The following is a 102687-nucleotide window of genomic DNA, read 5'->3' on the forward strand; positions in this document are numbered from 1 at the left end:
CGCCGGACCGATATCGGGACCGGGATGCCGGCCGGAGGCCACGACGGCCAAGCGGCCGAGATAGTGCGCCCATCCCTTGGCGTGGCTCTCGCACTGCGCCGCGTTCGGAAGACCGCTATGGGTCATCCGCAACAGCGTGCCGTTGTCCTTGTCGACCAGATCGATCTCGATCAGGCTCGATCCGGGCGGCACCTCTTCGCCATCCTCCCACCCAAAACTGTAAGCAAGCCGATGGACCGGCACGACCTCGTGGAATTTACCGCGCGCCACTCTGGCGCGACTGCCGCCGATGCCCTTGAGGAGATAGAGCCCGCCTGGATGCGTCTCGGTGGTCGCCTCGAGACCCATCCAGCTCACGATCTTTTCCGGATCAGTCAGGAACGCGAAGACCGTCGCAGGCGGGGCGGCGATCTGCAATTCACGTCGGACCACGAGCGGTTCTGTCATCGACACCTCCATGAAGCGACCGGTGATAACTAAAGCATGATCCGGAAAAGTGTGCAGCGGTTTTCCCTCGCGACAAACGCGTCGCGTTTGCGCGGAGATCATGCTCAAACAAAGAACTAGCGCGCGACAATGTTGCGTCCTCATCTCTTCGCGCGCCTGGAATTCGAGATAGCGCGTGACAAGGGCGGCGCGTCACCCTCATGATGGAGCGATGCAGCTTTCTGCGACTCTTTCCTGGCTCGTTGACGCAGCTGCCGAGTCCCCCGGCGCCGACAAGTGGCTTTCGGAACTCGGCACACATCTCGTCGCGGATGGCTTGCCACTCGCGGGGGGAACCCTCACGCTCGATGTTCCGCATCCGCTGATTGCAAGGCGCACCTGGCTGTGGCGCGCCGACAGCGGCGAGGTCATCGAGGCGCTCGGATTCGCAACCGAGGGTCTCGCGGCAACCAGTGAAGCAAGACCATCTGCCGGACGACGATGGCTCGCCGAACTCACGTCGGGTTCTCCGCATGAGGACACGATCGGACCAACCCAGGATGGCCCCATGCTCGGTTGGATCGGGCCGCGCCCGTTCACGGCCGACGAGATCGAGCGGCTGCGCGAGGTCGCGCGCTTCGCGGCGGCGCCGCTTGCCGTGCTCGCGGCCCGCGCCACGTTGTCGGCGGCGCTGGAAGCCTATCTCGGCCGACGCAGCGCGGCGCGCGTACTGGCGTCTCCCTTGCGGCGCAATACCGGCGAGACGATCAAGGCCGCCCTGCTCTACGCCGACTTGCGCGGCTTCACCGCGCTCTCCGAAAGCCATCCGCCCGCCGAGGTCATCGCGGCGCTCGACGCCTGGTTCGATCGCATCGCGGGCGCGATCCATGCCTTCGGCGGCGAGGTTTTGAAGTTCATCGGCGACGGCGTGCTTGCGATCTTTCCGGTGACCGCGAGCCCGCGCAACGCCTGCGAGGCGGCGCTGCGCGCCGTCTCCGCCGCGCGGGTCGGGATGGTCCATCTCGATCAGGAGCGGCGCCGGCAGGGACTGACGCCTCTGCCTTTCGGCGTAGCGCTGCATCTCGGCGAGATGCTGTGGGGCAACATCGGTGCCGCCGACCGTCTCGACTTCACGGCGATCGGCCCGGCCGTCAATCTGGTCAGCCGACTGGAAGGACTGTGCCGGCCGCTCGAGAAGACGGTACTCGTATCCGATACGCTCGCCGCCGAGACCGACATGCCCCTGGTCGCGCTCGGAACACATCAGTTGCGCGGGATCGCAAGGCCGTGCACGGTGTTCACCCTGCCTGACGATTGAGCTGACCATCGGCGATCCCGCTCCGGATGCCGGCTTCATGCCGGCGCCGGCGCGGTTCGCGGCATCGCGAACGGGCGGAAGGTCAGCGCGATCAGGAATGCGCCGAGGCCGACGGCCCAGGAGCCGACATAGAGCCATGTGTAGCTCGCGAAGGTGTCGTAGATCAGACCGCCGGCGAGCGGTCCGGTCGCCATGCCGAGACTGCCTGCCATCGCCGTTCCGCCGATCACCGTGCCCATCATCCGCAGCGGAAAGTTCTCGCGCGCAAGCACCGAATAGAGCGGCATGGTGCCGGCATAGATGAAGCCGAACAGCGCCGCCACCGCGTAGAATGCGGCGAGCTCGCGCACGAAGACGTAGCCGAGCGCGCCGAACGCCTGCGCAAGCAGGCCAAGCACGAGCACGCGCTTGGCTCCGAAGCGGTCGCCAAGCAGGCCGAACGCGATGCGGCCGCCCATCCCCGCAAGTCCCTCGACGCTGTAGATCGTTACCGCCGCGATCATCGGGATGCCGCAGGTGATCGCATAGCTAACGGTGTGGATGATCGGCCCCGAATGAGTGGCGCAGCAGAAGAAATTCGTCGCGAGCAGGATGATGAATTGAGGCGAGCGCAGCGCCTGCGGAAGCGACATCTCCGGTTCGCCGCTCCCGACTGCCGCGGAGGATTGCCCGCCTTCCAAAGCCGGCGGACGCCGCACCAGGAGTGAGGCCGGGATCATGATCGCCGCGACCACGGCCGCAACGATCAGCATCGAGCTCCGCCAGTCGTGGTACGAGACGAGCCAGGCCGCGAGCGGCGACATCGTGAGAGGCGCCATGCCCATGCCTGCCGACACGAGCGAGACCGCAAGGCTGCGATGGGTGTCGAACCAGCCGGTGACGCAGGCCATCATCGGAGCAAAGATCGCGGCGGTGGCGGCGCCGACCATCACGCCGAACACGAACTGAAACACCAGCAGCGACGGCGCCTGGCTCGCCAGCGCAAGGCTCGCCGCCAGCACCACTGATCCCGTCAGCACCACGGGCAGCGGCCCCAGTCGATCCGACAGCGTCCCCCAGGCCATGCTCGTGAAGGCCATCGCAAGGAAACCGACCGTCATGGCGCTGGATATGCCCGTGACCGACCAGCCGGTGTCACGTGCCATCGGCTGCAGGAACACCGGCAGCGAGAACATGCCACCGATCGCGACGCAGCCGAGCAGACCGCCGGCCGCGACGATCACCCAGCGATAGGCAGAATTGGTCATTCCCGATCTCCCGTGCAATTCGCTCCGGCTTGAAGACGAACGGGAGGGGCGGGAACCGACAGTCGACTATACCGCCTGCTCACTTTTTTGCGAGCAAGGCACCGCGCCGACGCTGATCGTCGCGGCGGCCGGGCTCACGATCGCGCGCAACGTGAAGAACCTCATTCGGCGGCTTCGCGGTGGGGGACGCCCTCTTCAATGTCGAGCTGCAGGATATCGTTGAAGCGGTTGAACGCGCCGCACAGCGCGGTGCGCCATGTCAGCTCGACGATCTGCGGTTCGGAGAAATGCCCGCGGAGCCGATCGAAGATCTCGTCGCGCGTCTTGTTCCAGTTGTTGGTGACAGCGATCGCGTATTCGACGACCAGCCTGTCGACAGCGTCGAGTTCCGGGTGATCCTTGTAGTCGAGCAGCCGTTCCGCCCCCGCTTCCGAGACGCCCTGGATCGCGAGCTTCGGCGCGTGATGCGAGACGCAATAGTCGCACTTGTTCAACAGCGACACCGTCACGACCGCGAGTTCGAGATAGCGCTTCGACAGTACCGCCTCGTCGGCGAGATCGACCAGCAGCGACCACATGTGCTTGAAGATCGGCAACCGCTGCGCCATCACGCCGGCCTGGTGCTCGAACGCGCCATAGGTCGTCATTTTGTCCCAGAGCGGCTTCAGCTCGGGTGGCAGGTCGTTCCTGGTCTTGATGGACACGCGCGACATCGATTTCACCTCGCATCAAGAAATTTGATGGGTGCACCCTGCCTCCGTTCGGAGGCGGCCGCAAGCTGGACACGCTCCCCGGCGCACGCAATGCTGATCAAGGCCAGGCACCCGTCGTGGCAGCCCGCACACTCCAGTGCGGCGAAGAGGCGTCAAGGAGAGAGACATGAGCAACGTCGCAGAGAAAGCTTGGGCAACGGAGAAGAAAGCAGCCGTGGACCTGAAGCTCGAGGTCGTCGTTATTCCCGTTTCCGATGTCGATCGTGCAAAAGCCTTCTACGCAGGTCTCGGCTGGCGGCTCGACGCCGACTTCGCCGCCGGAGACGACTGGCGCGTGATCCAGTTCACACCGCCGGGCTCGCCAGCCTCGGTAATCTTCGGCAAGAACGTCACGGCGGCAAAGCCCGGCTCGGCCCAGGGCCTCTATTTGATCGTCTCCGACATCGAAGCTGCTCACAGGGAACTGGTCGCGCGTGGCGCCGGGGTCAGCGAGGTGTTCCACTCCGGCGACAGCCATGCCGGCAACGACGAGCCCTATTTGTCCGGCCGACTGCGCGTCAAGGGTCCGCATCCTACCCGTGCCAGCTACAGCTCTTACGCCTCGTTCAGCGATCCCGACGGCAATGGCTGGCTGCTGCAAGAGCTGACCGCGCGCCTGCCCGGACGCGTGGACAGCAAGGAAACGACGTTCGCCTCGTCGAATGCGCTTGCCGCCGCGCTGCGGCGCGCCGCGGCCGCGCATGGCGAGCACGAGAAGCGCAACGGCGGCAAGTATGACGACAACTGGCCGGACTGGTATGCGGACTACATCGTCAAGGAGCACGCCGGCGAGAAGCTGCCGGAGTGAGCGGGGTCCGCAGCGTGATGACCGAACCGCAAATCGATGAAAGCCACGGCAAAAGACCCAACTCGAAGGAGTTCGACATGAGCAGCCGACCGGCGGTGACGTTGCGAACCCTGGCAGCCGTGACCGCGATAGGCGGCACCATACTGACGCTGCCGGCGGCCGAGGCCCAGCAGGCGGGCGTCACTCGCACCGACCTGCAGCGGCACGACCTCAGCGCGCCCGGACGCGAGGCGATCCAGGTACGTGTCGATCTCGCACCGGGCGTCGCCTTCCCCAGGCACACGCATCCGGGCGAGGAGATCATCTACGTGCTCGCGGGAGCGATCGAGTATGAGGTCGAAGGCAAGCCGCCGGTGACGCTCAATTCCGGCGATGTGCTGTTCATCCCGGCCGGAACAGTTCATGCCGCGAAGAACATCGGCCCTGGCACCGCAAGCGAGCTTGCGACCTATGTCGTCGAAAAGGGCAAGCCGCTTCTGACGCTTGCGAAGTGATTCAGAAGCGGTACGGTCCACATTCGCTTGCGGTCAGCGATCCACATGACGCCAGTTGCGGACCAGTCTCACCCATGGTGGCAAATGGAATGCGCTCATCAGCAGGTACATCGCAAGCATCCCGGTCAGTGGCGATGCATCGTGCGCGGACGAGCAGAGCATGGACGGCGCGCCGCCATCATGAATCCCCGTCAGCACCGCCATGAGCACGAAGGTCGGTGCGGCCGCCAGCGACAGCAGGCGATCTGCACCTGCGTTGGAGCGCTCCTGATGCCGCGCAACATCACGGTCGACCGCGCTTGTCGTGCTGGAGATCATGCTGGAGCGCTCCGTTTGTTCAGCCTGAGCCGTGCCCCGCGGGACTAGCCGGTGCGTTTGCGGAAGGCAGCCTCGCCGGCATCCGATACCGCGACCCATTTCGGGTCGGGCGCGGCGTCCGGGACATAGCTCTCGTGCCAGTTCCACCACTTGTACGGTCGAGTCTGCGGGTAGCCCTGCGGCGAGTCCTCCCACTCCTCCTGCCGCCCGAGCGCCGTCATGTCGAGGTAACTCCAAACGGTGCCCATCGCCTCGTCGCCGCGACCGTTGATGAGATAAGTGCGGAAGACGCGCTCGCCGTCGCGAATAAAGGCGTTGTGACCGTGCCATTGATCGACGCCGAAGTCTGCATCGAAGCTGTCGGTGATCGTGTACCAGGGTATCTCCCATCCCATCCGCGTCTTCAGCCGCGCGATGTCGTCTTGCGGCGCGCGCGAGGCAAAGGCGAGCGTCGTGCCCCGCGCATTGACGTGAGCGAGGTGCCCCACCTGATCGGCGACCATGGAACAACCGATGCAGGCGTGCTCCGGCCAGCCATGCACGCCGGGCTCGAAGAAGGCGCGATAGACGATCAGTTGGCGGCGGCCCTCGAACAAATCGAGCAGGCTCGCTTTGCCCTTCGGCCCGTCGAACGTATAAGTCTTATCGACCGCAACCCACGGCATCCGCCGCCGCTCGGCGGCCAGTTCGTCGCGGGCGCGGGTCAGGGCCTTCTCCTTGACGAGAAGCTGCTCGCGCGCGGCTTTCCACTCCTGCGGCGATACAATTGGTGGCGTGTTCATGGCGTGCTGTCCTTCTCTTTGCCCCTGCTGTCGGTCGTAAGAAAGACCTAGCGCGAGACATCGAAAGGGTGGGAGTGACAAGTGTGACGGGATTTCGATGGACTCGCTGATCACGGCTGCAGCGCGGGCCCTCGCCGCCGGCGATCTCCTTGGCGTTTTGAAGCGGGTTGGCCTGCGGGACGACCCCCCTGCTCTGGCGCTTCGCGGCATCGCGATGGCGCAACTCGGCGATTTCGCCCGCGCAAAAACTCTGCTGCAAAATGCGGCACGCGCCTTTGGTTCCAGAGAGGCCGTGGCCCGCGCAAGGTGTGTCGTGGCCGAGGCCGAGATCGCGCTGGTGTCGCGCGATCTGGGCTGGCCCCCGAAGACACTCGGCGCCGCACGGGCAACACTGGAAAGGCATGGCGACTGGCTGAACGCCGCGCATGCGCGGCATCTCGAAGTCCGGCGTCTGCTCCTGATCGGCCGGCTCGACGACGCCGAACGGACACTCGGCGGGATCGATCCGGCACCGCTCCCGCCCGCATCGCGGGCGGCGCACGAATTGGTCGTTGCCGGGATCGCGATGCGGCGCATCCGCGCCAAGACAGCGCGCACCGCGCTTGCGCGCGCCCGCCGTGCCGCGGAAGAGGCGCGTATCCCCGCATTGATGGCGGAAGTGGATGCGGCATCAGAGGCACTAAACACGCCGGCGGCGCGCCTGATTGCGGATAGCGGCGAGAAATTGCTCCCGCTCGAGGAGGTCGAAGCTGTGCTGGAGTCTGACGCCCTCGTCGTGGACGCATGCCGCCATGTCGTGCGGTGCAAGGACATCGTGGTCTCGCTTGCAAGGCGTCCCGTGCTGTTCGCGCTGGCGCGTGCGCTCGGCGAAGCGTGGCCTGCGGACCTGACGCGAGATGCGCTGGTCAGACGCGTCTTTCGCGCCAAGCTTGCCGACGAATCGCACCGTGCCCGACTGCGCGTCGAGATCGGGCGGCTTCGCGCCAAGCTGCGTCCGCTCGCGAGCGTGAGCGCGACGGCGCAGGGTTTCGCGCTGACGCCGCACCGCGCAACCAGACTCGTCGTGCTGGCGCCGCCAGTCGAGGATCAGCATGCGGCCGTGATCGCATTTCTTGCCGACGGTGAATCATGGTCGAGTTCGGCGCTCGCACTGGCGCTGGGCGCCAGTCCGCGCACGGTGCAGCGCGCGCTCGATTCCCTTGCGGTCGCGGGCAAGGTGCAGTCCTATGGCCGCGGGCGCGCTCGCCGCTGGATGACAGCGCCGGCGGCGGGATTCACGACAACCTTGTTACTCCCCGGCCCGCTGCCGGGCGGTTAGGTCATGAAGCCAGAGAAGCGGAACCATTCTCCGAGCCGACCGGATCAAAGGAGTGCAGGCATGAAAACATCAGCGGCCGAAATCCTCCGCGAGTACGGGCCCTTTCCAGACGCCGACCATGTGCATGGCGTGACGTTCGACGGCCATCATGTCTGGTTTGCATCAGGAGACCGGCTGAACGCCTTCGATCCCGAAAGCGGAAACACGCTGCGCTCCATCGATGTCGCCGCGCATGCGGGCACGGCGTTCGACGGCAAGCACCTGTACCAGATCGCGGAAGATCGCATCCACAAGCTCGATCCGGCGACCGGCCGCGTGCTCGCGACGATCCCGGCGCCCGGCGGCGGCGGCGACTCGGGTTTGGCCTGGGCCGAGGGAACACTGTGGGTCGGGCAGCATCGCGGCCGGAAGATCCACCAGATCGATCCCGAGAGCGGCGCGATCCTGCGCACCATCGAAAGCAACCGCGTCGTTACCGGCGTCACCTGGACGGACGGCGAGCTTTGGCACGGCACCTGGGAAGGCGACGAGAGTGACGTGCGCCGCGTCGATCCCCAGACCGGAAAGGTGCTGGAGCGCATCGAGATGCCGCCCGGGACCGGCGTATCGGGACTCGAATCCGACGGCGGCGAAAAATTCTTCTGCGGCGGCGGAAGCAGCGGCAAGGTGCGCGCCATCCGGCGCCCAAGGCGGGGGGCGAAGGCTACGTGAGGCTGGTTGGCGTCGCGGGCCGGGCAAGGACGTGAAAAGCCTGCCCGGTTCGTCAGCGGCCGATTGACCCTACAATGATATCTGACTAAAGTCAGATATATGCTTGATCCCGTCTCCCGCGTCCGCCGCTTCAACCGTGCCGTGACATCAGCGGTCGGCGCGCTCGACACATCGTTTCTCGGGCGCGGCCGGCCGCTTGGGGCAGCGCGCGTGTTGAACGCGATCGGGCATGGGCGGTCGGACGTGGGCGAAATTCGCGACTACCTCGGCCTCGATTCCGGCCTGATGAGCCGCCTCCTGCGAGGTCTCGAAAACGAAGGACTGATCGAGACGGCAGCGCATGGCGACGACGCGCGCCGCCGCGTCGTCAGGCTGACGCGGACCGGGCGCCGCGAGTTCAGCACCTATGAAGCGATCTCCAACCGGCAGGCCGAAGGCTTCCTCGCCGGCCATGCGCAACGCGAGGCACTATTGGCGGCGATGGACATGATCGCCTCTGCGCTCGGGCGTGACAGCATCGGGTTGAGTGAAATGGACCCGCGCAGCAAAGAGGCGCGCTATTGCCTCGGCGCGTATTACGACGAACTGGCGCGCCGCTTCAAACAGGGGTTTGACGTCACACTGTCGCGCGACCCGGATGCGAGAGACATGGTGCGGCCGCGCGGCGCGTTCATCGTGGCGATGTCGGACGGCCTGCCGATCGGCTGCGTCGGACTGAAGGGCAGCGGCGGCGATTTGGCCGAGATCAAGCGACTCTGGGTCGCGCCTGACGCTCGCGGACTGCGCCTCGGCCGGCGCCTGATGGAGGCGGCCGAGTCGGCCGCGCGCGAGCTTGGCGTCAAGGTATTGCGGCTCGACACCAACAGCGCGCTGCCGGAAGCCGGCCAGCTCTACCGCAGGAGCGGCTGGACCGAAATCCCGCGCTTCAACGACGACCCGTATCCGGATCTGTTCTTCGAAAAACGTCTGTGAGCGGCGCGCGCTCACCGGCATAAGACAACCTGATGACCGTTCGCCCGATCGTCCGCTATCCCGATCCGCGCCTCACCCTTCCGGCGCAGCCCGTCACGACATTCGACGACGAACTGCGCGACCTCGCGCGAGACCTGCTCGACACCATGCATGCCGCGCCGGGCATCGGGATCACCGCGCCGCACATCGGCGTCTCGCTCCGCGTGGTGGTACTCGACCTCGACGCTAACGACGGTGCGCGGACCTATGTCAACCCGGAGATCATCTGGGCCTCACCCGAGATGATCATGCATCGCGAAGGCAGCGTCTCGCTGCCCGGTGTCACCGACGAGGTCAAGCGTCATGCGCGTGTCCGGATCAACTATCACGATGTCGACGGTACTCCGCAGAGCGAAGAGTCCGAAGGCTTGCGTGCCGTTTGCCATCAGCACGAGATCGACCAGCTGAACGGCGTGTTCTGGATTCAGCGACTGTCCCGCCTCAAGCGCGAGCGGTTGATCAAGCGGTTTGAGAAGATGTCGCGGGGATGAGATAGTTTGGCGGCACACGCTTCCCTACTCCGCGACCGGACTCGTGCGTGAATGCGATGGCGTGCGAGGAAGGCTTCGATGGCCGCGTTCACCGGAGCCGGATTGGTCATGTTGACGGAGTGACCACCTCCGGCTGCCACCTTTGCCGTCACGCGGCCGCGCGCGCCGCCGACACGTCGCGGAACGGCGAAATGCCGTAGAGGCGGCTGTACTCGCGACTGAATTGCGAGGGGCTCTGATAGCCAACGCTATATCCCGCGGAACCCACGTCGAGACGCTCCATCAGCATCAGCCGGCGGGCCTCGTGCAAACGAAGCTGCTTCTGGTATTGCATGGGCGTCATCGCCGTCATTGCCTTGAAATGATGGTGAAGCGATGACACGCTCATCCCGACATGCTCCGCCAAGTCCTCGATCCGAAGCGGCCTGGCATAGTTTTTTTTGAGCCAGGCGACCGCCTGGGCGATCCGGTTGCCGGGTGTCTCCATCATTGCGACCTGAATCAAGCGCGGCCCCGCGGGTCCGCTCAACAGTCGATACAAAATCTCCTGCTCGATCAGCGGCGCCAGGACCGCTATGTCCGCCGGTCGGTCCAGGAGCCGAAGCAACCTCACCGACGCATCCACCAGGTCCGAGTCCGCGTGATTCACGGTCACCCCGCGCATCTCACCCGCCGCGCCCTTCGGCACGGAAGAGCCGATGCGTTCCATGACCTCCCTTAGCCGCTCGGGGTTGATCTCCATCCCGAGGCCAAGGTGCGGCAGGTCCGGGCTCGCCTGCGTAACGCGGGACGCCACGGGCAAGTCCAACGCGACGACCAGATAGTCGCCAACCCCGTACTCGTAAGCCTCGTTGGCGAGTTGCAGGCTCTTGGCCCCCTGGGCAACCATCGCAAAACATGGCCACTGAGCGGTGTGGATAGGCTGGCTGGGCGAGGATCGCCTGTTGAAATACAGTCCCGGAATTGCGGTCGCGCATGTCTCGTCGCGCACCGCGAAGCGGGCAATGATCGCCGCCATCTCTCGATGTGCGTTGAGGTTTTCAGGCATTGGCGCGGTACTGGAGTTGCAAGGGTGCGGGGCCCGAATAGTACCCGATCCTGCTCCGATATCCACGTCTTCAACGTTAGTTTTGCAGGATCGTGCATGAATCTCGGAGGATGCAGATAACGCTCAGCATGCACCCCCTCCCATGATGGCTTCCGAAGTGCCGCTCGCGGCGAACCCAGTTCGGAGCCTTGAATGCCAACTTCCAAAGTCGCCCTCGTTACCGGAGCCAGTAGCGGCATCGGCGAAGCTACCGCTCGCCACCTTGCCAAGCTTGGACATCAAGTCGTCCTTGGCGCACGGAGGCTCGATCGGATCGATAGCATTGCTCGCGAAATCGAAAGTTCAGGTGGCAGCGCCCTCGCCCACCACCTCGATGTGACCGACCTTCCGAGCGTCAACGAATTCGTCGCCGCGGCGCTCAACCGGTTCAGCAGGGTCGATGTGCTCGTCAACAATGCGGGTGTGATGCCACTTTCATTCATGGCCGAAGTCCGCCTGGATGAGTGGAATCGAATGATCGACGTAAATCTTCGCGGCGTGCTCCATACGATCGCCGTGACACTGCCGGTCATGCTGGCGCAGAAGTCCGGCCACATTATCAATGTCGCATCCGTCTCGGCCTATCGAGCTGATCCGACGGCCGCCGTTTACAGCGCCACGAAATTCGCCGTGCGCGCGCTCTCCGATGGATTGCGCCAGGAGAGCAAGGACGTCCGCGTCACGCTTGTCAGCCCCGGCCTCACTCGGACCGAGCTCTTCGACGGGATTGCCTCACCTGACGCACGCGCTTTCGCAAAGGAAATGGTGGCGCGCGCCTCTATAGCGCCGAGCGCGGTCGCTGAGGCCATCGCGTTCGCGATCGCGCAGCCAGACCACGTTGACGTCAACGAACTCGTCGTCCGGCCCACCGCGCAGAGCTAGACCGATGGAGGCTTCATTGGCTGGAGCAATCGAAATCACGACGTTTGGACTGAAAGGCTTCTCCTGCGCCGACTTTGTCGAGGCCAACGCCGACATCGATCGGTGGCTGAAGCGCCAGGCCGGCTTTCTATCGCGCCGCATAGCCGAACGTGGCGACGGCACGATCGTCGACATGCTGCTCTGGCGTTCGGCTGATGAGGCAGAGCACGCGGCCTCGCGCATCATGAGCGAAACCGCGTCCTCGAAGGTTCACGCGATGATCGATCATGGAACGGTCAATTGGACGGTCGCGCCGATCCACCACACAATCGAAACGGTATAGGAGCTCCAAACTGCGGTTTTGCGCCGTATCGTAGTGTGGTCGGATACGTTCGGAGAGTGAATGCAATCAGCGACCAGGGAGCGCGCACGTTTCGATCCGGCGCAACTCCTCAAGGCTTTCGGCGAGATCTCGTCGCGAGAGCGACAGTAGCAAGGCTTCTTCCGCCTCACGGGTTAGTCGCCCGAAGAAGCTGCTGATGTTGTTGCTGACCAGACAGCGGTGAGGAACGTTTTCTCTTGCCGTCCACAGCGGCTCGTCGCCGACAATTGCACGGTAAATCGTATCAAGCGTGACCTCTCGCGCCGGCCGGGCCAGCCTGACGCCACCTTCGCGGCCCTTGGTGACCGAGATGAGGCCGGCCTTCGACAGAAGCGGCAACAGCCGGCGAACCAGGGTCGGGTTCGTACCGGCGCCTTCCGCAAGCTGCGTCGAGCTGAGCAGGATGTCACCTTCCGACTGCGCCAAAGCAAGGCTGAGCATCATCTGCAGGGTCGTCGGGAACCTGACGTCAATCATCGGCTGTCTCCATCACATAAATGTATCAATGATGATTGCATATTGCCACCGCTTCGATTATTATGTATCCAATATAGATACATTTAGGAGATGATTCAATGTCAGATGTTCTCGCCCCGAGCCAGGTCCTCGCCCGCTATGTCCGTGCCACCGACCGGCGCGACGGAGAAGCGATGGCACGCCTGTTCATAGAGAACGGTACGGTCGAGATTTACTGGTTCAACAGCGGCGACCCGCAACTGCTCGGACGACTGGAGGGCCGCCAGCAGATTGGGTGGGCTGTCGCCAACATGATGCGTCCGCATCCCGAACGCGGCTTCAGCCACCACACAACGATGGACCACATCGTAACGATCGATGGCGACACGGCCGAAATCGATGCGCAGTTCATTGTCTACAACACGCTCGGCGCGGCTCGCCCTGCGGCGGGCTGGCCGGACGGCGCGACAGGTGCGCAGGGCACTGTGACGCCGATCGAGGCCGGCTACTATCGATCGAAACTGATCCGGGTCGATGGCGAATGGCGCATCGCCGCGCACCGGATCGATCTCGACCTTCCGATGGCATGAGGACGCCACGATGAGAGCGATGACGTATCGCCAATATGGCGGGCCCGAGGTGCTCGAACTTCAGACCCTGCCGATGCCCAAGGTCGGTCAGAACAGCGTGCTCGTGCGGATCTGCGCCGCCGCGCTCAACCCGGCCGACCTCGCGCTGCAAGCGGGCCACGGCGAACCGATCATGGACGCATGGTTTCCAGTCATACCCGGCTGGGACATGGCGGGAGTCGTCGAGGCTGTCGGCGACGGCGTGGGCGAGTTCAGCCCTGGTGACAAGGTGCTGGCCTATGTGCGCCAGGAAGTCCTGCACTACGGCAGCTATGCCGAGTTCATTGCGGTCCCCGTGGACGTGCTGGTCAGAAAGCCACCCTTCCTCTCATGGGCGCAGGCCGCCGCCTTGCCGCTTGCCGGCCTCACCGCGCACCGCGCCGTGGCAACTGCGCTCGACATCGGCCCCGGCGATACCGCACTCGTCCACGGCGCATCCGGCGGCGTTGGCGTACTCGCGGCACAGCTTGCAAGGCTGCGTGGGGCCACTGTCTTCGGCACGGCTTCACCGGGCAAGCATGCGTTCCTCGCCTCGCTCGGGATCACGCCGGTCGCCTATGGTCCAGACCTCGCCGACGAGCTTCTCAGGCTGATGCCGGATGGGTTCGACGTCGCGCTCGATTGCGCCGGCAAGGGAGCCCTTTCCACAGCCGCCGGAGCGATGAAGCCGGATGCAAGAGTGGCCTCGATCGCAGCCTTCGGCGAGGATGTTCCGATGGTCTATGCTCGCCAGGATATCCGCGTCCTCGAAGAGCTGGCGGGATTGTGCGGGAAGCATGCGCTTCACGTTCCAATCGCGGCGGCTTTCCCTCTCGAGGAGGCTGCGGAAGCGCAACGGTTACTGGCAAACGGAGCGCACGGCTCCGGAAAGATCGTGCTGGAAATGTAACCGGAGGTGGACATCATTCCCACTCAATCGTCGATCTGCATCTAGTCATGAAGAACATCCGCAGGTCTTACGCGAGAAATTCAACCCTCTGGCCGAACAGCTTTGCATTTCGCGGCATTACGCTCGGTGAGTTGCACTATGGCGCTGATAAGTCGGTGCGCCGTGGCCAACAAAGGTTACCGCTCGGCCAACTCTCTTGATCGCGATTGGCACTGGATATACATTGAATACAATGCATGTCCGATGAGGAGATGGTCGTGCAGGTCGCCAAATGGGGAAACAGTCTGGCGGTTCGCCTTCCCGCCGTGGTGGTCGAAGCGCTCGGAAGGAGGGTGACGAGATCGAAATCCACGTCGCCGACAGCAGGAATTTTGGCGTGGCGCGCAAGCTCGGACGGGACGCGTTGTTGAAGCGCCTGCGCGCCTTCCGCGGCCGCCTCCCCGCCGATTTCAAGCTCGACCGGGACGAGGCGAATGCCCGTTAGTTTCTTCGACACCAACATCCTCGTCTATCTCGCATCCGGCGATGCCGCGAAAGCCGCTCGAGCGGAGGCGGCGATTGCCGAGGGCGGTTCGATCAGCGTGCAGGTTCTCAACGAGCTCGCCAACGTCGCGCGCCGGAAGATGCAGATGTCTTGGGGACGAGACGCACGCATTCCTGGACACGCTGCACGGCCTGCTGACAATTCACCCCCCTCACCTTCGAGACCCCTGAAACGGGACTTCGGCTGGTCGAGAGGTACGGCATGTCGCTCTACAACGCGATGATCGCCGCATCAGCACTTCAGGCCGGCCGCGACACGCTGTGGTCGGAGGACATGCAGCATGGCATGAGGTTGGAACAACGGTTGCGGGTCGCGAACCTGTTTCGGGTGTGCGTAGAGCGTACGGGCCTCGCAGATTTAATGCACTGTCATCGCAACTCGCCAGATGCATTCCGCCGCCATCAAGGGAGCCATTCCACTCAATTTCTCTTTCGAAGTTCCTTCGACGTCACATCGTCACAGGTTCGCTGCGCCTTATTGAGAAGCCGCTCAAACTCAAGTTTCCCATTGTCTCGCTTCGGCGCAATAACGATCCGACCTTTTCTCGCAGCCTCCATCTTTCGATTGGAAGCGCCACTTTGCTTCAAGAGTTCATCATAGTCTTTTCTACTACTCTGGGGCATCAGCATTCTCCATGCTTCGTCGATGGTCGGCCTGTTGCCTCAAAAAGAAACGCGAATTGAGCTTCGGATCAAAGTACAACTTTCTCTTAGCCCAAACAAACCCCTCATGCTTGGTAATTATCGCTACATCTATTGGTCCGCCGACCGATTCGCTAGGGCTGGTTACCTTTTCCTTCAGCGACTCTAACATCACCAAAGTCTCAGCCAGTTCGGCCAACTCATCGGTCGGAAGAGACCCTATGACGCGCCTCAGCGGTCTCCCGTGTTTCTCGAATACGTCAGCGGTCCACCTGTCGCTGTGAACCTTCACAGCATCGGTCACCAGATCTTCGAGGTTTGGTGGACGCGATCCGATCGTGGTAGCAAAGTCGCTCAACACATCCCGGAGATGCGAGCGAACCAAGTTGTAAACGTCAGGGCCGAATCCCATCGTAAAAGTATCCGCCATTGCGGTAGTCGCAAAGGCTTTGAAGAATCCGGAATCACGGCGGGTAATTGAGTGATCATCTTTGTCTGTTGAACACAGCCGATCTCCAATGAAACCCAGGCAAGAGAATTCGACGTAAGACGGAAAATAATCCTCAGTCCCATAACCTGCAATGACAATGCCAGTTTGCGACAAGAAGATCTCCGGCCTGCGGAAGAGCGCATTGAGCCCGAGATCAACGAGGGCAGTCTTGTCTAGAGGTGCCGCTTCGGAAAACAAGCTCAGATCTGCTTCGGCCTCTTGCTCCAACTTTGCGAGATGCTTCGCACGAATCGCCGCAACGTTTTCTTCAGTCAAAGGTGGAGTGAGCGGATAGGCGCTAGTAATTGACAAGAAATCGTTGAGCGTCGTTCGCTTGGCTTCGGTTATCGCGGTCGGATCATCCCCAGCGGCCTTAACGCGAATGTCTTCATTAATCATCGTCAAGAAGCGGATCATTATCTGATCGACATTTTCGATCAGGAGTTCGTCTAGATAGGTGGCGGGATATAAGCCGCGATGCGCTTCGATAAAGCTCAGAAAGTGGCGCCCATATTCTCGAAGCGATGAAAATGATGTCGAGCCCAACTCCAACCTAAACGTCTTGACGATGATCTCCCACGGAATTCGTTGGAGGTCCGCAGAATCATAGACCATGATACCTACAGGCTCAGTGTTCGAAAGCTGGAAGATTTTGTTGGAACCCTTAAAGTAGCGCTCCTCCTTTTTTCCGTTTTCCCATCGCGAAACAGTTGCCGCACTGTCCGACGCCAACACTAACGAGTGTCGGTTCATAACGCAGATTTCTGAAGTCACCCCTTACCCTCCGGCAGAACTAGCCGCCCAAAATCCCTTCTCTTTGGAGGATTACATAAATATCCTAGAGTTGCAAAATCGTTTCACAATTCTCCGCGATTGCTTCTCAGGTCGGACCCGTACCGATCAAAATCGCACGGCCTCGACCAAAGATGTCTTGGACCCACGAGAGCTCGCCCCCTACTCCCACTCAATCGTCCCCGGCGGCTTTGACGTCACATCGTACACCACCCGGTTCACACCCTTCACCTCGTTGATGATGCGCGTTGCGGTCTCGCCCAGAAACTTCATGTCGAACTGGTAGAAGTCCGCGGTCATGCCGTCGGTCGAGGTGACGGCGCGGAGGCCCACGACATATTCGTAAGTGCGGCCATCGCCCATCACGCCGACAGTCTTCACCGGCAGCAGCACGGCGAAAGCCTGCCAGATCTGGTCGTAGAGACCGTGTTTGCGGATCTGGTCGATGTAGACGGCATCGGCATTGCGGAGGATGTCGAGCTTCTCTTTCGTGATGTCGCCGGGGCAGCGGATCGCGAGGCCGGGGCCCGGGAACGGGTGGCGGCCGACGAAGATGTCGGGCAGGCCGAGCTCGCGGCCGAGCACGCGCACCTCGTCCTTGAACAGTTCGCGCAAGGGCTCGACCAGCTTCATGTTCATGCGATCGGGCAGCCCGCCGACATTGTGGTGCGACTTGATGGTGACGGAAGGTCCGCCGGTGAAGGAGACGCTCTCGATCACGTCGGGATAGAGCGTGCCCTGCGCCAGGAATTCCGCGCCGCCGATCTTCCTGGCTTCAGCCTCGAACACGTCGATGAACAGGCGGCCGATGGTCTTGCGCTTCTGCTCGGGGTCGCTGACGCCTGCGAGCTCGCCGAGGAATTGCTTCGACGCGTCCACATGCACGAGCGGGATGTTATAGTGGTGACGGAACAGATCGACGACGGTTTTCGCCTCGTCGAGCCGCAGCAGGCCGTGATCGACGAACACGCAGGTGAGCTGGTCGCCGATCGCCTCATGGATCAGCACCGCGGCGACGGCGGAATCGACGCCGCCGGACAGGCCGCAGATCACCTTGCCCCGGCCGACCCGCGCGCGGATCTTCTCGATCGCTTCCTCGCGGAAGGCGCGCATGGTCCAGTCGCCGGTCAGGCCTGCGACCTTGCGCACGAAGTTGCGCAGGAGTTTCGCGCCATCGGGCGTGTGCACCACTTCGGGGTGGAACATCAAGCCGTAGTATTTGCGCCTCTCGTCCTGGATCACGGCAAACGGCGCATTCGCCGACACCCCGGCCACCGCGAAGCCCGGCGGCATTTTCGTGATGCGGTCGCCATGGCTCATCCAGACCTGGTGGCGCTCGCCCGTCGACCAGATTCCATCAAACAATTCGCTCGGCGTCTTCACCTCGACATCAGCGCGGCCGAACTCTCTGGCATGGCCGCCCTCGACCTCGCCGCCGAGCTGAGCCGCCATGGTCATCTGGCCGTAGCAGATGCCGAGCACGGGAACGCCGGACTCGAAGATCGACTGCGGCGCACGCGGCGAGCCGGCCTCGTGCACGGATTCGGGCCCCCCGGAAAGGATCACCGCCTTCGGCTTCATTTCCCGAAAGGCGGCCTCGGCCTTCTGGAACGGGACGATCTCGGAATAGACGCCCTCCTCGCGCACGCGACGGGCGATCAGTTGCGTCACCTGACTGCCGAAATCGACAATCAGAATCTTGTCATGCGCCGAGGCCACTGAAGGCGTCGACGACTGCTGAGTTTTCGGTGCGGCTGTCATGGCAAGCAGATACGCGACGACGCCCGGCCCCGCAACCCTCCGGGAGCCGTCAAGGCCGGCTTGCCCCGGTCAATCCACGTGTTTTGACGGGCAGCGGCCGTGGCCGTCCCAGGCCGTCACATGTTTGCGCCGTCACCCTGAGGTGGCCGCTTCTTGAGCGGCCCTCGAAGGGTGCACGGCCCGGCTCCATCTCCATCCTTCGAGGCCCGCCGAGCGCTGCTGACGCACCGCCCGGCGCGCACCTCAGGATGACGCCTGGCGTTTGAGAAGGCTGACGAAAAACCCGTCGGTCCCGGTCCGCCGCGGCGTCATCAGCCAGCCTTCGGCCGATTGCAGCGCGGCCCTGGCAAAATCCTCGGCCTTGTCCCGGAGCACGCTTGCGGTCTGCTCGGGCGGCTGGACCGAGAACTCCGGATGGCGCGCGATGAAGGCCCGCACCTGCTCGCCGTTTTCGTCCGCCAGCACCGAGCAGGTGATGTAGGCGATCCGGCCGCCCGGCTTCACCATGGGCGCCGCGCGGTCGAGCACCTCGACCTGGTCCTTCAGCCGCACCTCGAGCGCGCCGGGGCGCATGCGCCATTTGGCGTCGGGATTGCGGCGCCAGGTGCCGGTGCCGCTGCAGGGTGCATCGATCAGCACGAGATCGGCCGAGGCCTTGATGTCCGAGAGCACATCGGCCTCGCCGCGCGGCGTGCGCACCTCGCAATTATGGACACCGGCGCGGGACAGGCGCTCGTGGATCGGCGCGAGCTGGCGCTTGTCGCTGTCGGTCGCGATCAGCCTGCCCTTGCCGCCCATCATTGCCGCGAGCGCCAGCGTCTTGCCGCCGGCGCCGGCGCAGAGGTCGATCACCTGCTCGCCGGGCTTGGCGGCCGAGAACAGCGCGGCGAGTTGGGAGCCCTCGTCCTGCACCTCGATCGCGCCCTTGATGAAATCCTCTTCGGCATGAATGCCGGGATTGCGCGCGTCGGCGGAAAGCTCGATGCGCAATCCGAGCGGCGACCACGGCGTTTCGCTGGCGCCGAGATGCGCCAGCCGCGGCAGCACCTTCTCGCGCTTGCCCTTGAGCGTGTTGACGCGCAGGTCGAGCGGCGCACGGCTCGCCATTGCGGCGGCCTCAGCGGCGCGCGCCTCGCCGAACACCTTTGCAAGATATGGATCGAGCCATTCCGGATAGTCGCCGGCGACATGGGCCGGCGCGTCCGCAAGCGAGCGCGAGGTCAGCGCAGCGGCCTCGGCTTCCGTCAGCGGCTCCGGCGCGAAACGGCTGCCGTCGCACATCGCTGCGATCGTCGCGATATCCATGCCGCGCTCGAGCTTGAGCATCCCGAGCAGGCGCGCCCGCGCGCGGTCGTCGTCCATCAGATAGGCGCTGGAAGATTGCCGGCGCAGCACGTCCCAGATCAGGCCAGAGATCGCGGCGCGGTCGCCGGAGCCCGCATAACGGTGCGCGGTGCCCCATTCCTTCAGCGCTTTCGCGGCGGGGACGCGTTGCGCGTCGATCGTGTCGATTACTTCGATAGCGGCGGACAGCCGGGCAGCGGGAGTCATTGGGAACTTTCGGTTGGACGCGGGTCAGATCAGGAGCAGGAGCTTGAGCGCGAAGTAAAGCCACATGGCAAACAGCACCAGCACGCCGGCGAACCAGGCGAGCGAGCGCGGCCGCACGTCGTTGGAGGTGACGAAGATGCCGGCGTGCGCAAAGCGCGTCACCACGAACACCCAGGACATCAGCACGATGAACAGATCGGCGCGGCGCAGCGGCAGCGCAAGCGCGATCAGGACGTAGAACAGGATCGGGACCTCGAACTGGTTGGCGAAGCAATTGCCGATCTGGGTGGCGTGGAGCGGCCAGTTCGGCTCGCGCAGCGCGATGTCCTTCAACGCGGTCTCCCCCCTCGACAGCGCGCGGGTGCGCGCAACCGCCATCCCCATCAGGAGGCAGAAGGTGAGCCCGATCTGGATGAAGACCGGCAGCAAAACCATTTGAACGGACATCGGAATCTCCCACTGCCGCGGCGCCGCGAACGTCCCTCTTAGCCGCCGCGCCCGCCGCTGACAATGAAGGCGAAGTCGCCGCTGCAACCGCTTGAACCACAATCGAAGCTACCGGGACCAACGCCCCGCGGTTGTTGCGGTTTCAGTCTCCGGGGCGCGCGTTGCCGTCGTTGGCGAAGGCAGAGGGCTGTCCCTCTGGCGATACCGTCCCAACCTATCGTCATTGTTCCGACTCCCGGCCACCCTATGATCGCCCCGAAAGGAACGACGTATGGCCGCCCAATTTCGTCTGACGCAGATTTCCGACACCCACCTCGCGCGCCGCTACCAGCCCCTGATCGACAATTTCCACCGTGTGAGCGAGCACATCGACGCGACGCGCCCCGATCTCGTGCTCAATTCCGGCGACGTTTCGTTCGACGGCCCGACCAGCCGCGACGATCTCGTCTTCGCCAAGGAGCTGCACAACGCGCTGCCGGTCGATTGCGTCTACCTGCCCGGCAACCACGACATCGGCGACAACCCGACCGCGGTCGGGCCGGAGCCGACGCAATTGCCGACCGAGCAAAGCTGCGAGGCGTTCACGACCGTGCTCGGCGAGGACCGCTGGCGCTTCGAGGCCGCCGGCTGGTGCTTCATCGGGCTGAACTCGCTGATCATGAACACCGGCCTCCACGGCGAGGCCGAGCAGTTCGACTGGCTCGCCGCGCAGCTCGACACCGTGCTGGGCAAACCGGTGGCGCTGTTCCTGCACAAGCCGCTCTATCTCGACGCGCCCTACGATCCCGAGCGCGAGGCCACCGCGATCCGCTTCGTGCCACAGCCGGCGCGCCGGCGCGTGATCGAGATGTTCGGCAAGGTCGACCTGCGCCTGGTCGGCAGCGGCCACGTGCATCAGCGTCGCGACTACACCTTCGAGCTTGTCAGACACATCTGGGCGCCCTCGGCCGGCTTCATCATCTCTGACGAAAAGCAGGAACTGATCGGCATCAAGGAAACCGGCCTCGTCGAATACCGCTTCCAGCCCGACAGCTTCGAAGTGCGCCATGTCAGGGCCAAGGGCCAGGTCAATGTCGACCTGGACATGCTGCTCGGCAAGGCGCCTGCGAACTGACCGGATCTCTTCCCTAAGGACGATCCTGCCCGACCCTCACTAGCTGCTTGCCGAAATTGGCGCCCTTGAGCAGGCCCATGAAGGCGTCAGGCGCGCTGTCGAGCCCCTCGGTCACGAACTCCTTGTATTTGACCTTGCCCTCGCGCACCCACTGCGACATGTCGCGGATGAAGTCGCCATGGCGGGCGGCAAAGTCGCTGACGATGAAACCGCGGAAGGTCAGCCGCTTGGTCAGGATGTTGCGCATCAGCGCGCCGGCCCATTTCGGCGCGGCGGCCTCCGTGTCGTTGTAATGCGCGATAAGGCCGCAGACCGGCACGCGCGCGAATGCATTCAGGAGCGGAAAGACCGCGTCGAACACCGCGCCCCCGACATTCTCGAAATAGACGTCGATGCCCTTCGGGCAGGCTTCCTTCAGCTTGGCGGCGAGATCGGGATCGCGATGGTCGAGGCACGCGTCGAAGCCGAATTCGTTCGTGACATAGGCGCATTTGTCCTTGCCGCCGGCAATCCCGACCGCCCGCGCGCCCTTGATCCTCGCGATCTGTCCGACCGCCGAGCCGACGGCGCCGGAGGCGGCCGCGACCACCACGGTCTCGCCCGCCTGCGGCTTGCCGATGTCGAGCAGCCCTGTATAGGCGGTCATGCCGGGCATGCCGAGCACGCCGACGGCGGTCGAGATCGGCGCGATTGTCGGATCGATCTTGGTCAGGCCCTTGCCATCAGACAGCGCATGCGTCTGCCAGCCCGCGCGCGACAACACGATGTCGCCTGTCGCAAAGGCGCGATTGTTGGAGGCGATCACCTCGCTGACAGTGCCGCCCTCCATCACGCCGTCGACCGGCACCGGCTGCGCGTAGGACGGGCCGTCGCTCATCCGCCCGCGCATATAGGGGTCGAGCGAGAGCCAGATGGTGCGGAGCAGGACCTGCCCGTCGCCGGGCACCGGCACCGCATATTCCTCGAGACGGAAGTCGGACGGTTTCGGCTCGCCGTGCGGACGCGAGGCGAGAACAACGCGCTTGCCCTGGGACATGAGGAACTCCTCCAGATTTGTTATTCGTCGTTGCGAGCGTAGCGAAGCAATCCATGCCTCTGCAAGCAGAGGAATGGATTGCTTCGTCGCCATTGTTCCTTGCAATGACGGCCCGGAGAATTGGCGCAGCGGAGAAAGTTTACATCCCGCCGGGATAATTCGGCGCTTCGCGCGTGATCGTCACGTCATGGACGTGGCTTTCGCGCAGGCCCGCCCCGGTGATGCGGACGAACTCGGCCTTGTCGTGGAATTCGCCGATATTCCGCGCACCGACATAGCCCATCGCGGCGCGCAGACCGCCGGCAAGCTGGTGCATGACGTTGCCGACTGGACCCTTGTAGGGCACTTGGCCCTCGATGCCTTCGGGCACGAGCTTCAGCGTGTCCTTGATGTCCTGCTGGAAGTAGCGGTCGGCCGAGCCACGCGCCATCGCGCCGACCGAGCCCATGCCGCGATAGGCCTTGTAGGAGCGGCCCTGCCACAGGAAGACCTCGCCGGGCGTCTCGTCGGTGCCGGCGAGCAACGAACCGACCATCGCGATGTCGGCGCCGGCGGCGAGCGCCTTGGCGAGATCGCCGGAATATTTGATGCCGCCGTCCGCGATCACGGGCACGTCGGCCTTCTTTGCTGCCGCCACCGCGTCCATGATCGCGGTGAGCTGCGGCACGCCGACACCGGCGACGATGCGGGTGGTGCAGATCGAGCCGGGCCCGATGCCGACCTTGATGCAGTCAGCGCCGGCATCGATCAGCGCCTGCGCGCCGTCCCGAGTTGCGATATTGCCGGCGACGACCTGCACGGCGTTGGAGAGACGCTTGATCCGATTGACGGCGTTGAGCACGTGCCTGGAATGGCCGTGCGCGGTGTCGACCACGACGACGTCGACACCGGCATCGATCAGCCGTTCGGTACGCTCGTATCCGGTCTCGCCCACCGTCGTGGCGGCGGCAACCCGCAGGCGGCCGTGCGCGTCCTTGCAGGCGAGCGGATGCGCGACCGCCTTTTCAATGTCCTTGACGGTGATCAGGCCGACGCAGCGGTATTGATCGTCGACGACAAGGAGCTTTTCGATGCGGTGCTTGTGCAGCATCCGCTTCGCCTCATCCTGGCCGACGCCTTCGCGCACCGTGACGAGGTTTTCGTGCGTCATGAGCTCGGAGACCTTCTGCCGCGGATCGCTCGCGAAGCGCACGTCGCGGTTGGTCAGGATGCCGACCAGCTTCCCGGGGGTGGTCTTGCCGCCGCCGGTGACGACCGGAATGCCGGAGATGCCGTGATCCTTCATCAGCGTCAGCGCATCCGAAAGCGTGGCCTCGGGGCCGATCGTCAGCGGATTGACCACCATTCCGGATTCGAACTTCTTCACCTGCCGCACCTGCGCAGCCTGGCCCTCGGGATCGAAATTGCGGTGGATGACGCCGAGGCCGCCAGCCTGGGCCATCGCGATTGCCATGCGCGCCTCGGTGACGGTATCCATCGCGGAGGCGATGATCGGAATGTTGAGCGGGATCGCGCGGGTGACGCGGGAGCGGATATCGACCTCCGAGGGAAGAACGTCCGACAGACCGGGCTTTAGAAGCACATCGTCGAACGTGAAAGCCTCGCGGATAGCCTGAGGTCCCGTGGGCATTGCCAACTCCTTTCGGCGGCGTCCGCCGCAATCGTCTTGCGGATGAACGCCGCCTGCGGCGACGCTGCCTGCGTCACCGTAGAATCGGTGCCCATCGGTGGGGTTGACGCTGGTCGATAGCATGGCGGGATGACGAATCAAAGCGTCTGCCAGCCATGCTTGGCGCTTTTTACGGAGCCCGGTACCCCGGCGGCGGCCCATGGCGGCGGATCGCCTCGACCACCTCCCGGTGGCGCCGGTCCTCCCGCTTCATGTGGACCGCGATCACGGCATGAGCCGACGGCACCAGCAGCAGCACGTGGAAAAACAGCCCGAAAATCGCGCAAAACACGATCAGGACCAGATTGAAGATCGCCGAAAACGGCTGTCCGTTCAGGAGCAGCCCGATCGGCGGCAACAGAGCGGCAAGGACGTAGATCACGGCACACCTCAATGCGCTGGCGGATGCATACCAGCGTCACGCTGGATTTAGGTGGTTTGGCCGGTTCCGCAATAGCGTGTGTGACGGCGGGATGATACAGCCGCCTGGCACCTTTATCAGCCCCGTCCGATTTCTTTAGTAATGAACAAAGAACGCCTGATTCCACTCATCGTGGCCACTGCCCTGTTCATGGAGAACATGGACTCCACGGTGATAGCGACCTCGTTGCCGGCGATTGCCGCCGACATCGGCACGAGCCCGCTGACGCTGAAACTTGCGATCACCTCCTACCTCCTGTCGCTCGCGGTGTTCATCCCGGCGAGCGGTTGGACCGCGGACCGCTTCGGCCCGCGCATCGTATTCGCAGGCGCCGTCGGCGTGTTCATGCTGGGCTCGATCGGCTGCGCGCTGTCCTCGTCCGTGACCGATTTCGTGTTCGCCCGCATCGTGCAGGGGCTGGGCGGCGCGATGATGACGCCGGTCGGGCGGTTGGTGCTGCTGCGGTCCGTCGACAAGAGCGCGCTGGTCAACGCAATGGCGTGGGTGACGATTCCCGCGCTGATCGGCCCTGTGATCGGGCCGCCGCTCGGCGGCTTCATCACCACCTATTTCTCCTGGCACTGGATCTTCCTGATCAACATCCCGATCGGGCTGCTCGGCATCTTCATGGCGCTGAAATACATCGATCCGATCAAGAGCGTCGATCCCGAACGCTTCGATCTCTACGGCCTCGTGCTCGCGGGCGTCGGCCTTGCCGGCATCGCTTTCGGCCTGTCGGTCGCAGGCCTCAATCTGCTGCCGTGGACCGTAATCGCGGCGCTGGTCGGGATCGGCTCCGTCTCGATGGCGCTCTACGTCATTCACGCGCGGCGAACCGGATCGCCGGTATTGGATTTCGCGCTGCTGCGCCTGCCGACCCTGCGGGCCGCGATCATCGGCGGCTTCATGTTCCGCCTCGGCATCGGCGCAATGCCGTTCCTGCTGCCGCTCCTGATGCAGGTCGGCTTCGGCCTGACGCCGTTTCAGTCCGGCCTCGTGACATTTGCCTCCGCGGTCGGCGCCATGGGCATGAAGACGCTGGCCGCGCGCATCATCCGCACCTTCGGCTTCCGCAACATGATGACCGTCAACGCGGTGGTCTCCGCGTTCTTCCTCGCCGCCTGTGCGCTGTTCACGGTAACGACGCCGCTGCTCCTCATCATGATCATCCTGGTGGTCGGCGGCTTCTTCCGCTCGCTCCAGTTCACAGCGATCAACACCGTCGCCTATGCCGATGTCGAGGCGGCGCAAATGAGCCGCGCCACCACGCTCGTCAGCGTCAACCAGCAGCTTGCGGTATCCGCCGGCGTCGCGGTCGGCGCGTTCTCGGTCGAAACGACCCTGGCGCTGCATCACCAGACCGAGCTGTCGGCCGACGTGTTCGCGCCGGCCTTCGTCGTGGTCTCGCTTATCTCGGCGGCCTCGGCATGGTTCTTTTGGCAAATGCCGCAGGACGCCGGCCATGAGATCTCGGGCCGCAAGGCGATCGAGATTTCGAGCCGCAAGGAAGCCGCAAAAAGCGCCGCAAGCGCCGCCCTCAAGGTCGCAACCGAGGACACCCAGGACGCGCGGGATCAGAGATTGGGCTGAGGTTCCCGCTCCGAAATCTCCCTCAAGCGAAAATCAAGGCAATATCGAGCCCGCCTGAGCCCCTGCTCAAAGCGGAGTGCTGCCGTCCGGGCCATATTGGCCGTCATGAGACGGCGAGATTTTATCAGCCTTGTCGGCGGTGCGATGGTGTGGCCGGTCGCCGCGCAATCGCAGGAAGCGACCAGGCCGTACCGTATTTTTTGGTTTTCCACCCAGACGCAGCCGGACCCGTTTCTCGATGGGTTTCGCGACGGGATGCGCGCGCGCGGCTACGTCGAAGGAAAGAATCTGACCTTCGAGCTCCAATACGCTCCTGGAGACCCGGAGGCGTTGCGCCAGGCAATATCCGAAATCAAGCGGGGCAAGATCGACCTTGTGGTGTCGAGCGGCCCGGCGACGCGCGCAATGACAGCGGTCAGGGAGGTTCCCGTCCTGTTTGCGCTGAGCGGCGATCCGGTCGAGCTCGGCATCGTCAAGAGCCTCGCGCAACCCGGCGGCAACTTCACCGGCTCGACGTTCCTGTCGCTTGAGCTCGCCGGGAAAAGGGTTGAGCTGCTGAGGGACATCTTCCCAAGGCTGAGCACGCTGATCGCGCTGTCGAACACGAATCATCCGGGCGAACAATCGGAGTGGCGCGCCACCCGAGAGGCCTGCCAGAAGCTCGGTATCGCGCCGGTCTACGTGCCGTTCTCGGGGCCGCGGGAATTGGAGGCCGCGCTTGCCAGAGCGGCCAATATTCACGCCGACGCCTTGCTGGTGTTTCCGGACGCCGCCACGATGGTGCATCGGGCCAGCATCGCGGAGTTCGCGATCAATCGGCGCCTGCCCTCGATGTTCGGATGGAGCGAATATTGCGAAGCCGGAGGGCTCGCGAGCTACGGAGCGAATCAAAAGGCCACCTATTTCTCACTCGCAACTTACGCTGACCGGATCCTGCGCGGTGAAAGCCCGGCCGACCTCCCGGTCGTGCAGCCGACGAATTTCGAGTTCGCCATCAATCTCGGGACGGCAAAACTGCTTGGCATCGATCTCGACGAATCCGCGATCCTCTTTCGCGCCAACAAAGTGATCGAATGAGGCGGGCACCTGAGATGCCCGCGTAGCCAGCCATTACCGGAAACATCTCGCAGTGACCCGCCCGCGCCGCTCGCTCTTCGTCAAATATTTCATGACGCTGTTCGTGGCTGCGGCCGTGCCGCTCACGCTCGGCGCCGCGAGCGATGCGTGGTTCGTCTATCGCGACCAGTGCCGTCATCTCAATGAGGTTCTGCAGGTCGAAGCGCGCTCGGCCGCCGACAGGATACAGACCTTCATCGATGGAATCGGCGATCAGCTCGGCTGGGTCGTACAGTTTCCATGGACCCAAAGCGAGGATGACCGCCGCCGGATCGATGCTCTGCGGCTCCTGCAGCAGGTGCCGGCAATTGCCTCGGTCATGCTGATCGACCAGGCCGGAACCGAACGCGTCTTTGTATCCAGATTACGGCTGAACCGCACAGGCCGCGGCGCCGACATGTCGGCTGACCCGGCGGTCGTCGGCGCGCGCGCAGGCGGCGTCTGGTACGGACCGGTCCAGTACCAGCACGATTCGGAACCCTACATGCGGATCGCGGTCGCTGGAAAACGTCCCGCGGCCGGCATCGTGATCGCCGAGATCAATCTGAAGCTGATCCGCGACGTCATCGCCGCGATCAAGATCGGCGACACCGGCCACGCCTTCGTCATCGACGGTTCCGGCCGCCTGATCGCTCACCCCGACATCAGCCTGGTCCTGCGTGGCGGCGCGGCGTCGGATGAGTTCGAACGGCTCAAATCCGCCGTCAGGGCCGCCAAGGGATCCGCAGCCATCACGATCGGCAATGACGGCGGTCCGGTTGTCGCGCTTGCGGTCCGCGCCGCCAATGTCGGCTGGACCGTGATTGCCCAACAGCCAATCCACGAGGCATTCGAATCGACCCGCATCGCGCTGTGGCGTTCGCTTGCGCTCATCGCCATCGGAGCGATCGTCGCCTCAGCCCTCGCCTATTGGCTCGCACACCGCATGTCCGGACCGATCCGGCACCTCGAGGACGGTGTCGCACGGATCGGCATGGGGAAATTTGACCATCGCATCGCGATTCACAGCGGCGACGAGCTGGAGCAACTGGCGATCCGCTTCAACGAGATGGCCAAAGAACTGGCCATCTCCCAGCACAAATCGGTGCGCATCAACCGGTTGAAGCAGTTCCTTCCGCCGCAGGTGGCTGAGTTGGTCGAAACCTCCAACCAGCGCCTGCTGGACGAGCAGCGGCGCGACGTGGTTGCGATCTTCGGCGATTTGCGCGGCTTTACAGCCTGCTCGACGCGCGCCGAGCCCGAAACCCTGATGACGGTGTTGCGGGAATATTACGAAGCGGTTGGCGCCGTCACGACCCGGCATCAGGCGACCCTGATCCGCTTCGCCGGCGATGGGGTGATGGTCCTGGTCAATGCGCCCGTGGCTTGCGAGAATCCGGCGCACCGGGCTGTTCGGCTCGCGATCGATATGCAGGCGGCGGTTCAGTCGCTCGTGACAAGCTGGCGCGCCAGGGGCTATGCGATCGGTTTCGGCATGGGCCTCGCGATGGGACCGGCGACCGTCGGGGCCGTCGGCTACGAGGGCCGGGTCGACTACACCGCGATCGGAAATGTCGTCAATCTGGCGTCACGGCTGTGCGACACCGCAAACGACGGACAGATTCTGCTCGATCCGGTCGCGGCCGGCAAGGTGAAGGACAGCTTCGCGCTCGTCTCGCTCGGAAAGCGGTTGATGAAGGGCTATGACGACGCAGTGCAGATCTTCGCCGTGGCGCGTCACGGCACGGCGATGCAAGATCACGCCTGCCCGCTGCAGCCTGCGGACGCCTGTCATGAAGCCTTCGCGTGCCCGCGGAATCCCGTCGCGAGCACGTAACGCTCGGAGGAATCCTGCCGGCTCGCCGCCGGCTTGACGTGGCGCACCGTGGTGAAATCGCGCTTGAGCTGCGCCAGCAAATCCGCATCCGCCCCGCTCTGAAAGACCTTTGCCAGGAATGTCCCGCCGGGATTGAGCACCTCACAGGCGAATTGGGCGGCGGTCTCGACGAGGCCGATGATGCGTAGCTGATCGGTCTTGCGATGGCCCGTGGTATTGGCGGCCATATCGGACATCACGAAGTCGGCGCGGCCGCCCATCATCGCGATCAACCTCTCCGGCGCGTTGTGATCGAGGAAATCGAGCTGTGCGAAGGTGACGCCCGGAATCTCGCCCATCTCGAGCAGATCGATCGCGATCACCTTGCCCTTGCCGTCGGCGGCGCCGGTGCGCTTTGCCGCAACCTGGCTCCAGCCGCCAGGCGCCGCGCCGAGATCGACCACCGTCATGGCGGGCTTGAGCAGGCGGTATTTGTCGTCGATCTCGGTGAGCTTGAAGGCCGCGCGCGAGCGGTAGCCCATCGCCTTGGCCTTGGCGACATAGGGATCGTTGAGCTGCCGCTCCAGCCAGAGCTTCGACGACAGCTTGCGCTTGCCGCCGCTCTTGACGGTAACGTGCAGCCGCCCGGTGGTGTCTTTCGGCATGGTCCTTCTCTTCTCCCTCGCCCCGCTCTTGGCGGGGAGAGCGTCGGGGTGAGGGGGTGCCTCCACAAAGGAGGTGAGAGATGCGCTCGCGGAGAGTCCCCCTCACCCGGATTGCTGCGCAATCCGACCTCTCCCCGCAAGAGCGGGGCGAGGTGAATCGGCGTCTAGCACGGCCGCAGAGCGCCGTCCTCGCGCATCATCTCGACCAGCATGCCCTCGCGCAGGCCGCGGTCGGCGACGCGCAGCCGCGGCAGCGGAAACGCGTTGCGGATCGCGTCGAGGATGGCGCAGCCCGCGAGCACAAGATCGGCGCGTTCGACGCTGATGCAATTATTGTTGACGCGCGCCTCGTAGCTCATGCCGAGCAATTTCTGGATCGTCGCGGTGATGTCGGCATTCTTCATCCAGATGCCGTCGACGCGGCGGCGGTCGTAGCGCGGCAAGTTGAGGAACAGGCCCGCAAGCGTGGTCACGGTACCCGAGGTGCCGAGCAGATGCATGTCGCGCAGGTCGGTGCCGTGCTCGGCGGCGAACGGCGCGACATATCCGGCGACCGTGGCGATCATCTGCCGGTAGCAGTCGCGCGAGACGTTTTTGCCGCCGAAATGCTCCGCCAACGTGACGACGCCGAGCGGGATCGACATCCAGGCCTTGATGCACGGCGCCGCGTTCGGCGCGTCCGGATCGCGCTCGATCCGCACGAGTTCGGTCGAGCCGCCGCCGATGTCGAACAGGATCGCGCCCCGCCCCCTCGGATCGAGCAGCGGCGAGCAGCCGATCACGGCGAGCGACGCCTCGGTCGCGCGGTCGATCACTTCGAGCTTGATGCCGGTCTCGGCCGCGACGCGATCACGAAAGCGCTCGGCATTGGCCGCCGAGCGACAGGCCTCGGTGGCGATCAGGCGCAGCCGTCGGGCCTTGCGATGGCGGATCTTGTCGCCGCAAATGCTGAGTGCGGCGATCGCACGCTCGATGGCGGCCTCGCTGATGGAACCGGTCGCGGCAATGCCCTCGCCGAGCCGGATGATCCGCGAGAAGCTGTCGAGCACGCGGAACCCATCGCCGGAGGGACAGGCGATCAGGAGGCGGCAATTATTGGTGCCAAGGTCGAGTGCGGCGTAGACACCGGTCTCCACGCCCGCCGCACCCAACCCTGACGGGGCTCCGCTGGCCGCAGGGCCGTCGCAAAGCCGCACATCGTCGTTCATCAAACCTGTCTTTCCGCAGGCGCGGGGTCCGGCCTGCCGAAGAAAATTGTCTGCTCACGGAAAGTTTAGCAGCGCCTCTGACCCATGCAATAACGGATCACATTGAGACCATGCCCATTCGGGCGTTGTCGTCAGGCAGGGCGTGCGTTATCTGGTGAATCGCCCCCAAACCAGTGAAAATCTGGGCATTTCAGGTCTATTCCCATGCAGAATCATATTTCACCCGCCTCCCTGGAAAACGCTATTGCGCTGCGAAAATACGGGGTCGGGCAGCCGGTCCGCCGCAAGGAGGACGACACCCTGGTGCGCGGCAAGGGCAAATATACCGACGATTTCTCGCTGCCCGGCCAGGCCCATTGCTGGATGGTTCGCTCCTCCCATGCCCATGGCGTCATTAGGCGCATCGACACAGCGGCGGCCAAGGCGATGCCCGGCGTGCTCGGCGTGTGGACCGGCGCCGATCTTGCGGCCGGCAACTACAACCCCTTCACCTGCGGTCTGCCGCTGAAGAACCGCGACGGCTCACCCCTCTTGCAGACCAACCGACACGCGCTGCCGACCGACAAGGTGCGCTTCGTCGGGGACCCCATCGCCTTCGTCGTTGCGGAAACCGCGGCGCAGGCGCGCGATGCGGCGGAGGCCGTCGAGGCTGACATCGAGCCGCTGCCGGCGGTGACCGACGCCGCAGAGGCCGCGAAGCCGGGCGCGCCGCAGCTCTACGACCACATCCCCCTCAACGTCGCGCTCGACTATCATTATGGCGACACCGACAAGATCAACGCGGCCTTCGCGGCGGCCGCGCATGTCACCAAGCTCGACATCGTCAACACCCGGGTTGCCGTCGTCTCGATGGAGCCGCGCGTGGCGCTTGCGAGCTACGACAAAAAGACCGAGCGCTACACGCTCCAGGTGCCGACCCAGGGCGTCTCCGGGAACAAGGCAATCCTCGCCAGAATCCTCAACGTGCCGCCGGAGAAGGTGCGCATTCTGACCGCCAATGTCGGCGGCTCCTTCGGCATGAAGAACCTCAACTACCCCGAATACACCTGCATCGCGCATGCGGCGAAGGCGCTGGGACGCCCGGTGAAATGGCTCGACGAGCGCTCGACGAGCTTCCTCTCCGACAGCCACGGCCGTGCGCAACTGATCCACGCCGAGCTTGCGCTCGATGCCGACGGCAAGTTCCTCGCCGTGCGCCTTTCCGGCCATGGCAATCTCGGCGCCTACATCACTGGCGTCGCGCCGGGGCCGCTGTCGCTCAACACCGGCAAGAACCTCGCTAGCGTCTATCGCACGCCGCTGCTCGGCGTCGATATCAAGACGGTGTTGACCAACACCACGCTGATGGGCGCCTATCGCGGCGCCGGGCGACCCGAGGCCAACTACTACATGGAACGGCTGATCGACGCCGCTGCTGACGAGATGGGCATCAGCCGCCTCACGCTGCGCAAGCGCAACTTCATCAAGCCATCGCAACTGCCCTTTCCCGCCGCCTCCGGCGTCACCTATGACAGCGGCGATTTCGCCGGCGTGTTCCAGAAAGCGCTGGAAGTCTCCGACTACGAGAATTTTGCCAAGCGCAAGAAGGCGAGCCGGAAGAACGGCAAGCTGCGCGGCATCGCGGTGGGCTCCTATCTCGAAGTCACCGCCCCGCCGAGCGGCGAGCTCGGCAAGATCACATTCGAGCCGGACGGATCGGTGAAGCTCACCACCGGCACGCTCGACTACGGCCAGGGTCATGCCACGCCGTTCGCGCAGGTGCTGTCCGACCAGCTCGGCGTGCCCTTCGACAAGATCACGCTCGAACAAGGCGACAGCGACCTCGTGCGATTCGGCAATGGCACCGGCGGTTCGCGCTCGATCACCGCAACCGGACAGGCGATCGTCGAGGCGTCGGCGCTGGTCGTCGAGAAGGGCAAGAAGGCGGCGGCTCACGTGCTGGAAGCGTCCGCCGATGACATCGAATTCGGCGATGGCCGCTTCACAATCGCCGGCACCGACCGCTCGATCGGAATCATGGAGCTCGCCGAGCGCATGCGCGAGGGTGGGATGCCCGAGGGCACGCCCGAGACGCTCGATGTCGACCACGCCACCAAGGAGACGGTATCGACCTTCCCCAACGGCTGCCACGTCGCGGAGGTCGAGATCGATCCGGAGACCGGCGTGACGCAGATTATGCGCTACGCCGCGGTCAACGACTTCGGCATCGTCGTCAATCCGATGATCGTCGCCGGTCAATTGCATGGCGGCGTTGCGCAGGGCATCGGACAGGCCCTGATGGAGCAGGTCAGCTACGACGACTCAGGCCAACCGATCACCGGCTCCTTCATGGACTACGCGCTGCCGCGCGCGGGCGACGTGCCGGCGATGCAGGTCGGCGATCATCCCTCGCCGGCGAAGTCCAATCCGCTGGGCACCAAGGGCTGCGGTGAAGCCGGCTGTGCCGGCAGCCTCGTCTGCATCGTCAACGCGGTGGTGGACGCGCTGTCGGAGTATGGCATCAAGCACATCAACATGCCGCTGACGCCCGAACGTGTGTGGCGCGCGATTCAGAACGCTAAGGCCAAGGCGGCGTAAGCGGCTACGCCACTGCCTGCTCGCGCGGCTGGTAGATCGCGATGTGCCAGCAATGCGCGAGCGGGGTCTTGCCATTGGCGAGCACGAGCGCGTCGAGCTCGACGAAGCGGTGGCCCTTCTTGTCGTAGTTGCCCGTGACCTTGGCGCGAGCCGTCAGTTCGTCGCCGATCCTGGCGGCGGAGAGAAGCTGCATCCGGCTGCCGACATGAATCCACGGGCCGAGGATCGCGTTGTCGACCAGCACCTTGTTCATCATCCGCTGCAAGAGACCGGGATGGCCGAGGCCTTCACGAGCGAAGATCGGGTCGATTTCCCTGATGTCGGCGAGATAATCCTGCGCGGCGTCGCCCGACCAGTCGCGCGGTATGGTGCCGAGCCACTTGTCCACTTCGTAAGAGGACGGGTTCACCGGCTTGCGCTCGACTACGGGTGCGACCTGCTTGTAGTCGTCAATCGACACCGGGGGAACCGAGTCCGGGAGCGAGGCGCTGCCGGTGGCGCAGAGTTCGCCGCGGCTGCGGACTTCGATTGCGAGGGCGCCGTCACTGTCGCTGCCGGTCAGTTCCGCGGTCTCGCCATCATAGACCGGTTTCACGAACCGCGCCTCGATCAGCCCGCGTTCGAGGAAATCGCGCCCCCATTTCTCGACCGGCAAGTGCATCATGTAGGCCATGACATCGACGCCGGGCACGAGGCCGCCGGAAAAGCCGAACCGCCGCGCCACCGTGTCGTCGTGGATCTTGTTCTCTGAAAACTTCGACGTGTTGTAGGCTGAGACGCGGTAGGTTTGCAGCGCCGCCATGGCGTTTCCCCAATTTGCGTTGTTTTTCTGCCGGCAATGGTAGTCGAACGAAGGGAGGTGGCAAGCCTCGCGTTTTCCTCGCAATTTCCCGCACGATGGAGTACACGCAGGGCGCCCTCGCGGAACTCCTCAACTTGATGACTGAAGCACTTCCGACCACCCGCATCTATGTCGACGCCGACGCCTGTCCGGTGAAGGACGAGATCTATCGCGTCGCGATCCGCTTCGGCGTGCCAGTGAGTGTGGTCGCCGGCAATTTCATTCGCGTGCCGCAGGATCCGCTGATCGAGCGCATCGCGGCCGGCTCCGGCATGGATGCCGCCGACGACTGGATCGCGGAGCGCGCGCATGACGGCGACGTCGTGATCACCGCGGACATCCCGCTGGCGAGCCGATGCGTCAAGGCCGGCGCCGACGTCATCGCGCCCAACGGAAGGCCGTTCACCGAACAGTCGATCGGCATGACGCTCGCGATGCGCAACCTGATGACGGACCTGCGCACGTCGGGCGAAATCACCGGCGGACCAAAATCGTTCTCGGCGCGCGATCGCTCGACCTTCCTGTCGACGCTCGACCAGACCATCCGCCGCATCCAGCGCCGCCGCGCGGAGCAATCGGCGCCGAGCGGGAGCTGACGCGATGGCCCCGCCTCTCATCCAGCTCAAGGACATCAGCCTCACCTTCGGCGGCACGCCGCTGCTCACCGGCGTCGAGTTGTCGGTGTCGGCCAGCGAGCGCGTCTGCCTGATCGGCCGCAACGGCTCCGGCAAATCGACGCTGTTGCGCATCGCAGCCGGCCTGGTCGAGCCCGACTCCGGCAGCCGCTTCGTGCAGCCGGGCGCCACCATCCGCTATCTGCCGCAGGAGCCGGATTTTACCGGGCACGCAACCACGCTGTCTTATGTCGAGGGCGGTCTCGGCCCCGGCGACGATCGCTACCAGGCGCGCTATCTCCTCGAACAGCTTGGTCTCACCGGCGAGGAGGATCCCGCGCATATCTCGGGCGGTGAAGCCCGCCGTGCGGCGCTGGCACGCGTGCTGGCGCCCTCGCCCGACATCCTGCTCCTGGACGAGCCGACCAACCATCTCGATCTGCCGACCATCGAATGGCTCGAGGGCGAGCTCGCGGGCCGGCGCTGCGCGCTGGTCCTGATCAGCCACGACCGGCGCTTCCTCACCAACCTGTCGCGCACGACGGCCTGGCTCGATCGCGGCCAGATCCGGCAGATCGACCGCGGCTTTGGCGCGTTCGAGGCGTGGCGCGACGAAGTGCTGGCGGAAGAAGAGCGCGAGCAGCACAAGCTCGACCGCAAGATCGTCAATGAAGAGCACTGGCTCCGCTACGGCGTGTCCGGCCGCCGCAAGCGCAACGTCAAGCGGCTCGGCAACCTGCATGCGCTGCGCGACCAGCGCCGGAATTATCGCGGGGCCACCGGCAATGCCACGCTCGCGGCGGCCGAGGCCGAGAAATCCGGCCGGCTGGTGATCGAGGCAAAAGACATCGCCAAAGCCTATGGCGATCGCCAGATCGTCGACGGCTTCTCGACCCGCATCCAGCGCGGCGACCGTCTCGGCATTGTCGGGCCCAACGGCGCCGGCAAGACCACGCTGGTGCATCTCCTGATCGGCAATGATCCACCCGACAGCGGCTCGGTGCGGCTTGGCGCCAACATCGAGATGGCAACGCTCGACCAGCATCGCGAAAGCCTCGATCCCAGGCTGACACTGGCGGAAGCCTTGACCGGCGGCCGCGGCGACCATGTGATGGTCGGCGACAAGACCAAGCATGTGATCGGCTACATGAAGGATTTCCTGTTCGCCCAGGAGCAGCGCGGCACGCCGCTGGAGGCGCTGTCGGGCGGCGAGCGCGGCCGGCTGATGCTCGCCCGCGCGCTGGCAAAGCCGTCCAACCTGCTGGTGCTGGACGAACCGACCAACGACCTCGATCTCGAAACCCTCGATGTGCTGGAGGAGATGCTCGGCGACTACGAGGGAACGGTGATCCTGATCAGCCACGACCGCGATTTCCTCGATCGCGTGGTGACGTCGGTGATCGTACCGGAGGGCCAGGGTCGCTGGATCGAATATGCCGGCGGCTATACCGACATGCTGGCGCAGCGTGGCGCTGATGTGAGGCGCGAGACCGTCAAGGGGCAACAAGCCCCGGTCGTGGAGAAAAAGGAAGCCACGGCGACAGCGCCCGAAGCGACGCCCAGGCGGCGGCTGAACTTCAACGAAAAGCACGCGCTGGAAACGCTGCCGAAGACGATCGAGAAGCTGCAGGCAGAAATCGCGAAGCAGCAGAAGCTGCTTGACGATCCCGACCTCTACACCAAGGATCGCAAGAAGTTTGACACCGCATCAGCCGAGATCGCGAGGGCGCAAGCGGAGCTCACTGCGGCAGAGGATCGCTGGCTCGAATTGGAAGTGCTGCGCGAAGAAATAGAGCAAGCATGATGCGGATGGTTTCACGTCGTTGCTTCGCTTCACTGAATGCTGAACTGGAGTCGACCCGATGACCACAACGCTCGCCGCCAAGATCGCCCGCGAATACGGCACGCCCTGCGCCGTCATCGACATGGACAAGGTCGAGCGCAACATCGCCCGCATCCAGGCCGCCTGTGACGCGGCCGGCGTCGCCCATCGTCCGCATATCAAGACCCACAAGAACCCGACGCTCGCGCAGATGCAGATCAAGGCGGGCGCGAAGGGCATCACCTGCCAGAAGCTCGGCGAGGCCGAGATCATGGCGCATGCCGGCATCGACGACATCCTGATCAGCTACAATCTGCTCGGCGACGAGAAGATGGCGCGGCTCGGTGCGTTGCAGGTGAAAGCCAACGTAACGGTTGCCGCCGACAACTCCGTCGTAATCGGCGACCTGCCGAAGGCAGCGGCAAGCTCCGGGCGTCCCCTTTCCGTCGTGGTCGAATGCGATACGGGACGCAAGCGCGCGGGCGTCGAGACGCCGGCGGAAGCGATCGCGCTGGCGCGCGAGATCGCTGCGGCAAAGGGCCTGACGTTTGCGGGCTTCATGCTCTACCCCACCGAGACCGGCTGGGCGGAGGCGCAAAAATTCTACGACGAGGCGCTCGCCGGCGTCCGCGCGCACGGCCTTGATGCCACCATCGTCTCGACCGGCGGCACGCCGAACCTCAAGAACCTCGGCAAGCTCAAGGGCGGCACCGAGCACCGCTTCGGTACCTACATCTACAACGACCGCATGCAGGTCGCTGCGGAGGTTGCGACCTGGGACGATTGCGCGCTCAACATCTACTCCACCGTCGTCAGCCGCGCCGGCCCCGAGCGCGGCATCCTCGACGCCGGATCGAAGACGTTGACGACCGATACCGGCGGCCTCGAAGGCCACGGGCTGATCCTCGAACATCCCGAGGCGAAGATCGCGCGCTTTGCAGAGGAACACGGCTTCCTCGACCTCTCCCGCAGCAACACGCGGCCGAATGTCGGCGACGTCGTGCGGATCGTGCCGAACCATGTCTGCGTCGTCGTCAACATGATGGATGAGGTCGTCATGGTACGCGGCGATGAGATCGTCGGCACGCTGCCGGTCGCGGCAAGAGGGAAGCTGCGATGACGCGAGTAGCGAATAGCGAGTAGCAGGGACTATTCGCTATTCGCCGTTCGCGCTTCAAGCCACTTCAGCACGCCCTTCCCCGCGGCCGCGCCGGTCGCGAACGACGCCTGCAGCAGATAGCCGCCGGTCGGCGCCTCCCAGTCCAGCATCTCGCCGGCGGCGAAGGTGCCGGGCAGACGGCGCAGCATGAAGTTGTCGTCGAGCTCGCTGAAGGGGATGCCGCCGGCGGTCGAGATCGCGCGATCGATCGGTGCTACGCCGGTGAGTTGAACAGGGACTGCATTGATCAAGCACGCCAGCCCCGACGGCGACAGCGATGCCAATGGCTGGCCCGACACGATCGCAGCCTCCTGAATGAGGCCAATGCCGACAGGCGAAATCTGCGCCGCCTTGCGCAGGAAATTCGAGAATGATTGCTTGCCTCGTTGTGCCGACAAGCGCGTCGTCAGTGCCTCGATCGTAAGCTCAGGCCGCAGCGCGACGCTCAGCGTTGCCTGCCCCGCGTCCAGCAGCGCCTCGCGCAACTCCGCCGACAGCGCATAGATCGCGCCGCCTTCGATGCCCGTGCGAGTGATGATAGCCTCGCCGCGCACGGTGTGCGCACCGATCGTCAGCGCGACGCCCTTGAGCGGCTGGCCCTCGAAGCGGTTACGAAAAATATCCGACCATGCGACGGTGAAGCCTGAATTGGCCGGCCTGAGCTCTGAGATCGCGACGCCCCTCGCCGCAAGAATATCCGCCCAAGTGCCATCCGACCCGAGCCGCGGCCAGCTCGCGCCGCCGAGCGCGAGGACGTTGGCATCGGCTTCGACCCTGCGCAAGCCATCCGGCGCTTGAAACAACAGCCGACCGCCTTCATCCCATCCGGTCCAGCGGTGTCGCAACGCGAAATGCACACCCGCGCTGTCGAGTCGCCGCAACCAGGCGCGCAGCAAGGGCGACGCCTTGAAGGTCTTTGGAAACACCCGGCCGCTGCTACCGACAAAAGTCGGCTGTCCGAGCGCCTCGCTCCAATCGCGCAAGGCCGTCGGCGGAAACGCCTCGATTGCAGCCTCGAGATGCGGCATCGCCTCGCGATAGCGCGCGAGAAAACCGGGCAGCGGCTCGCTGTGGGTGAGATTGAGGCCGCCGCGCCCGGCCATCAGGAATTTGCGCCCGGCCGACGGCATCGCGTCGTGGACCGTGACCCGCGCCCCACCTTGCGCAAGGATCTCCGCGGCCATCAGCCCAGCGGGACCAGCGCCGACGACCACGACATGGTTTCGCTCTTCAGACATGCTGCGAGCAAGCCACTCGACGGCGCCAGAGAGGTGGACGCCCGGGACAAACCCGGCCATGACGAATGGGGGTGAAAGGCACCGTCCTACAGCTTCACGCCAGCCCGCGCCGCGGCGTGGCCGACATATTTCTGTGTCTGCTGGAACGCGCCTTCCAGCGCCTTCGCGGTCGACATGTCGCTGATCTCAGCGAAATGCGCTGATATCGCGTCGGGCGTCCAATCGGATTGCGGAAGGTTGACGCCTTCGGTCTCCAGTATCTTGATGACGGCGAACGAGCCTGCACCGGCGCCCATGATGGTGCGGGTCGGCGCGTCCTCGCTGAGCAGGAATTCCACCGCCGGCGTGATCGCTTCCGGTTTCATGAGCGCGAGCGCCTGCGGCGGAAGCAACTCTTCGGTCATCCTTGTCGCTGCCGTCGGCGAGACCGTGTTGATGCGTATGTTGTTCTTGCGGCCCTCCTCCGCGAGCACGTTCATCAGGCCGACCATGCCGGTCTTGGCCGCGCCGTAATTGGCCTGGCCGAAATTTCCGAACAGGCCAGACGACGAGGTCGTCAGCACGATGCGCCCGTAGTTGCGCTCACGCATGCCGGCCCATACCGCCTTGCAGCAGTAGAAGGTGCCGGTGAGATGCACATCCAGCACCTTGGCCCAGTCGGCGATCTCCATCTTGGCGAATGACTTGTCGCGCAGGATACCGGCGTTAGCGCACAACAGATCGACGCTGCCCCACTCCCTGGTGGCACGCGCGACCATCGCGGTGACCTGCTCGAAATTGGAGACGTCGGCGCCATCGGCCATCGCCGTGCCGCCGGCTTTGCGGATTTCCTCGACCACCGCCTCGGCCGGCGACAGCGAGCTGCCGGTGCCGTCGCGCCCGCCGCCGAAATCGTTCACCACGACTTTGGCGCCGCGGCTCGCGAGGCCCAGCGCATGCGCCCGTCCGAGACCATTGCCTGCGCCGGTGACGATGGCGACGCGTCCGTCAAATCTGATTGTCATGCCGTTAGTTCCTGTTCTTCCACCCTGCTCACTTGTGGGAACCTAAATGCGAAAATCCGTAAACAAAATCAATGATGGATCGCGAAACCTTTCCCTTGCTGTCGTGGAGAGATTTATCGCTTCACCGGCCGCGCGATCTCGTGCCCTGCGCCATTATGGCGCAGCGGATGTCCGCTTTTCCTGCGCGCCGCACCGAACTTGTCTCAGCATCGACTTGACAAATGCGTGCTGGGAGACCTCAGGCCTCAGTTTTTAGCCAAGTGATATTCCGGGAATTGGAAGCGATCTTCATACGTGGCGTGCGTTGACGCAAGTCGACGAACGAGCGTCAAACACGTGCTGCCCGCAAATAGCAATTCCGCGACCGACACATTCTCTCGCCGACAGGCGACACGAGAATTGATCTCTTGCGGCCTCGAAAAGGAATGCTCTCTCAACCCCCAGAGGAAGGTACTGAAATGACCAAAGCTTTTCTGATCAGCACTTCCATCGCAGTTATTGCCAGCGCGTTCGTCTTCACCACCATTCCTGCGGCCAACGCCGCCTCGGGATGTTGGAAGAATGGCCGCTATCAAGAGGATTGCGGCGGCGGACAGACCCAGACCACGCCGTCCAAGCAGCGGCCTCAGACCCAGAGCAACAGCGACTACGGCGGCGGCACCGACAGCAGGCCTCGTCCGCGTCCCAACTATCCTCACGATACGTACTATCCGGGTAATCCGCGTCCGGACTATTACCCACGGCCACGGCCAAGCCGCTATCCCGACGACAGCTATGGCAACAGCGGGCCGTATTATCCGCATCACCCGGAACGGCCGCGCTATCCGACCGACAGTTATGGTGGGCCATACTATCCGCAATACCCGGACCGGCCGCACCGTCCGATGTACCCACGACCGGACTACCCGCAGGATGTGTCCTATCCGCGTCCCAACCACCCCGCGCCCTATCCGCGTCCCAGCCAGAGCGGCGGCACGTGGCAAACCGGGCAAACGGGAGGCACATGGGGCGGCTCCGACAAGCCTGCGTGGGGCCAACCGGGCAACGAAGGTTATGGAGGAAAGCAATGAGCAGAATGCTCGCATACTCCATGGCGCTGGCCGCCCTGTTCGCGTTCGCGGGTGATGCTAACGCCAATTGCAGAAGGATCGGTCCGCTGGTGCAGCCGGGCTCGGGCCAAGAACCGCGCTGCATAACCACCAGCGATGGGGCCTATGAGCCGTACACTGATGGCCGCGACAAGAGCGCCAGCAGCGGGGCCTACCGGCGCTATGCCGAGCGCAGAAGGGCCTGGCGTGAAGGCGCAAACCACACCGAAGACATGGCGACGGGCGGGACGATGCACGGCAACATTCTCGTCTCGCCCTTCGTCCCCGGCAGCGTGCAGGATCAAGCATGGCAGTCGGAACGCAAACGCAAAGGGTTGTGCGGCAACGACCGCTTGTGTTTAGGAGCAAGATGATGCGCGCGGTATTAAGTGTGCTGATGTTGTTGTCGCTCGGCGGCATTTCCTATGCGCAGGACTGCCGGGAATTGCGCCAGGCCTGCATGATGAAGGACCAGCTTGGCGAGCGTGGGCAGGGCAACTGCCGACGCTACCGTGAAGCCTGCCAGCAACCGCAAGTCTCCTGCATGGAGCTGCGGGCACGCTGCATGTTCAAAGACGAACTCGGCGAACAGGGCCAGGGAAACTGCCGGCGATATCGCCAAATGTGTGGCGGCTAGCTCCAGAGCATGATCCGGAAAAGTGTATTGCGGTTTTCCGAAAAGATCATGCTCAAACAAAGAGATGAGATCATGATGCGGTTCGACCTAATCGCATCATGATCTGGTCCTGTTTCCGGACGCGTTTGAACTCGGGCCGAGGCGGGGCGGCCCGAGTTCGACCGAGCGGGCCGCGCCGCCAATGTTGGATGCCGGTCAAGCCCGGCCACGAGGCTACTTGAAATAGATCAGGCCGAGCCAGTCGGCGACCAGTGCGGGCCTGTCCTCGCCCTCGATCTCGATCGTGACATTGGTGCGGGACTGCAATTCCTTCGGCTTGCGCAGCCTGGCTTCCGCCAGCACGAAACGGCCGCGGACGCGCTTGCCGGCGCGTACCGGCGAGATGAAACGCAGCTTGTCGAAGCCGTAATTGACCCCCATTGCCGCGCCCTCGACGAGCGGCATCACCTCGTAGGACATGATGCTCATCAGCGACATCGTGAGAAAGCCATGCGCGATCGTGGTGCCGAATTCGGTTTCCTTCTTCGCGCGCTCCGGATCGACATGGATGAACTGGTGATCCTCGATCACGTCGGCATAGGTGTCGATGCGGCCCTGATCGATCAGGTGCCACGAGGACACGCCGATCTCCTTGCCAACCATGCCCTGATACGTTTCCAGCGACACCGGCGGCTTCTTCCAGACCTCGTTCATCGATCAAGTCTCCGATCCCGCCGCCCGCACCTTCTGCAGCTCCGGGAATTCCTCTTCGCGGAACTCTACCCCGCGCAGCGCATCGCTGCGATTATCCTCTTGTTCGAACCGGCGCAACTGCACGCGGCGGATTTTACCCGAGATCGTCTTCGGCAGTTCGGTGACGAGCTCGAGCTTGCGGATGCGCTTGAACGGCGCAAGCCGCGTGTGCAGGTGCTTGAAGATCGACAACGCGGTCGCCGGCGTGCGCTCGGCGCCGGCAATCAGCAGCACATAGGCCTTGGGAATCGCAAGCCTGATCGGATCGGGGCTCGGCACGACGGCGGCCTCGGCGACCGCCTCGTGCTCGAGCAGGATGCTCTCCAACTCGAACGGCGAGATGCGATAGTCGGACGATTTGAAGACGTCGTCGGTGCGGCCGACGAAGGTCAAATAGCCCTCGTCATCGGTGAACACGACATCGCCGCTGCGATAGATATCGCCATCGGCGCCGCCGAGCCTGCCGTCATCATTCTGATAGCCCTGCATCAGGCCGGCGGGCCTGTCGGCGCCGAGCAGTAGCGTCACCTCGCCCTCGCGTGCCGCATGTCCGTCATTGTCGGTAACCTGTACGCGATAGCCCGGCAACGGCCGGCCCATCGAGCCGACCTTCACCTTCTGCCCCGGCGAATTGCCGGCGAGCGCCGCGGTCTCGGTCTGACCGTAACCGTCGCGGATGGTGAGGCCCCAGGCCGCCTTCACCTGGTCGATCACCTCCGGATTGAGCGGCTCGCCAGCACCGCAGACTTCGCGCAGAGAGACCTTGAAGCTCGCGAGCTGCTCCTGGATGAACAGACGCCACACCGTCGGCGGCGCGCACAGGGTGGTGACGCCGCAGCGGGCGACGATAGCCAGCAATCCCTTGGCGTCGAAGCGCGGCTGGTTCACCACGAACACGGTGGCGCCGGCGTTCCACGGTGCGAAGAAGCAGCTCCACGCATGCTTGGCCCAGCCGGGCGAGGAAATGTTCAGATGGATGTCGCCCGGCTGCAGGCCGAGCCAGTACATGGTCGAGAGATGACCGACCGGATAGCTGCGCTGGCTGTGCCGCACCAGCTTCGGTTTCGCCGTGGTGCCCGACGTGAAATAGAGCAGCATCGGATCGTCGGCGTTGGTCGGGCCATCGGGCGTGAAGGTCTCCGGCGCATTGGCCGCGGCCTCGAACGGCACCCAGCCATCCTGTGGCTGCGTCGCGCCGACGACGATGCGGAGAAGCTGGTCGCCCCCCAGTCCTGCGAACTTGCCGACCTGATCCTGTGTCGCAACCACCGCCTTCGCCCTGCCGCGATCGAGCCGGTCGCGTAGCTCGTCGGGGGTGAGCAGCGTGGTCGCGGGGATCACCACGACGCCGAGCTTGATCGCCGCCAGCATGGTCTCCCAGAGCGGGACCACATTGCCGAGCAGCAGCAAGAGGTGGTCGCCGCGCTTCAGCCCCTGCGCGCGCAGGGCGTTCGCCACCTGGTTGGAGCGGCGCGACAGCGCGGCGAAGGAGAGCTTTGTCTCGCGATCGCTTCCGGCATCGACGATCCACAATGCCGGACGATCCCTGCTTTCAGCGTCGCGCGCCAGTTGCGCATCGAACCAGTCCAGCGCCCAGTTGAACGGCACCGGGTCAGGCCAGCGGAAATCTCGCACCGCGGCATCGTAATCCGTACGGTGCTTGAGCAGAAAGGCTCGCGCGTCCTGGAATGTGGTCATCTACGGTGGTCTCGCGGCATTCACATCCGTCATCCTGAGGAGCCGCGAAGCGGCGTCTCGAAGGATGGCCACAAACACCTTCTCTTCATCCTTCGAGGCTCGCTCCGCTCGCACCTCCAGCGACAACGGCGAAGTCGTTGCACAGGGATGACAACGATCATTTCGGGGCCAGTCCCCTAACGTGCTGGATAATTCCGGAAAAGTCGACCCCACCGTGGCCGGAGGCGTCGAACGCCTTGTACAGCTCCTGCGCGTGCTTGCCGAGCGGCGTCACCGCGCCGGCGGCCTTGGCCGCATCCTGCGCCAGCGTCAGGTCCTTCACCATAAGGTTCGAGGCGAAGCCGGGCTTGTAGCCGTTATTGGCGGGCGACGTCGGCACCGGACCGGGCACCGGGCAATAGGTCGTGAGCGACCAGCACTGCCCCGACGAGGTGGAGGCGACGTCGAACAGCGCCTGATGCGACAGGCCGAGCTTTTCAGCGAGCGCAAACGCCTCGCCGACCGCGATCATTGAAATGCCGAGGATCATGTTGTTGCAGATCTTGGCCGCCTGTCCTGCGCCGGCGCCGCCGCAATACACGATCTTCTTCCCCATGTTCTCCAGCACGGGACTTGCCACGGCAAAGGCCTTGTCCTCGCCGCCGCACATGAAGGTCAGCGTCGCGCCCTTGGCGCCGCCGGTGCCGCCCGACACCGGCGCATCGATTGAGGCCATACCGTGCTTCGCCGCGAGCGCATGCGCCTGTTTGGCGCTTTCGACATCGATGGTCGAGCAATCGATGATGAGCGTGCCCTTGCCCATCGCCGGGATCACCTCGTTCCACACACCGAGCACATGCCTGCCGGCCGGCAGCATGGTGATGACGATTTCAGCTCCCTTCACCGCGGCGGCGCTGCCGTCGGCAATCGCGGCGCCATCGCTCTTGGCCTGATCGCGAGAGGCCGCAACCAGATCGAACGCGGTGACCTTGTGGCCAGCCTTGACGAGGTTGGCCGCCATCGGCCCGCCCATATTGCCGAGCCCGATGAATGCGACGTTTGCCATTGCTATTCCTCCGCGTGGAAGTTTCTATTTGCCGTCAGGGAATGTCAGCTCGTCGGCGCCGATCTCGGCGAAGTAAGGCGCGATCATCGCCGGCGTCACGTCCTCGATCCGTGGCGGCGACCATTTCGGATCGCGGTCCTTGTCGATCACGGCGGCGCGCACGCCCTCGCGGAAGTCGTCGCTCGCGAACACCTGCAGCGCGGCACGATATTCGCGCACCAGGCATTGCTCGAGCGTCGCCGTGTTGCGCGCGAGCCGCAGCAGCTTCAGCGTTACCACCATCCCGCGCGGCGACTTTTCGCCGAGCGTCTTCAAGGTCGCCTGCGCAAGGTCGGAGCCATCGGCCTTCAGCGCGGCAATGATGTCTCCCATCCGGTCCTGCGCGAACCAGCCGTCGATCCTGGCCCGCATCGCGGCCACTGGTCCCGACGTCTCGCCAGTCGCAAATCCAGCGATCAGCCCATCGATCTCGGCCGACGTTGTGCCCGGCCTCGCCTTCGTGAGAGCCTCGTGCAGCGCCGGCAACTTCGCCGTCGGCACCACGGCATCGGCAAATTTTGCGTAGATCGCATCGGGACCGTTCATGGTCTGGCCGGTCAGGCCAAAATAGGTGCCGATTTCGCCCGGCGACCGCGACAGCAGATACGTGCCGCCGACATCGGGGAAGAAGCCGAGGCCAACCTCGGGCATTGCAAGCTTTGTCTTCTCCGTCACCACGCGATGGCGGCTGTGGGCCGACAGCCCGACGCCGCCGCCCATCACGATGCCGTCCATCAGGGCGACATAAGGCTTCGGGAATTTCTTGATCCTTGCGTTGAGGATGTACTCGTCGCGCCACAGGATCTTGCCGAGGTCACCGTGCACCTTCGAGCTTTCCCAGAGCGCGCGAATGTCGCCGCCGGCGCACAGCCCGCGCTCGCCCGCACCTTCGAGCACGATCAGCGCCACATCGGGATCGGCTTCGAATGCGTCGAGCGCCCTGTCGATGTCGTGGAACATCTCGAGGGTCACCGCATTGATCGCTTTCGGACGGTTCAGACGGATGATGCCGGCAAAGCCTTCCTTGCGCGCGATCAGATCGCCTTCGGTTTCAACTGACGTCATCGCGCACCTTCTATCATCTTGCGCGACACGATCAGCCGCATGATCTCGTTAGTCCCCTCGAGGATCTGGTGCACACGCAGGTCGCGCACGATCTTCTCGACGCCGTATTCGCTCAAATAGCCGTAGCCGCCGTGAAGCTGCAGCGCCTGGTTGGCGACCTCAAAGCCGACGTCAGTGCCGAAGCGCTTTGCCATCGCACACAGCGTCGTCGCGTCCGGATCCTTGCGGTCGAGCGCCGCGGCGGCGCGCCACACAAAGGTGCGCGCCGCCTCGAGCTCCGTCGCCATGTCGGCAATGCGGAATTGCAGCGCCTGGAATTCATCGAGCCTTTTGCCGAACGCCTTGCGATCCTTCATGTAGGCGAGCGCCTTGTCGAGCGCGGCCTGCGCACCGCCGAGCGAGCACGCCGCGATATTGATGCGGCCGCCGTCCAGCCCCGCCATCGCGATCTTGAAGCCGATACCCTCCTCGCCCAGCCGGTTTTCGACCGGCACGCGCGCGTTCTCGAAGATGACGGCGCGGGTCGGCTGCGCGTTCCAGCCCATCTTGCGCTCGTTGGCGCCGAGCGAAAGTCCCGGCGTGTCGGCAGGAATCACCAGCGTCGAGATGCCGCCGGGTCCGTCACCGCCGGTGCGCACCATGACGACATAGAGGTCGCCGCCACCCGCGCCGGAGATGAACTGCTTCTGGCCATTGAGCACATAGTGATCGCCGTCGCGCACTGCGCGGGTGCGCAGCGCCGCAGCGTCCGAGCCGGAGCCCGGCTCGGTCAGGCAATAGCTTGCGAGCAGCTCCATGGTGCAGAGTTTCGGCAGCCATTTCTGCCGCTGGGTGTCGTTGCCGAAGGCATCGATCATCCAGGAGGCCATGTTGTGGATCGAGATGAAGGCCGACACCGTCGGGCAGCCGGTTGCCAGCGCCTCGAAGATCAGCGCCGCGTCGAAGCGCGTCATCGCCGAGCCGCCGACGTCGTCCTTGATATAGACGCCGCCGATGCCGAGGCTTGCCGCCTCGCGCATCACGTCGACCGGAAAGTGCTTCTCCTCATCCCAGCGCAGCGCATGCGGCGCGATCTTTTCCGCCGCAAACGCCCGCGCCATGTCGCGCACCGCGATCTGGTCCTCGTTGAGCGCGAACTGCATCCTTGCCGCTTACCCTTGAAGATGCCCTGTCGTCATTGCGAGGCGCGAAGCGACGAAGCAATCCATCTTTCCACGTCGGGCTAAATGGATTGCTTCGCTGTACTCACAATTGGCGCTCTGCGAATTACTTCATCGTCGGAATTGAGAACTCCGCACCCTCCTTTACGCCGGACGGCCAGCGCGAGGTCACGGTCTTGGTCTTGGTGTAGAAGCGGATCGAGTCGGGACCGTGCTGGTTGAGATCGCCGAAGCCCGACTTCTTCCAGCCGCCGAAAGTGTAGTAGGCGATCGGCACCGGGATCGGCACGTTGACGCCGACCATGCCGACATTCACCTTGGCCGCGAAATCGCGCGCGGCGTCGCCGTCGCGGGTGAAGATCGCAACTCCGTTGCCGTAGTCGTGGTCTGACGGCAGCGCCAGCGCTTCCGAATAATCCTTGGCGCGCACCACCGAGAGCACCGGACCGAAGATCTCCTCCTTGTAGATCCGCATGTCCTTGGTGACGTTGTCGAACAGCGAGCCGCCGAGATAGAAGCCCTTCTCATAGCCCTGCATCTTGAAGCCGCGGCCGTCGACCGCGAGCGTCGCGCCCTCCTTGAGGCCGATATCGATGTAGTTCCTGACCTTCTCGACCGCTTCGCGCGTCACCAGCGGGCCAAAGTCCGCGGAGGGATCGACCGAGGTGCCGATCTTCAGGGACTCGACGCGCGGAATCAGCTTTTCCATCAGCCGGTCGGCCGTGGTCTTGCCGACGGGGACCGCGACCGACACCGCCATGCAGCGCTCGCCGGCCGAGCCGTAGCCCGCTCCGATCAGCGCATCGACGGCCTGGTCCATGTCGGCGTCGGGCATCACGATGGCGTGGTTCTTGGCGCCGCCGAAGCACTGGCAGCGTTTGCCGGTCTGCGCCGCGCGTTCGTAGATGTACTGCGCGATCGGCGATGAGCCGACGAAGCCGATTGCCTTGATGTCGGGGTCGTCGAGAATCGCGTCGACCGCTTCCTTGTCGCCGTTGACGACGTTGAGGATGCCGGCCGGCAGGCCCGCCTCGATCATCAGTTCAGCAAGTGCCATCGGCACGCCGGGGTCACGCTCCGAGGGTTTCAGGATGAAGGCGTTGCCGCAGGCGATCGCGGGCGCGAATTTCCACATCGGGATCATCGCCGGAAAATTGAACGGGGTGATGCCGGCGACGACGCCGAGCGGCTGCCGCAGCGAATAGATGTCGATGCCGGGGCCCGCGCCTTCCGTGTACTCACCCTTCATCAGATGCGGGATGCCGCACGCGAACTCGACCACTTCGAGACCGCGCTGGATGTCGCCCTTGGCGTCGGGAATGGTCTTGCCGTGCTCGCGCGCGAGCAGTTCGGCCAGCTTGTCGTAGTCGCGCTGCACCAGCTCGAGGAACTTCATCATCACGCGCCCGCGGCGCTGCGGATTGGTCGCGGCCCATTCCGGCTGCGCGGCCCGGGCGTTCTCGACGGCGGCACGGACTTCCGCCTTGGAGGCCAGCGCCACCTTGGCCTGGACGTCGCCGGTCATCGGCTCGAAGACGTCGGCCGTCCGGCCAGACGTGCCCTTGACCTCCTTGCCACCGATGAAATGTCCGATTGAACGCATGGATTAACCTCCCTGGGAGACTTGCTAACGGGTGTGGATCGCCAGCCTGCCGGCCGGATCGCTTTACAAATCCTATCGACCCGCATTTTATGGGATTCAAGTGCGATAAATTGCACCATAGATGTGCGGAAATGCTGGATCAAGGCGGCGGCGCGATCGACTGGGACGACTTCCGCTTCGTGCTGGCCATCGTGCGCGGCGGATCGGTGTCGGCCGCCGCCAAGCAGCTCGGCGTCGATCATGCCACTGTGATCCGGCGTGTCGACCGGCTGGAACGGCACCTCTCCGCAAAGCTGTTCGATCGCCGCAAGACCGGCTATCTGCTCACCGAGGCCGGCCAGCGCGTCGCCGACAGCGCGGAGGCGATGGAATCCACCATCGTCGCCAACCAGGAGGCGGTCGGCGGCTCGCGTGCCCATCTGACCGGTACGGTGCGGATCGGCGCGCCCGACGGCTTCGGCAGCCACTTTCTCGCCTCGCGGCTGGTGAAATTCACCGAACGGTACCCCGATCTCGATGTGCAGCTCGTCGCCACCGCGCGGCTGTTCAGCCTGTCCAAGCGCGAAGCCGACATCGCGATCAGCTTGACCATGCCGAAGGAAGGCCGGATCGTCGGCCGTAAGCTCCTCGACTACACGCTCGGGCTTTATGCCGCGCCGGCCTATCTCGCGCGGGCACCCGGAATCGGATCGCGCTCCGACCTGCCCCGGCACCGCTTCGTCGGTTACATCGACGAACTCCTGTTCACGCCTGAGCTCGACTATCTGCCGCAGGTCTCGCCGAAGATTTCCGCGAAGTTCCGCAGCGCCAATCTGATCGCCCAGCTCAACGCCACAATCGCCGGCTTCGGCATCGCCGTGCTGCCGCGCTTCATGGCGTCAGCACATCCGGAACTGCAGGCGGTCTTGCCGGACGAGGTCACGATTTCCCGCACCTTCTGGCTGCTGATGCACGCCGACAGCAAAGACCTCGCGCGTATCCGCGCGGTCGCCGACTACATCTACGAGATCGTGGAAGCCGAACGCGCGCTGTTCACCGGGCCGTGAGATCCTGCCGAATGCGGCTGGATGCCGCCGATCGTCTCGCAGCCGGATGAGCGGCGGCCTCAACAAGAGCGCCGCGAATGCGCGCCTCGATTTGAGGCGGTTGAGCATTTCTTTGACACCCGCTGGCATTCAACGATCCCGTCCCGGAACCGTACGGTCGCTCCGCAATCATTTGTTCGCGGAGAGACTTCCTCATGACCGACACTACCTCGCTGAGCGCAAGCGAACATCGTATCCAGCTTCGCCGCGCCGTCATCGCCTCGACTATCGGCACCGCGATCGAGTGGTACGACTTCTTTCTATACAGCACTCTCACCGGGCTCGTATTCGCAAAGCTGTTCTTCCCGCAATCCGATCCCTGGGTCGGGACGCTGGAGGCCTTTGCGATCTATGCCGTGGGGTTCGTGGCGCGCCCGATAGGCGCAGCCATCTTTGGCCATTATGGCGACCGCATCGGCCGCAAGTCGACGTTGGTTGCGACGCTGCTGCTGATGGGAACTGCGACTTTCCTGGTGGCGCTGGTTCCAACCTATCAGAGCGTCGGCATCTGGGGCGCGGTGATCCTCACGGTCCTTCGTTTCGTCCAGGGCATCGGCGTCGGCGGCGAGTGGGGCGGCTCGGTGCTGGTATCGATGGAATGGGCGCGCTCCGACGACACGCGCGGGTTGGTCGCATCTTGGCCGCAATTCGGCGTGCCCAGCGGCCTGTTTCTCGCGAACCTCGCGGTGCTCGCCCTCAGCCAGATGTCCGGCGATCAGTTCTTGTCCTGGGGCTGGCGTATTCCCTTTGCGTCGAGTCTGGTCCTGGTCGGCGTCGGCCTCTACATCCGGCTCGGCATTTTGGAGACGCCGACCTTCACAAAACTGGTCGCCGAGAAAAAGGTCGAGCGGGCGCCGATGCTGGCGGTGATCAGGGAGCATCCCAAGGAGATCATCCTGTCGGCGCTGGCGCGGTTGGCCGAGCAGGCGCCGTTCTATATCTTCACCGCTTTCGTCTTCTCGTACGGCACCGGCACGCTGCAGGTCTCGCGCAGCCTCCTGCTGAGCGCGGTGCTGACCGCCTCGACGCTGTCATTCGTTGCGATACCCTTGTTCGGGCATCTCTCCGACGTCATCGGACGGAAGAAGATCTATATGATCGGCGCGGCGGCGACCGGCGTGTTCGGCTTCATCTATTTCGGATTGCTCGGCACCGGATCGGCGGCCATCATATTTCTCGTCATCTCCCTCTCGCTCATTCCGCACGACATGATGTACGGTCCGCAGGCCGCGCTGATCGCCGAGAGCTTTACCGGTCGGCTCCGCTATAGCGGCGCTTCGCTCGGCTATCAGCTTGCATCCGTCATCGCGGGCGGCCCGGCGCCGCTGATAGCCACATGGCTGTTCAGGACCTTCCATTCCGGTATCGCTATCGCGGTCTACATCGCGCTATGCGCGGTCATCACGCTCGCCGCGACCGCTGCGATGACCGACTATACCGGCAAGGACATTTCGCGAGAATATCGGACGCGATTATCACGCGCGCAAACGTGACTCGCGCGGCACTCGCCGTCGCCGATGCATTGCGGCATGATGCACGTGCTTCGGCGAGGTCGAGTCTGGCGAGGCCGATTCCATTGACACCCCGCGACCGGCGGTCACCTGCGCGCCGCCTTCAGCGTTACCGAGGGCTGCTCGCCGAACGCCGCGTAATAATACTTCGCAAAGTGTCCCATGTTGCTAAACCCACAAGCGCAGGCGACCGAGGTCACGCTTGTTTCCGGCCTCGCGCTCGCGAGCATCTCCTTCGCGTGTTGCAGTCGAACCTGCCTTACGAAGGTCATCGGGGACATCCCACGACTCTTCTTGAATGAACAGAAAAGGCTCCGCATGCTCGTCCCTGTGACAAGGGCAAGCGCTTCAACCGTTATGGGCTGATCCCAGTTCTGCTCGACATATTCTTCCGCGAGCCGCACCTGCCAGGGCGCGACCGGGCGAGCCGCACTTTCCAGCAAATGGCTATAGTTGTGCCGATTGCAGTTGAGATAGGAGACGATAAGAGCCTGTTCGAGCTCGGCCAGCACAAGCGTCGGAAGCGGAGCATCGGTACGATCCAGTTCGCCCACCACAAATTCGACCAGACGACGTTGGGCGGCCGCCATTTCGGGAACAGGTCCGGTACTGCTCGCCATCCTTAGTGGCGGATCGACCGGCCGTCCGAGCAATCCGCTCAGCGTCCTGATCAATCTTTGCGGTCCTATCCTGACGATCAGATGCTCAAAATCCGACGAGTATCTGATCCGCATGTCTGCGCCCGGTCCGCCGACGATGCCATGATCACGCGATACGTCTCCCTCTGACCCGTCAACGACAAAAGAACCGTGGCCCCGAACGGGAAAGCCTTGCAGGTAGAAACCGGCGTGGGAAAGCGAGACCTCCAATGCCGCGCCATAGCGGGCGTAGGTCACGCCGACATCCTGCAGTTGCCGATGGTTGAGGCGTCCCTCGAATGTGCTTTGGCCGCCATGGCCCAAGTCCATCGACCATACAGAGAAAAGGCCAGACAGACGTTGGCGGAGTTCGTCGACGTCACGGGTGTGAAGCGCCGGAAAGCGGCTTAACGGTTCATACCGCATGGATTCAGCTCTGCCTCTCGCAGCATGACAGGGCGGCACAATCAGGCTGTAACCTGCAGTAGGAGAGTAGCGCAATCTGGCTTTCGGGTGAATTCTCGGTCGGCGATTCAATGCAGCAGATTGTCGCGGGTCCGGTGCGCCGACATGCAATGATTGAAGTGCATTCCACACTCGAAGAAGCTGTTGTCGCGATCCGCTTTCGCGGAGCAGTGACAAATCGGGAATTCACCGATCTCGCGGTAATGATTGCCGATTTCAACTCAACGGGGGGCATGCTGATCTACCTTGACTGGCTCGGGATCGATCGTTGGACGTTCTCGACTCCGAAGGCGAATGCCGTAACCGCGTGGCGCAAGGCCGGCAGGAACATCGAGCGCGCCGCCATCGTTCATGACCATCGCATCAACCGTCAGGCAGCCTGGCTTGCTGCGGTCTTGCGCGATCAAGGCGTCAAGGTCCGTTCCTGGCGGCCACAGCATGCCGCCGCCGCGGCAGCGTGGTTACACACCGGCTGTCGCCAACATCTCTAACTCACTGCGCGATCCCCTCGAGGGGAATACACTCCCGTTCTTGCGGTCTTAGGCCGAGCCATGCATTCGCTGAGTTGCGCTCTTGGTTGAACCGCGCGCAACCTCCCGTTCGTCGTGACGACCAATCTGACTGTAACCGATACGTCGTCCCTGTCGTGGTTGTAGCAGCGAGGCTTTCATCATGAAGATCACTAAAACTCTGTTATTGCTTACAACTCTGTCCGTTGCCGCCCTTACGTCTGCACCGGTGGGTGCACAACAGCAGCAAAGACCCAACATCGTCATCATCTGGGGCGATGATATCGGACAATCGAACGTCAGTGCCTATTCGCGAGGGATGATGGGCTATCAAACGCCCAATATCGACCGCCTCGCGAGCGAGGGAATGATGTTCACGGACTACTATGCGGAACAGAGTTGTACCGCTGGGCGTGCCTCGTTCCTCACAGGCCAATCTGGTTTGCGGACCGGAATGACCAAGGTCGGTCTGCCTGGCGCCACTCTTGGGCTGCAGAAGGAGGACCCCACCGTAGCCGAGTTGCTCAAGCCGCTCGGCTATGCCACCGGGCAGTTTGGCAAGAACCATCTCGGCGACCGCAACGAATTCCTCCCGACGGCGCATGGCTTCGACGAGTTCTACGGCAATCTCTACCACTTGAATGCGGAAGAAGAGCCGGAACTGCCGGACTATCCGAAAGACCCCGCATTTAAAGCCAAGTATGGGCCGCGAGGCGTTTTGGATTGCAAGGTCTCCGACAAGGACGACGCGACGATCGATCCGCGCTTCGGCAAGGTCGGCAAGCAAACGTGCAAAGACACCGGCCCGTTGACCAAAAAGCGAATGGAGACGATCGACGACGACATCGCTGATCGAGCCGCGGACTTCATCAAGAGGCAGAAGAATGCCAACAAGCCATTCTTCGTCTGGGTGAATTTCACCCACATGCACTTGCGTACCCACGTGAAGCCGGAGAGTCTCGGTCAGGCCGGCCGTTGGCAGAGCCCCTATCATGACGTGATGATCGATCACGACAAGAATGTGGGAACGGTGCTTAAGGCGCTGGACGACCTCGGGATCGCCGACAACACCTTCGTCATGTATTCGACTGACAACGGGCCACACATGAACACCTGGCCGGATGCAGGGATGACGCCCTTCCGCAGTGAAAAGAATACAAACTGGGAAGGGGCTTATCGGGTGCCAGCGATTCTGCGATGGCCAGGCAAGATCAAGGCAGGGCAGGTGTCGAATGGAATAGTCGCCCACCATGACATGCTTCCGACCATCCTGGCAGCTGCCGGTGATCCGCAGGTGAACGACAAACTCCTCGCGGGATATAAAGTTGGCGACATGACCTACAAGGTGCACCTCGATGGGTACAATCTTGTCCCGTACCTGACCGGTCAGACCGCAAAGTGTCCGCGCGAGTCGTTCTTCTACATCAATGACGATCAGCAAGTGGTCGGTCTGCGGTATGACAATTGGAAGATCGTGTTCATGGAACAGCGGGCCAGCGGACAGCTGTTACTCTGGGCCAATCCCTTTACCAACCTGCGCCTTCCAAAGATCTTCAATCTCCGTACCGATCCCTATGAGCGGGCGGACGTCACCTCGAACACCTATTACGATTGGATATTCGATCACGTGTTCCTGCTCGTGCCTGCACAGGATTACGTGGGACAATTCCTGTCGTCGTTCCGCGACTATCCGCAGCGGCAAAAGGCCGCCAGCTTCAACCTGGACGAAGTCATGGCGAAATTGAAGGAGACCAACTAACTCGTCGCCTCGCCTGGAGCGGTCCGATGATGCTGCGTTATCGGGCCGCAATTCGAGTGGATTTCGCTGATGAAGGCCTGGACGAGTGCCACCGGCAAGCGGGAAACAGATTCCTGTTTCAGTCGGAGCGTGAAGTCCAGGCGGCGAAAGCGCACTTGTTCGTTCCCCGGTCCATAGACCAACTCATGGGAGGAATGACAAATGAAAACGAAGCTCGCGATGATGTTGACGGCATCGCTTTTGGTGTCGGGATTCGTGGCCTTGAGCACCGAGGAGGCCGCTGCTGTCGTCTATTGCCAGTACGTCGAATATCCGGCCGGCTGCATTGCAAGGCCCGGCGTCGTACTTCGGCCCAGGCCGGTCGCACGGGCAGCCGCGCGGGAGGCGGTGCGTCCTGGAACGCCCATGAATCGTGTCGGTCCGGTCAACCGCGTCGGTAGATACTGACCTTTCAGGCCGGGTGACCGCGGCCGTATGAGTGTTTGCCCAGGTCCCTAATTCGCCTTCGCTCGCTTCGACCTCGGGGCCGCGGCGCGACCAAGAATCGCCTTGCGGCCGGCGGCGAGGATCTCGTCGGACAGTTCGCCATTGCCCGCGATGCGCGACATCACGATCGTGCCCATCATGGTCGCAAGCGCAGCCATCGCCTTCTTGCGCGCGCTGTCGCGTGGCATGCCTGGAATCTGATCGGCCATCATCTCGACCATCTGCTCGATCTTGAGCGCGAAGGCTCTGCGGGTCTTCGGGCTCTCGCGCGCGATCTCGGCGCCAAGCGTCGGCACCGCGCAGCCATGACCGGGATCGTCGCGATGCGCGGTCGACAGGTAGGCGTCCACGATGGTCGCGAGCCTCTTGTCCGGCGCCACATCCTCGGTCACCTCGCGCCAGCGCTCGGTGGCGCGGTCCATCGCATAGTTGAATGCCTCGATCACCAGCGCCTCGCGCGAATCGAAATGCGCATAGAAGCCGCCATGGGTGAGCCCCGCGTCCTTCATCAAATCGGCGACTCCGATGCCATGCGCGCCCTTCTCGCGCAGCCGAACCGAAGCCTTCCTCACGATCCGCGAATGGGTTTCCTGCTTGTGTTCTCTCGAATAACGCATGTCAGTCTCATGGCATGTTCATGATCATATAATAGCAGACTTTCGCGGAGCTGGCTGCACTTATTTCACGTTGTCCCGTCTCTCACCTTGCCCCGTCACCGATTATTGAACGGTCGTGAATGCGCCGTGCGAAATCGCCCTGCGGCAACAACAGGTTGTTCGTGCCGAACCGCGCGGCCAAGATGGCTCCAATTAGATGATAGCTATACTTTCGTAGCAGGGACGCAGCTATATTGGCTTTGGCGCCGTGCCGATCATGGAGAAAGTCGCGGTTCCGTGCACTGCAAGATTGCCCTTGCCGTCGCGAATGAACCCTTCAGCGTAGCTGGTCTGCCGTCCGAGCTTGATGACCTTCCCCTCGGCGGTGATGGTGCCCGAGCGCACCGAGAGCGGACGCAAATAAGCGAGCTTAAGGTCGAGCGTCACCGACGTCTGGCCCGCCGGCAGCACGGTCGAGATCGCGCAGCCCATCGCGGTGTCGAGCAGAGCAGCGGCCGTCGCACCGTGCAGGAGGCCGATCGTGTTCTCCAGGCTCTCATGCGGATCGAGCTCCATCACGATCAGCTCCGGCTCGACCAGGCTCATGCGAAACCCGATGAGCCTCGCCATCGGCGGTGGCGGCAGCCGGCCATCGCGGATCGCGCACATCGCCTCCATGCCGGACATCGCGGCGGCAGCCTTCGCAGCCGGTCCGGGCGCTTGCCATTCCACGACGCGCATGCGCAGCAGATCGGGCGAAAACAGGTCGATCGTCTCGGCCGCGGACATGATGGCTCCCTTAATATGACGCACATCATTCTACTGAATTGCGTCGCGCAGCGCAACGACCGTTTCCGAGTCCCTTGACAGCGGCGTCTTTTGTCCGGGAAGTGGTGCGACCCATTCCCTGCGTCGAGACCATCCGATGGACATGCTCAATCCCCATTGCGGCGTTGACCGCGACAGCCGCGGTGTCGTCCGCCTGACGATTTGCGACGCCGGTTCGCTCAACATCCTGAGTTCCGCCGTCACTGACGGGGTACGCGAGGGGTTCCACCAACTCGCCGGCGATCGCGACATCCGCGTCCTGATCCTCGCCGGACAAAGCGAAAAGAGCATGATTGGCGGCGCCGACATCAAGGAGATGGCGAGGCTCGACCAAAAATCCGCCGAACTGTTCATCAGCCGCCTGCGTGACCTCTGCGAGGCCGTGCGCAAGTTCCCGGCGCCGGTGATCGCCCGCCTGCCCGGCTGGTGCCTTGGCGGCGGGCTCGAGGTCGCGGCGGCCTGTGATTTTCGCATCGCCGCGCATGACGCGAGGTTCGGCATGCCTGAAGTGCGTGTCGGCATCCCCTCGGTGATCCACGCCGCCCTGTTGCCACGGCTGATCGGCTGGGGCCGCGCCCGTTGGCTCGTGATGACCGCGGAGACCATCGATGCGCCGGTTGCATTCGCCTGGGGCCTCGTCGATGTACTCGCCAAGCCGGGCGCCCTCGACGATGCGGTCGAGGACACCGTGCAATCGTTGCTCGCATGTGGCCCGGAGGCGCTGCGCATCCAGAAGGAGTTGCTGCGGCAATGGGAAGAGCTACCGCTGACGGAGTCGGTGAACTTGAGCGTCGGCATGTTCGGGCAATCCTTCCTGACGGGCGAGCCGCAGCGGCTGATGCAGGGATTCCTGGATCGCAAGCGCTAGACAGCGTGAGGTAAACGCACCCGATCATCGCTGCCAGGGAGCCACCCGCAATCACCTCGACCGGATCAGTCGCGAGCAACGTTCGGGCAACAGTGCGGCGCCGAGCCGAATATGAGCCTTCCGACGCGGCCGTTGCCGTCCAGCCGTACCAATACATAGCGGTAGAACGCTCCCCAACGACGGGCCGGCTTTGTCGAGCTAAATGTTGTGTGCGGGTAGACGGTGAACGGTGGCCCGATCACATAGGATCGAGAATGCGGTCCCGTGTACGGCGTCATATTGCCCCTAAGGGCAATAGCATCTGAGCCAATCCGGGCGGATAAAAAAAGCTCGCGCTTTGCGGGGCCGTTACAAGCGGCTGGAGGATCACCATGTTTGCATGTACGAAAGTCCCGGCGGCATTGAGCATCGGCCTGCTGGGAGCGCTGCTCGGACATGCGCAGCCGTTGCATGCTCAGGCTCAAAACCCGGTCACGGCCATCGATATCCTGCTCGAGCCCGACAGGACAATGATCGAGAATGCGACGGCCGCTAACGAGCGCCTGCTCAAGGTCTTTCCAAAGGGCTTCGCTCTGGGCAAGACGCATCAACCCCACATCTCGACCCTGCAGCGGTATGTGAAGACGGCTGACCTTGACAAGGTCTACGAGGCCGTAGGCAAGGTCCTGGCCGAGGAGAAGCCGACCGGCTGGAAGTTGAAGGCGTACAAGTACTACTACATCCCCTGGAAGGACCTTGGCCTTGCCGGGATCGTGATCGAGCCGACCAACGACCTCATCCGATACCAAAAGAAGCTGATCGACGCCGTTGCGCCGTTCACTGTGGAGACGGGGACGGCAGCAGCCTTCGTCACCACGAAGGAAGACCCCGACATTAATGAGCCGACGATCGACTACGTGAGAGCCTTTGTGCCGAATGAAACTGGCACGAAGTTCAACCCGCATGTGACCATCGGTCTCGCCTCCCAGGATTACCTGAAGGAACTGCTCGACGAGAAGTTTCAGGCGTTCACGTTCTCGCCGGTAGGAGTGTCCGTCTATCACCTCGGCAACTTCGGGACGGCCCGGACGAAGCTCAAGAGTTGGGAATTGAAGCCCTGAAGTGCTTGTCGGACTTCATGTTGCATCGGCCTGTAAATCAATAGTGCGGGTCACTATTCCCGCCTAATTGCGTACCATCCGGCACAAAGGGAGAAACCGACGATGAAGACCAGAGGAGCAATCTTGCGCACCTTACTGGCAGGCGTCGCCACCCTGGCGGCAATGAACGTGCCAGCATCGGCCCAACAACAGAAGCGACCGAACGTCGTCATGCTGATGACCGACGATACTGGCTGGAACGATTTCGGCGCCTACAGCGGGGGCGGCAGAGCGCTCGGCCATCCGACACCAAACATCGACAGGATCGCCAAGGAGGGCGCAACATTCACCAATTGGTACGGTCAAGCGAGCTGCACGGCAGGCCGCGCCTCGTTTATCACTGGGCGCATTCCGATCCGTTCGGCGCTGTCGATTGTGGTCGCTCCGGGCGACGAGAATGCGCTCAAAAAGGAGACGCCAACCATCGCGGAGTTTTTTCAAAAGAGCGGTTACTCGACCTATTTTTCTGGCAAATGGCATCTCGGCGACAAGCCAGAGTCCTATCCAATCGAGCATGGTTTCGACGAGATGAAGGCGTTCGCGGCATATTATCCGGGCGTCTACACCTACGCTGACACCTCGAAATGGTTCCATCCGTGGTTCCCGTCATACAATCCGGAAATCGCGAAAGCGTATTTCGACGTCGTGAACATGTACGAATGGGAGGGCGTCGCGGGGCAACCGGCGAAGAGAGGCGAATACATTACCTACGACTACCTGGCCAACTTCGATGTCCGGCAAGCCGACTATGCTATCGACTACATCAAGAAGCATGCCAAGGATGGCAAGCCGTTCTTCATGGATGTCAACTTCATGAAGATGCACAACCCGACCAACGCTTCGCCGAAGTTCGCTGGGAAGTCGCGGCTTGGCGACTACTCGGATTCTCTGCTCGAACTTGATGACGACATCGGGCGGATCATGGACGCGATACGAACGGACGCGCCAAACACGATTGTCATCGTGACGGCGGACAATGGTGCATGGCAGGATGCCTATCCTGATGCGGGCACCACGCCTTTCCGTGGCGAAAAGGGTTCGGCATTTGAAGGTGGCTGGCGTGTACCGGGACTGATGTGGTGGCCCGAGCACATTCCGGCTGGTGCGCAGTACGATGAAATGATGTCGCATATCGACTGCTGGGCAACGCTCGCCAAGATGGTCGGCCTGACCCCACCGCCGCAGGGCGGATGGACCGACAACAATGGCAAGCCAATCTACTTTGATAGCATCGATAACAGCGAGTACATCCTCGGTCGCGCGAAGCACTCAGCACGAAAGTCGTGGATCTACATCGACGGTGAAAACTTCATGGGAGCGCGCGCGGATGTCGGCGGCGATCCAACCAACCCCGATGTCAGCATCGCGTGGAAGTACCTATGGACGGCCAAGGACACCTGGCTCGGTTCAGAGCAGAACCTGGGCGCGATCGGCTCGGTTTATAATCTGACAATGGACCCGTTCGAGAAATACGACATGGTGTTCAACGGCGCGATGTCGGCACGCATGCCAACCCAGTCGCCAGGCAAGTATGCCGGACAGGACAACGGCTGGGTCTTGGCGCTAATCAGCCCGGTTGTGATGGAGTTCAACAAGTCGATCGTCAACTATCCAAGCATCAAGCGTTTGCCGGGCGGAGCTTCGAACGATTGGAGACCCGATCTGCAACGCCCGGAAAATCCGGTTCCGTTGCTGGATATGAAACGCCTGCCGAATATCAAGGGCAGCGGCGGGTAGTCACCACCACAAATGCGTAAAGTGTAGAGAATTGCTGCTGGTCTTTTCGGCGTCAAATTCGAGAGCGGCCTTCGCGACACGGTCGCGCCGACAAGAACCGACCGTTCTGCCGAACCCTCCGAAAACGAAGACCTCGCCAAACAATCGCAGAATCCTATCGCCGATCTCGTCAGCGTTCCGTTCCAGAGCAATACAAATTTCAACGCTGGGCCGTTCAACCGCACCCAGCAAGCGCTCAACATCCAGCCAGTCGTGCCGTTGCATCTCAACGCCGACTGGAACCTGATCTCACGCACCATCATGCCCGTGATCAGTCAGCCTAGCCCGCTTGCTGGGGCCGATGCCGCTTATCCGGCCACTGCACGTCGGCGTCGTGGCAGCCGCACCGTGAACTCGGTGAAATCACCGACTTTGCTGTCGACCGTGATGGTGCCGCCGTGCTGTTGCGTTACGATCTCGTAGCTGATCGACAGGCCAAGCCCGGTGCCCTCGCCGGTTGGCTTTGTCGTGAAGAAAGGCTGGAATAGCTTCTCCCTGTTTTCCGGCGCAACACCGGTGCCATTGTCGCGCACCCGGACCTCTACGCATTCGCCGACCTCGCGGGTCGTGACCTTCAATGCTGGGCGGTGAGTTCCGTCGCTCGTGCGACCCCGCTCGTGGGCGGCATAGAAGCCATTTCCTATGAGATTAAGGAGTACGCGAGTCAGCTCCTGCCGCACGACATCAACCGGTGCTAGGTTACGGTCGAGTTCGTGCTCCAGCGTGATGTCGAAATTCGGATCCTGCGCACGGGCGCCGTGATAGGCGAGGTTCAAGGCCTCCTCGACAAGCCCATTCAGATCCGTAGGTTGCCAATCGTCGCTACCGCCACGCGAGTGCTGCAGCATGCTCCGGACAATGCCGTCGGCGCGACGACCGTGCTCGACGATCTTCTCGAGATTTCCGGTCAACATGCCAATCGTCTCGCTAATCTCTTCACGTTTGTCGGGATCGATGGTGCCGACCGCAGCCGCGGCATCCTTCAACTCGTCCAACAGTTCGACAGAGAGGCCAGCAAAGTTGTTAACGAAATTGAGGGGATTCTTGATCTCATGCGCTATGCCCGCAGTTACTTGTCCGAGCGCGGCCATTTTTTGTGCATAGACAAGGCTAGCTTGCGTCGCCTGCAACTCACGCAAAGCCGTCTCTGCCGCGTCTCGCGCGGAACGAATTGCCTCTTCAGCCTGCTTCCTCTTGGTGATGTCGGCATAAATCAGCACGAAGCCACCGCCCGGCACTGGATTCCGGCGCACCTCGATGACCCGTCCATCGGGGCGCGTCCGCTCGAACCGCAGCTCTCGAGTCGTATCGTCGAGAGTGCGGCTCAGTTCCGCCTCAAGATCGGCGGAGTACTCGCCGCGCCTGGCGAGATAGCGGAAATACTCCGAATAGCTCGGCCGCTGGGCGAGGTAGTCGTCGGGCAGATCAAGGATCTCCTGGAAGTTGCGGTTCCACGCAACGAGGCGCGTGTCGGCCCCGAACATGACAACGCCATCGCCCATGTTGTCGAAGGTGACGCGCAGCTCGGCCTGGCGGTCGCGCAATTCGTCGAAAAGCCGAGCATTCTCGATTGCGATCACCGCCTGGTCGGCGAAGGTGGTGGCAAGCTCGATTTCCTTGTCCGTGAAAGGTTCAACACGCGTACGGCTTACGGTGAGTATACCGATCAAAGTCTCCTCGCGCAGCAGGGGGATGCCGAGACCCGTACGGAAGCCGGCGATCCTCTGTGCTTCCCTATAGGTGTATCCCGGGTCGTCCAAGACATCGGGGATGTGGACAGCGCGACGCTCTGATACCACGCGGCCGGTCATCGAGCTGCGATCGGCGGCGGGCGGATTAGCGCGAATGAACTTCTTTGCCTCAGCCGAAAGGCCGCGCGCAGCGACCATTTGATAGACGTCATCCTGCCGGCGAAAGACATACGCCTGATCCGCGCGGCAAAGGCGGGTTACGGTCTCTGCCAGTGTATCAAGAACCGTATCGAGGTCCACTGATGAGCGGCTGATGACCTTGAGCACATCGGCGGTCGCGGTCTGTTGCTGCAGGGATTCGGTGAGATCGCGTGTGCGCGCCTGCACCTGATCGAACAGTTGCGCGCTCTCGATCGCGATCACCGCCTGATCGGCGAAGGTTTTCAGTAACTCGATCTGGGTATCGCTGAAACCGCCGAGTTCTCGGCTTCCAAGGGCGACCACCCCGATTGGCAGGTCACCTCGCATTAGGGGGACCAAGACTGCGGATTTTACTGTCAAGCCCCGCATCGCGGGGGTGAGCCCAGGTTCCGATTCTAAGTCTCTTATGTGGATGACCTGTCGGTCGATGATTGCACGCCCCGCAGGCCACTCGCGCGTCGGCTTCATCGGGTACATCGCTTGGACCGCTTGCCGTACCGAAGGGTCGTCGCTGACACCGGTCGCCGCACGCCAATGGATCAGCGTGCCGTCGAATTGATACACTGTCGAGCCGTAACCGCCGCAGAGGTCGCGCGCACGTTCAACGATCAGATCGAACACGGGCTGCGGATCACCCGGCGATGCGGACATCACCTTTAGTACGTCGTTGGCAGCGGCCTGATACGCGATCCGCTCGCTGTAAGCGTCGTTACGCGCGGCCAGTTCTGCGCGAGCCTCGTCGAGCTTACGCTGGAGTTCCGCGATAATTCGTTGCGGATCAAGTGCTGCGTTGTCGGTCGTCCCAGTCATCTTGCTGGCTCATCCTGCCCGTTTTCTAGCAGACCAAAGCCGCCAGATCGCTTTGGCAGAGCGTCGCAGCGAATTTGGTCGCGAATGTCCCTACGGGTCACGAGCGGGACCGGCCACCTGCCCTGTCGGCTTGGCCGCCTTGGGTCAAAAGGCGGCATCAGTCAGCATCGTGGCCACGTCCGCGTTACCTCCTGAAAGCGGACATCACAGTCAAACCGATTTTCCGGCGGTTGATCGCGAGTAGAGCGCATTCGGCCGAAAGCCGCCTTACGGTGACAGTGCACTCAATCATCGCGTCGCACGATGAAGAGGCTGATTGCCCGCATGCGAATTGTCGATCACTGATTTGCCCGACGACGCAACTTCCCGCATGAAAAATATTCCGCTTCACGTTTGACCCAAATCAGGTGTTCAATCCCGGCCATCTCGCCCGAATGAGGGGCGCTTCGCGATCGTCACGAGTGTTGCGGTGAGATGCGGTGGACGCCGGGTGCGCAACTGACGAGTGCGCGCGAGGCGGACGGCGAAGTCGTGTGGTTCTGGCGCCCCAAGGCAGGCGTTAAGTCCGTGGAGCGATCCATGAGACGGACGGTGTCAACAAAGTCTGGTCACCGGGAAGATCACGAAATAAGCCGTAAACCATCGCGCAGGGAAAGCCGGGTTGTTCCGGTTACACCTGTGGTCCTACCCCGGTGCTTTTTGTTGCACCGGGCCCATGGGTGCGATCGGCACCCGGCTTTCCCTGCGCCCTCTTTCCATGCGAGGGCAAACGAGCGGCAAGTCTCGGACGCAGCGCGCCGCGAGAACGCGGACCCTTGCCCCCGCTCATGCGAACACGACAAATTGTCATGCCCACCCGGATTGAATTTTTTGCGCTGCATTATATTATGTGCGTAATTCAATCGAATCTCAGACATCCAGGGAGTCCCGCCATGGCGTCCAGCCCCGATCCCATCGTCATCCTCTCCGCCGCCCGCACCCCGCTCGGCCGCTTCATGGGCGAGCTCTCGCCATTGTCCGCGCACAAGCTCGGCTCCCATGTGATCGGCGCGGCGCTCGAACGCGCCAGGCTGACACCCGAGCGCATCGACGAGGTGTTCATGGGCAACGTGCTGCCCGCCGGCCAGGGCCAGGCGCCGGCCCGGCAGGCCGCTCGCGGCGCGAAATTGCCGGATGCGACCGGCGCCACCACCGTCAACAAGGTGTGCGGCTCCGGCATGAAGGCGACCATGCTCGCGCACGACATCATCAACGCCGGTTCGGCCGAGATCGTGCTGTCGGGCGGCATGGAGAGCATGAGCAATGCGCCCTATCTGCTGCAAAGGGCCCGCGCCGGCTATCGTGCCGGCCATGACCGCATCATCGATCACATGATGATGGACGGGCTCGAGGACGCCTATGAGACCGGCCGCTCGATGGGCGATTTCGGCGAGGCGACCGCCGAGGCCTATCAGTTCACCCGCGCCGACCAGGACAAATATGCGATGGAGACGCTGAGCCGCGCGCGCAAGGCGGTCGAGAGCGGCGCTTTCAGGGCCGAGATCGCGCCGATCACGCTCGCCGAGAAGGCAGGGCCGCGCGTCATCGCCAATGATGAGCACCCGTTGAAGGTGGATCCCGCCAAAATCCCGGGGCTCAAGCCGGCGTTCCGCGCCAACGGCACGATCACACCGGCCGCCTCGTCCGCCAATGCCGACGGCGCCGCTGCGCTGATCCTGGCAAAGCGCTCGCTCGCCGATCGGGACGGATTGCCGGTGCTGGCCGAGATCAAGGGGCATGCGACACACAGCCAGGAGCCGCAGTGGTTCACCACCGCGCCGATCCCGGCGATCCGCAAGCTGCTCGACAAGGTCGGCTGGAGTGCCGGAGACGTCGACCTTTTCGAGATCAACGAGGCTTTTGCGGTCGTCGCGATGGCGGCGCAACGCGACCTCGGGATTCCCCGCGAGAAGCTCAACGTCAATGGCGGTGCCTGCGCACTCGGCCATCCGATCGGCGCCACCGGGGCGCGGCTGATCGTGACGCTGCTGCACGCGATGGAAGCACAGAATTTGAGGCGTGGCGTCGCGGCGCTCTGCATCGGCGGCGGCGAGGCCACGGCGATCGCGGTCGAGCGTTCGGTGCACTAATCGTCGGCCGAGTCCGATAATGAGGGAACTATGTCATTTCCGACGTAGCTCCTTCATGACAGAATGTGTACCCAAGATCGTCTCCCGGCAAACGTCTTTTGAGGACCAATGATTTCGAACTGGCTCGCCGCTGCCCTCGCCCGCCGCAACATCCACTACGGTTGGGTGATGGTGGCCGTCACCTTCCTCGCCGCGCTGATCTCGGCCGGCACCGTCGGCGCACCCGGTGTCTTCATCGTGCCGCTGCAGCAGGAGTTCGGCTGGAGCACGGCGCAGATCTCATCCGCGCTGTCGATCCGCTTCATCCTGTTCGGGCTGATGGCGCCGTTCGCCGCGGCACTCATGAACCGCTACGGCCTGCGCAACGTGACGCTCGCGGCGCAGCTCGTCGTTGTCTCCGGCTTGCTTGCATCGCTCTTCATGACGCAGGTCTGGCAGCTCATGCTGCTGTGGGGAGTGGTGATCGGGATCGGCACCGGCATGACGGCTCTGGTGCTCGGCGCAACGATTGCCGCGCGCTGGTTCGTGGCCCGCCGCGGGCTCGTGGTCGGGATCCTGACCGCGAGCGTCGCCACCGGGCAACTCGCCTTCCTGCCGCTGCTTGCGAGCCTCACCGAGCGTTACGGCTGGCGGATCGCGCTGGCGCTGGTCTGCGTCGTGCTCGCGGTTGCGGCCTTTGCCGTCCTCATGGTGATGCGCGACCGGCCGAGCGACGTCGGCCTGCGCCCGTTCGGCGACGAGGGCACGGCGCCCCTTCCCGCACCACCGCCGAACAACGCCCCGATCATGGCGGCCGCGCTCGGCACGCTCCGTGACTCCTCGAAGTCATCGGTGTTCTGGATCCTGTTCGCAACGTTCTTCATCTGCGGTGCCTCAACCAACGGTCTCGTCCAGGTGCATCTGATCCCGATGTGCCTCGATTTCGGCATTCCGCAGGTGCAGGCCGCGAGCCTGCTCGCCGCGATGGGCATCTTCGACTTCGTCGGCACCATCGCGTCCGGCTGGCTGTCGGACCGTTACGACAATCGCTGGCTCCTGTTCTGGTATTACGGCCTGCGCGGGCTGTCGCTGGTCTTCCTCCCGTTCACGGATTTCTCGTTTTACGGCCTGTCGCTGTTCGCGATGTTCTACGGGCTCGACTGGATCGCAACCGTGCCGCCGACGGTGCGACTGACCGCGCAACGGTTCGGCGCCGAGCGCGCCAATCTGGTGTTCGGCTGGATCTTCGCCGGCCATCAGCTTGGCGCGGGGACGGCCGCATTCGGCGCGGGCCTGTCGCGGACGGTCTATCTGACCTATCTGCCGGCGTTCTTTGTCGCGGGCGCGCTGTGCGTGATCGCGGCGCTGATCGTGCTCGGGATCTCGCGGCCGAAGCCACAGGTGCAGGCGCAGCCGCAGGCCGCAGCTGCCTGAGTAAGCCTAATATCTTAGCGTGCTGGTCAACCCGAACACGGCGGCGTCGCCGATCCGCGAAAGACCGCTTGGATCGTTCGGGTTCGGGATGCCGCCGGATGGCCGAAACACATATTGGAAATATGGAGCCAGCAGCCAGCCTGGCTTGATGTGCGCCTCGTAGATCAGTTCGATCAGGGTTTCATTGCTTCGCACGGGGCTGGAGAGCCCGCTGAAGAACCGGGTGTCAATATCGAGGTTTCGGACAGCGTTCGAAATCCGCATGTAGGCCACCGCCATTCCGAATCGGTCTCGGGCGCGACCGGGAGTGAAACCAACGAAACCAATGCCGCCATCGAGATAAAGATCGATCAGGTTTCGGTCGGGAGGGCTGTAGGCGACCCGGCCGAACGCGGTCACTCCCGGCAGCGACGCCGACGCGCCCTTTTCGGTCACCGAAGGCGGCCTGTAGAGGACCTGCTCCAAGACCGCGTAGATTCCGGAATTGCCGCGACGCTTTGCCGGGATACCGGTGCCGTCTGGATCGGCGATCGACAGGCCCTGCGCGGTGAAGCGCTGATCGTCGAACTGCCCGAAATGTCGCCAGGCGCCGGGTGTGAAGTTGCCGGAGAGTGGGCGCCCACCCACGTCAATTTCATAGTCGAAGTGAACCTGCCCGATAATCCAGGGTGGATCATTGATGCGAAATGCCAGACCGTGATTGTCACGCAGCTGCGGATCGCCGTCGCCGGGCCGCGCGGCATTGCCATTGAATACCGCGCCAAAGGCGGTGATCTTGTCCGAGAGCGCCGCCTTGACACGGATGCCGGGCACCGCGATCGGCGGTGCCGGCCCCCCGGCCGGAAGATTGGTGGCCTTGATGGCCGGCCAGCCGAAGGTTCCATTGATGAACAGATCGTCGGTTTCGCTGTCGAAGAACTCGACATCCGCCGCCTGCTGGCCAGCCCTGATGTTCAGGGCATTATTGAAAAAGCCTTGTTCAAAATAGGCGTTATAGAGCCGCGTGTCAGGCAGCGCCTCGGTCTCGCTGAGGGTGGCCAGGTTGAGTACGTAGTTTCGCGACAGCCCGCGCCCATAAATCTCATAGGTGTTGGCGTAGAACCTGCCGCCGGTCCAGCCGAACAGCTTCTCGAGATCGGCATCAACGGAGAAATCAAAGCGCCCGAGATGAGTGGCGCCTCGTGCAATCCCGCCCGACACGTTGCCCATGTTGTCGGCGATATAGGTTGCACCGAAGTTCAGACCCTTCGCGGCCAATCCGTCATGCCATTCGTTGAACCATCCTGGTGCCAGCCACGCGGCCGCGCTCTCGTCTTTGGCTGCGTGGACCAGAGCATCTTCGGCCCGCGCGAGCCCCATGAACACAAGGCAGGCGACCGCCGCGACCAGTCTGGCTGCGTGGGGAAGAACACTGCACATGAGATATACCGCGGAGCTATCGCGCTATTTGACGATGCCAAGCCTCCGCATGATCAGATAGGCCAGCAGGGAGGACCCGATCAGCAATCCGGCCGCCACCAGAAATCCGCTGTCGACGTCGGTGAGCGGCAATCCCTTGGTGTTCATGCCGAAGATGCCGGTGACGAGCGTCGGCGGCAGCAGCATCATGGTAACGACGGAGAGCGCGTGCAGATGCCGGTTGCTCTCCTCCTCCAGTTTGAACCGCATCTCCTCTTCGAGAAGCCGGCTGCGCTCGCGCAATTCGACGATATCGTGGTCGAGGCCGTCGAGCCGTTGCGTCAGCTTGGCGGCCTGCAGGCGAAGCGCTGGGCCGAGATTGTCGGTGTTCTTCTGCTCGAGGCGATGGAACAGCACGCGCAACCCCGCGAGTTGGCGGTGCAGCCGCACGCAAGTGCGGCGCAGCCGGCCGAGACTGCCGCGCATGTCGGACTTGCTCTCGCCGGCCAGCACGCGCTCCTCGATCACATCGATCTCGCTGCCGATCTTGTCGGCGATCCGGTCCATCGTGTCGGCGACCTCTTCGACGATTTTCTCCAAGAGGGCCGCGACCGTTTCGACCCGATGGCCTCCCTCCAGCACGCGGCGCGTCGCATCGACCGCGCACAGCGCCTGGTGGCGTCCACTGATCAGGAGGCGCTCGGTCATCGCAAAGCGAAGAAAGCCGGTCTCCTCGGTCGGAGCATCGATACTGCGCACCAGATCCGAGAAGACGCCGTAGACGCAATTGTCAATGGTGTGGATCTGCTGGAAATTGTCGTTCGACAGCACGAGGTCGCGCGCGAGCTGCGGGATATGGGCGGACCCAAGCCACGCGCGGGTGCGTGCATCGGTCAGATTGAGGTGCAGCCACAGCCGCCCATCGCGGCTGGGCTCGATTGGCGCGTCGATCGGGAGAGCCTCGGCGCGGCCGTCCTGGTGCAGTCGGAAGGCCCACACCAGCCCTGGAATGGCGTCAGGATTCGCCCCGATGCGCGGCCCGGCGAGATTGGCGGGGGGCGGATCAGCCAGCATGACACGCCTCCTAGACAACCGGACAAATCGACATGAGCAATAACCTTTGCCAACGGCAAAAATCGAACGCGCGCGTGCCATCGCCGCTGGAGTGAGGCGAATAGGAAAGCGCGCGCGTAACGGTTCTATGTCGGAAGCGTACGCTATTCCGCCGCAAGGCCTCTCGCGGGGTCCTGCTCGACCTGCTTGTTGTAATCGTGCACGACGCGGCCAAATGGCAGCGTCAGATCGGCCAGGAAATGATGTGCGCCAATGATGCGCCTGACCGGAAAGTCCGCAACCGGCGCATTGACATGCGGCACCAAATGCAGCCGGCCGGGCCCGATCCAGCATCCCTTGACGACGATGTCGGTGAGGTTGATCGCAACGAGCTGGCAGACCTCAAGGTGGCCGTCGACGCCTGGGATCATCTTCAGATTGACCTGCGTCTTCGCCAGCGTGGCGCGGGTGACGTCGCCACTGCCCGCCATGCTCTCGTGCTTGTAGCCCATCGTACCCAGGGCGACGAGCTGGCCGGCATATTCCAGCGTGCCTGTAAGCGTATCCTTGACGATCTCGAGCTTGGGATGGGCGTATTTCTTCGGAAAGCCCCAGATCTCGCGGCCGGCCGCGATCGGCGGATCGTCGTCCAGATACATCTGGCAGACGAAGTTGACCTCCTCGCCATGCAGCCGCGCCGGGATCACAAGGCCGGACTCGGTGTAGCTTCCGAAACCGGAGCTGTCGGGCATCTTGATCCACTCGTAGTGCATGATCGGCTGGGCGATCGGCTCCAGCGGTTCGGGCAAGCCGGCACGGATCAGCTCGGGATCGGTCTCATAGGTGATGACGAGGAATTCGCGGTCGATGAAACGGTAGGGTCCGGCAGGATAGCTCGGACCCGCGGCCGGCATTGACGGGAGCTTGAGCAAATCTTCCCTGCGCATCGCAAAATCCCCTGTGAACGCATTGCGCGAACGCTAGAGCTGAAACGGAGACGAAGCTCTAGATTCATGTTTTGACACGGTTTCTCTTCACGCGAACCCACCACTGCGCTCGAAGACGCTATAGCGGCCCGAAATGACGCCGCCGTGAAGAAATTCCGTCAGCAGCATGGCCCGCAATTGTGGTGGGATCAATGCAGCCAGTTGCACCACGCATCACGTCCGCGTGGGCGCGTGTCATCACAGCGTCATTGGCCCACTGAATTCTCGCCGCGCAAGGAGTGACAGTCATGGATGCGCGATCTCCCGAGCTCAACCATACAGATCACGCGGCGCGCGGCTGGCGGCCTCAAGGCTGCGATCGTGTTGCCCTGGTGCTGCAAGGCGGCGGCGCTCTCGGCGCCTACCAGGCCGGCGTCTATCAGGCGCTGCACGAAGCCAATGTCGAGCCCGATTGGGTCTGCGGCGTCTCGATCGGCGCGATCAACTCTGCGATCATCGCCGGCAATCCGCCGGAGAGGCGGCTGGAGCGGCTGCATACGTTCTGGGACCGCATCACCAACCGCAAGATCTGGTACTACACGCCCGACGGTGACATCTTCCGCAAGGCCCGCAACTTTACCAGTACATGGCTGACGACGACGCTGGGCCAACCCGGCTTCTTCACTCCGCATGTGACCAATCCGTGGTTCAGCCCGACCGGCGCGCGGACCGCGACCAGCTATTACGACACCGCACCGCTGCGCGCGTCGCTGCTCGAACTGGTCGATTTCGACCGCATCAATTCCAAGAAGATGCGCTTCGCGGTCGGCGCGGTGAATGTACTCTCAGGCAACTTCATCTATTTCGACAACGCCTACGACGAGATCGTACCCGAGCACATCATGGCGAGCGGCGCGCTGCCGCCGGCGCTGCCGATGGTGAAGGTCGGCACCGATCATTTCTGGGATGGCGGCATTGTCTCCAACACGCCGCTGCAACATCTGCTCGACCAGGAAGACAGCATGAACTCGCTGGTGTTCCAGGTCGATCTGTTCAGCGCTCGCGGCGCGCTGCCGCGCGATATTCAGGACGTGATGGCCCGCCACAAGGACATCATGTACTCCTCGCGCACCCGCTACAATACTGATGTCTATCGCAAGACGTAGTCTCCGCGCAAGCCTGCACAAAGCGCTGTCGAAAATCCCCGATGACCAGCTGTCGGAGGAGGAGCGCCAGCTCAAGAAGTCGAACAGCACCCTACCGGGGATCACGCTGCTGCAGCTGATCTACCAACAGAAGGCGTATGAGGGCGACGCCAAGGATCATGAATTCTCCGGCACCTCGATGCGCGAGCACTGGACGAGCGGCCACGAGGACACTACCCGTTCGTTGAAGCGGCGCGACTGGATCAAGATGCCCGAGAACGGCATGGGTATCGTGATCCACGACGTGCATCGCGAGACCGAGTAGGAGATAGGTACCGCATTGTCGCGCTCGGGCTTCGCTCGCAATAAGGGTTGAGAGCCGTTACGGCCGCGTCGACATGTTGGCGGGAGGGCCCGGCGTGCGGATCGGCTCGGCGAGACGCGCGAATTCGCACAAGAGCGAGCGCGTCTTGCGCGGATCGATCACCTCCTCCACCCAGAACTTCTCGGCCGAGCGGAACGGTGAGCGCAGCTTGTTGAGGCGATCCTCGATCTCGCGCAGTTTTGCCGCGGGATCGGCGGCCGCATCGATCTCGGCGCGGTAGGCCGCCTCGATGCCGCCTTCGAGCGGCAGCGATCCCCAATAGGCTGATGGCCACGCGTAACGCATCGAGAAGCGGTTGGCCGGTTGATGCACCACGCCGGCCACGCCGAAGGCGTTGCGGACGATGATGGTGCACCAGGGCACCGTGCTTTGGTTGACTGCCGCCATCGCCCGCACACCGTGGCGGATAGTGGCGGATTTCTCCGCCTCCAGCCCGATCATGAAGCCGGGACAGTCCATCAGATAGACCACCGGCAGATGGAAGGTTTCCGCGAAGTCGACCCAGCGCACCACCTTCTGGCAGGCATCCGCGGTCCAAGAGCCGCCATAATGGAAGGGATCGCTTGCGAGCAGCAGCACCGCCCTGCCCTCGATCCGCGCGAGGCCCGTGATCATCGGACGGCCGAAATTGGCGCCGACCTCGAAGAACGAGCCCTTGTCGACCACGGCCTCGATGATCGGGCGCATCTTGTAGACCTGCCGGCGATTGCGCGGCACGGCCTTCAGCAGTGACTCCTCGGCGCGTTCAGGATCATCGGTACAGGGAATGGTCGGCGACAGCTCATAGACCGACGGCGGTAGATACGACAGGAAGCGCCTGGCATGGTCGAATGCCTCCTCCTCGGTGTCGACAGCCTGATCGATCGCGCCGGCGCGGGTTTGGATATCGGCGCCGCCGAGTTCTTGCTTGGTTAGATCCTGGCCGAGCCGCTTCACCACCGGAGGTCCGGCGACGAACATCGCGGAACTCTTCGTCATGACCGAATAATGTGTCGCCGCCAAGCGCGCGGCGCCTAGGCCGGCAACCGAGCCGAGACCAAGCCCGACGACGGGTACGCGCGCCAGGTTGGCGGTCGTGTACCAGTACCAGCGCGTGCCGCCGACGCCGCCGGGGAGATTGGCAGCGCCCTTGGTTTCGATCGTCTTCACCGAGCCGCCGCCGCCCGAGCCCTCGATCACGCGGATGATCGGCAGGCGGAAGTCATGCGCCATCTCCTCCGCCATCAGCGGCTTGGCCGAGATCGACGCGTCCGCCGAGCCGCCGCGCACGGTGAAATCGTCGCCGACGACGACCACGGTGCGACCGTCGATCCGGGCGCGGCCGAACACGCAATTTGCCGGCGTCAGATGCTTGAGCTCGTCGTCCTCGCCGTATTCCGCAATGCCCGAGATGGCACCGATCTCGTGGAAGCTCTGTCGGTCAACCAGCTTGTCGATGCGCTCGCGGACGGTCAGCCGGCCCTGGTCGCGCTGCCGCTTGACCTTGTCAACGCCTCCCATCTCCCGCGCGAACGCTTCGCGCCGGGCGAGGTCGTCGAGTTCCGGCTTCCAGTTCATTCATTGCCTCCGTCTTGATGATCTTGTTGTTATGGGCGGTCACCGGGAGCGATTTGCGATCGGGCCGCCTGCTGAAGATATCCCCGTCGGCGCCTTCGAGCAGGCTGCCCACGGCGGCACCTAGTTCGATCATTTGCGGCGCGACTTCCCGGTGCAGCCGCTTCTCGTCATACATGGCCGAGAGCAGGCCGATCGTCGTCACGACGTAGGTTTGATATTGCGGCGACCACAGCGGCACCGCGACGCCATTGATGTGCGGGCTCCACAGGCCACAGGCGACGACGTAGCCGTGCTCGCGCAGATGACGGCGGTTGGCCTCGATGCGCGGCGTCAGCAGCTTGGCGGCGTCGGGCATCTCGCGTTCCATCTCCGCGATCAGCGTATCGCCGATCACGGGATCGAGCGCCGCCGTGTAGGCGTGGCCTGCGGCCGTGGTCGCCATCGCGATCCGGCTGCCGGTGGTCTCATGCAGGCCGAGCGCATTCGCGGCGCGGGCAAATTCGAGATAGACCAGATGAAAGCGATCGGGAATGACGAAGCCGACAGTGCCCGGCAAATGCTCGGCGACATCCTGCAGCCGCAGCCGGATCAGATTGCGAAGCTGCAGCCCCTTCATCATCGAGGTGCTCATCGCCACCGCACTCGGCCCAATGCGATACTTCTGGTCGCGCGGCAAATAGACGAGTTGTCCCATCCGCGTCAGCGTGTGCGTCAACCGCGACACGGTCGAGCGCGGCAGGCCGCAGCGGTTCGATATCTCGAGATTGCCGAGCCGCGTTTCGTGCCCCTCGAAGCACCGCAACACGTCAAAGGCGCGCGACACCACCTGGATGACATCGCCATCGCCAGTCTCGTTGGCGAGCATTCCCTGCCTGCTAAGCCGTTCCGAACGCCGTCCCATTTTTTATGGCTCCATTCCGTTCTGCGGAATAAAATTCCACTTGCAGACGAAGCTACCTCAGGCAATGTGCGGCCACAACAACAAGCCGTTCGCGAGATGAAATTTCCGCATGACGGTATCGGAGAGTGGAATGCCTGAGATCAAAGTCGTGACCGAAGTTGCCGGCCGCGTGTGCGCGCTTTCCGTTGAAGCCGGCAACAGCATCGGCGATGGCGATGAGATTGCGTTCGTCGAGGCCATGAAGATGGAAATACCAGTCACGTCGACGGCAGCAGGGAAAATCAAGTCAATTCTGGTCAGAATCGACGACGTGATCGCAGAGGGCCAGGCGGTCGCAATCGTCGAGACGTGATACCCAACTCGCATTTTCAGCCGCGACAATCTGTCCGGTGATGCGGCGGCTCAAATCGTCCGCCTGCGTCCTAGGTAGCGTTGCCATCGACCGGTCACGATGTAATCATTCCCGCCAACAAAGTTTCGCTAGACGAAACAAAGGGAGGGACCATGATTCATCGGCTGATGGCGCTTGCGCCGGCCGCGCTTGCCGGCTTTTCCGTATTTGCAGCCCTGCCCGCCTCGGCCGAGGACATCAAGCTGCCGCCGACCATGGCCGTGACCGCTTACGATACCGGCACCGCCGGATTCAATATCGCGGTCGGCGTCGGCAAGATGATGAAGGATAAATACGGCACCGACGTCCGCGTGCTGCCGGCCGGCAACGACGTCGCGCGGCTCGCGCCACTGCGCGCCAAGCGCGCGGTCTCCTCGGCGATGGGATCGGGCACCTACTTTGCACAGGAAGGCGTGTTCGAATTCGGTGCCAAGGAATGGGGCCCGCAGGCGCTGCAGCTGCTGCTCTCCTCCGTCGACTGCAATTGCGGCTCGCTCGGCGTCGCGGCCGACGCGGGGGTCAAGGAGATCAAGGATCTCAAGGGCAAGCGCGTCGGCTTCGTGGTCGGCTCACCGGCGTTGAACCAGAATTCGCTCGCGGTGCTCGCCTTCGGCGGCCTCACCCAGAACGACGTCAAGGTCGTCGAGTTCGCAAGCTACGGCGCGATGTGGAAAGGCCTGATCAACAACGACACCGACGCCGCGTTCGGCACCACCATCACCGGCCCGGCCAAGGAAGCCGAGACCTCGCCTCGCGGCCTGGTGTGGCCCCCGCTGCCGGCCAAGGACAAGGAAGGCTGGGCGCGGATGCGGAAGGTCGGCTCGTTCTTTTTCCCGCAGCTCGCCACCTGTGGCGCCGGCATCTCTGCGGACAAGCCGGTTGAGCTCGGCAACTATCCTTATCCGATCTTCGTCGCCTACGCGTCGCAGCCGGCCGATCAGATCTACGCCATCACCAAGGCGATGATCGTGAACTACGACGCCTACAAGGACTCCGCGCCCGGTGCCGGCGGCTTGGCCGCCGACCGGCAGACCAAAAACTGGGTGGTGCCCGTGCATCCTGGCGCCGTAAAGGCGCTGAAGGAGGCCGGCCAGTGGACCGCCGAACAGGACGCCTACAACAATGCGCTCTACAAGCGACAGGAGGTGCTGGCGGCGGCCTGGGCCGACTACGGCAAGTCCAATCCGCCAGCAGACGAAAAGGCCTTCCTCGACGGCTGGATGAAGGCGCGCGCGGCCGCGCTGACAAAGGGCAATATGCCGAACGGCTTTGAGTAAAAGCTGTTAGTCTGCCGCAAAACGCGAACAGCGTCGGGGGAAGCGTGATGTCCGATAGCGCGGCCGCGCCTGCCAGGAAGGTCGAGTTCGAGGATCCCCATGCGGGCCTCGGCAATCTGCAGGAGGCCGAGGTCACGCGCGTGCGCACCTTGCGCGGTTTTTGGCGCTGGGCGCTGGTGGCTGCGACCGCAGCAACCATCCTGCTCTGTATCAACCAGCAATTCTCGCTGCGCTTCTTTATCGGGTACACTCAGCTCAACACTGAATATTTCTATCTGCTGATCGCGCTGATGCTGCCCTTCACGTTCCTGATCTTCCCGGGAACGGGGACCGCACCGCTGAACCGCATTCCATGGTACGATCTCGTGCTATCAGCGGCGACCTTCGGCGCCTCGATCTGGCTGATGCTCAACGTGCGCAAGGCCGCGCAATTCGGCTGGGAGTCCGACGGCGCACCGCAGAATGTCATCGTCGCAGGCCTGGTGATGTGGGCGATGTTGATGGAGGCGCTGCGCCGGACCGGCGGCTGGAGCCTCTTGCTCAGCGTGCTGCCGTTCACCGTCTATCCAATGTTTGCCGAAGCCAAATGGCTCGGGCCATTCAGGGGCTCGCAACTCACGCTCGACCAGACCACGGCCTATCACGTGCTGTCGGGCGAGAGCCTGCTCGGCATCCCGATCCAGGCCTTCGCCGACACCGTGATCGGCTTCCTCGTGTTCGGCACCGCGCTGATGATGACCGGCGCCGGAAAATTCTTCATCAACCTCGCCTTCGCGCTGTGCGGCACCTTCCGCGGCGGCGCGGCCAAGGTGTGCATCTTCGCGAGCGGCCTGCTCGGCATGATGTCGGGGTCGATCATCTCCAACGTGCTCACCGCCGGCACCATGACCATCCCGGTCATGAAGAAGAGCGGCTTCCGCGCGTCCTATGCCGGCGCGATCGAGGCCTGCGCCTCGACCGGCGCGGTGCTGGCGCCGCCGGTGATGGGCGCCACTGCATTCGTGATCGCGCAGTTCCTCAACATCAGCTACGCCGAGGTCGCGGTCGCCGCGATCATCCCGGCCGCGCTCTACTACATCGGCCTCTTCATGCAGGTCGATTCCTACGCCGCACGTCACGGGCTGAAGGGCATTCCGCGCGCCGAGTTGCCGCGGGTGATGGATACGATCAAGGCCGGCTGGTACTACGTCTTCGTCATCGCGCTGTTGATCGTGATGCTGCTCTACTTCAAACGCGAGAGCCACGCGCCGTTCTATGCGACTGCGCTGCTCCTGGTGCTGAACCAGGTCTTCTCCAAGGACACGCGCTGGACGCTCGCGACCATCGCCAAATTCCTCGAGGTCAACGGCCGCACGTTTGTCGAGCTGGTCGGCATCCTCGCCGGGTGCGGCCTCCTGATCGGCGCCTTCTCGATGACCGGAGTGGTCTCGAGCCTCGCCAATGACCTGCTGACACTGGCCGGCGACAATGCGTTCCTGTTGCTGGCGATGTGCGCTTTCACCAGCCTGATACTCGGTCTCGGACTGACGACGACCGCCTGCTACATCTTCCTCGCCATCCTGGTCGCGCCCGCTCTCGAGAAGCTCGGGCTCAACCGGATGGCGGTGCACATGTTCATCTTCTACTGGGGCATGCTGTCGTCGATCACGCCGCCGGTCGCGATCGCCTCCTTCGCCGCCGCCGGCATCGCCGGCTCGCCCGCGATGAAGACCGGATGGGAATCGATGTGGGTCGGCAGCATCATCTATTTCATCCCGTTCTTCTTCGTGCTGAACCCGGCGCTGGTGTTGCAGGGGCCAACCCCCTATCTCGCAGGCCTCGGCCTGATGGCGCTCGCGGCGTTCGGCACGCTGTTCATCTGCGGCGGCATCCAGGGCTATCAGGCCTTCGTCGGTGACCTCCGCGGCACGGGGGCTCTGGAATGGCCGCTGCGGGTGCTGCTGGTGATCGGCGGCTTCGTGATCGCGACGCCCGGAGGCGGGATCATGCCGCTGTCACAGATGCAGGTGACGCTGCTGGGACTGGCGATCCTTGCACCCACCGTTCTGATCGCCCTCGTGCAGGTTCGCCGTCAGGCACTGGTTCCGAATGTGTCATAGGCCGTTGGTTTGCTGGCCTCCGTTTCGGCCCAACGGAAGGAAGCGGCTACGCAAAGCAGAGCAGGAAGTATCGGGGATCGACCAGCATGCCTGGATGGCTCACGACATCCATCGTCAGCGCTTCACCCCTTTTGGCAGCACGGCCCAGTAGCGGCGGCCATTGGTTCTCGGATCGGAATTGTCGCTTGTAGAGAATACGATGTATTTGGCCGTGCGCCACTCCGTGTCCTCATAGACGTTGAGGAAGTTGAAGCGACCCTGACCGGCGTTCTGGACGTCCGCGCGCGAACTGCGCGGAAACTCCAGAGGCGTTGTGCCCTCGTAGAGCAGGATCGGCGAGCCCTGCTGCTTTGCGTCCGCGTCAACATAGTCGCCCAAGAGATACGTCATCGTCTTGTATGCAAACCCACCATCAGGCGCCGCTCTCACGATCAGCTCGACAACGGCCCCCGGAGGCCGGGGATCAGGCGTGTAGCCGCTTCCCATCCATAAGGCCACCGGAAGGTACGCGCCGACTATGGCAAGGCAGGCGACCATGACCTTGAGACTGCAGGATGACTTCAGCATGCTGCGTCAATCTCACCGCTTGCCATAGTTGTTGACGTAACATTTTGGAAAGCACTCGGCACGGCCGAGGTCGGGATGCAGCATTTCCTTTGCCAGCCAGCCCGCGGTGGACAGAACAGCAAGCACAATGAGGATCCAGGGATAGGTCGGCTTATACATTCAGACTCACTCGGGAACGGCAATAATGCGGCCCTTCACGGCAAACAGGTCATCGGCATGATATCGCGAAAATTGCGGTGCGGGAACCAGGCCGGGCGGAACAATCCCGGCAACCGAGCTCTCCTCTATGATCCTGAACCCGGCTTCGCGAAACAGCCGCAAATAGTCACTGTGCCGCAGGCGGTTCACATACTGCCTTCCGTTGTTGTAGGGCCGCCACTCTTCATCCGAATATCGCAAGAAATTCAAACGCGACACCGACGAATCCGATCGCGCGTAGTGGTCACTATAGTCGATCGAATGCGTCGTCAGCTTGCGGGTGACGCTCCGAAGTGCCGCAAGCAGATTGACAAGCTGATCCAGCGGCACGTGCTCCAGAACCTCGTTCGAGCAGGAACAGTCTACAGTAGCATCGCTTTGAGTGACGAGATGCGGGGCGAGATAGGTGACGCCCAAACGCTTCAGATCTTCCCAGGTATGTAGTTCGCGCTTGTCCGACAGAACATGCTCCGCAGCGTGTCGAACGAGATCGAGCTTCGCCAGGCGCTCGACATCGCTGGCGACGACTTCCCTCACCCCCAGCTGCCGCAGCGCGAGCGGCACTGCCAGGTCGCGCCCAGCGCCGATTTCGAGCACCCGATCCGGGGTTCCTCCAACGTGCCGCGCATAGTCCTCAGTCACGCGTCGGGCAACCGCGGCAAGAGCTTTGAGGCCTTCGGCACGGCGCGGCCAATTGCGCGTCACATGACGCTGAAGGAAGTAATGAGCGTGGCTCCCGCCGGGCAGTTCGAGCGCACGGAAAGCCAAAGCCTTGAGCCGCCAGTCCATGGCGGCGCAACCTATAGGGTAGGTTTACCCGGTGCAATCAAAAATGCTGCTCCTCCTGACGATCGTTGCGGCCGTACAGGATGACGTCATGTTCTCCGCCAGGGAAGTGCTGTCCGAATTGGTTGATTGCAGGTTGATGCCCGCTGGCGCATGGGTCAGTCAACATCATGCCGCGAGGCGAAAGCTCAGTTGCGCGCGCCCGGATTGCGTTGCACAAGAGAGGCGATGAAACAGTCGCCGCCTCCCGTCACCGCCACCACCGCGAACTGGACGAGTTCGAAGCCGCCCTTGCTGCGGTTTCTCCATGAATGCCACGCGGAGTTTCTGGCCGAGACCGGCGGCGCTGTCGCAAATTATATCCCGGAGCTCGGCAAGGCCGACCCTGCCCATTTTGGCATCAGCCTTGCGACCCTCGACGGGCATGTCTACGAGATCGGCGACACCAAGGTGCCCTTCACAATCCAGTCGATGTCGAAGCCATTCGTGTTCGCGCTGGCGCTCGACTCGCTCGGTGCCGGGCGGGTGGAGAGCGTGATCGGCGTCGAGCCGTCGGGCGATCCGTTCAATTCGATCCGGCTTAACGCCGAAAATCATCCGTTCAATCCGATGGTCAATGCCGGCGCGATCGCCTGCTCCGGCCTGATCCACGCAGCCAGGGGCAACGGCGCGTTTGAATGCATCCGCCAGGCGCTCGGCCGCTTCGCCGGCCGCGAGCTTGGCGTCGACGAGGCCGTCTATGCCTCCGAGAGCGCCACCGGCGACCGCAATCGTGCGATCGGCTATCTCTTGCGCAACAACAGCGTGATCACCGAGAACGTGCCGGCGGTGCTGGACGTCTATTTCCGCCAATGCGCGATCCTTGTCACCGCCCGCGACATCGCAGTGATGGCTGCGACGCTCGCCAACCGCGGCATCAATCCGGTGACTGGTGAGCAGGTGATGACGCCCTATGCGATCGCGCGCACGCTGTCGGTGATGACGTCGTCGGGCATGTACGATTTTGCCGGCGAATGGATCTACCGCGTAGGCATCCCCGCCAAGAGCGGCGTCGGCGGCGGCATCCTGGCGGCACTGCCCGCACGCCTCGGGCTTGGCAGCTATTCGCCCAAGCTCGACAAGCACGGCAACAGCGTGCGCGGCATCAAGGTGTGCGAGGCACTGTCGGCGCATTACGACCTGCACATGCTCAACCGCAGCGACGACGCCCGCCACAGTATCATCGCCGACTACAATATCGGCAAGAATCCGTCGCGGCGCGTGCGCCGTCCGCAGGAACAGGAAATTCTGGCAAAGCACTTCCAGGAGGTGCGCGTGATCGAGCTGGTCGGCACGCTGTCGCTCTCCAATGTCGACTATGTCTCGCGGCGCCTTGCCGGCGGACTGCGTCCACAATTCGTGATCTTCGATCTGCGCCGCGTGACCGCGACCACGCGCGCGGGCGCCCGGCTAATCTCCGAAGCCTTCAAGGAGCTGGCCGAGCTCGGCGTCACCGTTATCCTCTCCGGTATCAAGCGGACATCGCGGGAGTGGACGACGATCAGCGAGTGGACGGGCCGGCTGGGCAATATCAGGGATTTCTACCTGCTGGATGCCGCAATCGAATGGGCCGAGGATCAGATCGTCTACCGCTATGGCGGCTCGATCGACTTCCTGGAGACCACCGAACTCTCCGAACAGCCGCTGCTGGCCGGCTTGACGGAGGAGGAATTGACCGACCTCGCTTCGCGCTGCGCGATCAGGACCTATCAGCCGAATGAGAAGATCATCGCGGCAGGCGATCCGGCCACCTCGCTGTTCTTCCTGCGCAGCGGCGTCGTCCACGTCACCCTGCCGGACGGCGTCCGTCTGGCGACCCTGACCGCCGGCACGGCGTTCGGCGAGATGGCGCTGCTGGAGCCGCAACGGTCTGCCGACGTGCTGACCGACATGTCGGCCACCGCCTACGAACTGCCGATCGCTGACTTCGCGCACTTCCGCAAGCAGCACCCGCGCGCTTGCGAGCTTATCATGCGCAACCTCGCGATGCTCCTGGCCAACCGCCTGATCCTTGCCAACGCAAAGGTGGATCTGCTGACGTCGACGTAGGCGCTCCCTCATTCCCTTCCCGACTCTCTCATTCCCCTCTTCCCGCGCTTCCGCGGGAAGAGGGTCAGGTGAGGGGCTCGTGCCGCAAAATAATTGACAGCTGGACTAGCGGAGTCTCCCCCTCACCCGGATCGCATTGCATGCGAATCCGGCCTCTCCCCGCAGGCGGCCGCCGGCGGGGAGAGGCGAAGGAAAGTTCAGCTCACGACTTCCGTCACCGGCTGCAGGTCGATCTCGAAAGTCTCCAGGAATTTCGAGGTCATGATGTAGAAGCCCACCGAGAGCTGCAGCTCGATCAGGGCGGCCGGCGTCAATTTCGATGCGATCGTCTTGAAGGTCGCATCCGTAGGTTTCTTCAGCGAGACGATCTCATCGGTGAAGGCGAGCGCCGCGCGCTGCACTTCGTTGAAGCAGGTCGCAGCCTGCCAGTTTTCCAGCGCCTCGTTCTGCTCGTCAGTCACGCCGACGTTCTTGCCGATACGCCTGTGTGCGACGATCTCGTAGGGCGCTTCGCAAAGGATGCCGGTGCGGGTGATCGCAAGCTCGCGCACGACAGGATCGAGTTCGCCCTTGTGGCGGATCGCGCCACCGAGCCGGCAATACTGCTCAAAATAGCTCGGAGAATGCGCCATCATGCGGAAGATGTTGGCATTGCGGTTCTTGTCGAGAATCTCGCGGGTGCGCGGGTTCGCCTTTGCAGGATCGGAATATTCGATGCGGGCCATTTCCTAACCTTGATTGTGTTTGTTCGTGTCGGGGGCCAAAATACTAGAGCATTATCGGTTCTAATTGAATCAGAACCGAAGCTCTGGATTCTTGTTTTGACGCGTTTTCTTCACGCGGACCGGCATCCACTTCGCTCGGAAACGCTATGGGAGCCGGCTGTCGCGGGAGCAACACGACTGAGTCAAATTGCCGCCGCAATGCTATACAACTCTGGAATAGTCGATATTCGCTGAGTGGGGACTCATCAGAAGCGAATACTCGTCGCGGGGTGTTCCGAGTACAAAACCTGACCGTCTTGCGCGCAATTTTGCGCAACGACGGGCTATGCCCGAAGTCTAGGGAGAACGCATGAAGGAAGCCACCAAGAGGGCTGCCTCGGAGGCGCTTGCGCAAATGCTGGCGGTGACGGCAATGCTCGTCATCGCCAGCGTTATCTTTTACTGGCGATGACATCCGCAACTGCGAGGGGCGAAGCGACAATCCAGTCAAGGTCTTGCGTGCTGGCCTGGATCGCCGAGCCCCTCACTTCGCTCTTGCAAAATATGGAACCAGCCGTCCGGCGAACTGGGTGAAGCGCACGGCGACCCTGTCGCCGATGGCGAGGTCACTGTCGCCATGCGCCATCATGCGGAACCCTTCCTCGGTGTCGACAAGAACGATGTTGTAGGGGACATGTGCCCGCGTCTCCGGCGTTGCAGCCCGGCAGACCAGCGAAGTCGCATAGACGGTCCCTGCCCCGCTCGCGCGCTTCTCCGTCAGATCAGGCGAGCCGCAGGCTGCGCAAAAGCTGCGACAGAAATATTGCCGCGCGCCGCAGGTGTTGCAGGATTGATAGACAATCGCTTCGGCGCCCTTGGTCCAGCCCCCGCTCTCGCCGCTCATCGCACCCGCTCCAGGAACATGCTGACATGCGACGACAGCACGCCGCCGTCGCCATGCAGCAGCGCCACCGAGGCGTCGCGAACCTGACGGTTGCCGGCGCGTCCGGTCATCTGCAGATGGGTCTCGACCAGATGCGCCATCGCCCCACCGACACCGCAATGGCCGTAGCTGAGAAGACCGCCATGAGTGTTCAGCGGCATTGCGCCGTTCCGGCTGAAATGGCCGGCGCGGACCCGCGCAGCCGCTTCGCCGCGCTTCGCGAGGCCCAAATCTTCCAGCAGCATCGCGAGCGTAATCGTAAAGCTGTCATAGACGGCAGCGTAGCGGATATCAGAAATCGCGATGCCGGATGCCTGCTTCGCCCTGGCGATCGCAATCTCCGCGCCGAGTTCGCTCAATGCCGGTGCGGCGGTGACATGCTGATGGGTGTGCGCCTGCGCGCAGCCGCGCACGCGGACCCGCCTGTCGCTTGTGGCTTCCCGGCTGATCACGAACGCCGCGCCGCCGTCCGACACCGGGCAGCAATCGAGCAGCTTGAGCGGCACGGCCACCGGCTTCGACGCCATGACGTCGGCGACCGTGATCGGCTCATGGAACTGAGCGCCGGGATGCGTCAACGCGTGCTTGCGCATCAGGACCGCGAACTCGGCAAGGTCTTCCTGCGTCACGCCGTACTCATGCATGTACCGCGTGGCAACGAGGCCGTAATAGGCCGGGATGGTCGGCCCCAGTGGCACCTCGTAGTCGGGATGGCCGACCTGGGCGAGCGCCTGGATCGAGGCGTCGCGGCTCTGCCCGGTGAGCCGGTTCTCACCGCCGACCACCAGCACATGCCGGACCACTCCGGCATCGACGAGATGATGCGCCAGCATCGTCATTGCGAGTCCGGTAGCGCCGCCGACCTGCACTGCATGCGCATAAGCCGGGCGAATTCCGAAATGCTCGGCGAACACGGTCGCCAGCATGATGTGCGGTGATACGGTCGAGTAGCCGCAGAGGATTCCGTTGATCTCGGAGCGCTTCAGCCCGGCGTCGGCAATGGCCAGTTCGGCCGCGTTGCTCATCAGGTCGAGCGAGGACAAGCCGTCATGCTTGCCGTAGGACGTGAGGCCGACGCCGGTAACGAAGCTCATGTCAGTACGACTTCGGAAGGCCAAGCACCTTCTCACCGATGAAGCTGAGGATAAGCTGCGGGCTGATCGGCGCGATGCGCGGGATCAGCGATTCCCGCAAATAGCGCTCGACATGATATTCCTTGGCGTAGCCGAAGCCGCCATGGGTCATCACCGCCTGCTCGCAGGCATGGAAGCCGGCTTCGGCGGCGAGGTATTTCGCGGCGTTCGCGGCGGGGCCGCACGGCAGCCCCTGGTCGTATTGCCAGCCGGCGCGCAGCACCATCAGCCAGGCGGCTTCGAGCTCCATCCAGTTCCTGGCCAACGGATGCTGGATCGCCTGGTTCATGCCGATCGGGCGGTTGAACACGATGCGGCCCTTCGCATAATCCGATGCCCGCTTCAATGCGATCTGGCCGAGCCCGACAGCTTCGGCCGCGATCAGGATGCGCTCGGGGTTCATGCCGTGCAGGATATATTCGAAGCCGCGGCCTTCCTCGCCGATGCGGTCCTCGAGCGGGATCTCAAAGTTCTCGAAGAACAGCTCGTTGGAGTCGACAGGTTTGCGGCCCATCTTCTCGATCTCATGCACGGTGACGCGCTTACGGTCGAAATCGGTGTAGAACAGGCTGAGGCCGTGGGTCGGGCTCCTCACCTCCTCCAGCGGCGTGGTACGCGCGAGCAGCAGGATCTTGTTGGCGACTTGCGCGGTCGAGATCCAGACCTTCTGGCCGTTGACGACGTACTTGTCGCCCTGGCGAACCGCGCGGGTCTTGAGCTGCGTGGTGTTGAGGCCGGTATTCGGCTCGGTCACCGCGAAGCAGGATTTGTCGCGGCCGTCGATGATCGGCGGCAGCATGCGCCGGCACTGCTCGCTGGTGCCGAACACGACCACCGGATTGAGCCCGAACACATTCATGTGCACCGCCGACGCGCCGGACATGCCGGCGCCGGACTCCGCGATCGCGCGCATCATGATCGCGGCGTCTGTGATGCCGAGACCGGAGCCGCCATATTCCTCGGGGATGCAGATGCCAAGCCAGCCGGCATCGGCCAGCGCGCGGTGGAAGTCGGCCGGGTAGCCGCCCTCCTTGTCTTTCTTCAGCCAGTAGGCATCGTCGAAGCGCGAGCAGATCTTTCCGATCGCGTCGCGGATCGATTCCTGATTGGCGGAAAGCGCGAAATCCATCGATAGCGTCCTAGCTGTTGTGCGCGAGCCTGGTGACGCCGTCGCGCACCATCACTGCGATCTCGTCGGCGGAAAACCCCGCCTCCCGCAAAATCTCCTCGCCGTGCTGGCCGAGCCGCGGCGCCAGCCGCTCCGGCTCCGCCTTCGTGTCAGACCAGCGCGCAGACACTTTCATGTTACGAATGCGGCCCTCGCTCGGGTGGTCGGTGACCGGGAAAACATCGGCGGCGGCTATGTGCGGATCCTCCAGCAGGCTCTCGAGGTCGTGCATCGGCATCACCGGCACGTCGGCCTTTTCGAGGATCTCGTTCCATGCGGCCGTGGTCCTGGTCTTCAGGATACGCGCGAGCTCTGCGTAGACCGCGTCGATGTTGGTCGCGCGGCCGGCGAAGGTTGCAAATTTCGGATCGGCGCGCAGATCGTCGCGGCCGGTGGCCTTGAAGAAGTTCTCCCACTGCTTGTCGTTGTAAACGATCACGCAAATGTAGCCGTCCGACGTCTTGTAGGGCCGCCGGTCGGGAGAGAGGTGGCGCGCATAGCCGCCCTTGTCGAGCGGTGGATCGTAGGTCAGCCCGCCCATATGGTCGCCCATCACGAAACCCGCCATGGTCTCGAACATCGGAATGTCGACACGCTGGCCCTGTCCGGTCCTGTCGCGATGCACGAGGCTCGCGCAGATCGCGCCGACCGCGGTCAGGCCGACGATGCGATCGACCAGTGCATTCGGCACGTAACGGGGCACGCCGTCGCTCGTCTGCGCCATCAGTGCCGGCAATGCGGTCGCGCCCTGGATCAAATCGTCATAGGCGGGCTTGGCGGCATAGGGTCCGTCCTGGCCGAAGCCAAAGACGCCGGCATAGATCAGCCGCGGATTCATGTCGGAGACTACGTCATAGCCGAGTTGCAACCGCGCCATCGCCTGCGGGCGCACGTTGTAGACAAGCACGTCGGCCTTCGCGATCAACCGCAGCACGGCCTCGCGCCCTGCCGGCTTCTTCAGGTCGAGGCAGATCGATCGCTTGCTGCGATTGGTATTGAGGAACACCGGTCCCATGCCGGGATGCCGCGTCGGCCCGATCTGACGCGTCACGTCGCCATCGGGCGATTCCACCTTGATGACATCGGCGCCGTAGTCGCCGAGCATTTGCGTGGCGTAGGGTCCCATCAGCACGGTCGTCATGTCCACGACCTTGATGCCCTGTAGCGGTCCCATCGTGCTGTTCGCTCCCGTGTATTCTGGTTAGCAACAACCTAGTAACGGGACGTCTTCGCCGAGATCAAGCTGCATCGGGCGTATGGGCGTATGCGCCGCGGCACAGCGCGACGCGGCTATCCGGAACTATTCGCCCGACAGCGCATCGCGCGCGTTCAACAGCTTCTCCAGCTCTGCATTCTGCTGTTCGATGCGCGCGGAAATGCGTTCTTCGATCTCGGCGCCGGACGCGCCGGCGGCCTGCTCGATCAGTTGCCTGATGTTGTCCCGCAGGATTGCGATGCGATCGTTCAGTTCCCGCAGTGAGAGAGAGCTTTCGTATCCCATGGCGCATTCTCCAGGGTGACGGACGCCGGCAAGGTTAACGCGGCCGGGGGCATCAGCCTATACCCCCCGCCGCTGCCCGTCACATGTGTGCAGCGCGGTGGCCGACACCTGCCTCGCCATCTCCCGCAGAACCGCCCGAAGATTGCGCCGAGATCGGGTCGTGCGCCGGCGCCTCAAGCTGCGCCCGCACCGCAAGCAATTCGGCGACGTCCCCCGAGCCCGCGACTACTTCGCGGGCTCGAGGATCGAGACGTAATTGGCGACCGCGGCACCACCCATATTGAAGATGCCACCAAGCTGCGGGTTGTCGAGCTGCATGCCTTCGGGCGCCTGTCCCACGAGCTGCATCGCGGTCATGACATGCATCGAGACGCCGGTCGCGCCGATCGGATGGCCCTTGGCCTTCAACCCACCCGACGGATTGACCGGGAGCTTGCCGTCCTTCTGCGTCCAGCCTTCCTTGATGGCGCGCGCGCCCTGCCCCTTCGGCGTCAGGCCCATGGCTTCATACTCGATCAGCTCGGCGACTGTGAAGCAGTCATGGGTCTCGACAAAGGACAGATCGGACAGCTGCAGGCCGCCCTTCTGCAGCGCACGCTGCCAGGCCGTGGTGCAGCCCTCGAACTGCAGGATGTCGCGCTTCGACATCGGCAGGAAATCCTGCGCATGCGCGGTAGCACGGAAATTGACCGCCTTGCCCATGGTCTTCGCCGTCTCGGCGTCCGTCAGCACCAGTGCGGCGGCGCCATCCGACACCAGCGAGCAGTCAGTGCGCTTCAAGGGTCCCGCGACGTAGGGGTTCTTGTCGCTCTCCGAGCGACAGAACTCGAAACCGAAATCCTTGCGCATCTGCGCGTAGGGGTTGGCGACGCCGTTCTTGTGGTTCTTGGCGGCGATCATCGCCAGCGCATCGGACTGATCGCCATATTTCTGGAAATAGCCCTGCGCAATCTTGCCGAACACGCCCGCGAAGCCGCCCGGCGTATCGCCGTCCTCGGGCAGATAGGACGCCTTCAACAGATTGCGGCCGATCTCCGGCCCCGGTGTCCGCGTCATCTGCTCGACGCCGACCACAAGAACGAACTTGGCAACGCCGCACTCGATCGCGCGGATGCCCTGATGCACCGCGGCCGAACCGGTGGCGCAGGCGTTTTCGACACGCGTGGCCGGCTTGAAGCGGAGCTGCGGATCTGACTGCAGCACCAGCGACGCCGTGAAATCCTGCGGCGAGAAGCCGGCGTTGAAGTGGCCGAGCATGATCTCGTCGACATCGGCGGCGGAAATGCCGGCATCCGCAAGCGCCTCCGTTGCGACCTTCACCACGAGGCTCTCGACCGTCTCCGCGTCGAACTTGCCGAATGGCGTGTGCGCCCAACCCACAATGCTGGCTGTCATGGCCATTTCTCCCTTTTTGTGCTCGGAGAGCTGTGTAACCTATCTGCAGGCAGCTTTCAGCGATTTCATCGACTGCGCGCACATGGCGGTTATGCCGGCCCAGTTGCCGGCGCGGATCTCGGACGCCGGGCACAGCCAGGACCCGCCGACCGCAAGGACGTTCGGCTCGGCGAGCCATGCCGCGGCATTGGTCTCGCCGATGCCGCCGGTCGGGCAGACCCTGACGTTCGGAAATGGCCCCGCCAGCGCCCGTAGTGCCTTGATACCGCCGGCCTGCTCGGCAGGGAAGAATTTGACGACCTCGAAGCCGTGCGCCAGCGCCTGCATCAATTCGGAGGCGGTGGCGATCCCCGGCGCGAACGGCAGCCGGCTCGAAGCCGCCGCCTGCAAGAGTTCCGGCGTCGCTCCCGGGCTGATGCCGAACCTGACGCCAAGCGCCTCGGCGCGCGCCAGGTCATCGCCGTTGAGGATCGTGCCGATCCCGACCATGGCGTCGGGTACCTCGGCCATGATCGCCCTCGCCGCATCGATCGCGACCGGGGTGCGCAGCGTCACCTCCAGGGTCCGCACTCCGCCGGCGACCAATGCCTTTGCGAGCGGCACGGCGTCCGAGAGACGCTCGATGGTCAGTACCGGGATCACGACGGCCTGCCGGATCAGCTCGGCAATCTGGTCCTGCTTTGCTTTCGCTGTCATTGAGAGGCCTTGCGGAATGTTGTGGGCCGCTGCGCCCTCTTTGGCGGCATGGCGTAGCGAGGGATGATCGCGCCCGGATAGCACACCACGACGCCGGCCAGACGATGGCCAGCGCGCGCCGCCTGTTCCGGGCTTGCGCCGTCGAGACGCCCGGCAAGATAGGCGGCGGCGAAGCTGTCGCCGGCCGCCGTGGTGTCAACCACGGGCTTGGTCAACGGCTCCGCCTTCACCTCGCCCGAACCGCCGGCATAGCGCAGCACGCATGCCGGATCGGAAAGCTTGAGCACGACCTCGGGGCTGGAGATGCCGGCGAGCAGCGCTGTGTTGCTCTCGCCCGGATAGAGCGGTGCAAGGTCTTCGGTTGACGCCAGCACGATATCGGCGCCTTCGAACGCGCTGCTGAAGACATTGCGCGCGATGGCGAGGTCGGGCCAGCCGCGGGCGCGGAAATTGGTGTCGAACACAAAGCGTGTGCCCAACAGACGCGCGCGCCTGAGCGCCGCCATCAGGCGCGTCCGTCCATCATCACTGAAGATCGAGAGCGTGATCGCCGAGAGATAGACGAGGTCATAAGTCGCAAGCGAGTTCAGGATGTCATCGGTCTCAGGCAAATCCATCAGGCTGCGAGCGGCGGCACTGTCGCGCCAGTGGAAGAAGCGCCGCTCGCCCTTGTCGTCGGTCTGGATCAGATAAAGCCCCGGCAGCTTGCCCGGCAGCCGCACGACGCGCTTGATGCCGATCCCTTCCGCGGCCCAGCCCGCGACCATCTCATCGCTCAGCGCGTCGTCGCCGAGCGCGGTGATGTAATCGACGTCGACGCCGAGGCGCGACAGATAGACGGCTGTGTTGAGCGTGTCGCCGCCATAGCCGCGCGAATACAAGCCCCCGTTCTGGCCGCCCTGGGCCTGCCGAAGCTCGATCATGCACTCGCCGATGCAAGCAACCCGGGTCATTTTCAAAGCCGCGCGAGCCCTGAGCGGCGCTTAGGCCACGAACTTGCCGCCGAGCTCGTCCTCGATGTGAATGCGGATAATGTCGTCGAACGTCTTCTCGGCGGTGGTGAAGCCGAGCTTGAGCGCACGATCGGTGACGAAATCGCGCGGCCAGCCCGAGACGATACCGATGATGGTCGGATCCGGCACCCGCTTGATGCGCGCCGTCACGTTCTTGCCGGCCACGCGGTCGAGCGCCGCGATCTGCTCGCCAACGGTGACCGACAGCCCGGGCATGCTGAGATTGCGGCGCGGCCCCATCGCGTTGAGATCCATGCTGCCGGCATGGATCAGGAATCCGACGGCCGATTTCGGCGAAGCGTGCCAGTGCCGCACATCTTCGGAAACCGGCAGGATCGCCTCCTCGCCCGCCAAGGGTTCGCGGATGATGTTGGAGAAGAAGCCGGAAGCCGCCTTGTTCGGCTTGCCGGGCCGCACGCAAATCGTGGGCAGACGGATGCTGATGCCGTCGAGCAGGCCCTTGCGGGTGTAGTCGTTGATCAGGAGCTCGCAGATCGATTTCTGCGTGCCATAGCTCGTCAGCGGCGTATGGAAGAACTCGTCGCCGATCTTCTCCGGGAACGGTGCGCCGAACACCGCGATCGAGGAAGTGAACACCAGCCGCGGCTTGTAGTTCCCGCCGGCCGCACGGATCGCATCGATCAGATGCCGCGTGCCGTCGAGGTTGATGCGGTAACCCTTGTCGAATTCGGCCTCGGCCTCACCGGAGACGATTGCGGCGAGATGAAAGATCACGTCGGGCCGCTCGGAGATCAGAGGTGCCGCAGCGCCGGCATCGGCGAAATCGGAAGCGATCACCTTGATCGGGATCTTGGCGTTGGCAGGCTTTTGCGGCTCGACCACGTCCTGCAACGTCATCATGCCGATGTCACGATCGCCCAGCCGCCCCTCGCGCAGCAAACGCTCCGTCAGCTTGCGGCCGACCATGCCGGCGGCACCGAGAACCAGAATGTGCAAGACCCAACTCCTCTTGACCTCGAATTCAGACGCGGGCCTTACGCGCTCACTCTTTCACGGCGCCCGTCATTGCCGAGACATAATGCTCGACGAAGAAAGCGTAAAGGATAACCAGCGGCAGCGAACCGCATAGCGCTCCTGCCATCAGCGAACCCCAGCGATAGATGTCGCCGTCGACGAATTCGTTGACGATGGCGACCGGCACCGTCTTGTTCGGGGTCGATTGCAGGAACGTCAGCGCGTAGATGAACTCGTTCCAGCACAGCGTGAAGCAGAAGATGAAGGCCGAGATCAACCCGGGAACGGCCAGCGGCAGCACGATCTTGATCAGGATTTGCCAGCGGCTCGCCCCGTCGATCAGGGCGCATTCCTCGAGCTCGAAGGGAATCGTCTTGAAATAACCCATCAACAGCCAGGTCGAGAACGGGATCAGGATGGTCGGGTAGGTCAGGATCAGCGCTAACGGCGAGTCGAACAGACCGTATTGGAACACGACGGTGGCAAGCGGGATGAACAGGATCGACGGCGGCACGAGGTAAGCAAGGAAGATCAACCCGCCGACCAGGTTCGCGCCCTTGTAGCGCAGCCGTACGATCGCGTAGGCCGCGAGCACACTCGCGATGATCGAGAGGACGGTGGCGCCGATCGCCACATACATCGTGTTCCATAGCCAATGCGGATAGTAGCTTTCGAACAGGAGCTTGTGGATGTGCTTGAAGGTCGGGTTCCAAGTCCAGAACGGATTGAACTTGTCGAGGTCAAGCAACTGATCGTCGGGCTTGATGGCGGTCAGCGCCATCCAGTAGAACGGAAACAGCAGGATGACGACGATGATCGACAGCGGGAGATAGAGCGTCACGATCCGCCGCGGCACCGACTGCAGATAGCTCATGCCCTCGCTGTTATCGACAGGGGCCGGTGTCGACAGGATGGACTTGAGATCAACTTTCGAAGCAGGAAGGTCAGTCATTGTTCTCTCCCTGCTGCCACTTCCTGCGCTGCAGGCCGAACCAGGACACCATGATCGCGGCGAGCAGGAACGGGATCATCGCGCTCGAGATAGCGGCGCCCTCACCCAATTGCCCAGCGATGATCGCGCGCTGATAGGACAGCGTCGCCATCAGATGGGTGGCATTGACCGGACCGCCGCGGGTCATCGCCCAGATCAGTTGGAAGTCGGTGAAGGTGAACAGCACCGAGAACGTCATCACCACGGCGATGATCGGCGTCAGCAACGGATAGGTGATGTAGCGGAACATCTGCCAGCGCGTGGCGCCGTCGAGGGTAGCCGCTTCATAGAGCGAGGGCTGCACGGTCTGCAGGCCCGCGAGCAGCGTAATCGCGACGAACGGCACGCCGCGCCAGATGTTGGCGAAAATCACGCAGATGCGGGCCCAGGTGGGGTCGCCGAGGAAGTTGATGTTCTGGGTGATCAGACCGAGCTGCTTCAGCGACCAGGAAATGATCGAGAACTGGGAATCGAAGATCCACCAGAACGCGAGCGCCGACAGCACAGTGGGCACAATGAAGGGGATCAGCACCGCGGCGCGCAATAGCGCCTTGAATGGCATTCGCTCGTTGAGCAGCAGCGCCAGATAGAGCCCGACGGCGAACTTCACCGCACTCGCGACGGAGGTGTAGAGCAGCGTATTAAAGACAGAAAGCCAGAAAATGGCGTCATCCCACAGCCATTCGTAGTTTTCTGTGCCGACGAAATGGCCGACGCGACCGATGCGCGTGTCGGTGAACGAAAGCCAGATTCCCAGACCGAGCGGATAGGCGAGGAAGAAGATCAGGAACGCCATCGCCGGCAGCATGAACCAGAAGCCGAGCCAGGTCTTGTTGTGGCGGAGCTGATCCCAGGCGGTCGCTTCACGGATTTCGGTCTTGGCACGTCTCGGCGCAAGGGCGACGTCAGCCATGGGCGTGTTCCGATCCTTGTTGGTCGAACATGACCGTGACCGTGCCATGCTCGAAAAAGTTGGCGCGGACGGCTAACAGCCGCCGCCCGCACCGATGTCGTCAGCGATAGATGCGCTTCAATTGCCGTTCGGCCTCGGCCATCGCAGCCTTGCCGTCCTTGGCGCCGGTGCAGTAGTTCGCGAACATGTCGACCACGATGAAGTCGGCGATCGCGGTCGCCGCCTTCTCGCCGGGAGTGCCTATGCCGGAGGCCGGCAGAGCGCGCTTGGAGGCCTGGCCGAACACCGCATTCTTCGGGTCCGCCGTCCAGACCGGGGCGGAATCGTAGGCATTGAGCGTGTGGGTGAGATAGCCCCGCGCGCCGGTCAGCCACTTGTCGTAATTCTCCTTCTCCAGCATGAAGGCGATGAAGGCCTTTGCGGCGTTGGGATATTTGCAGAAGTTGAAGGCGAGGATCGGAACCGCAAGCTGCAGTTCGGTCGGCTTGCCGATCGGCCCAACTGGCCACAACGCGTGGTCGATGTCCTCGGCAAGTTCCTTCTTGCTGGGATCGTCCTTGGCCGCGATGTAGATCGAGATGCCGTTCGAGGTCAGGAACAATTCGCCCGACAGGAACGCCTTGTTGTTGGACGAGTCGTTCCAGGACGCGACGCCCGGAATGAAGGTTTCCGACAGCGCCTTGGCGTATTCCAGAGCCTTCATGGTTTCCGGCGAGTTGATGATGACCTTGTCGTCCTTGTCGACGGTCCAGGCGTTGTGGCCCCAGAGGATGTTGTGCACCCAGGCGTTGGCGTCGCCGGTGGCGTGGCCAAGCGCGAAGCCGGCCGGCGTGTTGTTCTTCTTCAGCGCCTTGCAGAGCTCGAGATAGGCTGGGAAGTCGGACGGCACCTGCTTGAAGCCCGCCTTCTCCACCGCCGATTTGCGGTAGGTCAGATAGCCGCCGACGGTCGCAACCGGGATGCCGAGCCAGTCGTTGCCCTTCTTGCAGGTCGTGGCGGCAGCCTCGGTCCACCCGCCGTACTTCTTGCCGAGATAATCGGCAACGTCGTTCATCGGAATGACTTTGGTCGGGAACAACTGCGGCAGCGTGTGCAAGCCCCAGGCGAGATCAAGACCCGAACCGGTGTTCGCGGCAACGGACGCCTTCGGCTGCACGTCCTCAAAGGACTCGCTGAACACGTTCATCTCGGTGCCGGTCGCCGTCTTGAAGGCCGCGACCATCGCGTTGAACGCATCATCTTCCGACGGCACGAAGCGCTTCCAGCGCATCACGGTCAGCTTGGCGCCCGGCTCGGCCTTCCATGGCGCGGTCTGCGCCCAGGCTTTGGCGAAATCGAGCAGCGCCGGTCCGGTCAATAGCCCGGTTGCGGTCAGCGCAGTACCGCCCTGAAGCAGCGAGCGGCGAGTGAGATCATGCATTTTCCTTCTCCCTATGAATGATTCTTATTGTTTTCGAGCCCGGCCTGTTGGTCAGCCGTTGCGGCCAATCAAGTTAATCAGCCATTGAGCCGCTTTCCGCTTGCGTCGTCGAAGAGATGAACGAGGGTCGGATCCGGCTTGAGGCGGACCTTGTCGCCCGGATTGAATTGATGCCGCTCGCGGAACACGGCGACGACCTGCTCGCCGCCGAGCTTGGCGAACACCTGCGTCTCCGAGCCGGTCGGCTCGACCACGACGATCTCCGCCTCCGCGCCGTCATCGGCGATGGTGAAGTGCTCGGGCCGCACGCCGTAGACCGCCGGCGAGCCGTCGGAATTGGCCGGCGCCGATTTCAGCGGCAGCTTCACGCCGTTCGGCCCCTCGAAATAGGCGACGCCGTTCACCTTCACCTTGCCTTTGAGGAAATTCATTGCGGGTGACCCGATGAAGCCGGCGACAAACTGGTTCTCCGGCCGGTCATACAGTTCGAGCGGCGAACCCATCTGCTCGACGATTCCGTCATGCATCACCACGATCTTGTCGGCCATGGTCATGGCCTCGATCTGGTCATGGGTCACATAGACCGTTGTGGTGCGCAGGCGCTGATGCAGTTCCTTGATCTCGGTGCGCATCGCAACGCGCAGCTTGGCGTCGAGGTTCGACAGGGGCTCGTCGAACAGGAAGACCTGCGGATCACGCACGATGGCGCGGCCCATTGCCACACGCTGGCGCTGGCCGCCGGACAATTGCCGGGGGTAGCGTTCGAGCAGCGGCGTTAGCGCGAGGATTTCCGCAGCACGCTTGACGCCAGCCGAGATTTCCTCGGACTTGGCGCCGCGCAGCTTGAGCGAGAAACCCATATTGTCGGCGACCGTCATATGCGGATAGAGCGCATAGTTCTGGAACACCATCGCGATGTCGCGCTCTTTGGGCTGGACATTGTTGACGACGCGGTCGCCGATCGAGATCGTGCCCGAGGTGATGTTCTCAAGTCCGGCGAGCATGCGCAGCAGGGTCGATTTGCCGCAACCGGAGGGACCGACCAGAACGACGAATTCGCCGTCCTCGATCGGGATCGTCACGCCGTGCAGGACCTCAAAACTCCCAAACGACTTCCGCACGTCGCGAATCTGGACCGACGACATCCACTTCCCTCCTCAGTTCCCCGGCGATGTGCGACGAGTGCTGCAACCGCTCTGTTTTTGTTCAGGCTTCGCTGGTTCCGAAAGCCCGATCGGACTGCTGTTATTGTCCGCAGTTTATACGATTTTGGCAATCGCTCGATTAGCAACCTCTTGGTAGCGCTGTCAATATCGGTTTATCCTGGGCGATGTCCTGTGATATGAGCGGCAAATGGCACGAAAGCGCATCACGCCAGGCAATATCCGGCTCACCGAAGTCGCCAAGCTGGCCGGCGTCAGCCCGATCACGGCATCGCGCTTCTTCAGGAATCCCGAAGCTCTTTCGATCAATAAGCGCGCGCGCGTCGAGAGCGCCGCGAGAGAGCTCGGTTACGTGCCCAATCTGGCGGCACGTGCGCTGGCATCGCAGCGGACCGAAGTGATCGGCGTCCTGATCCCCTCGCTCACCAACAACGTGTTTGCCGACGTGCTGCGTGGCATCTACGACGCGCTCGACGGCAGCCGTTACAGCATCCAGCTCGCCAATACGCGCTACAGTATCCTGCAGGAGGAGCGCCTGCTGCGCCTGTTCCTGGCGCAGAAGCCGGCCGGCCTTATCGTGACGGGCATCAATCAGACAGCGGATTCCCGCGTCATCATGGAAGCGGTCGACTGCCCGATCGTGCAGATCATGGAAATCGGCCCGGCGCCGATCGACATGATGATCGGTTTCTCGCACTTTGACGCGTCGAAAGCCGCAATTTCGCACCTTCTCGACCAGGGATGCCGGCGGATCGGCTTCCTTGGCGCGCGCATGGATCCACGGGTGCAGCGGCGGCTTGACGGCTATCGGTCCGCCATGACCGAGGCCGCGCTGTTCGACCCCCGGCTGATCGTCACCACGGCACTCCCAACCTCGGTGACCCTCGGCGGCACGTTGTTTGCCGACCTGCTCGCGCAGGCGCCGGACATCGACGCGGTGTTCTGCGTCAATGACGACCTCGCGCTTGGAACGCTGTTCGAATGCAAGCGCCGGCATATGGTGGTACCCGACCAGATAGCGATCGTCGGCTTCAACGACCTCGAATTCACCTCGTCGAGCGTACCGACGCTGAGCAGCGTGCGCACCAATCGCTATGAAATGGGCAGGAACGCTGCCGCGATGGTCATCGAGACGCTGGAAGGACGCCGGCCGGCCGGGCCGGTGGTCGATCTCGGCTTCAGTGTCATGAAACGGCAAAGTTCGGCGCGACGTCGCTGACATCGCCGACGGCCGGCAGCCGGCAGCCGGCAAGGCCTCGAAAACACAAAATGATAGCGCAATCAACCATCTTCAACTAAGGTTCAACGGCCTGGCGGCGACAACCCTTCGTGATCGCCGGGTTTGTGCTGCGCGACGATTTGCGCAAGGTAGAAACCAGAGCCCCTGAACGGGCCATCGCTAGTTTGCATTGCGGGAGAACACAGCCATGACAAAACCCCACACCAACGGGCACGATGCCGCAGGGCAGAACAAGGGCAAAGGCCGCAAGCTGCGCTCCCAGGAATGGTTCAACAACCCACACAACCCGGGTATGACCGCGCTGTATCTGGAGCGCTATCTCAATTACGGGCTGACGCGCGAGGAACTGCAGGCCGGCAAGCCGATCATCGGCATTGCGCAGACCGGCAACGACCTGTCGCCCTGCAATCGGCACCATCTCGAACTGGCCCATCGGGTGCGAGAGGGCATCCGCGCCGCCGGCGGCATCGCGATGGAGTTTCCAACACATCCGATCCAGGAGACCGGCAAGCGCCCGACCGCCGCGCTCGATCGCAACCTCGCCTATCTCGGCCTGGTCGAGGTCCTGTTCGGCTATCCGCTCGACGGCGTGGTGCTGACCACCGGTTGCGACAAGACCACCCCGGCCTGCATGATGGCGGCGGCGACCGTCAACCTGCCGGCGATCGTGCTGTCGGGCGGCCCGATGCTGAACGGCTGGCACGAGGGCCAGCGCACGGGCTCCGGCACCGTGGTGTGGAAGGCACGCGAGCGGCTCGCCGCCGGTGAGATCGATTATGAGCAGTTCATCGAGATCGTGGCCTCCTCGGCGCCATCGGTCGGCCATTGCAACACCATGGGCACCGCCTCGACCATGAACTCGCTCGCCGAAGCACTCGGCTTTTCGCTGCCGGGGTGCGCGGCGATCCCGGCGCCCTATCGCGAGCGCGGCCAGATCGCATACGAGACGGGAAAGCGGATCGTGGAGATGGTCTGGGAGGATTTGAAGCCGTCGGACTTCCTGACGCGCCAGGCGTTCGAGAACTGCATCGTGGTCAATTCCGCGATTGGCGGCTCGACCAACGCGCCGATCCATATCAACGCGCTGGCGCGCCATGTCGGCGTCGAATTGTCGATCGACGACTGGCAGAAATACGGCCACGACGTGCCACTGCTCGTCAACATGCAGCCTGCCGGCTTCTATCTCGGCGAGGAATATCACCGCGCTGGAGGCGTGCCGGCCGTGGTGCGCGAATTGATGAAGCACAGGCGCATCCATGAGAACGTCATCACCGTCAACGGCCGCACCATGGGCGAGAACTGCAAGGACGCGGCAAGTCCCGACGGCGACGTGATCTGGAGCTACGACAAGCCACTCGTGAAGGACGCCGGCTTCATCGTGCTGCGCGGCAATCTGTTCGATTCCGCGATCATGAAGACCAGCGTGATCTCGAAGGAGTTCCGCGACCGCTATCTCACGAACCCGAAGGACCCCAATGCCTTCGAGGGCCGCGCCATCGTGTTCGAGGGCCCCGAGGACTATCACGAACGCATCGAGGATCCTGCGCTTGGCATCGACGAGCACTGTGTCCTGTTCATCCGCGGCACCGGACCGATCGGTTACCCCGGCGGCGCCGAGGTCGTGAACATGCAGCCGCCGGCCGCGCTGATCAAACGCGGCATCCTGTCCCTGCCCTGCATCGGCGACGGCCGGCAGTCCGGCACGTCGGGCTCGCCGTCGATCCTCAACGCCTCGCCGGAAGCCGCCGCCGACGGCGGGCTCGCGATCCTCAGGACCGGCGACAGGGTACGTATCGATCTCAACAAGGGCAGCGCCAATATCCTGATCTCGGAGGACGAACTGCGGACCCGCCGCGCCGAGCTGAAGGCCAAGGGTGGCTTCCCCTACCCGGCGCACCAGACGCCGTGGCAGGAGCTCTACCGGCAGACCGTCGGCCAGCAGTCGACCGGCGCCTGCCTTGAGCTTGCGACGCGCTACCAGAACATCGCCGGTACGGTCGGCGTGGCGCGGGATAACCACTGACACGCTGCCGTCATTTGCGAGGGGCGAAGCGACAACTTCCGCCGAGACTCGGCGAGCGAAGGCGAGAGCATGGCCCGCAGCGGAGGAATGGATAAACTCGCTCGCAATGACAAAAAACGTCATGATGAACTCTGGGAGAAATGAATGTCTGATCGACTGAAGGGAAAGCGCGCCGTTGTGACCGCCGCCGCGGCGGGCATCGGGCGTGCGTGCGCAATAGCATTCGCGCGTGAAGGCGCCACGGTAATAGCCACCGACATCAATGAAAGCGGCGTCGCCACTCTGGGCAAGGAAGGCGTCGCCGAGACCGCACGGCTCGACGTCCGCAGCACTGCCGCAGTCGACGCCTTCGCCAGGCGCATCGGAAAGATCGACATCCTGCTCAATGCGGCGGGCTTCGTGCACCATGGAACCATCATGGACTGTTCGGAAGAAGACTGGGACTTCTCGTTCGATCTCAACGTCAAATCCATGCACCGGACCATCAAGGCGTTCCTGCCGGCGATGTTGGCGGGCGGAGGCGGCAGCATCGTCAACATCTCGTCCTGCGCGGCGTTGAGGCCACCAGCCAACCGGTATGTCTACAGCGCGTCCAAGGCGGCGGTTTCGCTGCTGACGCGCGCGATTGCGCTCGACTTCATTAATCAGGGCATCCGCTGCAACAGCATCTGCCCCGGCACCGTGGAGACGCCTTCGATGCTCGAGCGCGCGGCCGCCGCCGGCCCGGATGGACGCGAGAAATTCGTCGCCCGCCAGAAGATGGGCCGGCTGGGCACCGCAGAGGAAATCGCGGCCATGGCGATCTATCTTGCGAGCGACGAAAGCGCGTTCACCACCGGCGTCGACCTCGTCGTCGATGGCGGCTACATGCTCTGACGTCCACGCAGTCAAAGGCTTCCAACATGAACGACATCGATCTGAAAGGCCGCTCGGCCGTCGTCACCGGCGGCGCCCAGGGCTTTGGCCGCGCGATCGCCGAGCGCTTTGTCGCCTCCGGCGCCAGGGTAGCGATCTGGGATCACGATCACGCGCTCGCCGAGAAGACCGCCAGGGCGATCGGCGATAACGTTACCGCAATCAAGGTCGACGTCACCGATCTTGCCGCGGTGGAGGCCGCGCGCGACGCGACTCTCAAGGCCTTCGGCAAAATTGACATCCTGGTCAACAACGCCGGCATCGCCGGCATCAACAAGACCGTCTGGGACACCGATCTCGACGAGTGGCGCAAGGTGCTGCGCATCAATCTCGATGGCCCGTTCATCTGCTGCAAGGCGATCGTGCCTGTCATGATCGGCCAGAAATACGGCCGCATCGTCAACATCGCCTCGATCGCCGGCAAGGAAGGCAACCCGAACGCGGCGCATTACTCGTCGTCGAAGGCCGGCCTGATCGCGCTGACGAAATCGCTCGGCAAGGAGCTCGCGCAGCACGACATCCTCGTCAATGCGGTGACGCCGGCAGCGGCGAAAACCGCGATCTTCGACCAGTTGACGCAGCAGCACATCGACTTCATGCTCTCGAAAATCCCGAAAGGCCGCTTCGTCCTGGTCGAGGAGCTCGCCGCGATGGTGGCGTGGCTTGCCTCCGAAGACTGCGCGTTCTCGACCGGCGCGGTGTTTGACATCTCGGGCGGACGGGCGACGTATTAAGGGCATCAAATGGCCGCGCAAACGGTACGAGAAGGCGGCTGCCTGTGCGGCGCGGTCCGTTTCAGGGCGGAGGGTGAGCCGCTCAACGTGCGCGTCTGCCATTGCCGCAGATGCCAGATGGCGATGGGCTCGCCGTTCTTCGCCCGCGCGCTGTTCGACCAGCGCGCGCTGACGATTCAAGGCGACACTGCGTGCTATCCCTCTTCCGAGGCGCTGGAACGGGTGTTCTGCAAGGCCTGCGGCACAAGGCTGTTTTCCCGCCGCACCAACGGCAGCGCAACCGGCGTTGCGCTGGCCGCCTTCGACGATCGCAACGCTTTCGCGCCAACCGAGCACATCTGGGTGTCGGAGAAGCTCCATTGGGTTTGCCTTGACGACGGCTTGCCGCAATACCCTGGGACCGTGCCGCCTTGAGCATGGGCGGCTCGCAGGATCATCGCTAATCCGTGCTACCCTGACCGCCCCGTATCCCGAGACAAGTAAGGCGGCGCACATTGAACATCTCCCTCTACGACATCTCGGTCTGGGTGCTGCCCCTCGTCATCGCGATTACTTTCCACGAGGCCGCGCATGGTTTTGTCGCGCACCGGCTCGGCGACAACACCGCCTGGCAGCTTGGCCGCGTCAGCTTCAATCCGCTGAAGCACATCGACCCCTTCGGTACGATCATCCTGCCTGGCGTGCTGCTGCTGTCGCATTCGCCGTTCCTGTTCGGCTACGCCAAGCCGGTGCCGGTGAATTTCCGCAACCTCAACCATCCCAGGCTCGACATGGTCTGGGTGGCGCTGGCAGGCCCGGCCACCAACATCCTGCTCGCGACAGCAGCGGCCCTGGCATTCCACGCCCTGCCATTAGTCCCGGCGAACGCCGCGCAATGGATTGCGGACAATCTAAAAAACGCGTTTCTGATCAACATTGTGCTTGCCATCTTCAACATGATGCCGATACCGCCGCTGGATGGCGGCCGCGTCGCGGCAGGTCTGCTGCCCCGCCAGCTTGCATACCCGCTGTCGCGCCTCGAGCCCTACGGCATGTTGATCCTGATCGGGCTGTTGATCCTGCTGCCTGTCGTCGGCGCCCAGCTCGGCCTAAATCTTGATGTTATTTCCGCGATACTGCGGACATTGACCGGCTATGTGATCCGGACCCTTCTCCTGATCACCGGTAATGCATAATCTGACCAAGGAACGCTTCGAGGCCATGGTGATCAAAGCCGCCGACATGCTGATTGCGCGACGCGCCGACACCAGGGCGCGGGCCGACTTCGCGACCTGGAAGATGATGGCCAAGCTGAACGGCACCTCTGCCCTGCCCCCCGAGGCGCAAAACTTCCTCGCCAGCTACCGCAAGCTTTTGGAAAGGATGGACGACGCCGAGGCGAGCGAGGCGACCATCCAGTTGATGTACCGCACCTACTATGCCGAAATGGGCGGTGCCGGCGCGCCGCCCGAGCTTCCGGCACGCTCGCGCGAACCGGTCATGGAGAGCGGCAACGTCACCGCCTTCCGCCGCCTGCCCAACAAGCCAAAGCACGCGGCCCCGAACGCCAAACGCCCGCTGCCGGTGGCGCTGATCTTTGCGTGTCTCGTCGTGGTCTACGTCGCCATCAGGTACTACTGGCGGTAGGCGCCTCTCGGCGTTTCGCGTGCTGCAGGTGATGGCGCGCAACTGCTTCCACGTCATTGTGAGCGAAGCGAAGCAATCACGGCCCGGCAAAACGGAAAGATCGATTTCTTCCTCGTTCATGGTCATCGCAATGACGAGGCTGGTCTTCCGATTCAATTGTCAGACAGCTGAGGATGTGAGGCAACGTTCTCGCGGCGTGATGCGCCCGAGGCTTGCGTCACTTTCCACCCCCATGAGAAATGAGGGCGCAGGGAAAGCCGGGTGCCGATCGCACCCATGGGTCCCGTGCAACAAAAAGCACGGGGGTAGGACCACAG

At 63.3% G+C, this 102687-nt stretch carries 96 protein-coding genes and 2 pseudogenes (1 of these 98 running past the window's edge); 46 read left to right on the forward strand and 52 right to left on the reverse strand.

Features of this window, described 5'->3' with window-relative positions; genetic code table 11:
• Window positions 1–447: the 5' portion of an SRPBCC domain-containing protein gene (locus JQ553_RS23095; RefSeq protein WP_212502306.1), read on the reverse strand. The gene continues 12 nt to the left of window position 1, outside the view; only the first 447 of its 459 coding nucleotides appear in the window; its start codon is at window positions 445–447; the stop codon falls past the left edge of the window.
• Between the two features lie 211 nt (window positions 448–658).
• On the opposite strand from JQ553_RS23095, the gene JQ553_RS23100 reads away from it, so the two are divergent.
• On the forward strand, window positions 659–1744 hold the full coding sequence (locus JQ553_RS23100) for an adenylate/guanylate cyclase domain-containing protein (protein WP_212502307.1): 1086 nt from the start codon (window positions 659–661) through the stop codon (window positions 1742–1744).
• A gap of 35 nt (window positions 1745–1779) precedes the next feature.
• On the opposite strand, the gene JQ553_RS23105 is transcribed toward JQ553_RS23100, so the two are convergent.
• Window positions 1780–2991: an MFS transporter gene (locus JQ553_RS23105; protein ID WP_212502308.1), complete on the reverse strand. Its 1212-nt coding sequence runs from the start codon at window positions 2989–2991 to the stop codon at window positions 1780–1782.
• A 161-nt stretch (window positions 2992–3152) separates the two neighbouring features.
• Window positions 3153–3704, reverse strand: coding sequence for a carboxymuconolactone decarboxylase family protein (locus tag JQ553_RS23110; protein WP_212502309.1), 552 nt, complete (start codon window positions 3702–3704; stop codon window positions 3153–3155).
• A gap of 166 nt (window positions 3705–3870) precedes the next feature.
• On the opposite strand from JQ553_RS23110, the gene JQ553_RS23115 reads away from it, so the two are divergent.
• Window positions 3871–4551 (forward strand): VOC family protein, encoded by a 681-nt coding sequence (locus tag JQ553_RS23115; RefSeq protein WP_212502310.1) that lies wholly within the window; start codon window positions 3871–3873, stop codon window positions 4549–4551.
• Between the two features lie 77 nt (window positions 4552–4628).
• Window positions 4629–5045, forward strand: coding sequence for a cupin domain-containing protein (locus tag JQ553_RS23120; protein WP_212502311.1), 417 nt, complete (start codon window positions 4629–4631; stop codon window positions 5043–5045).
• A gap of 33 nt (window positions 5046–5078) precedes the next feature.
• Here JQ553_RS23120 and JQ553_RS23125 read toward each other — a convergent pair whose 3' ends face one another.
• Together JQ553_RS23125 and JQ553_RS23130 are read right to left on the reverse strand one after the other, a co-directional pair.
• Complete coding sequence (locus JQ553_RS23125) at window positions 5079–5363, reverse strand: hypothetical protein (RefSeq protein ID WP_212502312.1); 285 nt, start codon at window positions 5361–5363, stop codon at window positions 5079–5081.
• Between the two features lie 44 nt (window positions 5364–5407).
• Complete coding sequence (locus JQ553_RS23130; RefSeq protein ID WP_212502313.1) at window positions 5408–6145, reverse strand: DUF899 domain-containing protein; 738 nt, start codon at window positions 6143–6145, stop codon at window positions 5408–5410.
• Window positions 6146–6242: 97 nt separating this feature from the next.
• Here JQ553_RS23130 and JQ553_RS23135 point away from each other — a divergent pair, with 97 nt between their 5' ends.
• The 4 genes from JQ553_RS23135 (at window position 6243) to JQ553_RS23150 (ending at window position 9676) form a co-directional block, all read left to right on the forward strand.
• Window positions 6243–7463, forward strand: a complete 1221-nt coding sequence (locus tag JQ553_RS23135) for a helix-turn-helix domain-containing protein (RefSeq protein WP_212502314.1) — start codon at window positions 6243–6245, stop codon at window positions 7461–7463.
• 60 nt (window positions 7464–7523) lie between these two features.
• Window positions 7524–8174: a PQQ-binding-like beta-propeller repeat protein gene (locus tag JQ553_RS23140; RefSeq protein WP_212502315.1), complete on the forward strand. Its 651-nt coding sequence runs from the start codon at window positions 7524–7526 to the stop codon at window positions 8172–8174.
• A gap of 99 nt (window positions 8175–8273) precedes the next feature.
• Window positions 8274–9146, forward strand: a complete 873-nt coding sequence (locus tag JQ553_RS23145; protein ID WP_212502316.1) for a bifunctional helix-turn-helix transcriptional regulator/GNAT family N-acetyltransferase — start codon at window positions 8274–8276, stop codon at window positions 9144–9146.
• A 32-nt stretch (window positions 9147–9178) separates the two neighbouring features.
• Window positions 9179–9676, forward strand: coding sequence for a peptide deformylase (locus JQ553_RS23150; RefSeq protein WP_212502317.1), 498 nt, complete (start codon window positions 9179–9181; stop codon window positions 9674–9676).
• Window positions 9677–9824: 148 nt separating this feature from the next.
• On the opposite strand, the gene JQ553_RS23155 is transcribed toward JQ553_RS23150, so the two are convergent.
• The gene (locus JQ553_RS23155) at window positions 9825–10724 is read right to left on the reverse strand and encodes an AraC family transcriptional regulator (protein WP_212502318.1); all 900 of its coding nucleotides are present in this window, start codon (window positions 10722–10724) and stop codon (window positions 9825–9827) included.
• 192 nt (window positions 10725–10916) lie between these two features.
• Between JQ553_RS23155 and JQ553_RS23160 the strand changes: the two genes are divergently transcribed.
• Together JQ553_RS23160 and JQ553_RS23165 are read left to right on the forward strand one after the other, a co-directional pair.
• Complete coding sequence (locus JQ553_RS23160; protein ID WP_212502319.1) at window positions 10917–11645, forward strand: SDR family oxidoreductase; 729 nt, start codon at window positions 10917–10919, stop codon at window positions 11643–11645.
• 16 nt (window positions 11646–11661) lie between these two features.
• A complete protein-coding gene (locus tag JQ553_RS23165) occupies window positions 11662–11967 on the forward strand; it encodes a hypothetical protein (protein ID WP_212502320.1) in 306 nt (101 codons plus the stop codon).
• 66 nt (window positions 11968–12033) lie between these two features.
• Here the strand turns inward: JQ553_RS23165 and JQ553_RS23170 are convergent, their stop codons facing one another.
• The gene (locus tag JQ553_RS23170; RefSeq protein ID WP_212502321.1) at window positions 12034–12450 is read right to left on the reverse strand and encodes an Rrf2 family transcriptional regulator; all 417 of its coding nucleotides are present in this window, start codon (window positions 12448–12450) and stop codon (window positions 12034–12036) included.
• 131 nt (window positions 12451–12581) lie between these two features.
• On the opposite strand from JQ553_RS23170, the gene JQ553_RS23175 reads away from it, so the two are divergent.
• From JQ553_RS23175 to JQ553_RS34615, 4 genes and pseudogenes are all read left to right on the forward strand, one after another.
• Complete coding sequence (locus tag JQ553_RS23175; protein ID WP_212502322.1) at window positions 12582–13052, forward strand: nuclear transport factor 2 family protein; 471 nt, start codon at window positions 12582–12584, stop codon at window positions 13050–13052.
• Window positions 13053–13062: 10 nt separating this feature from the next.
• Complete coding sequence (locus tag JQ553_RS23180) at window positions 13063–13980, forward strand: NADP-dependent oxidoreductase (RefSeq protein ID WP_212502323.1); 918 nt, start codon at window positions 13063–13065, stop codon at window positions 13978–13980.
• 257 nt (window positions 13981–14237) lie between these two features.
• Window positions 14238–14464 (forward strand): annotated as a pseudogene (locus JQ553_RS23185) (AbrB/MazE/SpoVT family DNA-binding domain-containing protein).
• 261 nt (window positions 14465–14725) lie between these two features.
• Window positions 14726–15124: a hypothetical protein gene (locus JQ553_RS34615; RefSeq protein WP_249144518.1), complete on the forward strand. Its 399-nt coding sequence runs from the start codon at window positions 14726–14728 to the stop codon at window positions 15122–15124.
• A gap of 9 nt (window positions 15125–15133) precedes the next feature.
• On the opposite strand, the gene JQ553_RS23195 is transcribed toward JQ553_RS34615, so the two are convergent.
• The 4 genes from JQ553_RS23195 to JQ553_RS23210 all read right to left on the reverse strand — a co-directional run bounded on the left by JQ553_RS23195 (window position 15134) and on the right by JQ553_RS23210 (window position 20206).
• A complete protein-coding gene (locus tag JQ553_RS23195) occupies window positions 15134–16429 on the reverse strand; it encodes a hypothetical protein (protein ID WP_212502324.1) in 1296 nt (431 codons plus the stop codon).
• 180 nt (window positions 16430–16609) lie between these two features.
• The gene (gene guaA, locus JQ553_RS23200) at window positions 16610–18208 is read right to left on the reverse strand and encodes a glutamine-hydrolyzing GMP synthase (RefSeq protein WP_212502325.1); all 1599 of its coding nucleotides are present in this window, start codon (window positions 18206–18208) and stop codon (window positions 16610–16612) included.
• 243 nt (window positions 18209–18451) lie between these two features.
• Window positions 18452–19759 carry an RsmB/NOP family class I SAM-dependent RNA methyltransferase gene (locus tag JQ553_RS23205; protein WP_212502326.1) on the reverse strand — a complete coding sequence of 436 codons (1308 nt, stop codon included), beginning with the start codon at window positions 19757–19759 and terminating at the stop codon, window positions 18452–18454.
• A gap of 24 nt (window positions 19760–19783) precedes the next feature.
• On the reverse strand, window positions 19784–20206 hold the full coding sequence (locus JQ553_RS23210) for an MAPEG family protein (RefSeq protein ID WP_212502327.1): 423 nt from the start codon (window positions 20204–20206) through the stop codon (window positions 19784–19786).
• A gap of 271 nt (window positions 20207–20477) precedes the next feature.
• On the opposite strand from JQ553_RS23210, the gene JQ553_RS23215 reads away from it, so the two are divergent.
• Window positions 20478–21320, forward strand: coding sequence for a metallophosphoesterase (locus JQ553_RS23215; RefSeq protein WP_212502328.1), 843 nt, complete (start codon window positions 20478–20480; stop codon window positions 21318–21320).
• Between the two features lie 13 nt (window positions 21321–21333).
• Here the strand turns inward: JQ553_RS23215 and JQ553_RS23220 are convergent, their stop codons facing one another.
• The 3 genes from JQ553_RS23220 to JQ553_RS23230 form a co-directional block, all read right to left on the reverse strand.
• Entirely contained in the window at window positions 21334–22356 is a 1023-nt protein-coding gene (locus tag JQ553_RS23220) for an NADP-dependent oxidoreductase (protein WP_212502329.1), read from the reverse strand.
• 139 nt (window positions 22357–22495) lie between these two features.
• On the reverse strand, window positions 22496–23986 hold the full coding sequence (guaB, locus tag JQ553_RS23225; RefSeq protein WP_212502330.1) for an IMP dehydrogenase: 1491 nt from the start codon (window positions 23984–23986) through the stop codon (window positions 22496–22498).
• Between the two features lie 169 nt (window positions 23987–24155).
• Window positions 24156–24407, reverse strand: a complete 252-nt coding sequence (locus tag JQ553_RS23230; RefSeq protein WP_212502331.1) for a hypothetical protein — start codon at window positions 24405–24407, stop codon at window positions 24156–24158.
• 141 nt (window positions 24408–24548) lie between these two features.
• Here JQ553_RS23230 and JQ553_RS23235 point away from each other — a divergent pair, with 141 nt between their 5' ends.
• The 3 genes from JQ553_RS23235 to JQ553_RS23245 all read left to right on the forward strand — a co-directional run bounded on the left by JQ553_RS23235 (window position 24549) and on the right by JQ553_RS23245 (window position 28968).
• Window positions 24549–26036 (forward strand): DHA2 family efflux MFS transporter permease subunit, encoded by a 1488-nt coding sequence (locus tag JQ553_RS23235; protein WP_212502332.1) that lies wholly within the window; start codon window positions 24549–24551, stop codon window positions 26034–26036.
• A 105-nt stretch (window positions 26037–26141) separates the two neighbouring features.
• Window positions 26142–27113 carry an ABC transporter substrate-binding protein gene (locus JQ553_RS23240; RefSeq protein ID WP_212502333.1) on the forward strand — a complete coding sequence of 324 codons (972 nt, stop codon included), beginning with the start codon at window positions 26142–26144 and terminating at the stop codon, window positions 27111–27113.
• A gap of 91 nt (window positions 27114–27204) precedes the next feature.
• Window positions 27205–28968 (forward strand): adenylate/guanylate cyclase domain-containing protein, encoded by a 1764-nt coding sequence (locus JQ553_RS23245; RefSeq protein WP_212502413.1) that lies wholly within the window; start codon window positions 27205–27207, stop codon window positions 28966–28968.
• Here the strand turns inward: JQ553_RS23245 and JQ553_RS23250 are convergent.
• Window positions 28923–29612, reverse strand: a complete 690-nt coding sequence (locus JQ553_RS23250; RefSeq protein ID WP_212502334.1) for an RlmE family RNA methyltransferase — start codon at window positions 29610–29612, stop codon at window positions 28923–28925. The genes JQ553_RS23245 and JQ553_RS23250 overlap by 46 nt on opposite strands.
• Before the next feature lie 164 nt (window positions 29613–29776).
• A complete protein-coding gene (locus tag JQ553_RS23255) occupies window positions 29777–30820 on the reverse strand; it encodes a Ppx/GppA phosphatase family protein (RefSeq protein ID WP_212502335.1) in 1044 nt (347 codons plus the stop codon).
• A gap of 204 nt (window positions 30821–31024) precedes the next feature.
• Here JQ553_RS23255 and JQ553_RS23260 point away from each other — a divergent pair, with 204 nt between their 5' ends.
• Window positions 31025–33397, forward strand: coding sequence for a xanthine dehydrogenase family protein molybdopterin-binding subunit (locus JQ553_RS23260; RefSeq protein WP_212502336.1), 2373 nt, complete (start codon window positions 31025–31027; stop codon window positions 33395–33397).
• A 4-nt stretch (window positions 33398–33401) separates the two neighbouring features.
• On the opposite strand, the gene JQ553_RS23265 is transcribed toward JQ553_RS23260, so the two are convergent.
• Window positions 33402–34199: a hypothetical protein gene (locus tag JQ553_RS23265; RefSeq protein WP_212502337.1), complete on the reverse strand. Its 798-nt coding sequence runs from the start codon at window positions 34197–34199 to the stop codon at window positions 33402–33404.
• Window positions 34200–34336: 137 nt separating this feature from the next.
• On the opposite strand from JQ553_RS23265, the gene JQ553_RS23270 reads away from it, so the two are divergent.
• The 3 genes from JQ553_RS23270 to JQ553_RS23280 are packed head-to-tail and all read left to right on the forward strand — an operon-like array spanning window position 34337 to window position 37794.
• Window positions 34337–34834, forward strand: a complete 498-nt coding sequence (locus JQ553_RS23270; RefSeq protein ID WP_212502338.1) for a YaiI/YqxD family protein — start codon at window positions 34337–34339, stop codon at window positions 34832–34834.
• 4 nt (window positions 34835–34838) lie between these two features.
• Window positions 34839–36656 (forward strand): ABC-F family ATP-binding cassette domain-containing protein, encoded by a 1818-nt coding sequence (locus JQ553_RS23275; protein ID WP_212502339.1) that lies wholly within the window; start codon window positions 34839–34841, stop codon window positions 36654–36656.
• A gap of 58 nt (window positions 36657–36714) precedes the next feature.
• Window positions 36715–37794 carry a D-TA family PLP-dependent enzyme gene (locus JQ553_RS23280; protein ID WP_212502340.1) on the forward strand — a complete coding sequence of 360 codons (1080 nt, stop codon included), beginning with the start codon at window positions 36715–36717 and terminating at the stop codon, window positions 37792–37794.
• A gap of 29 nt (window positions 37795–37823) precedes the next feature.
• On the opposite strand, the gene JQ553_RS23285 is transcribed toward JQ553_RS23280, so the two are convergent.
• Window positions 37824–39071: a TIGR03862 family flavoprotein gene (locus JQ553_RS23285; RefSeq protein ID WP_212502341.1), complete on the reverse strand. Its 1248-nt coding sequence runs from the start codon at window positions 39069–39071 to the stop codon at window positions 37824–37826.
• Between the two features lie 86 nt (window positions 39072–39157).
• A complete protein-coding gene (locus JQ553_RS23290) occupies window positions 39158–40075 on the reverse strand; it encodes an SDR family NAD(P)-dependent oxidoreductase (RefSeq protein ID WP_212502342.1) in 918 nt (305 codons plus the stop codon).
• A gap of 458 nt (window positions 40076–40533) precedes the next feature.
• On the opposite strand from JQ553_RS23290, the gene JQ553_RS23295 reads away from it, so the two are divergent.
• The 3 genes from JQ553_RS23295 to JQ553_RS23305 are packed head-to-tail and all read left to right on the forward strand — an operon-like array spanning window position 40534 to window position 41800.
• Window positions 40534–41145 (forward strand): hypothetical protein, encoded by a 612-nt coding sequence (locus JQ553_RS23295; protein ID WP_212502343.1) that lies wholly within the window; start codon window positions 40534–40536, stop codon window positions 41143–41145.
• Window positions 41142–41537 (forward strand): hypothetical protein, encoded by a 396-nt coding sequence (locus JQ553_RS23300; protein WP_212502344.1) that lies wholly within the window; start codon window positions 41142–41144, stop codon window positions 41535–41537. Before JQ553_RS23295 ends, JQ553_RS23300 begins: the two co-directional genes overlap by 4 nt.
• Window positions 41537–41800, forward strand: coding sequence for a hypothetical protein (locus tag JQ553_RS23305; RefSeq protein WP_212502345.1), 264 nt, complete (start codon window positions 41537–41539; stop codon window positions 41798–41800). The genes JQ553_RS23300 and JQ553_RS23305 overlap by 1 nt, the downstream gene beginning before the upstream one ends.
• 213 nt (window positions 41801–42013) lie before the next feature.
• Here JQ553_RS23305 and JQ553_RS23310 read toward each other — a convergent pair whose 3' ends face one another.
• From JQ553_RS23310 to JQ553_RS23335, 6 genes are all read right to left on the reverse strand, one after another.
• Window positions 42014–42493 (reverse strand): MaoC family dehydratase, encoded by a 480-nt coding sequence (locus JQ553_RS23310; RefSeq protein ID WP_212502346.1) that lies wholly within the window; start codon window positions 42491–42493, stop codon window positions 42014–42016.
• Between the two features lie 3 nt (window positions 42494–42496).
• Window positions 42497–44230 carry an AMP-binding protein gene (locus tag JQ553_RS23315; protein WP_212502347.1) on the reverse strand — a complete coding sequence of 578 codons (1734 nt, stop codon included), beginning with the start codon at window positions 44228–44230 and terminating at the stop codon, window positions 42497–42499.
• A gap of 157 nt (window positions 44231–44387) precedes the next feature.
• The gene (gene mmsB, locus JQ553_RS23320) at window positions 44388–45275 is read right to left on the reverse strand and encodes a 3-hydroxyisobutyrate dehydrogenase (protein WP_212502348.1); all 888 of its coding nucleotides are present in this window, start codon (window positions 45273–45275) and stop codon (window positions 44388–44390) included.
• Window positions 45276–45299: 24 nt separating this feature from the next.
• On the reverse strand, window positions 45300–46379 hold the full coding sequence (locus JQ553_RS23325; protein WP_212502349.1) for an enoyl-CoA hydratase/isomerase family protein: 1080 nt from the start codon (window positions 46377–46379) through the stop codon (window positions 45300–45302).
• Window positions 46376–47521 (reverse strand): isobutyryl-CoA dehydrogenase, encoded by a 1146-nt coding sequence (locus JQ553_RS23330; RefSeq protein WP_212502350.1) that lies wholly within the window; start codon window positions 47519–47521, stop codon window positions 46376–46378. Before JQ553_RS23330 ends, JQ553_RS23325 begins: the two co-directional genes overlap by 4 nt.
• A gap of 124 nt (window positions 47522–47645) precedes the next feature.
• On the reverse strand, window positions 47646–49142 hold the full coding sequence (locus JQ553_RS23335) for a CoA-acylating methylmalonate-semialdehyde dehydrogenase (protein ID WP_212502351.1): 1497 nt from the start codon (window positions 49140–49142) through the stop codon (window positions 47646–47648).
• Window positions 49143–49273: 131 nt separating this feature from the next.
• Here JQ553_RS23335 and JQ553_RS23340 point away from each other — a divergent pair, with 131 nt between their 5' ends.
• Together JQ553_RS23340 and JQ553_RS23345 are read left to right on the forward strand one after the other, a co-directional pair.
• Window positions 49274–50188 (forward strand): LysR family transcriptional regulator, encoded by a 915-nt coding sequence (locus JQ553_RS23340; RefSeq protein WP_212502352.1) that lies wholly within the window; start codon window positions 49274–49276, stop codon window positions 50186–50188.
• A 194-nt stretch (window positions 50189–50382) separates the two neighbouring features.
• Window positions 50383–51720 (forward strand): MFS transporter, encoded by a 1338-nt coding sequence (locus JQ553_RS23345; protein WP_212502353.1) that lies wholly within the window; start codon window positions 50383–50385, stop codon window positions 51718–51720.
• A gap of 104 nt (window positions 51721–51824) precedes the next feature.
• Here the strand turns inward: JQ553_RS23345 and JQ553_RS23350 are convergent, their stop codons facing one another.
• Window positions 51825–52802, reverse strand: a complete 978-nt coding sequence (locus JQ553_RS23350; protein ID WP_212502354.1) for an AraC family transcriptional regulator — start codon at window positions 52800–52802, stop codon at window positions 51825–51827.
• Window positions 52803–52912: 110 nt separating this feature from the next.
• On the opposite strand from JQ553_RS23350, the gene JQ553_RS23355 reads away from it, so the two are divergent.
• The 3 genes from JQ553_RS23355 (at window position 52913) to JQ553_RS23365 (ending at window position 55556) form a co-directional block, all read left to right on the forward strand.
• Window positions 52913–53332, forward strand: coding sequence for an STAS/SEC14 domain-containing protein (locus tag JQ553_RS23355; RefSeq protein ID WP_212502355.1), 420 nt, complete (start codon window positions 52913–52915; stop codon window positions 53330–53332).
• A gap of 181 nt (window positions 53333–53513) precedes the next feature.
• Window positions 53514–55109, forward strand: a complete 1596-nt coding sequence (locus JQ553_RS23360; protein ID WP_212502356.1) for an arylsulfatase — start codon at window positions 53514–53516, stop codon at window positions 55107–55109.
• Between the two features lie 201 nt (window positions 55110–55310).
• A complete protein-coding gene (locus JQ553_RS23365) occupies window positions 55311–55556 on the forward strand; it encodes a hypothetical protein (RefSeq protein ID WP_409363088.1) in 246 nt (81 codons plus the stop codon).
• A gap of 47 nt (window positions 55557–55603) precedes the next feature.
• Here the strand turns inward: JQ553_RS23365 and JQ553_RS23370 are convergent, their stop codons facing one another.
• Together JQ553_RS23370 and JQ553_RS23375 are read right to left on the reverse strand one after the other, a co-directional pair.
• Entirely contained in the window at window positions 55604–56212 is a 609-nt protein-coding gene (locus JQ553_RS23370; protein WP_212502357.1) for a TetR/AcrR family transcriptional regulator, read from the reverse strand.
• Between the two features lie 228 nt (window positions 56213–56440).
• Window positions 56441–56980: a PaaI family thioesterase gene (locus tag JQ553_RS23375; RefSeq protein WP_212502358.1), complete on the reverse strand. Its 540-nt coding sequence runs from the start codon at window positions 56978–56980 to the stop codon at window positions 56441–56443.
• Between the two features lie 136 nt (window positions 56981–57116).
• Here JQ553_RS23375 and JQ553_RS23380 point away from each other — a divergent pair, with 136 nt between their 5' ends.
• The 3 genes from JQ553_RS23380 to JQ553_RS23390 all read left to right on the forward strand — a co-directional run bounded on the left by JQ553_RS23380 (window position 57117) and on the right by JQ553_RS23390 (window position 60763).
• Window positions 57117–57887: an enoyl-CoA hydratase gene (locus JQ553_RS23380; RefSeq protein ID WP_212502359.1), complete on the forward strand. Its 771-nt coding sequence runs from the start codon at window positions 57117–57119 to the stop codon at window positions 57885–57887.
• A gap of 371 nt (window positions 57888–58258) precedes the next feature.
• Window positions 58259–58987, forward strand: coding sequence for a hypothetical protein (locus JQ553_RS23385; RefSeq protein WP_212502360.1), 729 nt, complete (start codon window positions 58259–58261; stop codon window positions 58985–58987).
• Between the two features lie 102 nt (window positions 58988–59089).
• Window positions 59090–60763, forward strand: coding sequence for an arylsulfatase (locus JQ553_RS23390; RefSeq protein WP_212502361.1), 1674 nt, complete (start codon window positions 59090–59092; stop codon window positions 60761–60763).
• Here JQ553_RS23390 and JQ553_RS23395 read toward each other — a convergent pair whose 3' ends face one another.
• The gene (locus JQ553_RS23395; protein ID WP_212502362.1) at window positions 60764–61027 is read right to left on the reverse strand and encodes a hypothetical protein; all 264 of its coding nucleotides are present in this window, start codon (window positions 61025–61027) and stop codon (window positions 60764–60766) included. It abuts the gene before it with no gap.
• Between the two features lie 83 nt (window positions 61028–61110).
• Entirely contained in the window at window positions 61111–63504 is a 2394-nt protein-coding gene (locus JQ553_RS23400; protein ID WP_212502363.1) for a GAF domain-containing protein, read from the reverse strand.
• 932 nt (window positions 63505–64436) lie between these two features.
• Here JQ553_RS23400 and JQ553_RS23405 point away from each other — a divergent pair.
• Both JQ553_RS23405 and JQ553_RS23410 read left to right on the forward strand, forming a co-directional pair.
• Entirely contained in the window at window positions 64437–65633 is a 1197-nt protein-coding gene (locus JQ553_RS23405) for an acetyl-CoA C-acyltransferase (RefSeq protein ID WP_212502364.1), read from the forward strand.
• Between the two features lie 108 nt (window positions 65634–65741).
• Complete coding sequence (locus JQ553_RS23410) at window positions 65742–67046, forward strand: MFS transporter (RefSeq protein ID WP_212502365.1); 1305 nt, start codon at window positions 65742–65744, stop codon at window positions 67044–67046.
• A 6-nt stretch (window positions 67047–67052) separates the two neighbouring features.
• Here the strand turns inward: JQ553_RS23410 and JQ553_RS23415 are convergent, their stop codons facing one another.
• The 3 genes from JQ553_RS23415 to JQ553_RS23425 all read right to left on the reverse strand — a co-directional run bounded on the left by JQ553_RS23415 (window position 67053) and on the right by JQ553_RS23425 (window position 70444).
• A complete protein-coding gene (locus JQ553_RS23415) occupies window positions 67053–68405 on the reverse strand; it encodes a carbohydrate porin (RefSeq protein WP_212502415.1) in 1353 nt (450 codons plus the stop codon).
• Between the two features lie 84 nt (window positions 68406–68489).
• Entirely contained in the window at window positions 68490–69518 is a 1029-nt protein-coding gene (locus JQ553_RS23420) for a transporter (RefSeq protein ID WP_212502366.1), read from the reverse strand.
• A 143-nt stretch (window positions 69519–69661) separates the two neighbouring features.
• Window positions 69662–70444 (reverse strand): acetoacetate decarboxylase, encoded by a 783-nt coding sequence (locus JQ553_RS23425; RefSeq protein WP_212502367.1) that lies wholly within the window; start codon window positions 70442–70444, stop codon window positions 69662–69664.
• A gap of 287 nt (window positions 70445–70731) precedes the next feature.
• On the opposite strand from JQ553_RS23425, the pseudogene JQ553_RS23430 reads away from it, so the two are divergent.
• Window positions 70732–71893, forward strand: a pseudogene (locus JQ553_RS23430) (patatin-like phospholipase family protein).
• Window positions 71894–71950: 57 nt separating this feature from the next.
• Here the strand turns inward: JQ553_RS23430 and JQ553_RS23435 are convergent.
• Window positions 71951–73510: an acyl-CoA carboxylase subunit beta gene (locus tag JQ553_RS23435; protein WP_212502368.1), complete on the reverse strand. Its 1560-nt coding sequence runs from the start codon at window positions 73508–73510 to the stop codon at window positions 71951–71953.
• Window positions 73440–74411 carry an IclR family transcriptional regulator gene (locus JQ553_RS23440; RefSeq protein ID WP_212502369.1) on the reverse strand — a complete coding sequence of 324 codons (972 nt, stop codon included), beginning with the start codon at window positions 74409–74411 and terminating at the stop codon, window positions 73440–73442. The genes JQ553_RS23435 and JQ553_RS23440 overlap by 71 nt, the downstream gene beginning before the upstream one ends.
• A gap of 130 nt (window positions 74412–74541) precedes the next feature.
• Between JQ553_RS23440 and JQ553_RS23445 the strand changes: the two genes are divergently transcribed.
• The 3 genes from JQ553_RS23445 to JQ553_RS23455 all read left to right on the forward strand — a co-directional run bounded on the left by JQ553_RS23445 (window position 74542) and on the right by JQ553_RS23455 (window position 78178).
• On the forward strand, window positions 74542–74763 hold the full coding sequence (locus tag JQ553_RS23445; RefSeq protein ID WP_212502416.1) for an acetyl-CoA carboxylase biotin carboxyl carrier protein subunit: 222 nt from the start codon (window positions 74542–74544) through the stop codon (window positions 74761–74763).
• A 152-nt stretch (window positions 74764–74915) separates the two neighbouring features.
• Window positions 74916–76079 carry a TAXI family TRAP transporter solute-binding subunit gene (locus JQ553_RS23450; RefSeq protein ID WP_212502370.1) on the forward strand — a complete coding sequence of 388 codons (1164 nt, stop codon included), beginning with the start codon at window positions 74916–74918 and terminating at the stop codon, window positions 76077–76079.
• A 47-nt stretch (window positions 76080–76126) separates the two neighbouring features.
• The gene (locus JQ553_RS23455; protein ID WP_212502371.1) at window positions 76127–78178 is read left to right on the forward strand and encodes a TRAP transporter permease; all 2052 of its coding nucleotides are present in this window, start codon (window positions 76127–76129) and stop codon (window positions 78176–78178) included.
• A gap of 114 nt (window positions 78179–78292) precedes the next feature.
• Here JQ553_RS23455 and JQ553_RS23460 read toward each other — a convergent pair whose 3' ends face one another.
• Genes JQ553_RS23460 through JQ553_RS23470 form a run of 3 tightly spaced genes read right to left on the reverse strand, consistent with a single transcriptional unit; the run spans window position 78293 to window position 79732 of the window.
• Entirely contained in the window at window positions 78293–78745 is a 453-nt protein-coding gene (locus JQ553_RS23460) for a hypothetical protein (RefSeq protein WP_212502372.1), read from the reverse strand.
• Window positions 78746–78757: 12 nt separating this feature from the next.
• Window positions 78758–78904, reverse strand: a complete 147-nt coding sequence (locus tag JQ553_RS23465; protein WP_212502373.1) for a hypothetical protein — start codon at window positions 78902–78904, stop codon at window positions 78758–78760.
• Window positions 78905–78910: 6 nt separating this feature from the next.
• On the reverse strand, window positions 78911–79732 hold the full coding sequence (locus JQ553_RS23470; RefSeq protein ID WP_212502374.1) for a class I SAM-dependent methyltransferase: 822 nt from the start codon (window positions 79730–79732) through the stop codon (window positions 78911–78913).
• Between the two features lie 225 nt (window positions 79733–79957).
• Here JQ553_RS23470 and glsA point away from each other — a divergent pair, with 225 nt between their 5' ends.
• On the forward strand, window positions 79958–81817 hold the full coding sequence (gene glsA, locus JQ553_RS23475) for a glutaminase A (RefSeq protein WP_212502375.1): 1860 nt from the start codon (window positions 79958–79960) through the stop codon (window positions 81815–81817).
• Between the two features lie 197 nt (window positions 81818–82014).
• Here the strand turns inward: glsA and JQ553_RS23480 are convergent, their stop codons facing one another.
• The 14 genes from JQ553_RS23480 to JQ553_RS23545 all read right to left on the reverse strand — a co-directional run bounded on the left by JQ553_RS23480 (window position 82015) and on the right by JQ553_RS23545 (window position 95814).
• Window positions 82015–82542, reverse strand: coding sequence for a carboxymuconolactone decarboxylase family protein (locus JQ553_RS23480; RefSeq protein WP_212502376.1), 528 nt, complete (start codon window positions 82540–82542; stop codon window positions 82015–82017).
• A 523-nt stretch (window positions 82543–83065) separates the two neighbouring features.
• Window positions 83066–83425 (reverse strand): Zn-ribbon domain-containing OB-fold protein, encoded by a 360-nt coding sequence (locus JQ553_RS23485; RefSeq protein ID WP_212502377.1) that lies wholly within the window; start codon window positions 83423–83425, stop codon window positions 83066–83068.
• A complete protein-coding gene (locus JQ553_RS23490; RefSeq protein WP_212502378.1) occupies window positions 83422–84558 on the reverse strand; it encodes a thiolase family protein in 1137 nt (378 codons plus the stop codon). The genes JQ553_RS23485 and JQ553_RS23490 overlap by 4 nt, the downstream gene beginning before the upstream one ends.
• A gap of 1 nt (window position 84559) precedes the next feature.
• Window positions 84560–85726 carry an acyl-CoA dehydrogenase family protein gene (locus JQ553_RS23495; protein ID WP_212502379.1) on the reverse strand — a complete coding sequence of 389 codons (1167 nt, stop codon included), beginning with the start codon at window positions 85724–85726 and terminating at the stop codon, window positions 84560–84562.
• Between the two features lie 10 nt (window positions 85727–85736).
• A complete protein-coding gene (locus JQ553_RS23500; protein WP_212502380.1) occupies window positions 85737–86939 on the reverse strand; it encodes a CaiB/BaiF CoA-transferase family protein in 1203 nt (400 codons plus the stop codon).
• Window positions 86940–87065: 126 nt separating this feature from the next.
• A complete protein-coding gene (locus JQ553_RS23505) occupies window positions 87066–87266 on the reverse strand; it encodes a hypothetical protein (protein ID WP_212502381.1) in 201 nt (66 codons plus the stop codon).
• Window positions 87267–87491: 225 nt separating this feature from the next.
• Complete coding sequence (locus JQ553_RS23510) at window positions 87492–88661, reverse strand: acetyl-CoA acetyltransferase (protein WP_212502382.1); 1170 nt, start codon at window positions 88659–88661, stop codon at window positions 87492–87494.
• A gap of 39 nt (window positions 88662–88700) precedes the next feature.
• Window positions 88701–89357 carry a bifunctional 4-hydroxy-2-oxoglutarate aldolase/2-dehydro-3-deoxy-phosphogluconate aldolase gene (gene eda, locus JQ553_RS23515; protein WP_212502383.1) on the reverse strand — a complete coding sequence of 219 codons (657 nt, stop codon included), beginning with the start codon at window positions 89355–89357 and terminating at the stop codon, window positions 88701–88703.
• Window positions 89354–90310, reverse strand: a complete 957-nt coding sequence (locus tag JQ553_RS23520; RefSeq protein WP_212502384.1) for a sugar kinase — start codon at window positions 90308–90310, stop codon at window positions 89354–89356. Before JQ553_RS23520 ends, eda begins: the two co-directional genes overlap by 4 nt.
• Before the next feature lie 30 nt (window positions 90311–90340).
• Window positions 90341–91327 (reverse strand): D-erythronate dehydrogenase, encoded by a 987-nt coding sequence (gene denD, locus JQ553_RS23525; RefSeq protein ID WP_212502385.1) that lies wholly within the window; start codon window positions 91325–91327, stop codon window positions 90341–90343.
• A gap of 46 nt (window positions 91328–91373) precedes the next feature.
• On the reverse strand, window positions 91374–92297 hold the full coding sequence (locus JQ553_RS23530) for a carbohydrate ABC transporter permease (RefSeq protein ID WP_212502386.1): 924 nt from the start codon (window positions 92295–92297) through the stop codon (window positions 91374–91376).
• Window positions 92290–93249: a carbohydrate ABC transporter permease gene (locus tag JQ553_RS23535; protein ID WP_212502387.1), complete on the reverse strand. Its 960-nt coding sequence runs from the start codon at window positions 93247–93249 to the stop codon at window positions 92290–92292. The genes JQ553_RS23530 and JQ553_RS23535 overlap by 8 nt, the downstream gene beginning before the upstream one ends.
• A 100-nt stretch (window positions 93250–93349) precedes the next feature.
• Window positions 93350–94669, reverse strand: a complete 1320-nt coding sequence (locus JQ553_RS23540; RefSeq protein WP_212502388.1) for an ABC transporter substrate-binding protein — start codon at window positions 94667–94669, stop codon at window positions 93350–93352.
• A 77-nt stretch (window positions 94670–94746) separates the two neighbouring features.
• Entirely contained in the window at window positions 94747–95814 is a 1068-nt protein-coding gene (locus JQ553_RS23545; RefSeq protein WP_212502389.1) for an ABC transporter ATP-binding protein, read from the reverse strand.
• A 208-nt stretch (window positions 95815–96022) separates the two neighbouring features.
• On the opposite strand from JQ553_RS23545, the gene JQ553_RS23550 reads away from it, so the two are divergent.
• From JQ553_RS23550 to JQ553_RS23580, 7 genes are all read left to right on the forward strand, one after another.
• Window positions 96023–97051, forward strand: coding sequence for a LacI family DNA-binding transcriptional regulator (locus tag JQ553_RS23550; protein ID WP_212502390.1), 1029 nt, complete (start codon window positions 96023–96025; stop codon window positions 97049–97051).
• A gap of 208 nt (window positions 97052–97259) precedes the next feature.
• Window positions 97260–99095: an IlvD/Edd family dehydratase gene (locus JQ553_RS23555; RefSeq protein WP_212502391.1), complete on the forward strand. Its 1836-nt coding sequence runs from the start codon at window positions 97260–97262 to the stop codon at window positions 99093–99095.
• Window positions 99096–99239: 144 nt separating this feature from the next.
• Window positions 99240–99971, forward strand: a complete 732-nt coding sequence (locus tag JQ553_RS23560) for an SDR family oxidoreductase (RefSeq protein WP_212502392.1) — start codon at window positions 99240–99242, stop codon at window positions 99969–99971.
• A 26-nt stretch (window positions 99972–99997) separates the two neighbouring features.
• Window positions 99998–100744 carry an SDR family NAD(P)-dependent oxidoreductase gene (locus tag JQ553_RS23565; RefSeq protein WP_212502393.1) on the forward strand — a complete coding sequence of 249 codons (747 nt, stop codon included), beginning with the start codon at window positions 99998–100000 and terminating at the stop codon, window positions 100742–100744.
• 9 nt (window positions 100745–100753) lie between these two features.
• Window positions 100754–101158 carry a GFA family protein gene (locus JQ553_RS23570; protein ID WP_212502394.1) on the forward strand — a complete coding sequence of 135 codons (405 nt, stop codon included), beginning with the start codon at window positions 100754–100756 and terminating at the stop codon, window positions 101156–101158.
• Window positions 101159–101238: 80 nt separating this feature from the next.
• A complete protein-coding gene (locus JQ553_RS23575) occupies window positions 101239–101919 on the forward strand; it encodes a site-2 protease family protein (protein ID WP_212502395.1) in 681 nt (226 codons plus the stop codon).
• A 46-nt stretch (window positions 101920–101965) separates the two neighbouring features.
• Window positions 101966–102370, forward strand: a complete 405-nt coding sequence (locus JQ553_RS23580; protein ID WP_212502417.1) for a hypothetical protein — start codon at window positions 101966–101968, stop codon at window positions 102368–102370.
• Window positions 102371–102687: the final 317 nt, after the last annotated feature.

This window comes from Bradyrhizobium lablabi, assembly GCF_018131005.1.
GTDB lineage: Bacteria > Pseudomonadota > Alphaproteobacteria > Rhizobiales > Xanthobacteraceae > Bradyrhizobium > Bradyrhizobium lablabi_D.

Coding starts and splice junctions, on each gene's coding strand:
- JQ553_RS23560 (WP_212502392.1), top strand. CDS start 99,240: ATGTCTGATCGACTGAAGGGAAAGCGCGCCGTTGTGACCGCCGCCGCG.
- JQ553_RS23570 (WP_212502394.1), top strand. CDS start 100,754: ATGGCCGCGCAAACGGTACGAGAAGGCGGCTGCCTGTGCGGCGCGGTC.
- JQ553_RS23255 (WP_212502335.1), bottom strand. CDS start 30,820: ATGAACGACGATGTGCGGCTTTGCGACGGCCCTGCGGCCAGCGGAGCC.
- JQ553_RS23270 (WP_212502338.1), top strand. CDS start 34,337: ATGACTGAAGCACTTCCGACCACCCGCATCTATGTCGACGCCGACGCC.
- JQ553_RS23265 (WP_212502337.1), bottom strand. CDS start 34,199: ATGGCGGCGCTGCAAACCTACCGCGTCTCAGCCTACAACACGTCGAAG.
- JQ553_RS23360 (WP_212502356.1), top strand. CDS start 53,514: ATGAAGATCACTAAAACTCTGTTATTGCTTACAACTCTGTCCGTTGCC.
- JQ553_RS23400 (WP_212502363.1), bottom strand. CDS start 63,504: ATGACTGGGACGACCGACAACGCAGCACTTGATCCGCAACGAATTATC.
- JQ553_RS23355 (WP_212502355.1), top strand. CDS start 52,913: ATGCAGCAGATTGTCGCGGGTCCGGTGCGCCGACATGCAATGATTGAA.
- JQ553_RS23105 (WP_212502308.1), bottom strand. CDS start 2,991: ATGACCAATTCTGCCTATCGCTGGGTGATCGTCGCGGCCGGCGGTCTG.
- JQ553_RS23510 (WP_212502382.1), bottom strand. CDS start 88,661: ATGACAGCCAGCATTGTGGGTTGGGCGCACACGCCATTCGGCAAGTTC.
- JQ553_RS23335 (WP_212502351.1), bottom strand. CDS start 49,142: ATGCGTTCAATCGGACATTTCATCGGTGGCAAGGAGGTCAAGGGCACG.
- JQ553_RS23250 (WP_212502334.1), bottom strand. CDS start 29,612: ATGCCGAAAGACACCACCGGGCGGCTGCACGTTACCGTCAAGAGCGGC.
- JQ553_RS23375 (WP_212502358.1), bottom strand. CDS start 56,980: ATGTCCGCGGCCGAGACGATCGACCTGTTTTCGCCCGATCTGCTGCGC.
- JQ553_RS23370 (WP_212502357.1), bottom strand. CDS start 56,212: ATGCGTTATTCGAGAGAACACAAGCAGGAAACCCATTCGCGGATCGTG.
- JQ553_RS34615 (WP_249144518.1), top strand. CDS start 14,726: ATGTCGCTCTACAACGCGATGATCGCCGCATCAGCACTTCAGGCCGGC.
- JQ553_RS23300 (WP_212502344.1), top strand. CDS start 41,142: ATGAGCAGAATGCTCGCATACTCCATGGCGCTGGCCGCCCTGTTCGCG.
- JQ553_RS23350 (WP_212502354.1), bottom strand. CDS start 52,802: ATGCGGTATGAACCGTTAAGCCGCTTTCCGGCGCTTCACACCCGTGAC.
- JQ553_RS23175 (WP_212502322.1), top strand. CDS start 12,582: ATGTCAGATGTTCTCGCCCCGAGCCAGGTCCTCGCCCGCTATGTCCGT.
- JQ553_RS23500 (WP_212502380.1), bottom strand. CDS start 86,939: ATGGGACCGCTACAGGGCATCAAGGTCGTGGACATGACGACCGTGCTG.
- JQ553_RS23410 (WP_212502365.1), top strand. CDS start 65,742: ATGATTTCGAACTGGCTCGCCGCTGCCCTCGCCCGCCGCAACATCCAC.
- JQ553_RS23395 (WP_212502362.1), bottom strand. CDS start 61,027: ATGCAACGGCACGACTGGCTGGATGTTGAGCGCTTGCTGGGTGCGGTT.
- JQ553_RS23555 (WP_212502391.1), top strand. CDS start 97,260: ATGACAAAACCCCACACCAACGGGCACGATGCCGCAGGGCAGAACAAG.
- JQ553_RS23445 (WP_212502416.1), top strand. CDS start 74,542: ATGCCTGAGATCAAAGTCGTGACCGAAGTTGCCGGCCGCGTGTGCGCG.
- JQ553_RS23460 (WP_212502372.1), bottom strand. CDS start 78,745: ATGCTGAAGTCATCCTGCAGTCTCAAGGTCATGGTCGCCTGCCTTGCC.
- JQ553_RS23275 (WP_212502339.1), top strand. CDS start 34,839: ATGGCCCCGCCTCTCATCCAGCTCAAGGACATCAGCCTCACCTTCGGC.
- JQ553_RS23405 (WP_212502364.1), top strand. CDS start 64,437: ATGGCGTCCAGCCCCGATCCCATCGTCATCCTCTCCGCCGCCCGCACC.
- JQ553_RS23550 (WP_212502390.1), top strand. CDS start 96,023: ATGGCACGAAAGCGCATCACGCCAGGCAATATCCGGCTCACCGAAGTC.
- JQ553_RS23125 (WP_212502312.1), bottom strand. CDS start 5,363: ATGATCTCCAGCACGACAAGCGCGGTCGACCGTGATGTTGCGCGGCAT.
- JQ553_RS23540 (WP_212502388.1), bottom strand. CDS start 94,669: ATGCATGATCTCACTCGCCGCTCGCTGCTTCAGGGCGGTACTGCGCTG.
- JQ553_RS23440 (WP_212502369.1), bottom strand. CDS start 74,411: ATGGGACGGCGTTCGGAACGGCTTAGCAGGCAGGGAATGCTCGCCAAC.
- JQ553_RS23215 (WP_212502328.1), top strand. CDS start 20,478: ATGGCCGCCCAATTTCGTCTGACGCAGATTTCCGACACCCACCTCGCG.
- JQ553_RS23480 (WP_212502376.1), bottom strand. CDS start 82,542: ATGGCCCGCATCGAATATTCCGATCCTGCAAAGGCGAACCCGCGCACC.
- JQ553_RS23545 (WP_212502389.1), bottom strand. CDS start 95,814: ATGTCGTCGGTCCAGATTCGCGACGTGCGGAAGTCGTTTGGGAGTTTT.
- JQ553_RS23345 (WP_212502353.1), top strand. CDS start 50,383: ATGACCGACACTACCTCGCTGAGCGCAAGCGAACATCGTATCCAGCTT.
- JQ553_RS23245 (WP_212502413.1), top strand. CDS start 27,205: ATGACGCTGTTCGTGGCTGCGGCCGTGCCGCTCACGCTCGGCGCCGCG.
- JQ553_RS23330 (WP_212502350.1), bottom strand. CDS start 47,521: ATGCAGTTCGCGCTCAACGAGGACCAGATCGCGGTGCGCGACATGGCG.
- JQ553_RS23205 (WP_212502326.1), bottom strand. CDS start 19,759: ATGACTCCCGCTGCCCGGCTGTCCGCCGCTATCGAAGTAATCGACACG.
- JQ553_RS23235 (WP_212502332.1), top strand. CDS start 24,549: ATGAACAAAGAACGCCTGATTCCACTCATCGTGGCCACTGCCCTGTTC.
- JQ553_RS23135 (WP_212502314.1), top strand. CDS start 6,243: ATGGACTCGCTGATCACGGCTGCAGCGCGGGCCCTCGCCGCCGGCGAT.
- JQ553_RS23385 (WP_212502360.1), top strand. CDS start 58,259: ATGTTTGCATGTACGAAAGTCCCGGCGGCATTGAGCATCGGCCTGCTG.
- JQ553_RS23365 (WP_409363088.1), top strand. CDS start 55,311: ATGAAAACGAAGCTCGCGATGATGTTGACGGCATCGCTTTTGGTGTCG.
- JQ553_RS23305 (WP_212502345.1), top strand. CDS start 41,537: ATGCGCGCGGTATTAAGTGTGCTGATGTTGTTGTCGCTCGGCGGCATT.
- JQ553_RS23495 (WP_212502379.1), bottom strand. CDS start 85,726: ATGGATTTCGCGCTTTCCGCCAATCAGGAATCGATCCGCGACGCGATC.
- guaA (WP_212502325.1), bottom strand. CDS start 18,208: ATGACAGCCGCACCGAAAACTCAGCAGTCGTCGACGCCTTCAGTGGCC.
- JQ553_RS23295 (WP_212502343.1), top strand. CDS start 40,534: ATGACCAAAGCTTTTCTGATCAGCACTTCCATCGCAGTTATTGCCAGC.
- JQ553_RS23160 (WP_212502319.1), top strand. CDS start 10,917: ATGCCAACTTCCAAAGTCGCCCTCGTTACCGGAGCCAGTAGCGGCATC.
- guaB (WP_212502330.1), bottom strand. CDS start 23,986: ATGCCCACGGGACCTCAGGCTATCCGCGAGGCTTTCACGTTCGACGAT.
- mmsB (WP_212502348.1), bottom strand. CDS start 45,275: ATGGCAAACGTCGCATTCATCGGGCTCGGCAATATGGGCGGGCCGATG.
- JQ553_RS23130 (WP_212502313.1), bottom strand. CDS start 6,145: ATGAACACGCCACCAATTGTATCGCCGCAGGAGTGGAAAGCCGCGCGC.
- JQ553_RS23420 (WP_212502366.1), bottom strand. CDS start 69,518: ATGCTGGCTGATCCGCCCCCCGCCAATCTCGCCGGGCCGCGCATCGGG.
- JQ553_RS23470 (WP_212502374.1), bottom strand. CDS start 79,732: ATGGACTGGCGGCTCAAGGCTTTGGCTTTCCGTGCGCTCGAACTGCCC.
- JQ553_RS23325 (WP_212502349.1), bottom strand. CDS start 46,379: ATGACGTCAGTTGAAACCGAAGGCGATCTGATCGCGCGCAAGGAAGGC.
- JQ553_RS23290 (WP_212502342.1), bottom strand. CDS start 40,075: ATGACAATCAGATTTGACGGACGCGTCGCCATCGTCACCGGCGCAGGC.
- JQ553_RS23390 (WP_212502361.1), top strand. CDS start 59,090: ATGAAGACCAGAGGAGCAATCTTGCGCACCTTACTGGCAGGCGTCGCC.
- JQ553_RS23315 (WP_212502347.1), bottom strand. CDS start 44,230: ATGACCACATTCCAGGACGCGCGAGCCTTTCTGCTCAAGCACCGTACG.
- JQ553_RS23280 (WP_212502340.1), top strand. CDS start 36,715: ATGACCACAACGCTCGCCGCCAAGATCGCCCGCGAATACGGCACGCCC.
- JQ553_RS23455 (WP_212502371.1), top strand. CDS start 76,127: ATGTCCGATAGCGCGGCCGCGCCTGCCAGGAAGGTCGAGTTCGAGGAT.
- JQ553_RS23465 (WP_212502373.1), bottom strand. CDS start 78,904: ATGTATAAGCCGACCTATCCCTGGATCCTCATTGTGCTTGCTGTTCTG.
- JQ553_RS23310 (WP_212502346.1), bottom strand. CDS start 42,493: ATGAACGAGGTCTGGAAGAAGCCGCCGGTGTCGCTGGAAACGTATCAG.
- JQ553_RS23150 (WP_212502317.1), top strand. CDS start 9,179: ATGACCGTTCGCCCGATCGTCCGCTATCCCGATCCGCGCCTCACCCTT.
- JQ553_RS23485 (WP_212502377.1), bottom strand. CDS start 83,425: ATGAGCGGCGAGAGCGGGGGCTGGACCAAGGGCGCCGAAGCGATTGTC.
- JQ553_RS23580 (WP_212502417.1), top strand. CDS start 101,966: ATGCTGATTGCGCGACGCGCCGACACCAGGGCGCGGGCCGACTTCGCG.
- JQ553_RS23505 (WP_212502381.1), bottom strand. CDS start 87,266: ATGGGATACGAAAGCTCTCTCTCACTGCGGGAACTGAACGATCGCATC.
- JQ553_RS23220 (WP_212502329.1), bottom strand. CDS start 22,356: ATGTCCCAGGGCAAGCGCGTTGTTCTCGCCTCGCGTCCGCACGGCGAG.
- JQ553_RS23285 (WP_212502341.1), bottom strand. CDS start 39,071: ATGTCTGAAGAGCGAAACCATGTCGTGGTCGTCGGCGCTGGTCCCGCT.
- JQ553_RS23565 (WP_212502393.1), top strand. CDS start 99,998: ATGAACGACATCGATCTGAAAGGCCGCTCGGCCGTCGTCACCGGCGGC.
- JQ553_RS23240 (WP_212502333.1), top strand. CDS start 26,142: ATGAGACGGCGAGATTTTATCAGCCTTGTCGGCGGTGCGATGGTGTGG.
- JQ553_RS23535 (WP_212502387.1), bottom strand. CDS start 93,249: ATGGCTGACGTCGCCCTTGCGCCGAGACGTGCCAAGACCGAAATCCGT.
- JQ553_RS23170 (WP_212502321.1), bottom strand. CDS start 12,450: ATGATGCTCAGCCTTGCTTTGGCGCAGTCGGAAGGTGACATCCTGCTC.
- JQ553_RS23530 (WP_212502386.1), bottom strand. CDS start 92,297: ATGACTGACCTTCCTGCTTCGAAAGTTGATCTCAAGTCCATCCTGTCG.
- JQ553_RS23140 (WP_212502315.1), top strand. CDS start 7,524: ATGAAAACATCAGCGGCCGAAATCCTCCGCGAGTACGGGCCCTTTCCA.
- JQ553_RS23100 (WP_212502307.1), top strand. CDS start 659: ATGCAGCTTTCTGCGACTCTTTCCTGGCTCGTTGACGCAGCTGCCGAG.
- JQ553_RS23435 (WP_212502368.1), bottom strand. CDS start 73,510: ATGAACTGGAAGCCGGAACTCGACGACCTCGCCCGGCGCGAAGCGTTC.
- JQ553_RS23155 (WP_212502318.1), bottom strand. CDS start 10,724: ATGCCTGAAAACCTCAACGCACATCGAGAGATGGCGGCGATCATTGCC.
- JQ553_RS23145 (WP_212502316.1), top strand. CDS start 8,274: ATGCTTGATCCCGTCTCCCGCGTCCGCCGCTTCAACCGTGCCGTGACA.
- JQ553_RS23110 (WP_212502309.1), bottom strand. CDS start 3,704: ATGTCGCGCGTGTCCATCAAGACCAGGAACGACCTGCCACCCGAGCTG.
- JQ553_RS23450 (WP_212502370.1), top strand. CDS start 74,916: ATGATTCATCGGCTGATGGCGCTTGCGCCGGCCGCGCTTGCCGGCTTT.
- JQ553_RS23115 (WP_212502310.1), top strand. CDS start 3,871: ATGAGCAACGTCGCAGAGAAAGCTTGGGCAACGGAGAAGAAAGCAGCC.
- JQ553_RS23520 (WP_212502384.1), bottom strand. CDS start 90,310: ATGACCCGGGTTGCTTGCATCGGCGAGTGCATGATCGAGCTTCGGCAG.
- glsA (WP_212502375.1), top strand. CDS start 79,958: ATGAAACAGTCGCCGCCTCCCGTCACCGCCACCACCGCGAACTGGACG.
- JQ553_RS23120 (WP_212502311.1), top strand. CDS start 4,629: ATGAGCAGCCGACCGGCGGTGACGTTGCGAACCCTGGCAGCCGTGACC.
- JQ553_RS23180 (WP_212502323.1), top strand. CDS start 13,063: ATGAGAGCGATGACGTATCGCCAATATGGCGGGCCCGAGGTGCTCGAA.
- JQ553_RS23490 (WP_212502378.1), bottom strand. CDS start 84,558: ATGAGCTTCGTTACCGGCGTCGGCCTCACGTCCTACGGCAAGCATGAC.
- JQ553_RS23340 (WP_212502352.1), top strand. CDS start 49,274: ATGCTGGATCAAGGCGGCGGCGCGATCGACTGGGACGACTTCCGCTTC.
- JQ553_RS23260 (WP_212502336.1), top strand. CDS start 31,025: ATGCAGAATCATATTTCACCCGCCTCCCTGGAAAACGCTATTGCGCTG.
- JQ553_RS23415 (WP_212502415.1), bottom strand. CDS start 68,405: ATGGGGCTCGCGCGGGCCGAAGATGCTCTGGTCCACGCAGCCAAAGAC.
- eda (WP_212502383.1), bottom strand. CDS start 89,357: ATGACAGCGAAAGCAAAGCAGGACCAGATTGCCGAGCTGATCCGGCAG.
- JQ553_RS23380 (WP_212502359.1), top strand. CDS start 57,117: ATGGACATGCTCAATCCCCATTGCGGCGTTGACCGCGACAGCCGCGGT.
- JQ553_RS23425 (WP_212502367.1), bottom strand. CDS start 70,444: ATGCGCAGGGAAGATTTGCTCAAGCTCCCGTCAATGCCGGCCGCGGGT.
- JQ553_RS23210 (WP_212502327.1), bottom strand. CDS start 20,206: ATGTCCGTTCAAATGGTTTTGCTGCCGGTCTTCATCCAGATCGGGCTC.